The organism is Mycobacteriales bacterium (assembly GCA_036497565.1).
Classification (GTDB): Bacteria; Actinomycetota; Actinomycetes; order Mycobacteriales; family QHCD01; genus DASXJE01.
The window spans coordinates 1-107,965 of record DASXJE010000046.1 but is presented as its reverse complement, the minus strand read 5'-3'; the positions used below and the strand labels follow the sequence as shown (position 1 = coordinate 107,965).

Here is a 107,965-nt window from a genome sequence, read left to right as displayed (position 1 = left end):
CGGTTCGGAGACCCGCTCGCGCTGCTTGCCCTGCTCGGATGCTTCGCGCTGGCCGGTTACGCCGCGAGCCGGGTGGTGGTGGCCGGTCCGTGGCTGGGTATCGCGGTCTGGTTCGTCGGCGCCGCGATCGGTCATGATCTGGTGCTGTACCCGCTGTACGCGCTCGCCGACACGGCCGCGCAGGGGCGGCGCCGGCGACGGGACCGGCCGCTGCCCGCGGTCGCTGGGGTGCCGTGGATCAACTATCTGCGGGTTCCCGCGGGGTTGTCGCTGTTGCTGCTCGCCGTGTGGTTTCCGCTGATCCTCGGCGTCAGCGCCGGTCCCTATCGAGGCGCGGCCGGACTCGGCACCGGCGTTTACCTGGGTCGGTGGCTGGCGGTGACAGGGGTGGTGTTCCTCGGGTCGGCGGTCCTCTACGCGCTGCGGGTCCGTCGCGCGCCTAGGCTCGGTCCGTGACGACCGAGTGGTCGTCGGCTCGGGTGCTGGTGGTCGACGATGATCCGACGGTGAGCGACGTGCTGACGGCTTTGGGGGATGAGGCCGACCGGGTGCCCCGCCTACCTACCATCGGATGACGCATCATCCGCGTAACGGCGCGGCGGCGAGTTCGATCATCCCGTCGGCGAAGCCGACACCGGCGGTGAACCCCAGCGCGGCGCGGGCGCGGTCGGTGCTGGCGGTGATGTGGCGGACGTCGCCGAGTCGGTATTGGCCGGTGACGACTGGGGTCGGTCCGCCGTGCGCCGCGGCGAGCGCCGCGGCCATCTCTCCGACGGTGTGCGGCATCCCTGATCCGATGTTGTAGACGGTGAGTCCACCGGGTGCTGGGTCCGCGGTCAGCGCGGCGAGGTTGGCGGCTGCGACGTCGCGGACGTGCACGAAGTCGCGCCGCTGTCCGCCGTCTTCGAACACCCGTGGAGGTTCACCACGTTCGAGGGCCGAGCGGAAGATCGACGCAACGCCGGCGTAGGGGGTGTTGCGGGGCATCCGGGGGCCGTAGACGTTGTGGTAACGCAGGGCGGTGGCGCGCCCGCCGGTGGATCTGGCCCAGGCCGCGGCCAGGTTTTCCTGGGCGAGCTTGGTGGCGGCGTAGCCGTTGCGCGGGTCCGGTGGGGTGTCTTCTGGAACGGTCTCGCAGCCCAGCGCGGCGGCGCAGTCCGGGCAGCGTGGCTCGAAGACCCCTGCTGCGAGGTCGCGGTCAGTGCGGGGACCGGCACGCACGACGCCGTGGTCGGGACAGCGGTAACGGCCTTCGCCGTAGACGACCATGGAGCTGGCCAGGAGCAGCCGGTCGACGCCGGCGCGGTGCATGCCGGCGAGGACGACTGCGGTGCCCAGGTCGTTGTGGCCCGCGTATTGGGGAAGGTCTTGCGGGTCGACGCCCAGCCCGACCATCGCCGCCTGGTGGCACACCGCGTCCACGCCGGCCAGGGCGTGGTCCATGGTGGATGGGTCGCGGATGTCGCCGACTGTCAGCGGGTGGGCGAGGTGATCGGGCCGGCCGCCGGCGTGGGCCGGGTGTGCGGCGGGTAGCAGGAGGTCGAGGAGCCGCACGTCGTGCCCGGCCGCCGCGACGGCATCCGCGACGTGGGACCCGATGAATCCCGCCCCGCCGGTAATCAACACTCGCACGGGCGGAGTCTATGGCGCGACCATCCTGTCCTCAGCAGGTCGGGCGTTCGGTACTTGTGTGTGCCGGCTGCTCTGGTTAAGGACGTACGGTTCTGGGAGGCGCTGCACCGCCGAGGTCACCCGGACACCGACGAGGCGGTACGGCCCGACCCGCCGGATCGCCGGGCGCGGATTCTCCAACTGCTCCGCCCCGGCGAGCCCCCCGCCCTAGACTTTTGAGGACTTGAAGCTGCCGGACGGGGCCAGGCGCCATGGACAGTGGAGGCGGAACCGGGCCCGGCGCCGTCCACATCCAATTGCTCGGTGGCTTCGACGTCTCGGCTGGAGGTCGCAACGTCGCGCACAACGCCTGGCGGCTGCGCAAGGCGAAGACGCTCGTGAAGATTCTCGCGCTCGAGCCCGGTCATCGGATGCATCGGGACCGGGTGACCGAGCAGCTGTGGCCCGACCTCGACACCGGCGCGGGGCGCAACAACCTGCACCAGGTGCTGCATGCGGCGCGGCACGCGATGTCGACGATCGGCGTCGCCGGCCCGGCGGTGCTCGGGCTCCGGGACGACGTCGTCGTGCTCGGTCCGGACTGCCCGGTCGACACCGACTTCGAAGAGCTCCAACGTGCAGTGCAGCACGCGCGAGCACCCGGCGCCGCCCAGGATGCGGCGACACTGGCCGGACTCTTCGACCGCTGGGGCGGCGGACTGCTGCCCGAGGACGGCTACGAGGCGTGGGCGCAGGTGCACGTGACGGCGGCCCGCGAGTGGCATCTGAAGGCGGTGCTGGATCTCGTCGACGGCGACCTCGCCACGCGGGATCCGGCGGGTGCGGTCGCGCTGCTCACCCCGGTGGTGGCCGCCAACCCGCTGCACGAGCCGGCCCACCGGGCGCTGATGCGGGCGCTCTCCGATGCGGGTCGCCGGTCGGAGGCACTCGGCGTCTTCGAGGACCTCCGCGAGCTGCTCCGGCGCGACCTTGCCGCCGAACCGGAATGGCAGACGCGCAAGCTCTACCGGGAATTGCTCGCGGGCAGCGCTGACGCCGCCGAACCACAGGTCACGGGCGCGGCCGCGGCCGGCAACCTTCCCGTGCGGGCCACCACGCTCGTCGGTCGCAACCGCGAAGTGAGCGAGATCGACGGGATACTCGCCCGCACCAAGCTGCTCACCCTCACCGGACCGGGTGGCGTCGGCAAGACGGCGCTCGCGGTCGAGGTCGCCCGCCGCCGCACCCAGCACCATCCGGACGGGACGTTCCTCGTCGAGCTGGGCGCCCTGGCCACCGGTGACCTCGTCGTGTCCGAGGTTGCCCGGGCGCTCCGGCTCGAGCTTCCCCCGCACCGGGCCTCGGTGGACTCCCTCGTGTCACAACTGCGCGATCGCAAGTTGCTCGTCGTACTGGACAACTGCGAGCACGTGCTCGACGAATGCGCCCGGATCGTGACGCACGTGCTGCAACGCTGTCCGCGGGTCTCGGTGCTGACGACGAGCCGGGAACCGCTCCGCATCGCCGGCGAGGTCACTTGGCGGACTCCGTCGCTGGCACTGCCGGACCCGGCCCACCTCCCACCGTCGGACGTGCTCGCCGGGATCGCGTCGGTGCAGCTGTTCGTACGACGGGCATCGTCGGCCGCGGGCGACTTCACCCTGACCGACGACAACGCGGCCGCGGTCGCCGAGATCTGCTACCGCCTCGACGGGGTGCCGCTCGCGTTGGAACTCGCGGCGGCGTGCGCCCCGATACTGTCCGCGCGCCAGATCGCCGCGCGGCTCGGCGATGCACTCACCCTTCTCAACCGCGGCGATCGGAGCCGGGTCACCCGGCAGCAGACGCTGGCCGCCACGCTGGCCTGGAGTCACGACCTGCTGACCGAGGACGAGCAGGTGTTGTTCCGGCGACTGTCGGTGTTCGCCGGGTCCTTCAGCCTGGCCGCGGTCGAGGTCGTGTGTGCCAGCGACGTGGACCGGCCCCGGGTGCTGACGGGGTTGAGCCGTCTCGTGGACACCTCACTCGTCCTCGCCGAGCCCGCCGGCGACGACAACCGTTACCGGCTGCTCGAGACGGTCCGGCAGTACGCCGCCGAGCGGCTCGGGGCCGTCGGGGAGAGCGACGAGGTGCGGGCCCGGCATTGCCGCTGGTACGTCGACGATGCCGAGGCCCGCGACCCCGAGCAGGCGGCCGCCGTGCTCGATGTGTCACATGCCGACCGCGACGCGGAGCACGAGAACGTCCGGTCGGCGCTCGACTGGGGGCTGCTCCGGGAACCGGAGATGGCGCTCCGTCTCGCGGTGGCTCTCTGGCGGTCCTGGCTCGCCCGCGGCATGCACGCCGAAGGCTGCGCATGGCTGGAGACGGTGCTCGCCGCGGTGCCCGAACCTTCCCCGCTGCGGACCCGCGCGCTCTACGGCCTCGCCGTGTTCGACGTACGACGGGGGAGCGCACAGCGACTCGAGCAGATTGCCGCCGAAGGGGTCGTGGTCGAACGGCTGCGTAACGACCCGGCCGGGCTGGCCCAGGCGTTGGCGGCGAGTGCGACGCTCGCCTACATCCGGGGCGACTGGACCGAGTGCTGGCAGAGCAGTCTGCAGGCCCGCGACCTGGCCCTGGACTGCGGGGCGGCGGAGATCGCCGTCTCTGCTCTGCACCCGCTCGCCATGGTGTTGCTCGGTCGCGGCGAGCTGCAGTCGGCGCGCAAGGTCTTCGACGAGATCGCCGCCGGCCTTCCGGGGTTGCCCCGGCCGGGCCCGAAGTTCTTCGTGCCGATGATGCTGGGTTTCGCCGTCGAGGGCGCCGCCACCGTGAGCCCGCGACTGCACTTCGAAGAGACGGTCCTGCTCGGGCGCCGGGTCGGCGCGGATCAGGCCGGTGCCTACGTGCAGTGCAACCTGGCCTATCTCGCCCGGCTCGCCGGCGACCTCGAGGAGGCGCGGGCGCTGGTGGAGGACGCCGCCTCGGTCTTCCGTCGCCTCGGCGACCGCGAGGGCGAGGCGCTCGCGGTGAACCATCTCGGTTGCCTGCACCGGGTGCAGGGCGACTTCGCGGCCGCCCGCGGAGCCTTCGAGCAGAGCCTGCAGATCCGGCTCGCCCTCGGGGATCGGCGCGCCACCGGCCTGACACTGGGCAGCCTGGGGGTCCTCACCGCGGCGGAAGGCAACGTCGATCGGGGGATCGGCCTGCTGCAGGAGGCGCTGTCCGGTTTCCGGGACGCCGAAGACGCGCCGGCTCAGGTCGCAATCCGGGTCACGATGGCGAGCGTGTATGCGACCGCCGGGGCGGAGGACCAGGCGTGTCGCTTGCTGCCCGAGGCGCTGCGCGAGTCGCGGCGCATTCCCGGCAACCACCGGGGCACGGCCTGGGGGTTTGCCGTTCTCGCCGATATCTACCGGCGACTCGGGCGGTCGAACGAGGCGATTCAGGCATTGCGGGACGCACAGGAGGAGTTCGGTCACCTCGGTGCGGTCGACGGCGCGGCGCACGTCCGCGTCGTCGTACAGGCGCCGACCGCAAACTGATCGCTAAGCAGATGCAAAGCCAGGGCTCGTAGCGTCGCCGACAACAACCACCGCACCACCTGTGCCGCACGCCGCGGTATAGATCGGGGAGGACGCAATGACGAGCACACGACACACCGACGTCGTCGGGGACGCCACCGTCGGAGAGCTGCGGAACGCTCTGCGCGGCGAGGTCATCCGGCCCAGCGACTCCGGGTACGACCAGGCGAGGGCGGTGTGGAATGCCACCCACGACAAGCACCCCGCGCTGATCATCCGGTGTGCGGGAACCGCGGACGTGATCACGGCCGTGGACTTCGCCCGCAGCCAGGGGCTGATCACGGCGGTGCGCGGCGGCTCCCACAGCATCGCCGGCTTCTCGACCTGCGACGGCGGGGTCGTCATCGACCTGTCACCCATGCGCAGCGTCACCGTCGACGCCGAGCGTGGGCGAGCCGTCGCACAGGGCGGCGCCACCTGGGCCGACTTCGATCACGAGACGCAGGCCTACGGTCTGGCGGTGACCGGTGGACTCGTTTCCACGACCGGCGTCGGCGGATTCACTCTGGGCGGCGGCATCGGCTGGTTGCTGCGCAGTTGCGGGTTGGCTTGCGACAGCCTGGTCGGCGCGGACGTCGTCACCGCCGACGGACAGCTGGTCCACGCCAGCGACGAGGAGAACTCCGACCTGTTCTGGGCCCTGCGCGGCGGCGGCGGCAACTTCGGCGTCGTCACCGCGATGGAGTTCGAGCTGCACAAGGTCGGGCCGACCGTGCTCGGCGGGCTGCTGTTCTTCCCCGGCGACGCGGCCCGCGACGTCGTCCGCGGGTGGCGCGACCTGACCAGGTCGATGCCCGACGAGCTCACCAGTCTCGTCGACCTCACGACCGCGCCGCCGGTGCCCTTCCTTCCCGAGTCGGTGCACGGAAAGCCGATCGTGGCGGTCGGCGCCGTGTACTCCGGCCCGATGGACCGGGCGGAGGACGCCATGGGTCCGCTGCGCACCCTGGCCGACCCGATACTCGACCACGTCGGTCCGGTGCCCTATGAGGCGATGCAGCAGGCACTCGACCCGCTCTGGGGTGCCGGCGCGCAGAACTACTTCACCTCGGCGATGCTCGACGGCCTGCCCGACGCGGCGATCGACGAGCTGCTCGCCGGGTGGCGGTCGAAGCCCACCCCGCAGTCCGAGCTGCACATCCACCACGCCGGTGGTGCCATGGCACGGGTGCCGCAGTCGGCGACGGCGTTCTCCCAGCGCACCTCGCCGTACATCCTCAACGTCATCGCGCGCGCGACCGACGCGACGGGATTCGCGGACCACACCGAGTGGGCGCGACGGACCCGCGAGACGCTGGCCGGGTACGGGCCGGGGTCGATGTACGTGAACTTCACCGGCGAGACCGGCGAGGACAAGGTGCGTGCCTCGTATCCACCGGACACCTACGCGAGGTTGGTCGCGGTCAAGGACCGGTACGACCCGACGAACTTCTTCCGGCTCAATCAGAACATCAGCCCGTCGTCGCGACCGAGCATGAACTGACTAGCCCGCCGTCGCCGCCGGTTCGGCCTGGACCGGCGGCGACGACTCGCTGTTCGGTGCGACGACGAAGTCCTTCTGCCGGATCAGCCCGAACGCCGGCAGGGCGGCGGCGAAAGCCACGATCGCGCCGACGAGCAGGATGACGTTCAGCCCGTGCACGAACCCGACCCGCGTGGAGTTGAGGAGCACCCCGCGCGCGGCGGGCGGGGCCGCGGCGAGCGCGCGCCCGACCTGGCCGCCGCTCACCGCGGTCGCGATCTGCTGGGCATGGTCGGCGAGCGGGGTGCCGGCGAGGGTGTGGGTGACCGAGCTGCGCAGGTGGCTGGTGAAGATGGCGCCCAGACCGGCGACACCGGTGGCGATCCCTACCTGCCGGAACGTCGAGTTGATGCCGGAGGCCATCCCGGCCCGGCTCGGTTCGACCACGCCGACCGCGGTGGACGCGAGCGGGACATTGACCAGGCCGGCGCCGACTCCGGCGACGACCATGCCCGGGAGCAGATGGGTCCACTGCGACGATGCGGTCAGGCCACGCATCATCAGCAGGCCCGCGCCGATCAGCACGAAGCCCGGGCCGATCAGCCAGCGGATGGGTACCCGGGTGGTCAACCGGCCGGCGACGCCGGCGGTCAGGAAGATCGCGCCGGTCAGCGGGAGAAAGCGCAGACCGGTCTGCAGCGCGGACAGACCCAGGGTGTCCTGCAGGTAGAGGACGAGATAGGTGAGCAGGGCGAACAGCGACGCGGAGATCCCCCAGGCCGCGGCCAGCCCGCCGTCGAAGGTCGGCACGCGGAGCAGCTTGAGGTCGAACATCGGCTGGCGTTGCACCAGTTCGACGACGACGAACGCCGTGAGGAAGGCCGCCGCCGCGACAAGCGAGCCGACGACGGTCGTCGAGCTCCAGCCGTCGGCGTTGCTGCGGATCATCCCGAACACCAGGCCGGCAAGGCCGGCGCTGAAGGTCACGAAGCCGAGCCAGTCCGGGCGGTGGGCGTTCGGATCACGGGACTCGTCGATCTTCCACATCGTCACGACGAGCGCGGCGACGCCGATCGGGATGTTGACGAAGAAGATCCACCGCCACGACAACCCGCTGGTGATCGCACCGCCGAGCACCGGCCCGACCGCCACCGCGACACCGGTGACAGCGCCGAACGCGCCGAAGGCGACTCCGCGTTCCCTGCCCCGGAACGCCTGAGCCAAGAGCGCCAGGGACGTCGCGAACATGATCGCCCCGCCGACGCCCTGCAGCCCCCGGGCCAGGGTCAGGAACAGTGAGCTCGTGGCGGTGCCGCACAACAGCGACCCCAGCGTGAAGACGATGACACCGATCGCGAAGACCCGCCGGCGTCCGACGAGGTCCGCGATCGACCCGGCGGTGAGCAGGAAGGCTGCGAGGGTCAGGGCGTAGGCGTCGATCACCCACTGCAGGTCGGACAGCGACGCGTTGAAGGCGCGTTGGATGTCGGGCAGCGCGACGTTCACGATCGTGATGTCGAGCAGCAGCATGAAGACACCGGTGCAAACGGCGACGAGGGTCCACCACTTCCGGTCCACGTCGTCCTCCCTACGGCTAGGTCTCGTGCGATTCGATTCGTGCGATGGCTCAATACTGAATGTAGACTCAGTTTGACCGATGGTTCCTGAGCATGTCAACAGTTAATCGCGGAGGAGGCTGGTCTGCGGCCATGAATCAGCCGTCCGGGAAGCGCCGTGGCCGGCCGTCGGCCGGGATTCGGGAGGCGATCCTGTCTGCGACGCTCGCCCTCGTCGAGGAGGAGGGCCTGCGCCGGCTGACGACGAAGGAAATCGCGGAGCGCGCCGGAGCGTCCGAGGCGAGCGTTTATTACCACTTCAAGGACAAGGTCGGGCTCGTCCAGGCCGTCATCGAGGCGGGTCTGGATCCGCTGCACAAGCTTGACGTCGGCGACTTCGGCCGATTCGACGCCGCGCCCCTCGCCGACGCGCTGCTCGAGGCCTCGGTGGCGTTCGAGACGTTCTTCGGTCAGGTGCTGCCGGTGATGGCGGCGATCCAGTCCGACGCCGAACTCCGGCAGGAGTTCGGCGAGCGGATGGACGCCCAGGGCATGGGTCCGCACCGTGGGGTCGAGCTCCTCGCCGCCTGGCTGGACGAGCAGAAGCGGAGCGGCCGGGTCGCCGCTGCGGTGGATTCCGAGGCGGTGGCTGCGCTGCTGATCGGCGCATCCTTCATGCGCGTGTTCGCGTCGCGTTCCCTGGCCGACAAGGACAAGCTGCCGTCCCGCGAGCAGACGGTCGCCACTCTCGCGACGCTGTTGACACCACGCGACTGATCGCCGGCCGGGCGACGGTTACACGAAGCCGGCGACCTCGTGCGGGTGATAGGGCTTCTCGAGCCGGGCGATCTCGTCGTCGGTGAGCGCGATGTCGACTGCGGCGATGGCGTCCTCGAGGTGCGTCATCTTGGTCGCACCGATGATCGGCGCCGTGATCACCGGGTTGTGCAGCATCCAGGCGAGCGCGATCTGGGCGCGTGAGACGCCGCGGTCGTGGGCGATCTCGGCGACCGCCTCGACGATGATCCGGTCGTCCTCGGAGTACAGCGTCTTGCCGAACTCGTCGGTCTCTGCGCGGGCGGTGCTCTCGTCCCAGTCGCGGGTGAGCTTCCCGCGCGCCAGCGGGCTCCACGGAATTACCCCGACGCCCTGGTCGGCACAGAGCGGGAGCATCTCCCGCTCCTCCTCGCGGTAGAGCAGGTTGTAGTGGTTCTGCATAGTGACGAACCGGGTCCAGCCGTGCCGGTCGGCGAGGTGGAGCGCCTTCGAGAACTGCCAGGCCCACATCGACGAGGCGCCGATGTAGCGGGCCTTGCCGGCCTTGACGACGTCGTGCAGGGCCTCGAGTGTCTCCTCGATCGGCACGGTCGGGTCCCACCGGTGGATCTGGTAGAGGTCGACGTAGTCGACGCCCAGCCGGCTCAGGCTGGCATCGATCTCGGCGAGGATCGCCTTGCGGGACAGGCCTGCGCCGTTCGGCCCGGGGTGCATACGTCCGTGCACCTTCGTGGCCAGCACGATCTCCTCGCGCCGGGCGAAGTCGTGCAGGGCCCGCCCGACGATTTCCTCGCTGGAGCCTGCGGAGTAGACGTTGGCGGTGTCGAAGAAGTTGATCCCGGCCTCGACGGCTCGCTTGATGAACGGCCGGCTGGCCTGCTCGTCCAGCGACCACGGGTGGTTGCCGCGGTCCGGCTCGCCGTAGCTCATGCAGCCCAGGCAGATGCGCGAGACGTCCAGACCGGTCGAGCCCAGCTTCGTGTACTCCATCACGTCACTCCTCGAAGTTCGATGTCCCAACTCTGCACCCGGCGACCGGCGTGCACGCACCCGGCCCCTGTCAGCCGGCACCGTCAGCCGGCACTGTGAGCTGGGCCTGTGAGCTCGTCCTGTGTCAGCCGTCGTCCGGCCGGTCCGTCACCCCGGTGGCGCGGACGGGCACGAACCCGGCGCCGGATCGGTAGTTGGGGGACTGGTGGCGGAAGTAGGCGTTGTAGACCTCGCAGTATTCGCCGCCCCGGCTCATGAGGTCGTTGTGGTCGCCCTGCTCGACGATGCGGCCCTTGCGGAGTACGACGATCCGGTCGGCGTGCTCGATGGTGGAGAGCCGGTGCGCGATCACGATCGAGGTGCGGTCGGCGAGAACGACGTCGAGGCCCTCCTGGATCTGGGCCTCGGTGAGCGGATCGACGCTCGCGGTTGCCTCGTCGAGGATGACGACGGCCGGGTCCTGCACCAGCATCCGGGCCAGGGCGACCAGTTGGCGCTGTCCCATCGACAACGCCCGGCCGTATTCGCCGACCTCGGTCTTCAACCCGTCGGGGAGCGAGTCGAGCCAGTCGCCGCCGCCGACCTTCCAGGCGGCGACCCGGATCTCGTCGTCGGAGGCGTCCGGGCGCGGGTAGCGGATGTTGTCGGCGACGGTGCCGGAGAACAGGAACGGCGACTGCGGCACGGCGCCGAGCTGGCGGCGGTAGTCGGCGAGGTCGAACGACCGGATGTCCCGCCCGTCGAGCAGGATCTGCCCGTCGGAGAACTCGTAGAAGCGGGTGATGAGCTTGCCCAGCGTCGACTTGCCGGCGCCGGTGTGGCCGACCAATGCAACGGTCTCACCGGGGGCGACGGCGAGGTCGAAGTGGTCGAGCACCCGCTCGCCCTTGTTGTAGCTGAACACGACGTCGCGGAATTCGATCGCGCCGCTGAGTCGGGCGACCGGCTGCGAGTCGTGCTGGACGACCTGCGGCTCGGCGTCGATCAGCGCGAAGACCCGCTCGGCCGCGGCGAGCCCCTGCTGGAACTGCGACCAGAACGACGCGATGCTGGTGAGCGGGAACCAGAAGAGCGCCACGCTCTGCAGGAAGAGATACCAGTCGCCGGCCGACAGGCCGCCGGACAGCACCCGGCGCCCGCCGACTTCGACGAGCAGCACCGTCGCGAGCCCGGCCACGAAGAGCAGCAGCGGGAAGATCGAGTTGAAGATGAACCCTTGGCGGAGAGTGACCCGGTAGTTCTGCTCGTTGATCGGCACGAACTCGTCGTAGAGCGTGCCTTCCTGGCGGAAGCTCTTGGCGACCGCGATGCCGCCCATCGTCTCCTGGACGGTGGCGTTGACCCGCGCCAGTGAACGCTGTGACCGGCGGGTGCTCTCGCGGGCCAGCCGCCGGAAGAGCAGAGCCATCGCGACGATGACCGGCGTGATGGCCAAGGTGACGAGCGCCAGCCCGACGTCGCGGGCGAAGAGCAGCGCGGTGATCAGGATGACGAGCAGCACCTGGCTGAGCAGGTTCATCGTCAGCGTGACTACGGTGGCGAAGTCGTCGGTGTCCGATGTCACCCGGCTCACGACCCGGCCGGTCGGCGTCTCGTCGTAGAACGCCAGGTCGCGGCGGAGTACTGCGGCGAAGGCGTCCTCGCGCAGCTTGAGTACGACGTCACCGACGACGCGGGCGCTGTGCACCTGGCGGATGTAGTTGAACACCCAGCCGAGGACGCCCGCGGCGAAGATGGCGATGGTGAGCAGCGCGATGTTGCTCGTCGAGGAATTGTCGACGATCTGATCAAGCCCCCAGCTCGTGATCACCGGGATCGCCGACTGCATCAGCGAGGTGAGCACGATGGTGGCCGCGACGAGCGCCATCGGGCGGGCCTTGGGCCGGAAGTAGCCCAGGATCCGGCCGAACAGCGCGCGGTCGCCGTAGCTGCGGTCGTAGTCCTCGGCGTCGAGGCCCTCCATGATGAAGCCCATCTCAGGCCTCCCCGCCCGTCGTCGTCCGCTGGCCGGCGACGTCGTCGGCCAGCGCGCCACCCGCCGCGACGAACGCCGCCCGGTCGGCGTCGGACCCGGTGACCTCGTCGTAGTGGGCGAAGATGCGGCGGTAGAGCCGGCACCGGACGAGCAGTTCGTCGTGGCTGCCCGTGTCGACCAGCTCGCCGCGGTGCAGGAGCAGCACCTTGTCGGCCCACCGGATCTGGGACAGCCGGTGGGTGATGAGCAACGTCGTGCGTCCCTCGAGCACCCGGTGGATGGCTTGCTGGATCCGGTCCTCGGTCGAGCTGTCGATCGCGCTTGTGGAGTCGTCGAGCATGAGGATGCCGGGATCGGTCAGCAGTGCGCGGGCGATGGCGAGCCGTTGCCGCTGACCGCCGGACAACGTAACGCCGCGTTCGCCGATCACCGTGTCGTAGCCGAGATCGAGCTCCTGGATGAACTCGTCGGCCTGCGCGTCGCGCGCCGCCCGCATCACCGCCTCGCGGTCGACCTGCTGGCCGAGGGAGAAGCCGATGTTTTCGGCGACCGAGCGGGAGAACAGGACGACGTCCTGCTCGATGGTGGAGATCTGCGAGCGCAGCGAGTCGAGGTTCCAGTCCCGGACGTCGACGCCGTCGACAAGGATCCGCCCCGAACCGACGTCGTTGATCCGGTTGACGAGCTGGGTCAGGGTGGTCTTGCCCGAGCCCGTCTCCCCGACGATCGCGACGGTCTGACCCGGCTCCACCCGGAACGAGAGATCGCGCAGCACCGGCCGGTCACCGTGGCCGAAGGTCACGTGGTCGAAGACGATCTCACCGCGGACCTCGCCCCGGTGCCCGGCTTGGTTCTGGTCGAGCTCGGTGCGCTCCTCCATCAGCCGCAGGATGCGGCCGGCGCTGACCACACCGAGCTGGACCAGCGAGAAGCTGAAGCTGGACATGCCCATCGGGAAGCCCAGCATCGACATCAGGCCCAGGTAGGCGACCAGCTGCCCGATCGTGAGCACACCCTGCGAATGCAGGTAGAGGCCGTGCAGCAGCGCGCCGGCCGTCGCGACGGCCAGCAGCAGGGTGGGCAGGTAGCGGGCTTGGATCACGCCCTGCTTGACGAAGAAGTCTCGGTAGCGGCGGGCGTCGCCCGCGAACCGGGCCAGCTCCTGCGGCTCCTGGGCGGTCACCTTGACCACCTCGATGCCCCGGACCGCTTCGTTGAGCCCGGCGTTGAGCCGACCGAACTGCTCCCGCATGTCGACCGACACGGGCCCCAGCTGACGCATGTAGAGCTTGAGCGTGAGCACGAAGCCGATCGCGAGCAGTCCGGGGGCGAGCAGCAGCTGCGGGTCGATGAAGCCGATGAACACCAGCGGGACGATGCCCTGCAGCATCGAGTCGACGACGAGGTCGACGCCGGGCAGGATCATGTAGTTGAGCTGGCGTACGTCGTTGGCCGCCCGGGCCATCAGGTCGCCGACCCGCTGCCGGTTGTGGAAGGTCTGACTCTTGCCCAGCAGGCTCACGTAGAGCTCGTCCCGCGCGGAGCGCTCCATCCGCTGCGCCAGCACCGCGACACAACCGCGGGCGACCAGGTCGGTCGCGCCGCGGAGGAGCACGATGACCAGCAGCACAACGGCGATCGTGGTGAGCCGGCCGGCGCGGTCGCCGGGCCGGAGGACCGCGTCGAATGCCGCGCCGGTCAGGCCCGGGATCGAGGTGTTGAGCGCCACCATGGCCAGCGAGCCGCCGAGGAATCCGACCAGGTAGCCCTTGTGCCGCAGCTGGTGGGACAGGATCCAGCGCACCGGACCGGTCCGGTCGGACCGGAACTGGCGGTCGACGGTGAACTCCGATCCCGCGGTGACCACCGAGGGCTCCTCCCAGGGGACGGCGGCCTCGAACGGTCGTCCGGAGCCGTGGATCGTTCTAACACGGGGCTCCGACAACCTGCGAACGAGTTGTCGCCCCGCGCTAGGGTGCGGGCGTCGTTCCCGGTACCCGCGAGCACCGTTTTGGAGAGCAGCGCATGACACGACAGGTCCGGGCGGCGGTCGTCGACGGCCCCGGCGGCTCGCCCTGCGTCACCGAGGTCGACCTGCCCGCCCCGGGCCCCGACGAGGTCGAGATCGCGATCGCCGCGGTCGGTATCTGTCACACCGACGTCGCGTGGGCGGCGGGTGACCTCGGGGCGGGCTACGACTTCCCGGTCGTCCTCGGCCACGAGGTCAGCGCGGTGGTCCGGGACGTGGGCTCGCAGGTGTCCCGGGTGCGCCCGGGCGACCACGTCGTCCTCTCCCTCACCCACCACTGCGGGCACTGCGCCTTCTGCGAGGCAGGCACCCCGATGCTGTGCGAGCAGCGGACGCGCGCGCGGCCGCGGCTCCGGCGCCACGGCGACCCGCTGGTCCAGGGCTACGGCACCGGCGGGTTCGCCGAGGCCACGGTCGTCGCCGAAAATTCCGTCGTCCGCATTCCGGACACGGTGCCGCTCGCCGGCGCCGCTCTGCTCGGCTGCGCCATCGCGACCGGCATCGGTGCGGTGATGAACATCGCGCGGGTCGAGGTCGGGTCGACCTGCGCCGTCATCGGTCTGGGCGGCATCGGGCTGAGTGCCGTCGCCGGCGCCCGGCTCGCCGGCGCGGCCTCGATCAGCGTCGCCGACCCGCTCGCCGAGCGGCGCGCGGCGGCGACGAGGTTCGGGGCGACCGAGACCTTCGAGGACGCCGAGAGCCTGCTCGCCGGCCGGCCCGGACGTGGGTTCGACTTCACCTTCGAAGCGACCGGTCGGCCCGACGCGATGGCGCAGGCCGTCGCGGCCGCCCGGCCCGGCGGAACGGTGACGGTGATCGGTGCGCCGCGTCACGACGCCCAGTTGACGTTGCCCGCGCTCGACTTCGTCACGAGCCAGAAGCGGCTGCTCGGGTGCCTGACCGGCAACGTCCGCCCCGACATCGACGTCGAGCGGCTGGTACGGCTCGTCGAGGCCGGTCGCCTCGATCTGGAGGCGTTCGTCACCCGCCGGATCCCGCTCGACCGCATCGCCGACGGCTTCGGCCTCGTCGAGCGTGGCGAAGGGATCCGCACCGTCGTCGAGATGTAGCTGTCGCACGCGTCATGGCCGTGACCTCGGCCGGATCTGGGTAAGGAGGCGACATGGAGCCGATCAGACACGAGCCGCCGTACGACGGCGACGCGGACGAGCCGACCGTCGGAATCGACCCGCACCAGCTCAGCGGCGGTTCGCCGGGTGCTGTGGGGGCCGAGCCGCCGACCGGGCCGGAGATACGCGCCGCGCACCTGCCGACGGTCGCGGAGGAGCGGATGGTCGCCCGGTCGGCGGCGCAGACCCGCGCCAACGTCAACCGGCAGATCATCGGCGTCGTCGGCATCATCGCGGGCGCCATCATCTGGGCTCTCGGCAGCCCGGCACCGGGCATCACGGTCATCGTCGCCACCTTCGCGCTCACCATCGCCATGGTGATGGCCGGCCGCTAATGGTTGGGCGCTGAGGGCACTCAGCCCGTGTGTGCCTCCGGGGGCTCGCCGTCCGCTCCGGACGTCGCGGCAGGCGCCGGCGTGGTGACGTCGGCGGTGACGCCGGCCGCGGGCCCTGTAGTCGCGGTGTAGACGTCCTGCGAACTGATCGGCTGGGCGGTGAACGCGCGCTCGCGCCGGGTATTGCGGCTGAAGGCGATGAACCACGACAGCACGGCGCCGACCCGGTTGCGGTATCCGGTGAGGAAGGCGATGTGGATGAACAGCCACGACAGCCAGCCGAACCGCCCGTTGTAGCGCAGCCGGCCCGCGGAGATCACCGCCTTGCCCCGGCAGATGTACGCCGCGGAGCCGAGATCGCGGTAGCGGAACGGCTTCTCCGTCGGGTGCCCACCGAGCCGCCGGTGGATGCGGTGGCCGGCGTAGAGACCGGACTGCATGGCGACCTCGGCGAGCCCGGGGAGTTTGCCGAGGCTCATCACGTCCCCGACCACGGAGATCTCGGGGTGCCCGGGAATGGTGAGATCGGGGTTGACGTGGATACGCCCGGCCCGGTCGCGTTCGGCCCCGGTGGCGTTCGCCAACGCGGCCGCGAAAGCCGGAGCCTCGACGCCGGCGGTCCACAGCACTGTCCCGCTGGTGTACTGCGTCTGCGCGCCCGCCTCGTCCCGCACGGTCAGCCCGCCCCGGCGTACGTCGGTGACGAGGGAGTGCATGTGCAGTTCGACGCCGAGCTCCTCCAGCGCTTTCGCCGCCTTCGCGGACAGCTTGGGCCCGAAGGTCGCGAGCGGCGCGTCGCCGCCGTCGAAGAGCAGCACCCGGGCGTCCTCGGGCGCGAGGTGACGGAACTCCGACCGCAGGGTCCTGGTGGCGAGCTCCCGGATCTGACCCGCGAGCTCCACCCCCGTCGGCCCACCGCCAACCAGGCAGAACGTGAGCCAGCCGCGACGTTCATCCGGATCGGTCGCAGTCTCGGCCATCTCGAATGCGCCGAACACCCGTCGCCGGATCAGCAGCGCGTCGCCCAGCGTCTTCATCCCGGGCGCCCACTGCGCGAACTCGTCATGACCGAAGTAGGACTGCGCGACACCGGCGGCCACGATCAGGTCGTCGTAGGGGAGTTCCAGCCGCTCGCCGCCGACCCGGGCCGCGATCACCCGTCGTCGCGTGGCGTCGACGTCGACGACCTCGGCCAGCATGCAGTCGACGTTGCGGTGACGTTTGAGCACGTCGCGCAGCGGCGCAGCGATCTGTCCTTCGGACAGGATCCCGGTGGCGCACTGGTAGAGCAGCGGCTGGAACAGGTGATGCGCGGCGCGGTCGACCAGGGTGACGTCCACCGGCGTACGGCGCAGCGCGCGGGCGGCGAAGAGCCCGGCGAAGCCTCCGCCGATGATCACTACCCGGTGTCGTTCGGTGCTCTGCTCCATCGTGCTGCTCCGGTGCGTCAGCCCTGGGGGTCGTGCCAGGACTCCCCGTCGGGGAGCAGACGGTCGGCCTCCTCAGGTCCCCAGCTGCCCTTGTCGTAGGGATGGACCCCTACGACGTCGCCGAGCACCGGGTCGACGACCTCCCACGCCGCCTCGACGGTGTCCTGTCGGGCGAACAGCCAACGGTCGCCCGCGAGTGCCGCGCCGATGAGCCGGTCGTAGGGCCGCATGTCCTCGCCCGGCTGCTGGGCGAAGGAGAGGTCGTCCATCTGCGGTTCCCACCCCGCGCCGGGCTTCTTCGCGGCGAGGCGGAGACCGACAGCGGCCTCGGGCCAGATCCGGAACCGCAGCGAGTTGTGGATCGCCGGCGACATGACCCCGAAGAGGTCGTACGGCGGCTGCCGGAACCGGATGCTCACCTCGGTGGCCGTCACCGGCATGCACTTGCCGGCCCGGATCAGGACCGGCACGCCCGCCCAGCGCCAGGAATCGACGGCGAGCCGGACGGCGACGAAGGTCTCGACCGTCGACTTCTTGTCGACGCCGTCGACCTTGCGGTAGCCGGCGTACTGGCCACGGACGGTGGTGTCCGCGGACAGCGGTCCCAGCGCGGCGATGAGACTCGCCTTCGAGGTCCGCCAGGAATCAAGGTTCTGCCCGCTCGGCGGGTCCGCGAGCACTGTCGCCAGCACCTGCAACATGTGGTTCTGTACGACGTCGCGGATCGCCCCGGTCTGGTCGTAGAAGCGCCCGCGGTCGGAGACGTCGAACGCCTCGGCCATGGTGATCTGCACGCTCTGGACGTGGTCGCGGTTGAGCAGCGGTTCGAGCATGGAGTTGGAGAACCGGGTGAAGAGCACGTTGTCCACCGGGTCGAGCCCGAGCCAGTGGTCGACGCGGTAGATCGCGTCCTCGGCGTAGAACTCGTGCATCGTCGTGTTCAGCTTCTGCGCACTGGCCAGATCGGTGCCGAACGGCTTCTCGACCATGACCCGGGCACCGTCGGCCAGCCCGGCATTCGCGATCCCGCGCGCGATCCGGTCGAAGAGGAAGGGCGGCACCTCGAGGTAGAAGAGGGCGCGTTTGCCCTTGCCCACCTCCTTCGCCACGGTTGCGTAGGTGGCGTCGTCGCCGAGGTCACCGTCGATGTAGCGCAGCAGGCCGAGCATCTTGGCCGCGGGCTCGCTCTTGGGGTCGATCGCGTTGTTCTTCAGCGAGGTGGCGGCGTAGTCACGGAACTGGTCGAGACCCCAGCCGCTCTTCGCGACCCCGATCACCGGTACGTCGAGAACACCGCGCTCCACCAGGCCGACGAGGGCCGGGAAGGTCTCTAGCTTCGCCAGGTCCCCGGTCGCTCCGAAGATGACCAGCGCATCCGCTTGATCTGTCGGCATGGATCCCGCCCTCTCGCTGTCGATACGTCGGCCGCACCGCGTCAATAGTGGCTCAGCCGAGCCGTTCGGCGATGTGGTCTCCGACCCGTAGTGCATTGGCGATGGCGGTCAACGACGGGTTCACCGCGCCGATGCTCGGGAAGAAGCTGGTGTCGACGACGTAGAGGTTGTCCACGTCGTGCGCCTTGCAGGTCGGGTCGAGTGCCGAGCTGGCCGGATCGGAGCCGAAGCGCACCGTCCCGGCCTGGTGGGCGGTTGCCCCGATCGGGAGGCCCTTGTGCAGATAGATGCTGTGGTCGACGAGCTTGTGTCTGCGCATCCCGAGGTCGCCGAGCATGCCCTCGAGCTTGTGCCTCAGCCGGTTCACGCCTTCGACGTTATTCTTCGGGTCGACCGCGAGATGTATCCGGCCCTCCTTGTCGAGGGTGACCCGGTTGCCCGGTGCCGGCAGGTCCTCGCCGCACAGCCAGAAATCGACGGCGTGGTGGGCGAGCACCTCGAACGGCATCTCCGGCGACGCGGCGGCGGCCCAGCGCGGCGCGCCGGCCTTGATCTGGTCCGCGTCGGACTTTCCCAGCATCTGGATCCCGCCGAGCGGGTAGTCGAAGTCGTCGGCGCCTGAATACCAGTCGTTCATGGCTAGCGTCTTCTGGAACCGCGTCGGGTTGGGCTCCTTCGACACCGCGATGACGGCGACGTTGTTGTGCCGCATGTAGTGGCGGCCGACCACGTCGGAGCTGTTCGCCAGCCCGCGCGGGTGCTTGTCGTTCGCCGAGCGCAGCAGCAGCGCCGCGGAGTTCACCGCACCGCAGGAGACGACCACGACGTCGGCGGTCAGACGCAGGGTCGACCCGCCGTCCACCCGGACGACGACGGTGGTGACGGTCCGCCCGGACGGGTCGGTCTCCAGCCGGTCGGCGTAGGCGTGGGTGAGCATGCTGACGTTGTCGTGGCGCAGCGCGGGATCGACGCAGATCACCTGCGCGTCGGACTTTGCCTGCACGAGGCAGGGGAAGCCGTCGACCCGGTCGCACCGGATGCAGACGCTGGCGGGCGTCGCGAGGCCGTGGTCGTCCTGCGTGAGGTTGACGCCGATCGGGAGGTGGAAGGGGTGCAGGCCCTTCTTCTGCAGATCGTCGTTGAGCTGCTGGATGCGCGCCTCGTGCTCGACCGGCCCGAAGGCGTACGGCGCGCTGGCCGGCCCCTCGGTCGGGTCCTCGCCGTGCCGCCCGTGGACGAGGTAGAGGTGCTCGGCCTCGGTGTAGTAGGGCTCGAGGTCGTCGTAGGAGATCGGCCACGCGGGGGAGATCCCGCCGTGATGGGTGATGTCGCCGAAGTCCTGCGGACGCAGCCGGAAGAGCGCCGCGCCGTAGAACTTCGTGTTGCCGCCGACGTAGTAGTTCACCTCGGGCGGGAACTCGTTGTCGTCCTCGTCGAGCCAGAACTCCGGGGCCCGGTATTTCGCGTCGACGAAGACCGCCTCCGACTCCCAGTTGTCCCGCTCGCGGGGCAGGTAGTCACCGCGTTCGAGCAGCAGGATGCGTTTGCCGGTGGGTGCCAGCCGGTGCGCCAGGGTCCCTCCGCCCGCACCCGTCCCGATCACGATGACGTCGTAGTGCTGGTCGTCGGCCACGACCCACCGTGTGTCCCCGGCTACCCGACCCGCATCACCCCGAGGGGATGAAGAGAAATTTCATCCTGTTTGCGTGATGCCCGGCCCGCCCCGGCGGACGCACCCTCAGGCCAGGACGATCTGCGCGCCGCCGGAAGGGATGGGAGCTGCAGATGAGTCAGCTCGATCTTGCCCGCGTGCAGTTCGCGATGACCTCCATCTACCACTTCCTTTTTGTACCGGTAACCATTGGTTTGGGGTTCCTCACCGCGCTGCTGCAGACGGCCTGGCACCGTAGCGGACGGCCCGAGTACCTGCGGCTGACCCGGTTTTTCGGCGTCCTGCTGCTGATCAACGTGGCCGTCGCGGTGGTCACCGGCCTGGTGCAGGAGTTCCAGTTCGGCATGGACTGGTCGGTCTATTCGCGCACCGTCGGCGGGGTCTTCGGCGCTCCGCTGGCCATGGAGGGTCTGGCGGCCTTCTTCCTCGAGTCGACCTTCCTCGGGCTGTGGGTGTTCGGCTGGAACAAGCTGGGACGCCGGGTGCACCTGGCCACCATCTGGGCCGTGGCCTTCGGCGCGATGCTGTCCGCGGCCTTCATCCTGGCGGCGAACTCGTGGATGCAGCACCCGGTCGGATACAAGATCAATCCGGCTACCGGCCGCGCGCAGCTCACCGACATCTGGGCGGTCCTGACCAATCCCGTCTTCCTGTGGGGCTACGTCCACGTGCTCCTCGCGTCGCTGGTCACCGCCTCCGTGGTGATGCTCTCCATCTCGGCGTGGCAGCTGCGTCGGGGCGGGGCGCGGGCGGTGTTCCGACCGGCCGCCCGGCTGTCCCTGATGGTGTTGGCGCCGTCGATCATCCTGGCGATGTTCGTCGGCAGCGAGCTCGGCGTCGTCGAGGGCAAGTACCAGCCGATGAAGATCGCCGCCGCCGAAGCGCAGTGGACCACCTGCCAGCCGTGCTCCTTCTCGCTGTTCCAGATCGGCGGCGGCAACGACGACAAGACCCCGACCCAGATCATCGCGATCCCGCACCTGTTGTCGCTGCTGGCGACCAACCACTGGAACGGCAAGGTGCAGGGCCTGACCCCGTTGCAGAACCAGTACCAGCAGAAGTACGGACCGGGCAACTACGTGCCCAACGTTTTCGTCCAGTACTGGTCGATGCGCATCATGGCCTACGCCGCGGGTCTGATCCTCATCCTCGCGGGCTGGGGAGTATGGCTGCTCTACCGCAAGAAACTCGACCGCGGGAAATGGTTCCTGCGCGCCGCCATCTGGTCGGCCGCGCTGCCGTTCATCATGAACACCGCGGGCTGGTTGCTCACCGAGAGCGGCCGACAGCCGTGGATCGTGCAGGGCGTCCAGCTGACCCGCAACGGCGTGTCACCGTCGATTAGCACGGCGACCGTCGCGACGAGCCTGATCGTATTCCTGCTGTTGTACGGGGCTTTGGCCGTCGTCGACATCGTGCTGATGATGCGCTACGCCCGACGGGAGATCGGCCCCGAGCCGGCTGCCGGAGACGAGCCCGAGGTCCGCCTCCCGGCCATGACGTATTGAGGCGGGACGACCGATGACCCTTGTCTCTACCTGGTTCATCATCATCGCCGCGCTCTGGACGGGGTTCTTCGTCCTGGAGGGCTTCGACCTCGGCGTCGGAATGCTGCACGACGTCGTCGGGCACGACGAGACAGGGCGCCGGATGGCGATCAACACGATCGGCCCGCTCTGGGACGGCAACGAGGTCTGGCTGGTCGTCGCGGCGGCGGGGATGTTCTCCGCCTTCCCCGGCTGGTACGCGACCATGTTCTCCGCCTTCTACATGGTCTTCATCCTGCTGTTGGTGGCGCTCATCGTGCGCGGGGTGTCGTTCGAATTCCGCGGCAAGGTCGACACCGACCGGTGGCGGCGTACCTGGGACATTCTGCTCACCGTCGGCAGCCTGCTCGTCCCGCTGCTGGTCGGAATCGGGCTCGGCGGACTGCTTCAGGGCGTGCCCATCGGCAAGAACCAGGAGTTCACCGGATCCCTTGTCGACCTGCTCACGCCGTACGGCGTCTTCGTCGGGGTCACCCTCGTGCTGCTCTGCATCCTGCACGGTGCGAGCTTCCTGGCATTGAAGACCACGGGCGACCTGCGCACCCGGGCAACCCGGCTGGGCGGCCGGATCGCTCCGCTCACCGGCCTCGCCGTACTGGCGTTCGCGATCTGGACGCATGTGGCTTCCGGTCGGGGAGTGCTGCCGAACCTGTTCGAGATCATCGCGGTCCTGGCGGTGATCGGCGCGGCGTGGGCGATCCGCGACGGGCACGAGGGATGGTCGTTCCTCGCGACGACATTCGCGATGGCGACGACGGTGCTGTCGATCTTCGTCGAGCTTTATCCGAACGTCATGGTCTCCAGCACCAGCCCGGCCTTCAACCTCACCGTGCACAACACCGCTTCCGGGTCCTACTCGCTGAAGGTGATGACCGTCATCGCCCTCGTCCTGCTCCCGATCGTGGTGCTCTACCAGGGCTGGACCTACCACGTGTTCCGGCAGCGGCTGCGCACGGAGGACTTCCAGCCGGCGCCGACCGGTCCGCCCGGCCCGGACACGAAGTCCGATGCCGCCGCACCCGACTCGAACGGTGCCCAGCAGGCGCCGCCGGCCGCGACCCGACCACCGACATGACGTGCCGCGCCGACCCGCGGTCGTGCGGATGAGAACGTGGGCGGCGCGGTTCCGGACGCGCCAATATCTCAAGGGCAGCCTGTGGGTGCTGCCACTGCTGGGCGCCATCCTCGGCACGCTGCTGGCGCAGTTGGTCCTGTGGATAGACGAAAACGCTCATCTGCCTGTCGGATGGCACTATTCGGCGACGACGGCCAGTACGGTCCTCGCCTCGATCACCGGGGCGATGGTCGCGCTGCTCGGATTCGTCGTCACCATCGGCGTACTGGTGATCCAGCAGGCGACCGGCACGCTGTCCCCGCGGTTCATGCGGCTGTGGTACCGGGACCGACTGCAGAAGGCGGTGCTGGCGACGTTCACCGGCACGCTCACATTCGCCTTCTCGCTGCTGCGCAAGGTCGAGGAGAACTCCGTTCCCGACCTCGGGGTCTCCCTCGCCGGTGCCGCGGTCGTCGTGAGCATCATCATGCTGCTGATCTATCTCAACCGGTTCACCCACGCCCTTCGCCCGGTCGCGGTGGCCGCGCTGGTGGGGGAGACCGGTCACCAGGTGCTGACCGATTGGTCCGGACTGGTCGCGAGCAGCAAGGTGCGCGGCCTCGACCCGACGGACGCAGCCCCGACGGGTCAGATGCTCGCCGTGACATCGACCCGGCCAGGAGCGATCCAGGCCGTCGACGCCAAAGGCCTGATCGGTGCTGCCGTCCGCCACGACTGCGTCCTGGTCCTGGCCCGCTCAGTCGGAGATTTCGTCCCGCCCGGCACCACACTCATCGAGGTCCCCGCCGCGGCCGTCGGTGGCGTCCTCGATGACGACGAGGTCGAAGAGCTGCGGGGATTCATCGCCCAGGGCGACGAGCGGACCATCGAGCAGGATCCCGCGTTCGCCCTGCGGATCATGGTGGACATCGCGATACGGGCGCTGTCCGCGGCGATCAACGACCCGACGACCGCGGTCCAGGTGCTCGACCACATCGAGACCTTTCTGCAGCGTTTGGGCCGCAGCGATCTGCGCGATCGTTACGTTGTCACTGACGCCCACGGTGTCGTCCGGTTGATCATCCCGGGCCGGGGCTGGGACGACTACCTCCGACTGGGGGTGACCGAGATCCGGGCGTACGGCGCGAACTCCATCCAGGTCTGTCGACGGCTGCGCGCCATGCTCGACGGGCTGCTCGACGTACTTCCCGCCGACCGCCACGCGCCGGTCCGGCTGGAACTGACCCGGCTCGATGCGGCGATCGACCGGTCCTACGCCGACCCGGACGACCGGGCCGCCGCACGCATCCGCGACCGGCAGGGGCTCGGCGCACCCACGACCGAGAACCAGGAGCCACCGGTCCCGGTGGCCGACGGAGGACCGTTCGCGTGACGTCGGACCAGATCTTCCTCGGAGTGGGGCTGATCCTCGTGCTCGCGGTCGGGTCGCAGGTGCTCGCCAGCCGGCTGCGGATTCCGGCGCTCATCGTGCTGCTTCCCGCGGGGTTCATCGCCGGCGCGCTCACCAGCGACGTCAACCCCAATCGCCTGCTGGGATCGGCGTTCCAGCCGCTGGTGTCGCTCGCGGTCGCGCTGATCCTCTACGAGGCGGGCCTCGGGCTCGACCTGCGCAAACTGCACGGACACACCCGCCGGGTGGTCATCCGGCTGATCCTGCTGGGCGTTCCCATCACCTGGATCGTCGTCGCCCTTGTCGCGGATCCGGTGCTCGGAATGTCCAAGCGGGCGGCGGTGATGCTCGGGGCGATTCTCGTCGTCTCCGGTCCCACCGTCGTCGGCCCGATCCTGCGGTTCGTCCGCCCGGGCGAGCGGCTGCAGCGGCTGCTCACCTGGGAGGGCTCCCTGATCGATCCGGTCGGCGCCATCCTCGGGGTGGTGGTGTTCAACGCCATCGTCGCGAGCACCCATCGCGAGCGCGGGGCACAGATCACGCAGTTCTTCCTCAGTTTCGCCGTCGGCCTCGCCGGCGGTTTCCTGGGTGCGGTGGTGCTGTGGCTGTTGCTGCGCAAGCTCCGGCTCGGCGAGGTGCTCGGGGCGACGGCGCAACTCGCCGTGGTGATCGCGGTCGCCGCCGGATGCGACATCATCCGGGACGACTCGGGGCTCATCGCCGCGATCGTCGTCGGGCTGGCGATGGCGAGCACCAAGGCCTACGACGTCCCGGCCCGCCGGCCGTTCGCCGAGACGCTGATCGACCTGACCCTCGGCGTGCTCTTCGTGTCGATCGCGGCGACCGTGACCCCCGCCTCGGTGCGCAACCTCGTGCTGCCGACGCTCGTCCTGGTGGCGGTCCTCGTGCTGGCGACGAGACCGCTCATCGCCCTCCTGTCGAGCCTGGGCACCGACCTCAGCCGCGGTGAACGGGCTTTCGTGGGCTGGATGGCACCGCGCGGGATCGTCGCGGCCGCGACGGCGTCGACGTTCACCGTCGCCTTGACGGCCAAAGGTGTCCCGGGCGCGGGGAAGATCCTGCCGGCCACCTTCCTGGTGATCGTCGCCACCGTCGCGGTGTACGGCCTGACGGCGGCACCGGTCGCGCGACGGCTACGGGTCAGCCGCCCCTCGCAGACCCGGCCGCTGCTGGTCGGCGGCGATCCGTGGGTCATCGACCTCGGGATCGTGCTGCAGTCGGCCGGACTGCCGGTGCTGATGTGGGCGCCGAGGGAGCGGCAACGCGACCGGATCCGGTCCGCGGGACTGGATCTGGCCCCCGGTGAGCTGCTCGCCGCCGCGACCGGACGCGGGGCACAGCTGGCCGGCGTCACCGCCGTCCTGCTGCTGACCGTCGAGGACGACTTCAACGCGCTCGCGTCGACCGTGCTCGAGGGGAACGTCGACGGGTCGGTCTACCGGCTCGCCCCGCCGTTGCGCAGCAATGGTGTCGTGGCGCCGTACATGGGCGGGCAGATCCTCTTCGGCGGCAGGTTGACCGGTGCGACGTTGCTGCAACGACATCGGGGCGGTGCACAGATCTCGCTGTGTGCGGACGACGGGCCGGCGCCGGCGGACCACGACGTGATGTTCGTGATCCGGGCCTCGGGTCGACTGGAACCGGTGACCGGCCGCGGAGTCCCGTCGGCGCAGCCCGGCGACATCACGGTGCTGCTCGGCCCGGCGACGCCGCATCCGGTGCCTCCCCGCCCGCGGCTCTCGGTCTGGGGGATGGCGTGAGACCGCTCGATCCCCGGCTGCTGCGCGAGGCGCGGTCCGCCCGCGGCTACATCGCCGTGGGCACCGGGCTCGGCGTGCTTTCCGCAGTCGCCGTGATCGCCCAGGCGGTGCTGCTGGCCCACCTGATCGCCGCAGCGTTCGTCCACGGTTCCGACCTCGCTGCGCTGCGCGGATCGTTGGTGCTGCTGCTCGCCGTCATCGGTGTACGCGCGTTGCTGGCGTGGGCCCAGGAGGCGGTCGCGAGCCGGTCCGCGGCGCGGGTGAAGCAGCAACTGCGCGCCCGGCTGCTCCGGCACATCCTCGACCTCGGGCCGGGCTGGCTCGCCGGCAACCGCAGCGGCGACCTCACCGCGCTCACCACTCGCGGCATCGACGCCCTCGATCCCTACGTCGCGCGTTACCTGCCGCAGCTGGTGCTGACCTGCATCGTGCCGCCGATGGTGATCGCGGCGATGGGCTTCGCCGACGTGCTGTCCGCCGTGATCGTTCTCGTGACGCTGCCGGTGATCCCGGTGTTCATGGTGCTCGTCGGCTGGACGACCCGGGCCCGCACCGAGCGGCAGTGGTCCGCCCTGCAGCGGCTCTCGCACCACTTCCTCGACGTCCTCGACGGGATGCCGGTGCTCCGCGTCTACGACCGGGGCAAGGCACAGGCGACCGCCGTGCGGAAGGTGACCGATGACTACCGGCGTACGACGTTGTCGGTGCTGCGAGTTTCGTTCCTGTCGTCGTTCGTCCTGGAGCTGGCCGCGACCCTGTCGGTCGCCCTCGTTGCCGTATCGGTCGGGTTGCGGCTGCTCGGTGGTTCGGTCGGGCTGCAGACTGCGCTACTCGTGCTGATCCTGGCTCCCGAGGCGTATCTGCCGCTGCGCCAGATGGGCAGCGGCTATCACGCCGCCGCGGAAGGGGTGACCACCGCGAAGCGGGTCCTCGACGTGCTCGACGAGCCGCTACCGGACCGCGGCGACCTGCGTGCCCCGGTGGTCGCCGAGCTCGGACTGGACGTCACCGACCTGCAGATCCGCTACCCGGACCGGCCACGGGCCGCGCTGGCCGGTGCCACGTTACGGGTCGCGCCGGGGGAGCTGGTCGCGGTGATCGGCCCGTCCGGGGTGGGAAAGTCCAGCCTGCTCGCCGCGGTGCTGGGCTTCACGACCCCCGCCGCCGGCCGGATCCGGGTCGGCGCCGTCGACCTCGCCGAGTGCGACCCGGTGGTGTGGCGGGAACAGATCGGCTGGGTCCCGCAACGCCCGGCGCTGGTCGCGGGAACGGTGGCGGACAACGTCGCCCTCGGCGTACCGGACGCCACCGACGCGGAGGTCGCGGACGCGCTGGCCGCGGCCGCCGCGGACGAGCTGGATCCGGCGCTGCTGCTCGGCGAGGACGGCGCGGGCATCTCCGCCGGGCAGCGGCAACGGGTGGCGCTGGCCCGGGCGTTGCTGCGCAGCGCCCGAGGCGCCGGGCTGCTGCTGCTCGACGAGCCCACCGAGCACCTCGACCTCGCGACCGAGGAACGGATCGTCGACACGCTGCGGCGCATCGCCCACGAACCGTTGCGCCCGCGGTGCGTGCTGGTCGTCGTACATCGCGAGGCGGTGACCCGCGCCGCCGACCGGGTGGTGCGGCTATCCCTTCCCGCGCAGGTGGCGGCCGAGAGCTCGGCCGTGGAAGTGTCGGCATGACGCGCGCCGTCACTCGTCACGGGGATCACGCGGTCGGCCGGATCCTCGATCTGGCGCCGTGGCCGCGCCGTCGGTTCGCCGGCGCCGTCGGTCTCGGAACCCTGGCGCTGGGCAGTGCGGTGGGCCTCATGGCCGTCTCGGCGTGGCTCATCTCCCGCGCCGCGCAGCACCCGCCGGTGCTCGCCCTCGGCATCGCCGTGGTCGCGGTCCGGGGCCTGGCCATCGGGCGGGCCGTGTTCCGCTACTTCGAACGGTTGGTGTCGCACGACGTCGCCTTCCGCCAACTCGGCGATCTGCGGGTGGTGGTCGCCGCCCGGCTGGAGCCCCTCGCTCCCGCCGGCCTGGCGGCGTTCCGCCGGGGCGGCCTGCTCACCCGGCTCGTCGCCGACGTCGACGGCCAGCAGGACCTGCCGCTGCGGGTCGTCGAACCGATCGCGGTGGGCGTGCTGGTCGGGGCGCTGTCGGTGGGCACGGTGGCCTGGCTGCTGCCGCCGGCCGGCCTCGTCCTCGCGGTTGCGGTCGTCGTGGCCGCGACCGTCGTACCGGTCGTCACCGCCGCGGCCGGCCGCCGCTCGGACCGGCTGCTGGCGCCGGCCCGCGACCGGATGTCCACCGTCGTCGTCGAGACGCTGCGCGCGGCACCGGATCTCGTCGCGTGCGGCGCCGACCGGCAATGGCTGGCCCGCGCCGAGGACGCCGACGCCGAGCTCTCCCGGGTCGCCCGCGCCACCGGGCGGGTCGAAGGCATCGGCGCAGGGCTCGCGGCCCTCGTCGGCGGACTCGCCGTCTGGGGCATGGTCGAGGTCGGGATCCCCGCCGTACGGTCCGGGACGCTGCGCGGCGTCGACCTGGCAGTGGTGGTCCTGCTCCCGCTCGCGACCTGGGAGGCGGTGTCGGCGATCGCGCCCGCGTTGTCGGTGTGGTCACGGGTGCGTACGTCGGCCGGGCGGCTGGCCGACGTACTCGACGCGCCGGTGCCGGTCGCTTCGCCGGCGGTGCCGGTGCCGGTCGCGGACGGTCCCGGCCGAATCGCGGTGCGCCGGCTGACTGCGCGGTGGCCGGCCGACCCCGATGCTCCGGATGACGATCGGCCGCGCGGCGTGTCCGGGGTGGATCTCGACCTGGGTCCTGGTCGCCGGGTCGCCGTCGTCGGGCCGACCGGCGCGGGCAAGACCACCCTTGCTGCGGCGCTGCTGCGCTTCGTCGACGTGTCGGGCGGGGACTACGTCCTCGACGGCACGGATGTCCTCGCCGCGTCGGCGGATGACGTGCGGATGCGGATCGGGCACGTCGCAGGCGACGCGCACATCTTCGACTCGACCGTGCGCGAGAACCTGCGCCTGGCACGTCCCGACGCGACGGAGGAGGAACTCTGGGACGCCATGCACCAGGCCCGTCTGACCGAGTGGGTGCGCAGTCTGCCCGAGGGCGTCGACACCTACGTCGGCGAACGCGGCGCACGGATGTCGGGTGGGGAACGCACCCGGCTCGCGCTCGCCCGCGCACTGCTCGCCCGGCGTCCTGTACTGCTGCTCGACGAACCGACCGCGGCGCTCGACCCGGCGACGGCCGAGGCCGTGACCGCGGATCTGCTGGCGGCCGGGCGCGACCGGGCGGTGCTGTTGGTGACCCACCGCCTTGCCGGGCTGGACGGCGTGGACGAGGTGCTCGTACTCGACTCCGGCCGGGTGGTGCAACGCGGGCGGCCCGCGGACCTCGCTCAAACGCCCGGCCCGTACGCCGACCTCCTCGCGCACGACTCCACCGCCGCCGTTGACCCCGTGGACCCGGTGGACAAAACCCACTACTAGTGGGTTGTGGACCACGACACGCCGTACGACACGTCCAAAACCCACTACTAGTGGGTTTTGTCCACGGGGTGGCCGCTCACCGCGGTGACCAAAACGCACTCCTAGTGCGTTGTGGTCCGCGACACGCCGTGCCACACGACCAAAACGCACTAGGAGTGCGTTTTGGTCGGGCCGCGGGGACAGCGGCTGCGGCTAGCCGATCGGTGGGGCGCCGGGGGTCGCCGACGGCTGGCTCATCTGCTGCTGTTGCTCGACCTGCGTGACCTTCGCGTTCTGCTCGGCCTCGGTGTCGTTGCGCTGCGCCCGCTTCTTCCCGACGTGGTACGCCGCTCCGCCGACCGCGGCGGCCCGCAGCAGAGTGCGCCTGCGGCGCAGCATTACCGTCCGCCGCCGTTGGGTGACGGGGTCCCGTCGTCCTCGCCCGGCAGGCTCAGTCCGAGCGCGACCATGATCTCCGGCGCGGCGGCGACGACCTTCGGCAGGCCGATCTGCGGTGCGATCGCGCGCATCACGCCGAGGATGTCCTCCGGCGTCGCGCCGACGGCGAGAGCGTTCGCAACCTGCCACATGTACGACGCCGGTGGCGCGTCGAGCGCGATCAGCGCAGCGATCTTCACGAGGGCGAACGTCCGGGCGTCGAGGCCGGTGCGGTCCTGTTGCGCCTCACGCATCTCGAGCGCCTCGAGTACGGCGACGTCACCGGCGGACAAGCCGAGCAGAATGTCCTCGGTGTCCTTGCTCACGGACGGGGATCCGCCTGCGTCAGCCATCATGAGCTACCTCCGGATTGGTGGTGTCGCCCGAGCCTGCGCGGCCCGGGACGAGCGGGGCATCATCCCGACCGGATGAGCCATTCGGGTGCCCCGCGGGGGCCGGCGGCGCCGGCTCGGGAGCCGGAGCCGGCGTATCCGGGACCGGGTTGAGATGGGCGGACGCCACGTGGGCGACCACCACCGCAAGGATCACCAGCGGCATGGCTGCCACGCCGTCGGAGTAGAGCAACAGCGTGGCCAGTAACACCGACGTGAACGGCAGCCGCAGCATCGACACGCACATCGCGCCGATCCCCATCGCCACTGCCGGGACGAGCGGCAGCCCTGGCAGATGCGACATCAGGATCCCGCCCGCTCCACCGATGAACATCGCCGGGAAGATCGGGCCGCCGCGGAACGTACTCAACGATGCGCCGTAGGCGATGCTCTTGCAGGCGACGAGTAGCGCCAGCGCGCCGGCCGTATAGGCGCTGCTGTGCAGTATCAGCGGACCCAGGTCCGCCTGGCCGGAGAAGAGCACTTCGGAGGAGGGATGGCCGCTCCCTTCGAAGTAGGCGATCGCGAGGCCCGCGACGATCAACCCGACGATCGGTGCGGCGATCAGCAGGCGCCGCTCCACCGGCGTCCGCATCCACAGACCGAGACGATGGATCCCGAGACCGACGATGGCCGCGGCCAGTCCGATGGCGAACGCCCAGCCGAATTCGGCGACGTCGGGCCGGGTGAAGGGCGGCAGGTTGGGGATCGAGAGGGACGTCTTGCCGAGTCCGGTCAATGAGTCCAGCCCGATGAACACCAACGAACCGATCCCGGCCGACAACAGTCCCGGCACCAGTACGAGCGACGCGGTCGCGCCACCGAGCCCGGATGCTTCCATCAGCAGGAACGCGCCGAGCAGTGGCGAACCCAGCAGCGTGCTGATCGCGGCGAAGCTCCCCGCGGCGCCGACCACGGCCACGGCCTGCGCGTTTGCCCCGCGCTTGATCAGCCGGATCGACCAGGCGGCAAGTCCGGCGCCGATGGCGATCAGCGGTGCCTCCGGGCCGAGGACCGCCCCGAAGCCGAGGGTGAGCACCGACGCGAGGATGACGCTCGGCAGCTGGATCGCGGTCGGCGCACCGTGCACCTTGAAGCCGTCCGCGGGCGACGCGCCGCCCTTACCCGGCAGGTAGCGGATCGTCAGCGCGACCAGCAATCCGCCCACCGCGAGCACCGGCGCCGGCCACCAGGTCGGTACGCCGTGGAATCCGACCCCCTTCGGGAGATCGGTGAACAGCCACGTCTGCATGTGGGTGGTCAGCTGCAGGAAGTAGTAGGCGACCACCGAGATCGGTACGCCGAGGACCGCGGCGATCAGCAGCAGTGCCAGGTAGCTGCGGGACCGCAGCAGGGTGAGCGGGTTCTGTACCTGGGGCAGCGAGCCTGCAGAGTCGCTCACCGTGCATCACCCCGCCGTTGCCGGATCGCCGTACCGGAGTACGCCGAAGGCCTGCGCCTGCTCGACCGCGTCGGCGCGTGAACTCACCCCGAGCTTGCGGTAGGCCGAGATCGCCTGCGTCTTGACGGTGTTGCGGGACAGGAAGAGCCGCCGGCCGATCTCCTCGAAGGACAGGTGCGTCGGCAGGTACTGCACCACGCGCAGCTCGGCGGCGGTCAGCGCGGACGGGCCCAGCGCCGTGGTCACCGGCATCCGCTGCACCATGCGCCAGCCGTCGTCCAGCCACTCCTGCAGGACCGGACCGTCGGGCACCTGCGAGACGAGGTTCTGTCCTTCGGAGAGCAGCACCCGCGCGGCGGCCGGGTCGCCCAGCAACAGGTAGGTCCGGGCGAGTACGACGCGGGCCTCCACAGCCAGCCACGGCGCCACCTGGGTGATGACCGCGATCTGGCGTCGGGCGCGGCGTACCTGCGCGCGGGCCTGGTCGAGCTCGCCGCGGTGGGCCAGCATCAGGGCGGAGACGCAGGCCACCGGGCCCATCGAGGCCATGTCCTGCAGTCCGTAACGCTCGACGACCTCCACGCCCCGGGCGGCCAGCTCCTCGGCACCGGTCCACGCGCCCCGGTCCAGTGCCTCCAGCGAGAGCTGGGCGAGGCTCAGCGCGTGCGGTGGTCCGACGTCGAGGGCGGTCGCCAGCTGCTCCGCCTGCTCGAACAGGGCCTGGCCGGCCGCGGGTTCCCCGGACAGCTGTGCCGCGACGCCCTGGTAGAACAGCGCGAGGCTGCGCCAGGGATCCTCCGGAGCCTGCAGTTGCTCGGCGAGCTCGGCGTCCTGGCGCATCCGGTCGATGCCGTCGGCGGCCAGCGTCGCGCGCAGCAACGCGACCGCCGAGGTCAGCGGGCCGGTGTCCTGCGCCGCGTCCGCGTGTTCGTCCGCGCGTTCGGCGGCCGCCAGCCACGGCTCGATGTCCCGTCCGGCCGGTACGGCGCACCAGGCCGCGGCCAGCGCCAGCAGGGGCTGGGCGAGAACCTCGTCGGCGGCGAAGCCGGCCACCCAGGTCTCCAGCGTGGCCCATTCCCCGTGACCGAGTCGCCACGGCACCTGCGACCACACCAGTTCCGCTGCCCTGTTCAGATCGCCGGCCGCATGCGCGTGCGTGATCGCCTCGTCCATGTCCCCGTGCTCGGCCAACCACTCGCTGGCCCGGGCGTGCAGGCCGACCTCGGCCTCGGGCTCGCGCTGGCGCAGTTCGCTGCGGAGCATCCGAGCGAAGAGCCCGTGGTAGCGGAACCGCTTCTGGTGCTGATCCATCGGCGCGAGGAACATGTCCGACTCGGCGAGCTCGCGCAGCGTCGACCCCGACCCGTGCGTCTGCAGTACGGCGTCGCAGAGCTCCGGCGAGACGGTCGCCAGGATGGATGTGCGGGTCAGGAAGGCCTGCTGGTCCGGGGTCGTGCGAGCCAGCAGGTCGTCGCGCAGGTAGTCGGCGAGCAGGGTCTCGTCGCCGAGGAACCGGGCGACCGAGTCCTCGCCGCCGCCGCCGGCCCGGATCGTGAGAGCGGCCAGGTGCAGTCCGGCCGGCCAGCCCTCCGTACGGCGCATCAATGCGACGGCGTCATCGCTGTGCAGGTTGAGTCCCTGGGCGGCGAGCAGGGCCCGGCCCTCGTCCAGAGACAGGGTCAACTCCATCGTCCCGACCTGGCGCACCCGGCCCTGCGCGCGCAACCGCCCCCATGGCAGCCCGGGCCGGCCGCGGGCCGCGAGCACCACCTGTGACCCCGCCGGCAGGTGCCGGAACAGCAGCGTCAGGACGTCCAGGCAGACCGGATCGGTGAGCCGGTGGGCGTCGTCGAGCATGAGCACGAACGGCGGCAGCTGCATCAGCGCGCGACCGAGGCGCGGGAGTGCGGTCGAGAAGACCGCCGTACCCCCGGTCCGCAGTGCGGCGGCGACGGCGGGATCCAGCGGCTGCACCGTCTCGAGCGCAAGCAGGAGGTAGGCGAGAAAGACGCCGGGGTCGTTGTCGGAGTCCTCCAAGCTGACCCAGGCGACCGGCCGCGACTCGCGGTCCGCCCACTGCGTCAGCAGAGTGGTCTTGCCGTAGCCGGACGGGGCGGCCACGAGGATCACCGACTGCTCGGCCGATGCCGTCAACAGGTGGGCCGACGTGCGGCGCAGCACCAGCCCGTCCCGACTCCGTGGCCTGCGTAGCTTGGCCGCGACCGGAACGAACCCCACCGCCGCCGGACGGGACGTTCCACCCGGGCGCAGCGCCACGCCCGGGGCAGCCTCTCCGGTCGGCGGGCGGGCGGACAGGTCGGTCATCGCCAAGCCCCCTCGGCACGGTCGGACCCGCGCCATAACGAGGCTCGCACCCCCGATCGCTCCGTGCAGCGGTTTCCCCGAGGTTCGATGGGTCTTCGTCCGGGCGAAACCGGCCGTTCATCCGCTCCGGATGACGACTCCGACCGCCGCCCGGGTGGAGCGTGATCGCCACCACACGCCCCCGACCATCCCGACGAGGCAGGCCCGTATGTCCACTCTGATCGCCATCGGCTATCCGGACGAAACGACCGCCGCCAGGGCCGCCGACGAGGCGCAGCGGCTCACCAAGGAGCTGATCATCGAACCGGACGCGATCGCGGTCATCCGACGCGACCGGGAAGGCAAGTTCCACGTCGAGACCAACCACCACCCGGTCGCCGGGGGCGCGACGTGGGGGATGTTCTGGGGAGTGCTGTTCGGGTTGCTCTTCTTCGTCCCGGTCTTCGGGATGGCCATCGGCGCCGGATTGGGCGCGCTGATGGGCAAGGTGGAGAAGGTCGGGATCGACAAGGAGTTCCAGGACCAGGTCCGGGACATGCTGCAGCCGGGTACGTCGGCGCTCTTCCTCGTCGTCGAGCACGCCACGCCCGACAAGGCCATCGAGGCGATGAGCAAGTACGGCGGCACCGTGCTGAAATCGTCGCTGTCCAAGAAGGACGAAGCAGAGCTGCAGACGGCCCTGCACGGCGCCAGCGCCGACGCCAACGCCTGATCGGTTTCGACACGCTGTTGGGTGTGGTGCGGCCCACCCGTGCCCACCCACTAATGTCGGAACGCCGATCACCCGGACCGCGCCGGTGTCCCGCCGCGCGGCAGCGGTGCAACCACGACCCGAACGGAGACGGCAGCACCGTTGAGTGTCGGCACGATACTGCGACCTGAACCCGGCCGGCCGCTGCGCGCGTGGCAGCGCGCTGCACTCGAGGCGTACGGCGACGGCGCGCACGAGGACTTCCTGGTGACCGCGACGCCCGGCTCGGGCAAGACGACCTTCGCGCTGACTGCCGCGGCGCGGCTCCTGGCGAGTCGACGGGTGGCGCGGGTCGTCGTCGTCTGCCCGACCGATCATCTGCGCCTGCAGTGGGCGCAGGCTTCGGCCGCCGCGGGCATCGCGCTCGATCCCCATCTGTCCAACGCGACCGGGCCGGTGCGCGCCGACTCGACCGGTTACGTGGCGACCTACGCCCAGGTCGCGGCCAAACCGATGCTGCACCGGCGTCGGGTCGAGGCCCGGCCCAGCCTGGTGATCCTCGACGAGATCCACCACGCCGGCGACGGACTGTCGTGGGGGGACGCCGTACTGGAGGCGTTCGACCCGGCCCGCCAGCGCCTGGCGCTCACCGGGACACCCTTCCGGACCCGGGCCGACGAGCGGATCCCGTTCGTGCGGTACACCGACGACGGAGAGGGCGCGTTGGCGAGCGTCGCCGACTTCAGCTACGGCTACCGCGACGCGCTGGCTGACGGGGTCGTACGCCCGGTCGTCTTCGCGGCCTACACCGGCGTCTCCCGGTGGCGGAACTCCGCCGGCGAGGTGGTGGCCGCGTCCCTCACCGAACCGCTGACCAAGAGCACCGAGGCGGCGGCGTGGCGGACCGCGCTCGACCCGCGCGGGCAGTGGGTGCCGCACGTCGTCGCGGCGATGGACGACCGCATCACCCACCTGCGCGAGGCGGGCATGGAGGACGCCGCGGGGCTGGTCCTGGCGAGCGACCATGAGGACGCGCGCGCGTACGCGCGGATCGTCGAGCAGGTGACCGGCGAACGACCCACGCTGATCCTCAGCGACGATCCGAAGGCCAGCGCGAAGATCGCGGCGTTCACCGAGTCCGCGCAGCGGATCGCGGTCTGCGTGCGGATGATCAGTGAGGGCGTCGACCTGCCCCGGGCTGCCTGCCTGGCGTGGCTGACGTCGTACCGCACTCCGTTGTTCTTCGCGCAGGCCGTCGGCCGGGTGGTGCGGGCGCGTCGCGCGGGGGAGTCCGCGACCGTCTTCCTGCCCGCCGTACGTCCGCTGCTCACCCTGGCCGCGGACATGGAATCCGAGCGCAACCACGTCACGCCCGGGCCCAAGCCGGACAGCGACGACCTGCTCGATCCGGTGCCGGAGAGCGAGGCCGAGCGGGGCGCGCGCGGTGACTGGGAGGCGTTGCACGCCGAGGCGGAGTTCGCGCACGTGCTGCACGCCGGGCAGGCGGTGGTCGGCAGCGCCGAACCGCTCACCGACGACGACGAGGACTTTCTCGGCCTGCCCGGGCTGCTCTCCCCGGAGCAGACCGCCGCGCTGCTCGCCCGCCGCGACCGCGAGTTGCGGGCGCGCACCGTTCCCGGCCCGGCCGGCGGGGAGTCCGACGACACGCCCGACACCTCATGGGAAACCGCCGCCGCACTGCGGCGGGAGGTCAACAGCCTCGTCGCCCAGGTCGCCGCCCGCACCGGGTCGCCGCACGCCGCTGTGCACATGCGGCTGCGCGTCGCCGTACCCGGCCCGCCGTCGGCATCGGCGACGGTAGAGGTGCTCGCCCGCCGCCGCGATCACCTCCTCGCGGAACTCTGACGCCGGGGCCACCTACGGGCGGCGGTTCGCGCACGGCGGCCGACATCGTGCGCCGTACTCGCAGGAATGGCCTCGAGATGCGAGTAGCGCGCACGATGTCGCCGGGGCTCGGCCCCGGAGGTCGACATCGGACGCTGTACTCGCATTTTGCGGCGCTTTTTGCGAGTAGCGCGTCCGATGTCGCCCGGGGTCGCGTACGGCGGCCGACATCGTGCGCCGTACTCGCAGGAATGGCCCCGAGATGCGAGTAGCGGGCACGATGTCGCCGGGGCCGCCGGGGGTCGCATCGGTCGCGTACGGGTCCGCGCCAAGTCTTACGAAGTGCGAAACGACCTCGATTTCGGCCGGCAGCAGGGTGAGTATCCGCCTGAGGAACACCACGATCTCCCATCCGACTGGCGTTCATCTGAGGAGAATCATGAAGAGCAGCGTTCGTCTCGCCGGCGTCGGCGGACTCGCCCTCGCCGCCACCGCAATCTTCGCCGTACCGGCGTCCGCGTCGCCGGCACATCACCCGTCCCCGCATCGGGCGGCCGTGTTCGTCCAGACTGATAACCCGAGCGGCAACGCCGTCGTCGCCTATCGCCGGTCACCCGACGGCAGCCTGCACCGGCGCGGGACCTACGCGACCGGCGGTCTCGGCGGCGTGCTCGCCGGGTCGGTCGTCGACCACCTGGCGTCGCAGGGCTCGCTGACCTACGACCGCGCCCGCGGCCTGCTGTACGCCGTCAACGCCGGAAGCAACACGATCACGTCCTTCACCGTCCGCGGCGACCGTCTCTCCCGGCACCAGGTGACCTCGTCGGGCGGGTCGTTTCCCGTCAGCATCGCCGAACACGGCCACCTCGTCTATGTCCTCAACGCCCGCAACGGAGGCTCGATCCAGGGCTACCTGCGCGTCGGAGACACCCTGCTGCGCATCCCTGCCTGGCACCGCAGCCTCGGGCTCGACCCGACGATGACGCCGGAGTTCACCAGCACGCCCGGCCAGGTCACGTTCACGCCCGACGGCTCCAAGCTCATTGTCACCACCAAGGCGAACGGCAACGCGATCGACGTCTTCGCGCTGCACGGACTCCGCGGCCCGTCAACCACACCGGTCGTCAACGTCGAGCCTGCCGCGGTCCCGTTCGCGTTGACCTTCGACGCCGCGGGTCACCTGGTCGTCACTGAAGCCGGTCCCAACGCGGTGGCCACCTTCCGCCTGCACCGCGACGGCACCCTCAGCGCCATTACCCAGGCGGCGACCGGGCAGGCCGCGACCTGCTGGATCCTGCGCGTCGGCGCGAACTTCTACGCCTCCAACGCCGGGAGCGGCACCGTCTCGGGCTACCAGGACCGCGGCGCCGGTGCGCTCCAGGCGCTCGGTACGACGGCCACCGATCCTGGCACCGTCGACTCCGCCGCGACCGCCGGCGGCCGCTACGTCTACGTGCAGACGGGCGCAAACGGAATCGTGGACGAGTACCGCGTCGGCGACCGCGGGTCTTTGACCCCGCTGGGCTCGGTCACCGTTCCGGACGCCGTCGGAGGCGAAGGGATCGCCGCCTCCTGAACCCCTTGGACCCGGTCATGCGCAAGCGTGACCGGGTCCTCGGGTGTTCCGGCCAAGGAAACGCAGCGCGCTGGACGTCGACCACGGTCACAGGTTCCGGAGCGCTCTCCACGCGGCGATCGAACTGCCGTCCCGGAATCGCCAGTCGCCGCGGGCGCCGGTGTTGTACCAGTACAGGACTGTCGTGAAGGCCGGGTGGGCGACCAGCCACCGCCGATCGGCCCGGAACGTCGCTGCCCGCCGGTGGGACCACCTGTCCGTCTTGGCGTGCACAGGGCTGACCCCCACGCCGTATTCGGCAAAGACCAGCGGCTTGCCGCGATGTCGGACCAGGCGGTACCAGTGTTGGAATGCGGTATCGGCGGCGAGGCCCTTGCCGGACGGCTTCGCCTCGTAGTTGTCGACCGCGTAGAAGTCGACGCGACTGGCCGGTGGCAGGAATCGCCCGGACTGGCCGTGACGACCGCCGGCGTACTGGTAGGACATCGCCGCCATGCCGACGCGGAGCCGCCGGTTGGCTGCCTTCAGTACGTGGTACTGCCGCTCGTACTGGGCGACGAACGCCGCTCCGTTTCCGCCGTAGTCGTTCTCCGGCTCATGGTGAAAGATGATCCGGGTGCCCGGCGGGCATGACCTGGCGAACGCAACGGTTCTGCGGCTCGGTGTCTTGTAAGAGACGAACGCCACGACGCCGCGCGGCACATGAAGCTTCGAATAACGCGAGGGCAGCGCACCGGAGTAAAAGCGCCGCACCGCATGCAGCGGACCGATCCGCGCGTTGGCTGCGCCGAATCGGCCATCGGCCGTATCGGCGCCGGTGAGCAGCGTCCGGTGCACGACCGAACCGGTCGCCCCCTCGGCGGCGGACACCCAGGGGACGGCGCCCAGCACAATCGCGGCACTTCCCCCGATTGCGACGGCAGTGACGATCCGGCGATACCTTCTCATACCCACCGCCTCGGACCTCACCAGCCTGTCGCTTAAAGTAGCGACCTGGCTACCTAGAGTGTACGCCGCTGTGTGGGCGGCGTACGGGCCGGGGGTTCTGCGCCGATCGATGGCGTAGCCGGCGCCTCAGCTGTGCTGCGGTAGGCGGATCATGAATCGGCATCCGTGGTCGACGTTCTCGACCGCGATCTCACCTTGGTGGGCCTCGATGAGGCCTCGGGCGATCGCCAGCCCCAGACCCGCTCCGCCGTCGAGGGCGGTCTGCGGCGACCGCGCCGACTCGCCCCGGAACGCGACGTCGAAGATCCGCGGCAGGTCCCCGGACGGGATACCGCCACAGGCGTCCTGCACCATCAGCCAGGCGCCGTCGGTGTCCGCACCGGCCGCGACCACCACCGTGCCGTCGGTCGGCGTATGCCGGATCGCGTTCGCCAGCAGATTGCGCATCACCCGGGACAGTTCCGCGTCGCTGCCGCGGACCACCGGCCAGGCCGAGCCCTCGGCGCGGATGACGACCCGCTTGGCCTGCGCCGCGGGCAGCGTCGAGGCGACCGCGTCGGACACCAGATCGGCCAGCGACACCACATCCCAGTGCAGCGCGAGCGCACCGGCCTGAATCCGCGACAGCTCGAAAAGGTCGTCGACCATCCCGGCCAACCGGTCGGTCTCGCACCGGATCCGGCGGTGATAATCGGCGACCTGCGCGGGTTCGTCCACCACGCCGTCTTCAAGCGCCTCCGCCATCGCGCGGAGCCCCGCGAGCGGCGTCCGCAGATCGTGCGACACCCACGCGACCAGCTCACGTCGGCTCGCCTCCAGTGCCCGCTCCCGCATCCGGGCCTCCCGCTCCCACACGCTCGCCCGGGCCAGGCGGCGACCTAGGATCAGCGCCGAGCTCAGGCCGACCAGACCCGCGACCGCAACCACCATCAGCACGACACCGAGGTCATGACCGGACAGGAACATCGCCGACGCGGTCCCGACGACCCCGCTGACCACCGACAGCACAGCGACCAGCACCACCACGAACACGTTGGCCGTCACCGACCTGCGCCGCAGCAGCCACAGCGCGACGACACCGATGAGAACAACGGGAAGGGCGCAGCCCACGGCGATCGCCGCGACCGAGAAGCTGTCCGGGATCATGCCGACACCTCGGCGTCGTAGCGGTAGCCGACACCCCACACCGTCACGATCCGGGTCGGCGCCGACGCATCCGGCTCGATCTTCTCCCGCAGCCGGCGGACGTGCACGGTCACCGTCGCGTGATCGCCGAAGGTCCAGCCCCACACCCGTTCGAACAGCTCGGTCCGACTGAATGCCCTCCCGGGGTGGGCAAGCAGAAACGCGAGCAGATCGAACTCACGGGCGGTGACGGTGAGTTCGACTCCGTCGAGCGAGGCGTGGTGAGCAGCGACATCAACGACCAGGCCCCCGTCGCGCAGCACCACCTCGGTCGGCCGCGGCGGCACGGATGTACGACGCAACACCGACTTCACCCGCAGGCTCAGCTCCCGTGGCGAGAACGGCTTGGTCAGGTAGTCATCGGCGCCCACCTCCAGACCGAGCACCCGGTCGGCCTCGTCCCCCAGAGCCGTGAGCATGACGATCGGCACCGGGTGCGCGGCCCGCAACGCCCGGCACACCTCGAGCCCGGACAGGCCGGGCAGCATCAGATCGAGCACCACCAGGTCGGGCGGATCGGCCAGGGCGCGGGCGAGCGCGACCGCTCCGTCGCCGACCACGTCGACGGTCAGATGGTCGCGCTCGAGATATCGGCGTACGACGTCGCTCACTGTCGGATCGTCGTCGACCACCAGCACCCGAGCCGACGACCGCTCGGTCGTCACGGGAAGAGCCTAGGCGCGCGATCGATCCGGCGCCTCATTGACACCGGCGACATCGGCAGTGGTGATCGCGGGCACGGTGGCCCATATACCGCCTAGGGGTATGTAGTAGTCTCCCGACCATGCGGTTCCTGAACGCCATCGGGCACGCCCTCGGCATCGCGGGGTCGATGACGTGGGAGATCCTCTGGGCGCTGATCCTCGGGTTCGCGCTCTCGGCCGTGGTGCAGGCGGTCGTGCACAAGAACGAGATCGTACGGCTGCTGCCCGACGACCGCCCCAGGTCGCTGGCAACCGCGACCGGACTGGGCATCGCGTCGTCGTCGTGTTCTTACGCCGCCGTCGCGCTGGCCCGATCGTTGTTCCGCAAGGGCGCCAACTTCACCGCCGCGATGGCCTTCATGATCGCGAGCACCAACCTCGTCGTCGAGCTCGGAATCATCCTCGCACTCCTCATGGGATGGCAGTTCACCCTGGCCGAGTTCGTCGGCGGCCCGGTCATGATCGTGCTGTTGGCCGTGCTGTTCCGGTTGTTCGTCCACCGCCGCATCGTGGAGGCGGCCCGCAGGCAGGCCGACAAGGGCGTGGCCGGGTCGATGGAAGGCCATGCTGCGATGGACATGTCCGTCGACGCGACCGGCCCGATCTGGCGTCGGCTGCGTACGCCGGCCGGCATCACGAGCACCTCGCACATCTTCGTGATGGAGTGGGCGGCGGTCTACCGCGACATCGTCGTCGGACTGCTGATCGCGGGCGCGTTCGCCGCCTGGGTCCCTGAATCGTGGCTACGCGACGTCTTCCTCAGCAGCGACCCGACGGTCGCCAAGATCTGGGGACCGTTGATCGGACCGCTCGTCGCGGTGATCTCGTTCGTGTGTTCGATCGGCAACGTGCCGCTCGCTGCGGTGCTGTGGAACGGCGGGATCAGTTTCGGCGGTGTCGTGGCGTTCATCTTTGCCGACCTCATCATCATCCCGATCCTGCTGATCTATCGGAAGTACTACGGCACGGCGATGATGCTGCGGATCCTGGCGCTGTTCTACGTGACGATGGCCGCCGCGGGCTACGTCGTCGAGCTGGTCTTCACCCCGCTCGGCCTGATCCCCTCGACCCGTACGGCGAAGGTCGTCGACTCCGGGATCAGCTGGAACTACACGACCTGGCTCAACATCGTGTTCCTGATCCTCGCGGCGGGACTGGTCTGGCGGTTCTGGCGCACCGGCGGCGTCCCGATGCTGCGGATGATGGGTGGGGGTCCGGAGAGTTCGGATTCCAGCGGGCACGCGCACGACGCGCACGATCCGGGGTCGCACACTTAGCGCCGCCGCGCCGTTATCGTGCGGTCGCATGGAGATCACGTCCGCGGTGTCCGACCGGCGGTCGTTCCTCCGCCGGTCGAGCGGGCTGGTCGTCCTCGGCGCACTCGCCGCGGGCTGCCGATCGCAACCGGGTCCGGTCGGCTCGGGTGAGCCGCAACTCACGCAGTGGTACCACGACTACGGCCAACCCGGCGCCGAGCGGGCCGCGAAGCGCTACGCCGCGGCGTTCGGCAAGGCCCGGGTCACGGTGGGGTGGAAGCCCGGCAACTACACCGCCACGCTGGCGGCCGCCCTGCTGGGCCCCGCGCCGCCCGACATCTTCGAAGGTCAGGTGAGCGACGACCTCGTCCGGTCCGGGCAGCTGGTGCCGCTCGACGACCTGCTCGGCGCGGCCCGTCCGGACTTCGCCCCGGCCGACCTCGCGGCCAACACCGTAAACGGCAAGGTTTACGGGATCCCGATGGTCGAGGACATGCAGTTGCTCTACTACCGCAAGAGTCTGCTGCAGCGGGCCGGACTCCCGCCGCCGGCGACCGTCGAGGAGCTGATCGGCGCGGCGAAGGCGCTGACGACGAAGAAGGTGAAGGGTCTGTTCGTCGGCAACGACGGCGGGGTGGGTGCCCTGGGCGGTCCGGTGCTGTGGTCGGCCGGGCTGACCTACACGACGCCGGAGCACCGGATGGGGTTCGACAGCCCGCGGGCCGTGGCGGCGCTGGAGAAACTGCGCCAGCTCTACACGAGCAACAGTTTGCTGTTGGATTCGTCCACCGACTGGTCCGACCCGTCGGCGTTCGTCCACGGGCTCGTCGCCATGCAGTGGACCGGTCTGTCGGCGCTGCCGGCGATCACCCGGGTGTGGGGCGGGGACGTGGCCGTGGCCGCCTTTCCGCCGCTCGACGGGCAGGGCCGGCCGTCCGTCCCGATCACCACCTTCGCGGCGATGGTCGACGCCAAGAGCCCGAACCTGGACGCGGCCAAGTCGTTCGTCCGGTGGCTCTGGGTCGACCGCACCGACTACCAGGCGGAGTTCGCTCTCGACTACGGCCTGCACCTGCCGGCGCGCACGAGCGTGGCGGAGAAGGCGACCGCGCTGGCGAGCGGCCCCACGGCCGAGGCGCTGCAGCTGTCCCGGCACTATGCGATGCCTGTGACGCCGCCGGACTGGACACCGAAGATGAGCGCGGCCTACGCCGACGCGCTGACCAACGTGATCCGCGGCGGCGCCAGGCCGGCGCCGGAGCTGGACAAGGTCAAAGCCACCGTCACGAGCGAGCTCGCCCGGTTGTTCGGATAGCCGAGAGCCCTCAGACGCCGGCGGGCGCCTCGTCCTTCAGCGAGCCCCGGATCTCGTTCCGGAACTCGGGTGAGTCGGTGTGGCCGTGCACGGAGACCGCATGTTCGGCGGCGGCGCGGACGACCTCGTCCTCTGCTCCGCTGATGGTGAGAGTGCAGCCGGACTCGCTCGGCATGTCACGGCAGTCGGCGACCTTACGCATGGTTGTCCTCCCCGGACCTCAATGGGGACGCGGCTAGGCCGGCCGGGTCGACCGGCAGTGCCCATCGTCACGCACCGTGGCGGGCAGCGCCGTCGTTTCGCCGAATCGGGGAGCCGACCGGGTGGATCTGCGCATGGCTGGCGCATCAGGGGTCTCACCAGGCACAATGATCACGGCAACGTCACAGCGTCACCGTGTGTCCCATGGTCGAGGTCGTCGGGGAAGGCGTCCCTCGTCCAACCGGAGGTCACCGTGGCCACACGTGGCGTCGTCTATGTCCACTCGTGCGCGCCCGCTGTTTGCCCGCATGTGGAGTGGGCTATTTCGGCTGTCCTCGACATGCGGGTCACGCTGTCGTGGACCGGGCAGCCCGCCGCGCCCGGCGCACTGCGCGCAGAGTGCGGATGGAGCGGTCGGGCCGGCACCGGTGGCCGCCTCGCCGCGGCGCTGCGGGACTGGCCCATGTTGCGGTTCGAGGTCACCGAGGACGCGAGCCCGGGCTGCGACGGCGAGCGCATCGTGCACGTCCCCGGCCGGGGAACCCACCGGGCGGCGACGAGTGCCAACGGCGACCTGGTGATCGGCGAGCAGCAACTGCGCGCCGCCCGGGCCGGTTGCGTGACCGCCGACGACTTCGCGCATGCGATCGACACCATGCTCGGGGCGTCGTGGGACGCCGAGCTCGAGCCCTACCGGCAGGCCGGCGACGGCGCACCGGTCCGGTGGCTGCACCAGGTCGGCTGAGACTGTCGGCAGATCGCCTACAGCGGGATGTTGCCGTGCGCGCCGCGACCCGCGGGCGCGGCGGCCAGCGCCTCGGCCAGTCGGCGTCGGGTGGTGTCGGGCTGGATGATCTCGTCCACGACCCCGATCTCCAGTGCGCGGTTGACGCCACCGGCGATCTTCTCGTGCTCGGCGGTCAACCGCGCATGCAGCGCCTGCCGTTCGTCGTTCGGTACGGCGGCGAGCTTCTTGCGGTGCAGGATGTTGACGGCGGCGGATGCGCCCATCACGGCGACCTCGGCGGTCGGCCACGCGAGTACGGCGTCCGCGCCGAGCGCACGTGAGTTCATCGCGATGTAGGCGCCGCCGTAGGCCTTGCGCGTGATCAGCGTGACGCGGGGCACCACGGCCTCGGAGAAGGCGTGCAGCAGTTTGGCGCCGCGCCGTACGACGCCGTCCCACTCCTGTCCCACCCCGGGCAGGTAGCCGGGAACGTCGACGAGAACCACCAGGGGTACGCCGAACGCGTCGCACATCCGCACGAACCGCGCGGCCTTCTCCGCCGACGCCGAGTCGAGGCATCCGCCGAGGCGCAGCGGGTTGTTGGCGATGACGCCGACCGTCCGCCCGGCCAGCCGACCCAGCGCCGTCACGACGTTGGGTGCCCAGCGCGGGTGCAACTCCACCAGGCTTGCGTCCGGGTCGAGGATGGCGGCGACCACCGGGTGGACGTCGTAGGCCCGCTGGGGAGCGTCCGGGAGCAGCGCCGAGACATCGACGTCCTCGGTGATGACCGAGGGCGTCAGCCGGCCCGGTACGGAGAGCAGTTGGGTCAGCGCCCGGGCCCGCTCCATCGCCTCCTCGTCGGAGGTGGTGACCACGTGGACCACGCCGCTGCGTCGGCCGTGGGTGTCGGGTCCGCCGAGCCGCTCCATGTCGACCATCTCGCCGGTGACACTGCGGACGACCTCAGGACCGGTCACGAAGACCCGTCCGGCCGGACCCATGATGACGATGTCGGTGAGGGCCGGGCCGTAGGCCGCGCCACCGGCCGCCGGGCCGAGCACGACCGAGATCTGGGGTACCCGGCCGGAGGCCCGCACCATCGCGGCGAACACCTGGCCGACGGCGTCGAGCGCCTCCACGCCCTCGGCCAGCCGCGCGCCGCCGCAGTGCCACAGCCCGATGACCGGCACCCGCTCGCGGACGGCCGTGTCGATTGCGTCGACGACCCGCCGGCAGCCCTCCGAGCCCATCGCGCCGCCCATGACGGTGCCGTCGGTCGCGTAGGCGATCACCGGGCCGCCGTCGACCGTTCCACGGGCGGTGAGCACTCCGCAGCTGTCGTGTTCGGACAGCAGGTCGACCGAGTCGTCGTCGAGGAGCGCGGCGAGCCGCACCTCGGGATCGCGCAGGTCCGGGGCGGGCCCGGCGGCGGCCGGGGCGGACGCGAGTGTGGTCACTGGTTGCTCCCCCTCAGGGTGGGCGATCGATCGGCTCGTCGACATGACATGGCGGCTACGCCCGGCAGAACGCGAGCGCGACGTTGTGCCCGCCGAATCCGAACGAGTCGCTGACTGCCGCGTCGAGTGAGACCTTGCGGGCGGTCATCCGGACCAGATCCAGGTCGATCTCGTCGTCGGGATCGTCGAGGTTGCGGGTCACCGGGATGATCCCGTCGCGGATGGCGAGCACGGTGGCGATCGCCTCGACCGCGCCGGCGGCACCGAGCAGGTGACCCGTCATGGACTTGGTCGAGGTGACCACCGGGTCGTTGCCGAGCGCCGCCCGGATCGCCTGGGCCTCGGCGAGGTCGCCCACGGCCGTCGACGTCGCGTGGGCGTTGACGTGCCCGATGTCGGCGCGGGTCAGGCCGCCGCGTTCGAGCGCCAGCCCGATGGCCCGCGCCGCACCGGACCCGACCGGATCGGGTGCGGTGATGTGGTACGCGTCGGAGGTGATGCCGCCGCCGGCGAGTACGCCGTAGACCTGGGCACCCCGGGCCCGCGCGTGGTCGGCGCGTTCGAGGACCAGGACGCCGGCCCCTTCGCCGAGGACGAAGCCGTCGCGCCCCTTGTCGAAGGGCCGGGACGCGGCCTCCGGGTCGTCGTTGCGGGTGGACAGCGCGCGCATCTGCCCGAAGCCGGCCATCGGCAGCGGATGGATGCAGGCCTCGGTGCCGCCGCTGACCACGACGTCGGCCCGCCCGGCGCGGATCACGTCGACCGCCCAGGCCAGGGCCTCCGCACCGGAGGCGCAGGCGCTGACCGGGGCGTGTACCCCGGCCCGGGCGCCGACATCGAGTCCGACCGCCGCGGCCGGCGAGTTGGGCATGAGCATCGGCACGGTCAACGGCGACACCCGCCGCGGACCGCTGGCCTCGAGCACGTCGTCCTGGCCGAGCAGCGTCAGCGCGCCGCCGATCCCGGTGCCGAGTACGACGGCCAGGCGCTCCGGGTCGACGTTGGAGTCGCCGGCTGAGCCGGCCAGACCGCTGTCGGCCCAGGCCTCCCGGGCGGCGACCAGCGCCAGTTGCTGGCACCGGTCGAGCCGGCGGGCCTCCACCCGGGACAGGGTCTCGGTGGGTTCCACCGCGACCCGGGCCACCAGGCGCGCCGTCAGCTGTTTTGCCCAGTCGTCCTCGAGCGCGGTCACCCCGGAGCGGCCTTCGAGCATGGCCGACCAGGTCGACGACACGTCCCCCCCGAGAGGCGTCGTCGCACCCATTCCGGTCACGTAGATGTCGTGCTCTGCGGTCATGACTTCGGTTCGGCCTCCGTAGCGCGGATGACTTCTCGCTGCGCCGTCGTGTCGGTCATCGCCCGGCCCGTGGTCGCGGGTGTGGTCAGGACTGGTTCTTCTCGATGTAGGCGATCGCGTCACCGACCGTCTTGAGGTTGGACAGCTCGTCGTCGGGGATCTTGACGCCGAACTTCTCCTCGGCGGCGAGAGCGACCTCGACCATCGAGAGCGAGTCCACGTCGAGGTCGTCGACGAAGGACTTCTCGGGGGCCACGTCGGCCGGCTGGACCCCGGCGACCTCTTCCAGGATGTCGGCGAGGCCGGAGCGGATCTCCTCGGTCGTCACGATGTGCTGTCCTTTCATCGGTGGACGGGACGGGCGGTGTGCCCGGCCCGGTGTGTCACGGGCAGGTGATGACCTGCCCGGCGTAGGTGAGCCCTGCGCCGAAGGCGATGAGCAGGGCGTGGTCGCCGGTGCGGATCTCGCCGCGTTCGCGCATGCGAGCCAGGGCCAGCGGTACGGAGGCCGACGAGGTGTTGCCGGTGTCGACGATGTCCCGGGCCACGATGGCGTCGGGGGTGCCGAGTTGCTTGACGATGGCTTCCACGATGCGCAGGTTGGCCTGGTGCGGGACGACGACCGCCAGGTCGGCGGGGGAGATGCCGGCCCGGGCGCAGGCCTCGAGGGCGACAGCGCCCATCTTGGTGGTGGCCCAGCGGAAGACCGCGCGGCCGTCCATCTGGATGTAGCGCTCCTCGTTGGTGCTGATCGCCTCGGCCTGCTCGCCGTCGCTGCCCCAGACCACCGGGCCGATGCCGGGTTCGTCGGCCGGGCCGATCACCGCGGCTCCGGCACCGTCGCCGAAGATGATGCAGGTCGAGCGGTCGGTCCAGTCCAGCCAGGCCGACAGCTTCTCCGCACCGATGAGCAGCACGTGTCGTGCGGACCCGGCCCGGATCGCGTCGCTGGCCATGGACAGGCCGTAGCAGAAGCCGGCGCACGCACCGTTGAGGTCGTAGGCGCCCGGGGTCGGGATCCCCAGCCGGGCGGCGATGCTCGGCGCGGCCGAGGGCAGCGCGGTCGGCATGGTGCAGGTCGCGGTGACCACCAGGTCGATCTTCTCCGGCGCGATCCCGCTGGCGGCCAGCGCCTTGCCCGCGGCGGCCGTCCCCATGTCGACGACGGTCTCGCCGTCGGCGGCGATGTGCCGGGAGCCGACGCCGACCCGGCTGCGAATCCACGCGTCGTTGGTGTCGAGCCGCTTCGCGAGGTCGTCGTTGGTCACCACCTGGGTGGGCCGGTAGTCGCCGATGGCGAGGATCCGCGCTCCCGGTGCTCCGTCGCCTGAATTCACCGGGCGCCGTCCTTTCCTGTGGTCGAGACGTCGAGGGTGGGATCGGGGTAGAGCAGCGCGAGCGGCTCGCCGGCATCGACCAGATCGGCGTCCTGGGCCAGCCATTCGACGAGTACGCCGTCGTAGCTGGCGCTGACGTGCTGTTCGTCGCGCCGGGTGCGGATGACGCCGAGCGGTGAGCCGGCGGGCAGCGCCGTGCCCTCCTCGAGAGCGGTCGGGTGGAACGTGCCGCCGGCCGGCGACACCACCACCCGCCAGTCCGGGGTGTGCACCGCCTGACCGCTGGGCGCGGCCTGCAGGATGAGCCGGCGGGCCGCGGGCAGGTCGTCCGGAGTCTTGAGTGCGACGACCTCGACGCCGGGGAGTTCGCGCTTGGCGAGCCCGGTGAGGGTCCCCGCGGGCGGCAGTTCGATCGCGGCGGTGACATCGAGGTCGCGCAGGGTCGCCTGGCACAGGTCCCATCGGACCGGAGACCGGACCTGGCGGACGAGTCGCTTCATCATCTCGCGACCGCTGGACACCGCGGTGCCGTCGGCGTTGGACAGCAGCATGCGCTCGGGCCCGGCGACCGGGATGCCGTCGGCGACGTCGGCCAGTGCCGCCTCGGCCGGGGCCATGAAGTCGGTGTGGAAGGCGCCGGCGACCGGCAGCGGGACGACGCGGGCGCGGGCCGGCGGGGTCTCCGCGAGCGCGGCCAGACCCTCCAGCGTGCCGGCGGCGACCACCTGACCGGCGCCGTTGCGGTTGGCCGCGACCAGGCCGCACTCCTCGATCCGGGCGATCACCTCGGCCGGGTCGCCGCCCAGCACCGCCGACATGCCGGTGTCGGCGAGCCCGCAGGCCGCCGCCATCTCGCGGCCGCGCAGCGCCGCGAGCGCCGCGGCGCTCTCCGGCGTCAGCACCCCGGCCAGCGCGGCCGCGGTCAGCTCGCCGACGCTGTGCCCGGCGGTGACCGCGACGTCGTCGAGGGAGAGTTCGGCGGCCGCGATCAGGCCGAGCGCGACGATCAGGGGCTGGGTGACTGCGGTGTCGCGGATCTCCTCGGCGGAGGCACTCGTGCCGAGCCGGGCCAGGTCGAGCCCGGTGACCTCGGAGAGCCATTGCACCCGGGCGGGCGCTCCGGGCACCTCCAGCCATGGCGTGAGCATGCCGGGTGCCTGCGACCCCTGGCCCGGGGCAAGTAGTGCGATCACTCCTAAAGCCTCCCGCGTCGACGCGGTCCGCGACGATGCCGACGCGCACGAAGTCCACCCCCGAGAAATTGGAGGTTTCCTCCAAACCCTACTCCGGGCCTGACCGGGCTTCCTGCTCAGCGAGGCGGCCGAGCGCAAGCGCGATCTGGAGGACGAACGCGTGTCTCGGCTCGGCCGGCGGATGGCCGCAGACCTCGGCGATCCGGCGGAGGCGGTAGCGGACAGTGTTGGGATGGACAAAGAGCGCCCGCGCCGTGGCCTCGAGGGCACCGCCGCGGTCGAGGTAGATTGTGGCGGTTTCGAGCAGCGGTCCGCCGGCGGCGGCGAGGGGAGCGTAGACGTCGTCCACCAACTCCTGCTGCGCCGTCCGGTCGCCGCACAGCGCCCGTTCGGGTAGCAGATCGGTGGCCAGGACCGGGCGGGGCGCGGCCGGCCAGGCGCAGGCGGCCCGGACCCCGGACAAGGCGGCGGTCGCCGACCGGCCGGCTACGCCCAGGTCGCGGACGGTAGGGCCGACCACGACCGGCCCGGGGCCGAACTGCGGCAGGAGGGCGGTGATCGTCGGCCGCGCGTCGTCACTGCCTCCGACGGCGACGAGGAGCCGGCCCGCGTGGATTCCGGCCAGGACCGGTCCGCCGCCCGGTCGGGCGGCTCGCTGGATGGCGTCCAGCACCGACTCGGGATCGGCCGCCGGTGCCTCGCCGACCGCGACGGCGACCGCGGTGACCGACGCCCAGCCGAGCGCGGCGGCCCGGCCGGGCAGCGACTCGTCCGGCTCGCCCCGCAGCAGCGCGTCGACGACCAGGGCCTCGAGCCGGGCATCCCAGGCTCCGCGGGTCTCCGCGACACCGGCGTAGACCTGCGCCGCGGCGAAGGCGATCTCCCTGCTGTAGCGGAGGACGGCCTCGCGCAGCGCCGCCTCCTCACCGGGGGCGGCCAGGTTCGCCACCCGCGACTCGACCACCTCGACCGTGATCCGTACCAGTTCCACGGTCTGCTGCAACGAGACCCGGCGGGCCAGATCCGGGGGCGCGGTGTTGAACACGTCACCGATCGGGGACGGCGAGACGTCGGGGTCGCGCAGCCACTCGACGAAGGACGCCACCCCGGCCTGGGCGACCAGCGTGATCCAGGACCGCTGGGCGGGCGGCATCGCCCGGAACCACGCCAGCTGCTCGTCCATCCGCGCCACGCTCTGGGTGGCCAGGGCCCCGGACGCGCGCTCGACCCGGCGCAGTGTCGCGACAAGGGGAGCAGGCACGGGCCGAGCCTGCCACGTCGGCCGGCGACCGGGGTCCGGCCGGCCCGGGCGGATCGAGCACAATCGCGGCATGCCCGGCGCCCGCGATCCCCGCGACGACCTCCGGCGGATCGCCTTCCTGCTCGAGCGGGCGCAGGAGCAGACCTACCGGGTGCGGGCCTTCCGGCGGGCGGCGGCGGCGCTCGACGGGCTCGACCGGTCCGAGGTCGAGGCCAGGGCGCGGGCCGGCACGCTCGCCGAGCTGCCCGGGGTCGGCGACGTGACCGCGCGATGCATCGCGGAGTCGCTCGCCGGGGAGGAGCCGGTCTACCTGCGCCGGCTCGACGCGACGGCGGGTACGTCGGTCGCCGAGGCCGGCGACGCGCTCCGGCGGAGTCTTCGCGGCGACCTGCACACCCACAGCGACTGGTCCGACGGGGGATCTCCGATCGAGGAGATGGCCCGGGCCGCGCAGGCGCTCGGCCACGAATACGCCGCGCTGACCGACCACTCGCCGCGGCTCACGGTCGCCCGAGGACTCACTGCCGACCGGTTGCGGGCGCAGCTCGACGTGGTCGACGAGGTCAACGACCGGCTCGCGCCGTTCCGGCTGCTGACCGGGATCGAGGTCGACATCCTCGACGACGGCCGCCTCGACCAGCAGGGCGACCTGCTCGATCGGCTCGACGTCGTGGTGGCGAGTGTCCACAGTGGACTTCGTATGGAACGGGACGCGATGACGGCGCGGATGGTCGCCGCGGTCGCCAACCGGCACACCGACATACTCGGCCACTGCACCGGGCGGATGGTGACCGGTAAGCGACACCGACCCGAATCGGACTTCGACGCGGAGATCGTCTTCGCGGCGTGCAAGCGGTTCGGTGTGGCGGTCGAGGTCAACTCCCGCCCGGAGCGGCTCGACCCGCCGAAACGGCTGCTCCGGCTCGCCGTCGAGGCGGAGTGCCTGATCTCGATCGACAGCGACGCGCACGCCCCGGGGCAGCTCGACTGGCTTCCCTATGGGTGCGAACGCGCGAGCGCGTGCGGCGTACCGGAGCAGTCGATCGTCAACACCTGGTCGGCCGATCGGCTGCTCGAGTGGAGCCGTTCGAGCGATCACTGACGGTGTGGCACGCGGCGCCCGTCCGCGCCGGTAGTGTCGGCGCCCGTGAGAGCACTGCGTCGTTTCACCGTCCGCCCCACCCTGCCGCCCGAGCTCGCCGTACTGGACGAGCTCGTGATGAATCTGCGGTGGTGCTGGCATACCGAGTCACTCGACCTGCTCGAGTCGGTCGACCCCGAGCTGTGGCGGGACTGCGGGGGCGACCCGGTCCGCCTGCTCGGCGCCGTCTCGGCCGAGCGGCTGGCGGCGCTCGCCCGGGACCGGCGGTTCCGGCGGCGACTCTCCGACGCCGCCGACGACCTCGAGAGCTACCTCACCGGCGACCGCTGGTATCAGACGCTCACCGACGCGCCCCGGTCGATCGCCTACTTCTCGCCGGAGTTCGGGGTCGCCGAGGTGCTGCCGCAGTATTCGGGCGGCCTCGGGATCCTCGCCGGCGACCACCTCAAGGCCGCTTCCGACCTCGGCGTCCCGATCATCGGGGTCGGACTGCTCTACCGGGCCGGCTACTTCGCCCAGTCGCTGTCCCCGGACGGGTGGCAGCTCGAGCAGTACCCGTCGATCGACCCGCACGGCCTCCCGCTGGCGTTGCTGCGCGACCCGGACGGCACGGAGCTGCGGGTCCGGGTGGGGTTGCTCGACGGGCGGTCGGTGGCCGCCCAGGTGTGGAAGGCGCAGGTCGGCCGGGTGCCGCTGCTGCTGCTCGACTCCGACATCGAGGAGAACGACGCCCCGGAGCGTCAGGTCACCGACAAGCTCTACGGCGGCAACGCCGACCACCGGCTCCAGCAGGAGATGCTGCTCGGCATAGGCGGCGTCCGCGCCGTACGCGCCTACTGCGAGATCACCGGGGACCCGCAGCCGGAGGTGTTCCACACCAACGAGGGCCACGCCGGGTTCCTCGGGGTGGAGCGCATCCGCGAGCTCACCGAGGGCAGGGGTCTCTCCTTCGACGACGCCGCGCAGGCGGTGCGGGCCGGCACGGTGTTCACCACCCACACGCCGGTGCCCGCGGGCATCGACCGGTTCACCCGGGACCTGGTGCGGGCCTACTTCGGCGGCGCGAACGAGTCGCCGCAGACACCGACCGAGCGGATCGTGCAGCTGGGCGCGGAGGAGGACCCGGCGCTGTTCAACATGGCCCACATGGGGCTGCGTCTCGCCCAGCGCGCCAACGGGGTCAGCAAGCTGCACGGCCGGGTCAGCCGGGACATGTTCGGGCGGCTGTGGCCGGGCTTCGACACCGACGAGGTGCCGATCAGCTCGGTGACCAACGGCGTACACGCACCGACCTGGACGGGTCGGGAGATGATCGACATCGTCGAGCGGGAGATCGACCCGGCCCGCCTCGCCCAGGGTGACGGGTGGGAGATCGTCGACCGGCTACCGGCCGACACGATCTGGTCGATCCGCCGGATGATGCGGGAACGGCTGATCGAGGAGGTACGCCGGCGGGTGCGTGCGTCCTACCTGCAGCGCGGGATGCCGGCCGCCGAACTCGGCTGGACCGCGCAGGTCTTCGACCCCGACGTACTCACCATCGGCTTCGCCCGCCGGGTCCCGTCGTACAAGCGGCTGACCCTCATGCTGCGTGACCCGGAACGGCTGCGCCGGCTGCTGCTCGACCCGCAGCGCCCCGTGCAGTTGGTGATCGCCGGCAAGTCGCACCCCAACGACGACCCGGGCAAGTCGCTGATCCAGCAGATGGTGCGCTTCGCCGACGACCCGGAGGTGCGCCATCGCATCGTCTTCCTGCCGAACTACGACATGGACATGGCGAAGGTGCTCTACGCCGGGTGCGACGTGTGGCTCAACAACCCGCTGCGGCCGCTCGAGGCGTGCGGGACCTCGGGGATGAAGTCCGCGCTCAACGGCGGGCTGAACCTGTCGATCCGTGACGGCTGGTGGGACGAGATGTACGACGGCGGCAACGGGTGGGTGATCCCGACCGCGGACGGCATCGAAGACGGCGACCGCCGCGACGCACTCGAGGCGGCGGCTCTCTACGACATGGTCGAGAACCAGGTGACGCCGCGGTTCTACGACCGGGACCTGGCCGGCGTGCCCACCCGCTGGGTCGAGATGGTGCGGCACACCCTCAAGTCGCTCGGGCCGAAGGTGCAGGCGACCCGGATGGTGCGCGACTACGTCCGCGAGCTGTATGCGCCGGCGGCGGCGACCTCCGCCCGGCTCGCCGCGGACGACTACGCCGGGGCGAAGGCGTTGGCTGCCTGGCGGACCCGGGTGCTCGACCGGTGGCCGGGTGTCCGGGTGCGGCATGTCGATTCCGGTGGGGCCGGCGACACGCCGGCGCTGGGTGCGAAGCTCGCGCTGCGCGCCGAGGTCGACCTCGCGGGTCTCTCCCCGGACGACGTCGACGTCCAGGCGGTCTACGGCCGGGTCGACGACGTCAACCGGCTGCACGACGTCGCGGTCTCGTCGATGGCGCCGGCCGGAGACGCGGACGGGCACCTGCACTACGGCGTCGAGGTTCCGCTGTCGCGCACCGGTGCGTTCGGCTACACCGTGCGGGTCGTGCCCCGGCACGAGCTGCTGGCCACGCCGGCCGATCTGGGCGTCGTAACCCTGGCCTGAGTCGCGATGGCTCGCCCGCTTGGGCGTGTCCGCCGGCCGACGTAGGACGTTGTACTCGCATCTGGGGCGTGAAAATGCGAGTACAGCGTCCGATGTCGCCGTCACGTCGCCGGCAGTGGGTCGCCGACCGCAGAGACGAGGTGTCAGGGACGGGGGAACGGCGCCCGGCCCGGAACGGCGGTGCGGAACCGCTCGACCGTCCCCTCGTCGGCGACCGTCACGTGCACGGTGCGCCCGTCGCTGCCGCCGAACGCGACGTTGGTGCACAGTTTCCCGCTGACCAGGTCGATCTCCCGGATGACGTCGCCGTCCGGTGAGAGGGCGACGACCGTGCCCTTGCCGTGCCGCGCGACCCACAGCGTGCCCTCCGCGTCGCAGCGCATGCCGTCCAGCCCGTGGTCGGCAAAGCGGTGGATCAACCGCTTGTTGTCGATCGTGCCGTCGGCGGCCAGATCGTAGGCCCACACCGTCCGCTGCACGGTTTCGTTGAGGTAGAGGGTGGCCGCGTCGGGAGACACCTCGATGCCGTTGGTCGTCCCCATGTCGGCCTCGAGCACCGTCGTCGATCCGTCGCGGTCGACCCGCCAGAGCTGCCCGGTGCCGTTCGACCAGTTCGGGTCGCTGGCGAAGATGAGGCCGTCCGGGCGGATGGCCAGGTCGTTGGGCTGGTTCATCAGTGGCTGGTGGGCGTGCACGGTGATCGCGCGGGACTCCGGGTCGATCCGCAGCACGTTGTGCCCGGTGTAGTCGGCGACGTACATCGTGCCGTCCGGGCTGATCACGATGCCGTTGCCGACACTTCCCTCCGGCAGGGTCGCCCACACCGATGCCTCGCCGTCGGCGGTGACGCGCCCGATCGTCCCCTCCTCACCGAAGTTGACGGCGTAGAGAACCCCGTCGGCGTCGCAGGACGGCCCCTCGATACCGGCGGTGAAGCCGTCGCAGTGGACGGTTGCGGTGAACAGGTCGAGGTCGGTGGTCACGGAAATCTCCTTCGGTCGGTCGTCGTCACCGGCGGGCACGCAAGAGCAGCAGACTGTGCGGGATCATCGGCACCGGTACGTCGGGCTGCAGTGTCGTCGGTTCCGGCCGGGAGCCGGTCTCCTCGGCCGTGTCGACCACGACGTCGTAGGCCGACGCCCAGGGCAGTCCGGGCAGTGTGACCCGGGCGGTGTCCGACCCGGTGTGCATGAGCAGCAGGTAGCTGTCGTCGATCACCGTCTCGCCGCGCGGACCGCGTTGCTTGATCCCGTGCCCGTCCAGGTACATGCCGAGCGTCGAGGTCGTCGGCGAGGTCCAGTCGGCGGTGGTCATTTCGGCCCCGTCCGGCCGGAACCAGGCGAGGTCGCGCCGGCCGCCGCCGTCGGCCACCGGGTTGCCGCCGAGAAAACGTCGCTGCCGCAGCACCGGTGACCGGCTCCGTAGCGCGGTCAGCTCAGCGACGAACGCGGCGAGCCGTTGCGCATCGGCATCCGGCGACCAGTCGAGCCAGTTGATCGGCGAGTCGAGGCAGTAGGCGTTGTTGTTGCCGAACTGGGTGTGTCGGAACTCGTCACCCGCCAGCAGCATCGGTACGCCGGTCGACAGCAACACGGTGGCCATCAGGTTGCGGACCTGGCGGCGGCGCAGCCGGTTCACGTCGGGATCGTCTGTCTCGCCCTCGACGCCGGAGTTCCACGAGTGGTTGTCGTCGGTGCCGTCGCGGTTGTTCTCGCCGTTGGCCTCGTTGTGCTTGCGGTCGTAGGTCGTGAGATCGCGCATCGTGAAACCGTCGTGGCAGGTGACGAAGTTCACCGAGGCGAACGGCCGGCGCCCGTCGTCGGCGTAGAGGTCGGAGGAGCCGGTGAGGCGATAGCCCAGATCCGCGACACCGGCGTGGCTCTTGGCCCAGAAATGGCGCACCGTGTCGCGGTACCGGCCGTTCCATTCCGTCCACAGTGGAGGAAACTCGCCGACCTGGTAGCCGCCCTCGCCGACGTCCCACGGCTCGGCGATCAGTTTCACGGTCGAGACCACCGGGTCCTGGTGTACGACGTCGAAGAACGCCGACAGTTTGTCGACGTCGTGCATGGAGCGCGCCAGCGCCGAGGCGAGGTCGAAGCGGAAGCCGTCGACGCCCATCTCGGTGACCCAGTAGCGCAGCGAGTCCATCAGCATCTGCAGCACGTAGGGATGGCGTACGTCGAGGGTGTTGCCGCAGCCGGTGTAGTCGGCGTAGCGGCTCCGGTCGCCCTGCCGGAGCCGGTAGTAGCCGACGTTGTCGATGCCGCGGAAGGACAGCGTCGGACCGGATTCGTCGCCTTCGGCGGTGTGGTTGTAGACGACGTCGAGGATCACCTCGATACCGGCGGCGTGCAGGGTGCGCACCATCTCCCGGAACTCCGCGACCTGCCCGCCGGCCGACCCCGCCGCCGCGTACGCCGAGTGCGGGGCGAAGTACCCGATCGTGTTGTAGCCCCAGTAGTTGGTCAGCCCCCGTGCGCTCACGGCAGGCTCGGTGACGAACTGCTGCACCGGCTGGAGCTCGACGGCCGTCACACCAAGCCCCTTGAGGTGCGCGACGACCGCCGGGTGCGCCAGCCCGGAGAAGGTGCCGCGCTGCTCCTCGGGAACCTCGGGATGGGCCATCGTGAAGCCGCGGACGTGCAGCTCGTAGATGACCGTGTCCTCCCAGGGCACCGCCGGGCGGTTCCAGCTGCCGCGCCGGTCGCGGCGGGACACGACGACGGAACGGGGGACGTAGGGGGCGGAGTCGCGGCTGTCGGCCGGTCCGGTGCGGGGGTCGGTGGCGTAGCCGCGGACCGCGTCGTCGGGCACGAAGCCGCCGTCGATCGCCCGGGCGTAGGGGTCGAGCAGCAGCTTGGCCGGGTTGTAGCGCAGCCCGCGGGACGGGTCGTAGGGGCCGCGGACCCGGTAGCCGTAGCGCTGGCCGGGCCCGATCCGGGGGAGGTAGCCGTGCCAGACGTGGTAGGTCGATTCCTCCAGCTCGATCCTGGTCTCCTCGCCCCCTGGACCGAAGAGGCAGAGGTCGACCCCGGCGGCGCCGGCGCTCCACATCGCGAAGTTGGTGCCCGACCCGTCGTACGTCGCCCCGAGCGGGGTGGGCCGCCCGGGCCATGGAGGGTCGTGCGGAGTCGTCACCGGGGTCAACCTAGCCGTCGCCGCGATCCGGGCGTGCGGTTGGATGGATCTCGTGGACGAGGAGGAGCGGATCGGGGTGCTGGACGACGTCGTCGTGGCGTTCGACCGGGTCGGCGTACGCCGTGGCGACGCGCACCTCGTCCGGGACATCACCTGGACGGTGGAGCTGGACGAGCGGTGGGTGGTGCTCGGCGCGAACGGCGCCGGCAAGACGACCCTGCTCCAGCTCGCGGGTGCCCACCTGCACCCGACGACCGGCACCGTGCACCTGCTCGGTGAGCGGCTCGGCCGGGTCGACGTGTTCGAGTTGCGCCCGCGGATCGGGCTGACCAGCGCCGCGGTCGGGCAGCGGATCCCGCCGGGGGAGCGGGTGAGCGATCTGGTCGTCAGCGCCGGGTACGCCGTATTGGGCCGGTGGCGGGAGGACTACGACCGCGCCGACCACGCCCGGGCCGCCCGGCTGCTAAGTCAGGTCGGCGCCGAGCACCTCGCCGACCGGCTCTTCGGAACCCTGTCGGAGGGCGAGCGCAAGCGGGTGCAGATCGCCCGGGCCCTGATGACCGACCCCGAACTCATGCTGCTGGACGAGCCGGCCGCGGGTCTCGACCTCGGCGGCCGCGAGGACCTGGTCGCCCGGCTGTCCACGCTGGCCGCCGACCCGGACGCGCCCGCCCTGGTGCTGGTCACGCACCACGTCGAGGAGATCCCGCCCGGGTTCACCCATGCCATGCTGATGCGCGACGGCGGCGTGGTCGCCCAAGGGTTGCTCGACGACGTGATCACCGCGGACAACCTGTCCAAGACGTTCGGTTTGCCGCTGGCCCTGGACCGGGTGGACGGACGCTTCTTCGCGCGCGCGTCGTCGCACCCGGCGGCGGAGGGCTCCCCGCAAACCGGCCGGTAGGCTCGCGCCAACCTGGCGGGAGGAGACCCACGGTGCCGCAGTTCGTCACGCTTGAGGTCGAGGACGGGGTCGGCACGATCCGACTGGACCGGCCCCCGATGAACGCGCTCAACATCGTCGTTCAGGAGGAGATCCGGGCCGCCGCGCTCGAGGCCGGCGAGCGCTCCGACGTGCGCGCCGTCGTCGTCTACGGCGGCCCCGACGTCTTCGCCGCGGGCGCTGACATCAAGGAGATGGTCGACATGACCTACTCCGACATGTCCGCGCGGGCGGGGGCCTTGACCAGCGCGTTCGACGCGGTCGCGCGGATCCCGAAGCCGGTCGTCGCCGCCGTCACCGGTTACGCGCTCGGCGGCGGGTGTGAGCTTGCCCTCACCGCCGACTTCCGGGTGTGCGGTGCGGGCGCGAAACTCGGCCAGCCCGAGATCCTGCTCGGGATCATCCCCGGGGCCGGCGGGACGCAGCGCCTCGGCCGGCTCGTCGGGCCGGCCAAGGCCAAGGACATCGTGTTCACCGGCCGCTTCGTCGACGCCGCCGAGGCCGCGTCGATCGGTCTCGCCGACCGGGTGGTGCCCGACGCCGAGGTCTACGACGCCGCGGTCGAGATGGCCCGCCGCTACGCCGCCGGCCCGGCGCAGGCCCTGCGGGCGGCGAAGGCCGCGATCGACGGCGGGCTCGACACCGACCTCGCCTCCGGGCTCCGCCTGGAGAGTTACCTGTTCGCCGGACTGTTCGCCACCGAGGACCGGGCGATCGGGATGCGGTCGTTCGTCGACAACGGCCCCGGCAAGGCCGAGTTCGTGGGTCGCTGATGGCCGCGACGCCCGAGGAGGTCGCGGCGGCGTACGCCGACCCGAAACTTGCCAACGTGCTCTACCACGACTGGGAGGCGCAGAGCTACGACGAGAAGTGGTCGATCTCCTACGACGAGCGGTGCATCGACTACGCCCGCGACCGGTTCACCACGCTCGCCGGCACGGCCGGCTGGCCCTACCCGCAGGTGCTCGAAGTCGGCTGCGGCACCGGGTTTTTCCTGCTCAACCTCAAGCAGGCCGGTGTGGTCGGCGAGGGCCACGTCACCGACATCAGCCCGAAGATGGTCGAGGTCGCCCGGCGCAATGCGCAGTCGCTGGGCTTCGAGGTCGAGGGTCGCGTCGCCGACGCGGAGTCGATCCCCTATCCGGACGAGAGCTTCGACCTCGTCGTCGGCCACGCCGTCCTGCACCACATCCCGGACGTCGAGCGGTCGCTGCGCGAGGTGCTGCGGGTGCTGCGCCCGGGCGGCCGCTTCCTGTTCGCCGGCGAACCCACCCGCTACGGCGACGTGATCGCCCGGCGGCTCTCCCGGCTGACCTGGGCGGCCACCACCCGGGTCACCCGGCTGCCGGCGCTGGCGGCGTGGCGGCGTCCGCAGCAGGAGCTGGACGAGTCGTCCCGGGCCGCCGCGCTCGAAGCGGTCGTCGACCTGCACACCTTCCCGCCGCGGGATCTGCGCCGAATGGCGCTGGCGGCCGGGGCGATCGACGTCGAGGTGGCCACCGAGGAGCTCACCGCGGCGTGGTTCGGATGGCCCGCTCGCACGTTCGAATACGCCGTCGCGCAGGGCCGGCTCGGCCTGCCGTGGGCGTTGTTCTGCTATCGCAGCTGGCAGCGGCTCGCGGGGTTCGACAGCCGGGTTCTCGCCCGAATCGTTCCCCAAGGTCTGTTTTACAATGCTTTGGTAACGGGCATTCGGCCGTAGTCCGACGCGCCCAGAAAGGTGCCTATTGGGCTAGGACGTGCTAACGTCCGCGGTAGTCGTTCGACGTTCCACAATCGTGTGATCACGCTGCGGGACTGCGGCGCGGGATTGACCGCCACTACGGGCGGGCACCGCAGCGACTCGACGTCCGCGAGGTGCGGGCGGCGCATCATCCCCAGGGGAGAGCACGGCATGGCACAAGGCACGGTCAAGTGGTTCAACGCCGAAAAGGGTTTCGGTTTCATCGCGGTTGACGGGGGCGGCGCTGACGTCTTCGTGCACTACTCCGCGATCGCAGCCGACGGCTACCGCAGCCTCGACGAGGGGCAGCGGGTCGAGTTCGACGTCACGCAGGGCCAGAAGGGCCCGCAGGCGGAGAACGTCCGCGGCGCCTGAGCGAGGGCGGACTTCACGCTCAGCAGCACCGGCCCGTCGGGCCGCGACTACGGTCGCGACCCGGCGGGTTCGTCTTTCGGTCGGTTCGGCACCCGGTCCGATCCACGGCAGGCGCGCATTTTCACCTTGGCGTCATTGCGGTGGGTGGTCCGGCACCGGGCGTGGACCGGCTGGTACCTCATCCGCTACTGGCGGTTCTTCTGGCTGAAGGTCCGCCAGCCGCACGTCGTCACCGAGGGAATGGTCTTCCTCGGTAAGCGCGTCGACATCTACGCCCGACGTGGCCACGGTCGGCTCGTTCTCGGTCGGTGGGTGCACGTCGGCGACGGGACCTCAATCCGTTGCCATGAGGGCACATTGCGGATCGGCGAGAAATGCGTCTTCGGCCAGGACGACACGCTGAACTGCTATCTCGATCTCGAGGTCGGTGCGGCGACGCTCGTGGCCGACTACGTCTACGTCTGCGACTTCGACCACCGGTTCAGCGACCTCACGGTCCCCATCAAGGACCAGGGCATCGTGAAGTCACCGGTCCGGATCGGCCCGGACGTGTGGATCGGCACCCGGGTCACGATCCTGCGGGGCAGCCGGGTCGGTCGCGGCTGCGTTCTCGCCGCCCACAGCGTGGTGCGCGGGGCGCTGCCCGACTACAGCGTCGCGGCGGGCGCGCCGGCGCGCCGGGTGCGCAGCCGGATCCCGGCTCCTGCCAGAGAGCGGATCGGGCCACGCCGGGTGGTCGATACCCCCGACCTGCCGCCCGGGGCGACCGCCAGCCGATAGCCTCGGCGACGTGACCGTCCGCCGGCCCGCGCGCGGCACCGATCGGACCGAGGTCGAGGTCATCCTCGACCGGTTCGGCCACGGTGACCGGGATTGGGCGAATGACGCGATCGCCAAGGTCGAGGCCGACGCCAACCGGTCGGCGGACACACACCTCGTCGTCTTCCCGCTGCCCACCGAGTGGGGGATCGACCTCTACCTCAAGGACGAGTCCACCCACCCGACCGGCAGCCTCAAGCACCGGCTGGCCCGCTCCTTGTTCCTGTACTCGCTGTGTAACGGCTGGATCGGCGAGGGGAGCACCGTCGTCGAGGCCTCGAGCGGTTCGACCGCGGTGTCCGAGGCGTACTTCGCCGGAATGCTCGGCCTGCCGTTCATCGCGGTCATGCCGGCCGGCACCAGCCGCGAGAAGATCGACCTGATCGAGTTCCGTGGCGGGCGCTGCCATCTGGTCGACGATCCGACGACGGTCTACGCCGAGTCGCGGCGGCTCGCCGCCGAGACCGGCGGGCATTTCATGGACCAGTTCACCTTCGCCGAACGAGCCACCGACTGGCGGGGCAACAACAACATCGCCGAATCCATCTACGAGCAGATGGCCGCGGAGCGACATCCGATCCCGGACTGGATCGTCGTGGGCGCCGGCACCGGGGGCACCAGCGCCACGATCGGCCGTTACCTGCGCTACCGCCGGTATGCCAGCAGGCTGTGCGTGGTCGATCCCGAGCACTCGGCGTTCTTCGACGGCTGGTCGCACGACGACGCCGGCTGGACCGTGGTGGGCAGCTCGCGGATCGAGGGGATCGGCCGGCCGCGGATCGAATCCAGCTTCGTCGGCCAGGTACTCGACCGGATGGTCCACGTGCCCGACGCCGCGTCGTTCGCGGCGATGCGGCACCTCGCCGCGGTGACCGGTGCCCACGCCGGCGGCTCGACCGGAACCAACCTGTGGGGCGCGTTGCGGCTGGTCGGCGAGATGCGCGCCGCCGGTCGCACGGGCAGCATCGTCACCTTGATCTGCGACGGCGGCGAGCGTTACGCCCACACCTACTACTCCGATGCCTGGCTCGCCGAACAGGGCATCGACATCGCGCCGTACGCCGAGGCGCTCGACAGCTTCCGGGCCACCGGGAGTTGGCCTTCGCTCCCGCATTGACGCGTTCATCGCGGCTACTCTCGACGGCCGGAAAATGCCGCTCACAGCGCGCCGAAATTCGTCGGATGAATTCGTCGCTATCTTCTGGTGCTGGTCTTCGCGCAGACGCGGGGCTACCTTGTCCAGGGTGTTGCACAGCTCCGCATAAGGGTCTAAGCCTTTGTCATTGGTCGGTTCGGAACGAGCCTGGGGAGTGGGACATGGCTGGAGACGTAGCCCGTCGCAGTGTGTTGCGGGGAGCCGCCGCGTTGGGTGTGGGAACCGTTGCGGCATCGGTGATCGGAGGCGGCACCGCGTCCGCTGCAGGCTCGTCTGCAGCAATGGCGGCCGGTAAAGCCAAGGGCCTGTGGATAAAGAAAGAGCCTTTCGGCACGACGGGTGGCAACGAAGACGTCGACCGCTACTCGTTCGGCAACGGGCGCGGCTTCGAGGTGCAGATGATCACCTTCGGCGCCACCGTCCAGAAGATCTGGGCGCCGGACAGCAGGGGCAGGCGCGCCGACGTCGTCCTCGGCTTCAAGACTCTCGAGGAGTACGAAGTCGTGCCGGGCCGGCCGTATTTCGGCGCGACGATCGGCCGCTACGGCAACCGCATCAAGGACGGCACGTTCACCCTCGACGGAACCACTTACCACCTGCCGATCAACAATCCGCCCAACTCGCTGCACGGCGGCACGACCGGGTTCGACCAGCGGGTCTGGAACGCCACCGAGGTCTGGACTGGAAACAGCGTCGGCGTCAGGTTCGTCTATGTCAGCCCGGACGGGGAAGAGGGCTACCCGGGAACTCTCACGACGGTCGTCACCTACACGGTCAACCCGCGTAACGAGTTGACCATCCACTACTCGGCGACCACCGACGCGCCCACAGTTCTCAACCTCACCAATCACGCCTACTCCAATCTCCGCGGCGAGGGGACCGGCGAGATCTACGACCACGTCGTACGGATCAATGCCGACCGCTACACCCCGATCGATGCGACGTCGATTCCGCTCGGGCCGCTCGACAAGGTATTCGGGACGCCGTTCGACTTCACCAAACCGCGCACGATCGGGTCGGGAATCCACGACGCGGTGGAACAGATCCTCTTCGCCCAGGGATATGACCACAACTGGGTCCTCAACAAGGGCCACGGGCACGGGCTGACGCTCTGCGCGCGGGCCTTCGACCCGGGCAGTGGGCGGGTTCTCACCTGCCACACCGACCAGCCCGGCGTGCAGTTCTACACCAGCAACTTCCTCAACGGCACGCTGGTCGGCCCGAGCGACAAGACCTACCGGCAGGGCGACGGGTTCACGCTCGAGACGCAGCACTACCCGGACTCGCCGAACGAGCCGACGTATCCGAGCACGGTTCTCCGGCCCGGCGAAGTGTTCGACTCGACCACCAAGTTCGGGTTCTCGGCCGTCTGAACACACGCTCCGGGTACATGCTCTGAGCACGCTCTGAACCACACGCTCCGGCACCTCCGGTCAGCGCGCATGGCCGGGGGTGCCGGCCTGTCCGGGCCCAGTCAGTGCGGTGTCGCCACCGCGATGGCGATCAGGTCGAGGCTGGAGTCCACGTCGCGGTCGGTCACGACGAAATCGGCCGCCCGGACGGTGGCGACGTCGTGTCGGAGCCGCGCCGACCAGGTGTCCGGCGGGCCGCCGAGTTGGGTGGCCGTGAACGAGCCGCCGTGCCGGCGGTCCAGGCGACGGAGCCGCCGGCCGTGCCGCAGGCCGAGCAGGCGGGTCACCGTGCATCCGGCCCCGGCGAGCAGGTCGGCGAGCTCGGCCGGCGCCAACTCGCGGGTGTGGAACGGGTTGACCGGCGCACCCGCCGGGGAGAAGGTCAGCCGGTTCGGCGTACTGATGATCAGGCTCCCGGCCGGGCGGAGCACCCGCACCGCGTCGGCGAGGAACTCCGCCTGATCCCACAAATGCTCGATCACCTGCAGCGAGACGACGACGTCGGCCGCTCCCGGACGCAGGGGAAGGCGGGCGAGGTTGGCGCGCACGGCGTCGATCCGGGGGTAGCTGGCTGCCACGTGGCCGACGGCCGCCTCGTCGTAGTCGACACCGACCACCCGGTGGGCGGAGTCGGCAAGTCGCTCCGCGCCGTAGCCCTCCCCGCAGCCCGCTTCGAGGACGACCGCTCCCCGGCACCACGGGGCGATCATCTCGTAGGCCGCTTCGTGGCGGCGGAACCAGTAGTTCTCGACGGCGATCCCGGGCAGGGTTCGTTCGCCCGTCAGTGTCAGTGTCTCCGGCACGGTCGTAGGCTAGTCGCCATGACTCAGCTTCCTCTGCTCGTCGACGCGTTCGGCCGGATTCGCGAGGTGGTCCACGAGTCTGTGGACGGTCTGTCGGGCGACGACCTCAACTACCGGCCCGATCCGGAGGCCAACTCCATCGCATGGCTGGTCTGGCATCTGACCCGCGTCCAGGACGACCACATCGCGGCGGTGGCGAAGTCCGAGCAGATCTGGACATCGGGCGGCTTCGCCGACCGCTTCGGTCTCCCGCTCGACGCGTCTGCGACCGGATACGGGCACGGCCCGGCCGACGTCGAGGCCACCCGGATCGAATCCGCGGAGCTGCTCACGGAGTATTACGACGCGGTCCACGAGCACACCATCGACTACCTCGAGCATCTGGCGCTGTCCGACGTCCAACGGGTCGTCGACGACCGGTGGGACCCGCCGGTGACCCTGGCCGTGCGCCTCGTCAGCGTGCTGTCCGACGATCTGCAGCACGCCGGTCAGGCCGCCTACCTGCGTGGCCTGGTGACGCGGCGGTAGCGGCCGGCGGGTGACGATCCTCACCGCAGCGCCGGCCGGTCCGCGGTCACCGGTCGTTACCATCGACCGATGAACATCGTCGTACTGGTCAAACAGGTCCCCGACACCTGGTCCGAGCGGAAGCTGCGCGCCGACGACAAGACGGTCGATCGCGACGCCGCGGACGCGGTCTTCAACGAGATGGACGAGCACGGCGTCGAAGAGGCCCTCAAGCTCAAGGAGGCCCACGGCGGCGAGGTCACGGTGGTCTGCATGGGCCCGGAGCGGGCCGCGGAGACCATCCGCAAGGCGCTCGCGATGGGCGCCGACAAGGCCGTCCACGTCAGTGACGACGCGCTGCGCGGATCGTGCGCCGTCGGTACGTCGGCCGCGCTGGCCGCCGCGATCGGCACGCTCGACTTCGACATCGTCATCGCCGGCACCGAGGCGAGTGACGCCCGGGTCGGCGCGATGGGTGCGATGCTCGCCGAACGCCTCGGCGTACCGCAGCTCACCGCCGCACGCAGTGTCGAGATCGACGCAGGGACGGTGCGGATCGAGCGCCAGCTGGACGCCGGCTACGAGGTGGTCGAGGCCGACCTCCCCGTCGTCGTCAGCGTCATCGAGAAGATCAACGAGCCGCGCTACCCGTCGTTCAAGGGAATCATGGCGGCGAAGAAGAAGGAGCTGACGACGCTCACTCTCGCCGACCTCGGCCTGGACGCCGCGCATGTCGGCGCCGCCGGCGCGACCAGCGAGGTGGTCGACTTCGCGCCGCGCCCGCCGCGGGCGAAGGGTCAGATCGTGACCGACGAGGGCGACGGCGGCGTCAAGCTCGCCGACTTCCTCGTCGCCGAGAAGATTGTCTGAGGGGCAGCGTCATGGCAGAGGTTCTCGTTCTGGTCGAACACGGCGACGGCGCGCCCAAGAAGGTCACGTCGGAGCTGCTGACCGCGGCCCGTCGCCTCGGTGAGCCGGCCGCCGTCGTGGTCGGCCCCACCGGCACCGCCGCGGCCTGCGCCGAGGAACTGGCGGCCTACGGCGCGCAGAAGGTCTACGTCGCCGAGTCCGACGACGTCGACTCCTACCTCGTGGTGCCGAAGGTCGACGTCCTCGCCGGACTGGTCGAGTCGGCGCACCCCGCCGCCGTGCTGGTGGCGGCGACCGGCGAGGGGAAGGAGATCGCCGGCCGGCTCGCCGTCCGGACGGCAAGCGGCTTCCTGTCCGACGTCGTGGACCTCGCCGACGACGGGATCGCCACCCAGTCCATCTTCGGCGGGTCGGTCGTCGTCCGGGCGAGGGTCAGCACCGGTACGCCGATCTTCGCGGTCCGTCCCAACGCCATCACCGCCGAGCAGCAGGCGGGCCCGGCCACCGAGCAGACCGTCGAGGTGACCCTCTCCGACGCCGCCCGGTCGGCCCGCATCGTCGACCGCAAGATCGAGGAGGCCGGCGACCGGCCGGAGCTCTCCGAGGCCTCCGTCGTGGTCTCCGGCGGGCGCGGGGTCGGCGGCGCGGACAACTTCGCCCTGGTCGAGAAGCTCGCCGACCTGCTGGGCGGTGCGGTCGGCGCGTCGCGCGCCGCGACCGATGCCGGCTGGTACCCGCACCAGAACCAGGTCGGTCAGACCGGGGTGACCGTGTCGCCGCAGCTCTATGTCGCGGTCGGAATCTCCGGCGCGATCCAGCACCGCGCCGGGATGCAGACCTCGAAGACGATCGTCGCCATCAACAAGGACCCCGAGGCCCCGATCTTCGAACTGGCCGACTTCGGGGTGGTCGGTGACCTGTTCGCCGTCGTGCCGCAGCTCACCAACGAGATCGCCAAGCGACGGTCCTAGGACCTACGGCCCACCACGTCGGGCCCGACGGTGGACCCGGCCGTCGTCCTGACCCCGTACGGTCGGAGCCGTGACGACGACCAGTGCCCCCCGGGGCAGCACGCCGCCGACCGCCGCGGCACTGGTCCGACAGCCCTACCGCGCCGCCACCATCGGCCTACTGCTGGTCATCACGGTCGTCGCGTTCGAGGCGATGGCGGTCGCGACCGCGATGCCGCGTGCGGTCGCGGCGCTGCACGGACTGGCCTACTACGCCTGGCCGTTCACGGCGTTCCTGGTGGCCAACGTCGTCGGCATCGTGACCGGCGGCGAGTGGGCCGACCGGGACGGCCCCCGGCGGCCGCTGCTCGCCGGCCTGGCGATATTCACCGTCGGTCTGCTGCTCGCCGGACTGGCTCCCACGATGGCGGTGTTCGTCGCCGGACGCACGGTCCAGGGGCTGGGCAGCGGTCTGGTCATCGTCGCGGTCTACGTCGTGATCGCCGAGGTCTACGACGAGCGATTGCGGCCGCGGATGTTCGCCGCGCTGTCGGCGGCGTGGGTGCTGCCCTCCCTGATCGGCCCCGTCGTGTCCGGTGCGCTCACCCAGCACCTCACCTGGCGGCTGGTCTTCCTGACGATCCCGCCGTTCATCGTGGTCGGCCTCGCCTTGATCCGCTCGGCGCTGCGCGGATTGCCGGAGCACCACCGCGACCCCGCCGCGGGCCGCCTGGGTCGATGGCGGTTCGCTCTGCTAGCCGCCGCCGGGATCGCGGTCATGCAGTACGCCGGGCAGCACCTGCGGTGGTGGTCGCTCGCGCTGCTCGCCGCCGGGGTGCTGTTGCTCGCGCCGGCCCTGCGGGTCCTCCTCCCGGCCGGCACGCTGCGAGTCCGGCGCGGCCTGCCGGCGGTCGTGGCGTTCCGTGGCATCGTGGCGGGCTCGTTCTTCGCGGTCGACTCCTACGTCCCGCTGACCCTGACCGACCTGCACCACTACGGCGCGACCGCTGCCGGGCTGCCCCTCATGCTCGGAGCGCTCGGCTGGTCGGCCGGCTCGTGGTGGCAGGGCCGCCGCCCCGATGTCCCCCGGCACCGGATCATCCGGGTGGGGTTCGCCCTCGTCGCGGTCGCCGCACTCGGCATGACCCTGCTGACCGTGCCACACCTACCGGGTTGGATCGCCTACCCGACCTGGATGGTCGGCGGCACCGGGATGGGACTGGTCATGCCGTCCCTGTCGATCCTGCTGCTCGAAATGTCTCCGGTGGCTGAGCGGGGGCAGAACTCCGCCGCGCTGCAGATCTGCGACGTCATGACCAGCGCGGTCTGCATCGGGCTCGGCGGCGTGCTGGTCGCCGCCGCCGAACACGGTGCACTCTCCCTGCGTACGGCGGTCGGGGCGATCGACGTGTCGATGGCGGTCTTCGCGCTGGCCGGCGTGACCCTCGCCGGCCGGGCCGCGGTCCGGCGGGGGGTCGGCGTGACGGCCGGCTGAGGGTGTCTGCCGCGCCGTTATCCTGATGGCGATGGTCTACCTCGATCACGCCGCGACCACACCGATGCGCCCGGCCGCCGTAGCGGCGACGAGTGCGCAGTTCGGTCATGTCGGCAACGCCTCGTCCCTGCACGCGGGCGGCCGGGCGGCCCGGCGGGTGGTCGAGGAGGCGCGGGAGGCGATCGCCGCGACCTATCACGCGCAACCGATCGACGTGGTCTTCACCTCCGGCGGTACCGAGGGCGACAACCTGGCGGTCAAGGGCCTGTACTGGGCCCGACACGCGGAGGACCCCCGCCGCCGGCGGGTGCTGGTCGGGGCCACCGAGCACCACGCCGTCCTCGACACCGCGCTGTGGCTGGCCGAGCACGAGGACGCCGAGATCGAGTGGCTGCCGGTCGACGCCGACGGGCTGTTGTCGCCGTCGACGCTCGAGGCGGCGCTCGCCGAGCAGGCCGGGACCGTCGCCCTGGTCACGGTGATGTGGGCCAACAACGAAGTCGGCACCGTCGCGCCGATCGCCGGTCTCGCCGCGGTCGCCCGCGCGCACGGCGTGCCGTTCCACACCGACGCCGTCCAGGCGGCCGGTGTCCTGCCGGTCGACTTCGCGGCAACCGGTGTCGACGCACTCACCCTGACCGGGCACAAGCTCGGCGGGCCGGTCGGGTCCGGAGCGCTGCTCTTGCGCCGCGACGCCACCGTCGTCCCGGTGCTGCACGGCGGGGGACAGGAGCGCGACGTGCGGTCGGGCACCCTCGACGCCGCCGGCGTGGCGGGTCTGGCGGCCGCGGTGATCGACGCGGCCGTCGGGCGGGAGGCGGCCGCAGCGCGGATGGCCGAACTGCGCGACCGGCTGGTCGACGGCATACGCCGCGCCGTCCCCGACGTCGTGGTCAGCGCCGAGCACGCGCCCCGGCTGCCCGGCATCGCGCACCTGGCGTTCCCCGGTTGTGAGGGTGACTCCCTGCTGATGCTCCTCGACGCGGCGGGTGTCGAGTGCTCCACGGGTTCGGCCTGCTCGGCCGGCGTCTCCCGGCCGAGCCACGTGCTGGCCGCGATGGGCATGAGTGAGGAACTCGCCCGCGGGTCGTTGCGGATGTCGCTCGGCCACACGTCGACCGGGCCCGATGTGACGGCGGCGGTCGAGACGATCGGGCCGGCCGTCGACCGGGCCCGGCGGGCCCGGCTCGCGGGGACCGCCCGATGAGGGTTCTCGCCGCGATGTCCGGCGGGGTCGACTCGGCGGTCGCGGCCGCCCGCGCGGTCGACGCCGGCCATGACGTGACGGGGGTGCACCTCGCGCTGTCCCGCGCACCGGCCTCGGTGCGCACCGGCGCCCGCGGATGCTGCACGCTGGAGGACGCGCGCGATGCCCGCCGCGCGGCCGACGTACTCGGCATCCCCTTCTACGTATGGGACCTCGCCGAGCGGTTCCACGCCGACGTCGTCGACGACTTCGTCGCCGAGTACGCCGCCGGACGCACCCCCAACCCGTGCCTGCGGTGCAACGAGCGGATCAAGTTCGCCGCGGTGCTGGACCGGGCACGCGCGCTGGGCTTCGACGCCGTCGTCACCGGCCACCATGCCCGGCTGCGCGACGGCGTGCTGCGGCGCAGCGTCGACCCGGCCAAGGACCAGTCCTACGTGCTCGCCGTGTGCCGGCCGGAGCAGTTGGCCCACGCGATGTTCCCGCTGGGCGATTCGACCAAGGCGCAGGTGCGGGTCGAGGCCGCCGAGCGGGGCCTGGCCGTCGCCGAGAAGCCGGACAGCCACGACGTGTGCTTCATCGCCGACGGCGACACCCGGGGCTTCCTGCGGTCGCGGCTGGGCGAACGACCCGGTGATGTCGTGGATGCCGAGACCGGTGAGGTGGTCGGCGGGCACAGCGGGGCCTTCGGCTACACCGTGGGGCAACGTCGCGGGCTGCGCCTCGACCGGCCGGCGAGTGACGGGGCGCCGCGCTACGTCCTCGGCATCGAACCGGTCGGCAACACCGTCACGGTCGGCACGGCCGACCGGCTGGCCGTCACCGAGGTCGAGGGTGTGGACCCGGTGTGGACCGCCGGCCGCCCGCCGGGACCGACCTTCGGCGGGATGGCACAGCTGCGCGCCCACGGTCAGGTGTCGCGCGCCCACGCCACCGTCGATCCCGATGGCACCCGGCTCGTCGTCCACCTCGACGACCCGCAGCGCGGGGTGGCCGCCGGACAGGCGGTGGTGCTCTACGACGACGACGTGGTGCTTGGCTCGGCGACCATCGAGAGGGTGAGCGGGTGACCGGAATCGACCTACCGGCAGGAACGGCGACCGGAGCGGGCTCGATGCCCGGCACCGACCCGCTCGAGACAGCCAGGCTCGTCGTCGGCGAGGTCCCCGACCTGCCGTTCCTGCCGGAGTTGCCGGCCCGCGGCCCGGGTGCGGACATGGTGGGCCGCACCGCGGGTCTGCTCGTCGACCTCGCCGTCGACCTGCAGCCGTCCGGGTGGCGGCTGGTGCCCCGGCCCGGGATGGATCTCCGCCGGGCGTGGGACTTCCTCGCCCGCGACCTCGACGCCCTGCAGGAGGCGGTCGACGAGTTCACCGGCGTCCTGAAGGTGCAGGCCGCGGGCCCGTGGACCATGGCGTCCGAGGTCGAGCTGCCGCGCGGGGACAAGGCGCTGGCCGACCCGGGCGCGGTGCGCGACCTGACCGCGTCGCTCACCGAAGGCCTGCGCCGGCACCTCGCCGACGTGCGGCGCCGGGTGCCCGGCGCCCGCCTCGTCGTCCAGATCGACGAGCCGTCGCTCCCGCGGGTCCTGGCCGGGCGGGTGCCCACCGCCAGCGGCTACGGCGCGCTCGCGGCCGTGGAGGCGAACCGGGCCGGTGCCGCGCTCTCCGCGCTCGTCGACGCGCTCGACGCTCCGGTGCTGGTGCATTGCTGCGCCGCCGACCCGCCGATCGAGCTGCTCCGGACCTCGGGGGTGGCCGGCCTGTCGCTCGACGCGGCGCTGCTCGGCGAGCGACACGACGAAGCGCTGGGGGAGGCGGTGGAGGCCGGTCTCACCCTCGTACTCGGGGTGGCGGCGGGCGTCGATTCCGAGCTCGGGAGCGCGGACGTGCTCGCCGACCCGGCGCGCCGGCTGTGGCAGCGCCTGGGATTCCCGGCCGGTGACCTTGCCGCGACGGTGGTGCTCAGCCCGGGCTGTGGCCTGGCCGGAGCGTCGCCGGCCTACGCCCGCCGCGCGCTCGCCCGCTGCCGCGAGGCGGCCGCCCGGCTCGTCGAGGCCCCCGAGCCCCGCGCCCTGTCCGGCCGTTCGGCCGGCGACGGCCGGGACGCCGACGACCACCCACGAGGCGGTCCCGCGTGAGAGCGACAGCACCGCCCGGCGTGGTCTGGTCGGTGCTGCTCGCCGAACTCGACGGGGTCGCCCGCGCACCGCGCGTCCTCGACGTCGGCGGCGGAAGCGGGGTCCTCGCCGTACCTCTCGCGGAGCGCGGCGCCACCGTGACCGTGATCGACGCCAGCGCCGACGCGCTGGCCACCCTGCGCCGCCGGGCGGCCGAGGCCGGCGTGGACGAGCGGGTCGAGGCGCTGCAGGGCGACCTCGACACCCTGCTCGACGTCGTGCCCGCCGACGCCCACGATGTGGTGCTCTGTCACAGCGTGCTCGAGGTCGTCGACGACCCGGCCGCGGCGGTCGCGTCGCTGGCGCAGACGCTGCGCCCCGCCGGCGCCCTGAGCCTGGTGGTGGCCAATCGCACGGCGGCCGTCCTTGCCCGCGCCCTGGCCGGGCAGCCGGCGCAGGCCCGGCAGGTGCTGCACGACCCGGACGGCCGCTGGGGCGCCGGTGACGCGGTCCGGCGCCGGTTCGACGTGGACGGCATCGCTGCGCTGCTCGACGCGGCTGATCTCACGGTCGAGCAGGTACACGGCATCCGGGTCTTCGCCGACCTCGTCCCCGGATCCGTCGCCGAGGGCCATCCGGGGGTCGTCGAGGAGCTGCACCAGCTCGAGCTCGACGCCTGCGCGCTCCCGCCGTACCGGGACATCGCCGCGCAGGTACATGTGCTGGCCCGTCGGAGCTGACCGCCGGCGCGGGCGGGCGGCGCCGCTCCGCTGACCGCTGCCGGTCGGTCCCGGGCGGTACTGTCCGCAGCAACGACCCGAGTCGCCCGCGAAGGAGGTCACCGGCCAGCCATGGGGCGCAGTCAGCAGCTGCCACGCACCGGACCTCCGCCGGGACCGCCCGGTGACGACACCGGATGCCGCATCCTGCACGTCGACATGGATGCGTTCTATGCCAGCGTCGAGGTCCGACGTCGCCCGGAGCTTGCGGCGCGCCCGGTGATCGTCGGCGGGGTGGGCCCGCGGGGCGTGGTCAGCTCGGCGAGTTACGAGGCCCGTCGTTACGGCGTGCGCAGCGCGATGCCCATGGGCCGGGCCCGGCGGCTGTGTCCGCACGCGGTCGTCGTGCCGCCGGACATCGCCGGCTACGTCGAGGTCTCGCGTGCCGTCATGGACATCTTCCGTGCGGTCACGCCGTTGGTGGAGCCGCTCTCCCTGGACGAGGCGTTCCTCGACGTCGCCGGTGCCCAGCGTCGGCTCGGCGCGCCGGCCGCGATCGGCGCGCTGATCCGCGACCGGATCAGCCGGGAGCAGGGGCTGACCGCGTCGGTCGGGATCGCGCCGACGAAGTTCGTCGCCAAGGTCGCCTCCGCCCGGTGCAAGCCCGACGGCCTGCTCGTCGTCCCCGCCGCCTCGGTGACCGACTTCCTTCACCCGCTGCCGGTCGCGGCGCTCTGGGGAGTCGGCGAACGGACCGAGGAGCAGTTGCGCCGGATCGGGGTGCGCCTCGTCGGCGACGTCGCGGCCATGCCCGTCGCCCGGCTGCGCGGCGTCCTCGGGGTGGCCGGGGCGGCCCACCTGTCCGCGCTCGCGCACGGGCACGACCCCCGCCAGGTGGAGCCGCGGGACCCGGAGAAGTCCGTCGGCGCCGAGCGGACCTTCGACCTCGACGTCGCCGACCCCGAGGTGATTCACCGCGAGCTGCTCCGGCTCGCCGCCCAGACCGCGGCCCGGCTGCGCGCGGGCGGGCAGCACGGCCGCACGGTGTCGATCAAGGTGCGGCTGGCCGATTTCACCACGCTCACCAGGTCCCGGACGCTGTCCCGGCCGACCGACGTGGGCCAGGAGGTCTACGCGGTCGCCCGGTCCCTCTTCGACGCTCTGGACCGGGCCGGCGCGCCGGTCCGGCTGATCGGCGTACGCGTCGAAGGGCTGGCCGACGAGGGCGGGACCGCCGAGCAGTTGCGGCTCGGAGCGCCGGCCCACGGCTGGCAGGACGCCGACCGGGCGATCGATGCGGCCACCCGCCGGTTCGGCGCGGACGCCGTCCGGCCGGCCTCGTTGGTCCACGAACCACCCCAAGGAGGACGAGAGACCTGATGTCGGCGCGCCATCCGGGGACTCCGCCTTTCGCGCGTGCCGTTGTGCTCGTATCCTCAGAGGTGGTGGGTGGCAAGTCGACCCGCCGTCGCCACCACCGCCGCGAGGTTCCCCCGCAGCGGCTGCACTGCTGGGAGGAGCGCCGTGCCGCTCTCGGAGCATGAGCAGCGTCTGCTCGAGCAGATCGAGCAGGCTCTGTACGCCGAGGATCCGAAGTTTGCCTCGACGGTGCGGGCGACCGACCTGCGAACCGTGGCCCGGCGCCGGATCCGGCGCGCCGCGGCTCTCTTCGTCGTCGGGCTGGGAGTCCTCCTCGCCGGGGTGATCTTCAACCGGCTCGTCGCCGGGGTTCCGGTGCTCGGTGTCCTCGGGTTCTGCATCATGCTCGGATCGGCGCTCTACGGCTGGTCGCAGTACAAGCGGCTCACCGGCAAGCCCGAGCTGCGCGTCGCCGAGAAGCAAGGCGCCACCGAGGCACAGACGCGGACCAAGCCGGCGCGGCGCAAGAAGTCCCCGAACTCCTCGAAGTCCTCAATGGTGCAGCGGATGGAAGAGCGCTTCCACCGCCGCTTCGACGAGCGCTAGCCGCCCCACCCTTCCCGGCCGGCCCTTCCCGGCCGGCCCTTCTCGGTCGGCGTTGTGGCCGGTTCTAGTGCTGTGCCCCGCGCGGCCGGGCCGGCCAGATCCGCCTCGGCAGGTCCCCGACGCCGCGCCGGGCCCGCTCGACGTCCCGGGCCGTCGACTGCACCGCCCGGCCCGCCGTCTGCAGCGTCGACGGCGGCGCCACCACGACCCGGATCCGCCGGGGCCAGCCGGCTTCGCGCGCGAAGCCCCGACGGATCGCCGCCAGCGCGCCGGGAAGATCGCCGTCGACCCCGGCGGTGCGTGCGTAGCGGGACCGTTCCTCGGCCAGTGCGACGAGGCGCAGCCCGGCGATCGCCGATTCGGGCAGCTGCCGGTCGGCGGTCAGCATGGTGACGGCCGTCCGGGGGGAATGCATCGCCGACAACTCGATCCCGTAGTCCTGGGCGTCGGAGACCACCTCGTCCCACGCCGACCCGGCCGCGGCTGCGGGATCAGCACCTGCTCCGATCCGCAGCCGGCGTCGGCGCTGCACCCGGCGGGTGACCGCCGGGACGGCGAGCAGGCCCACGAGCACCGCGACGGCCAGCCACAGGCCAAGCGTGGCCGGGGCGATCCCGCCCGTCGACGATCCGCCACCGCTGCCCGGCGTGTGCGTCCCGGAGAGGGCGCCCGCCGGCGCGTGCGGCGTCGATCGCGGCGCCGGCGTTGCCCCGGATGTCCCGCGCCGGGTGCCGCCGAGGGGGATCTGGTTGGGCGGCGTGGGCAGATAGGGGCCGGTCTGGCTCCGGCCGTCGCTCAACGGGGTCGGATCGAACGACACCCAGCCGACCTGGTCGAGGTAGGCCTCCACCCAGGCGTGGGCGTCGTGGTTGGTGATCGTCCACGAGCCGTCGACGTTGTGCGTGCCGGCGGTGTAACCCAGGACGACCCGGGACGGGACGCCGGCCAGTCGGAGCATCACCGCCATCGCCGACGCGTACTGCTCGCAGAATCCCTGCTTGTTGGTCAGGAAGTTCAGCAGCTGATCGCTGGTCGGGCCGTGCTTGGTCTGCAGGCTGTACTGGAAGCCGTGCGTCCCGTCGGTGAAGTACTTGTAGAGCGCGACCGCACGGTCGAACGGCGTGCGCGCGCCGGCGATCACCTCGGCGGTGGTCCGGCCCACCTCGGGGCGCACGGTGGGCGTCGCACCCCACTGCAGCTGTATCGGGCTGTCCGGCGGAAGCTGCTTGGCCTGCTCGAGGTGCGCCTTGGTCGGCTTGGGTTCGATCGCGGTCACCGTGTAGGCCAGGCCGGGCCGGGTCGTCCCGTGGTCAGATCGGATGTCGGCGCGGTCGTTCTCGTAGCGCCACTCGTCGCCGAGTCCCCGGACGGAGGTCGGGGCGTAGTAGACGGGCAAGTAGTTGTCGGTGTAGCGCTCGACCGTGATGCGGGCCGACACCCGGCGGCTCTGCCCGACGTCGCGCAGCGAGGCCACCGGGTCGGGCAGCGGCAGGTTGGGCCCGAGGCCGACCGAGTCGCGGTCACCGGGGCCGAGCCGCCAGCCGGCCGACGTGTAGCGGTCGAGGGTGGTGGTGCGCAGGTAGTAGGGCTGATCCACGCTGGCGGAGACCTTCAGCAGGTTGAAGGTCGCGTCCTGGGAGAGTTGGCCCTGCAGGTTGGTGAACGGGTCGATCTGGGCGCCGGTGGCGCCCGACCCGGACCCCGATCCCGGGCCACGACCGATGTGGCTCAAGACGTTGCTGGTGAAGCCCGGCACGAACGGTGGTACGACGAGGGCGGCGGCCAGGGCGACCACCCCGATCCGGCCGGCGGAGCTGTGCCGCGGGACGCGTACCGAGATCGGTCTCGTCCCGCCGGCCGGCTCGCGGTCGTCGTCGACGACCAGCCGTCCCCACCGCACCAGCCGCTCCCGACCCTCGACGGCGAGCAGCAGTAGGAAGCCCACTGCCGCGAGCAGGAACTCCGCCCACAGCACGCCGCCGCCGACCGAAGTCGCGACGGCGAAGAGGGCCAGCATGGCGAGCCCCGCCACCGCCGGCCGGCGCAGGGTCACCGCGAGGACGTCGACGATGATGGCGACCAGCCCGATCGACAGCGCCGCGAGCACGATCAGCTCGGTGCGGGTAGGTACCGGCGCGGCGAGGAACTGGATGTCGTGCATCGCCGCGGTGAGCATGGCGTTGAGGTCCTCGAAGGTCCCCGGCCCGGGCACCACCCCGAGGAATGAGCTGCCACCGGCGAACACGACGGTGTAGTAGAGGAGCAGGCCGAGCACCTGCAACACCGGGATCGCGACGGCCGGGACGTGGAAGTGCCGGGCCAGGATGCCGACGCCGGCCACGGCGGCCACCGCGGCGGCGGCGTACCAGAGCCAGCTCTGCTGCGCGAAGCCGCCGGCCAGGGGTATCGCGCCGAGGACGGTGGCCAGTCCTGCGGCGAGCGTGAGCCGCGTCGGTGCGGTCACCGGGCGCCCGCCACCACCGGGGCCGCGAACGACGTGGCGCCCACCTGCGACCAGACCTCGGCCAGCGAGCTGCCCCGCCCGGCCTGGATGACATGCCAGCCGGCTTGCGCGAAGACGGTCGTCGCCTCCCGGTTCGCCGCGTCGATCCTGGTGCGGGCCTCCGAGCCCAGGGTCAGCCAGGACGTCGAGTCGAGCAGGATCACGATGTTGGAGGAGACGCTCGGCCGCGCGCTGGTGAGCACCCGGGCTTGATCGGCGTTGGTGTTACCGAGTACGGCGATGAGGGTGCCGTCGCGCTCCGCCTTGCGGATCGCGTCGGTGGCGTCGTCGAGGGCCCGTACCCGCGAGGGCCGGATGTCGGCGAGGTGGTCGAGCAGGATGTCGGCCGAGGACAGGCCGGCGTCGAGCATGCCCGCGTCGGTCAGCATCTGCAGCGCGAAGCCGCGCCTGATCAGGTGCACGCCGATGCTGGCGGCGGCGCTCACCGCCCACTCGAAGCTCGAACTGGGCCCGTCACCGCGATGAGCGACGGCACGGGTGTCGAGCAGCAGGCTCGCCCGCGCCTGCCAGGGCTGCTCCTCGCGGCGGACCATGAGCTTGCCGACCCGCGCCGTCGACCGCCAGTGCACCTTGCGCAGGTCATCACCGTGGCGGTACTCGCGGGTGGCCGCGTCGTCCTCGCCGCGCGAGGCCACCGAACGGGAGGTCACCGCGCCGCCGGTCGCCCACACGCCGCCGATCCGCACGACGGGCAGCGGGGTGGTCGCCGGGACGACGGTCAGCCGGTCGACCGCGCTGAAGCTACGGGTCAGCTCGACGAGGCCGAACGGGTCGGTCAGCCGCAGTCGGAGCGGGCCGACACGAAACCGCCCGCGTACGTCGGAGCGCACCGGATAGCGGACCACCCGGTGCTGGCGGGGGGCGAGCCGCTCGGCGGTGAAGCGGGGCCGGCTGCCGAGGCTGAACGGGAGTTCGTCCTCGAGCAGGAGCAGTGATGTCGTGAGTAGCGAGACGTTTTCGAGCCGCAGTCGCACCTCGGTGGTCTGGCCCACCCCGATCCGCTCCGGGGTGATGCTGCGGACACAGGACAGCCGGAACCGGGCCCGGGCGACGACGGCGACCGAGGCCATCGGCAGCACCAGCAGCAGGATCGCGACCCGCAGCAGGTCCTTCTCCCCGAGCAGCAGGGCACAGATGGCGGCGGCGAAGCCGGCGGCGAGGAGGCACCGTCCGCGGGTGGTCAGCCCCCGAATCGCCGACATTAGGGGTGACTCACGGTCCGATGCACCGCACGCCCGCCGGCCCGGTCTCCCGGCAGCGGCACCGGGGTCCGCCGGACCAGGTCTGCCACGATCCCGTCGGCGGTCCGCCGGGCGATCTGGGCTTCCGCGGTGGGGATGACCCGGTGCGCGAGTACCGGGATCGCCAGTTGCTGGATGTCGTCGGGGAGGACGTAGTCACGCCCCTCCAGTGCGCTGTTGGCCTTCGCCGCCCGGAGCAGCTGCAGGGTCGCGCGCGGAGAACCACCGAGTCGCAGATCGGGAGACTTCCTGGTCGCGTTGACCAGGTCGACGGCGTAGCGGCGTACGGCCGGCGAGACGTGGATGTCGTGCACGGCCTGGATCAGGTCGCGGACCTCGGCGGCGTCGGACACGGGGGACAGGTCGGCGAGCGGGTCGTTGCCGGCGTGGTCGGCGAGCATGCTCACCTCGGCGTCCACGTCGGGGTAGCCCATCGCCAGCCGGGCCATGAAGCGGTCGCGCTGCGCCTCCGGCAGCGGGTAGGTGCCTTCCATCTCGATCGGGTTCTGGGTCGCGATGACCATGAACGGGCTCTCGAGGATGTACGTCGTCCCGTCGACCGTGACCTGCCGTTCTTCCATGCACTCCAGCAGCGCCGACTGGGTCTTGGGCGAGGCGCGGTTGATCTCGTCCCCGACGACGAGGTGGGCGAACACGGCGCCCGGCTTGAACTCGAAGTCGTGGGTCTCCTGGTTGTAGACGCTGACCCCGGTGACGTCGCTGGGGAGCAGGTCCGGCGTGAACTGGACCCGGCGTACCGAACAGTCGATCGACCGCGCCAGCGCCTTGGCGAGCTTGGTCTTGCCGACGCCCGGGACGTCCTCGATCAGCAGATGACCCTCGGCGAGCAGCACGACGACGGCGAGGCGGACCGCTTCCGGCTTGCCCTCGATGACGCGCTCGATGTTGCCGCGGACCCGCTGGATGACCTCGTCGAGTTCGGCCAGGCTCGGCGTCTCGGCGGCGTTCAGGCGACCCGGAGGCCCGGCACCGATCACTTCGGGACGTCTCCCGTCGAGTACGCCGTCCGGGTCGCGACCGAATCGGTCGTCGCCCTCGCGACGCGATGGCCCGTCCACCGCATTGTGCACCGCCACCCGTGTCCTCCTCGTCCCGAGCGGTCGCGCCGGGACGGGCGGTTCCGCACCGAAGCGGTACCCGCGATCGCCGTGACCTGTGAGCCGTATCAGCAGTCTGTCAAATGATGCGCCGATCCGCCTATCCCCGAGGCCGGACCGCGATCACGTTCCGATTGCGCTGGTGGGGATCCCGTGGGGATCGCAGGTCGGGACGGGTGTGGTTTGCGTTGACTGTGGGGAGTGGTGGGGTAGGGTGGTGCGAGGTGGAGGAGGGGTCACTCCATCTCGTCGGGAGGTGGGGATGTTTCTCGGTACCCATCACCCTCGGCTCGATGACAAGGGCCGGTTGTTCCTGCCGGCGAAGTTCCGGGAGGAACTGGCGGAAGGGGTCGTGGTGACGAAGGGTCAGGAGCGCTGCCTGTTCGTCTTCCCGGTCCAGGAGTTCGCCCGCGTGACCGAGGCGCTCTCGCAGGCACCGGTGACCCAGCGGGCCGTCCGCGACTACGGCCGGGTGTTCTTCGCCAGCGCATCGGATGAGGTACCCGACCGGCAGGGGCGGATCACGATTCCCGCCGGCCTGCGCGAGTACGCCGGGCTGGAGAAGGACTGCGTCGTCATCGGCGCCAACACACGGGTGGAGATCTGGGACACGGGCAGCTGGGAGCACTACCTCGCCGACCGTGAGCAGACCTTCGCCGATCTGGAGACGGAGGTGCTGCCCGGCGTGCTGTAACTCCCCACCCGTGACGCCCACCGACCGTCCGCCGCGCCACCAGCCGCGGCGACCGAGCCCGTACGACGAGGCCTCCCCCCGCCGGGAGCCCCTGGCGCACCTTCCCCGGTGCCAGGACACCAGGCGGGCGGGGACCCCGACGTATGAACCCGAGTGCCGATGCCGAAGAGAGCAGAGCCCATCCGCCCCGAGCCGTTCATCCCTCCGCACAGTGCAGGCGCCTGGAATGACAGTCAGCGAATCGGCCCGAGCAGTACGCGATCCGGACGCGTCCGGCGACCACGGGGGGACCGGCATGGGGCAGGTCAGCACACTCGTTGCGGAGAGCACACGCGTGACGGACAGCTCGTTCGTCGTGGGCACCGCGACGACCGAGCCGCCGCGACCGCAGGCGGCGCCCCCGGCACCCGCGCTGGGCGCGGAGGTGCGGTCGAGCCTTCTGCTGCTCGCCCTCCTGGTGCTCGTCGTCGCCGGCACCCCGCTGATCGTCATGCTGATCACGCTGGCCGGCCGGTTGTGACGCGCGACCACGGCCACGTCCCGGTCCTGCTCGACCGGGTGCTCGCGCTGTTCGCCCCCGCGATCGGGGACCGCCCGGCCGTCGTCGTCGATGCGACGGTCGGACTCGGCGGGCATGCCGAGGCGCTGCTGGCCCGCCATCCCGAGCTCGTCCTGGTCGGGCTGGACCGCGACCCCGAGGCTCTCGACAGCAGTCGGGACCGGCTCGCGCCCTACGGCGGCCGGGTGCATCTCGTGCACGCCGTCTACGACGCGATGCCCGCCGTGCTCGCCGATCTCGGCCTGCCCCGGGTCGACGGCGTGCTCTTCGACCTCGGTGTCTCCTCGCTGCAGCTCGACGACCCCCGTCGGGGTTTCGCCTACGCCCAGGACGCGCCGCTGGACATGCGGATGGATCCCGAGGATCCGCTCACCGCTGCCGACGTGGTCAACACCTACTCGCCCGACCGGCTCCGCGCGGTGCTGCGCGATTACGGCGAGGAGCGCTTCGCCGGGCGGATCGTGTCGGCGATCGTCCGGGAACGGTCCCGCGAGCCGCTGCACAGCAGCGCCGCCCTGGCCGACCTGGTCCGCGCGGCCGTCCCCGCGGCCACCCGCCGCACCGGCGGGCATCCGGCCAAGCGCACCTTCCAGGCACTGCGGATCGAGGTCAACCACGAACTCGACGCGCTCCGGGATGCGCTCCCGGGCGCCGTCGACGCCCTCGCGATGAAGGGACGGATCGTCGTGATGAGCTACCAGTCGCTCGAGGACCGGTTGGTCAAGCGCACGTTGAGCACCCATGCGACCGGGCGGACGCCGCCCGGTCTGCCGGTCGAACTGCCGGGCGCGGGCCCGACGTTGCGGCTGCTGACCCGCGGTGCGGAAGTCGCCGACGAGGCCGAGATCGCGGCCAACCCCCGGTCGGCATCGGTCCGGCTGCGCGCCGCCGAGCGCATCGCGGAGGCGGCATGACGTCGACGATCACCGGCCGTCGTACGTCGGCCGGCGACGGCCCGTCCCCGGTGCGCCGCTCGCTGTCCGCCGCGATGCCCGCGTCGTCCGGGGCGCCCCGGCGGCCCTTCGTCATCCTCATCGTCGCGCTGCTGGTCGCCGGCCTCGTCCTGGTGCTGCTGATCAACACGGCGAACGCCGGTGCGTCGTTCCGGCAGAGCTCGCTGCAGCAGCGCAACGACACGCTGGGCATACGCCAGCAGCAACTCGCCCAGCAGGTCGACACGCTCGACACCCCGCAGTCGCTGTCGACTGCGGCCCGCCGGCTCGGCATGGTTCCCGGCGGCGATCCCGCCTTCCTGCTGCTCCTGCCGGACGGGGCGTCGAAGGTCCTGGGGTCCCCGGCGCCGGCCACCGCACCGCCCCCGCCCCCGCCGCCGCCGCCGGACAAGACGGCGGTCTCGAAGAAGAAGCCGGCGACCCAGCACCGAGGGACTGCGCACCCGACCGGGCACCCGACAGGGCACCCGACAGCGCACAGCACCCACACCGCCACTCACCAGCCCGCCCAGGGAGGCCATCGGTGACACCCGAACCGCCCCGCCGTAACCGTCCCTCCGGTGGCCGGGCCCCGCAGCGATCGGGCGCCGCACGCGCCGGTCGGCCGGCCCCTCGGACCTCCGGGTCCGGGGGAGCGACGCGCCGCGTCGGCGAGCAGCGCCGGTCCACGTCGGCGGGCGCCCGGCGCAACCCGCCGCGCACCACCACCGCAAATCGGCGTCGTCCGCGCCGGCGGGCCCTGCGGCTCGGGAGCAGCAGACGGCGGATCACCGTCGGGTTCGCCGCTGTCGCGACCGTGGTCCTCATCCTCGGGGGCCGGCTGGTGCAGCTGCAGGGTCTCGACGGGACCGGCCTCGCGGTGGCCGCGGAGCAGCGCCGGACGATGACGACCGACCTGGAGGCCGAGCGGGGCCGGATCCTCGACGCGAACGGCGGGGTGCTCGCCTACAGCGTCGACGCCCGGGCGGTCTACGCCGACCCGAGCCTGGTGAGCTCACCGCTGCTGACCGCGCAGGCACTCGCGCCACTGCTGAAGCAGTCCGTGGTCGACCTGCAGGACAAGCTCAGCCACAAGGGCCGGTTCGTCTACCTCGCCCGGTCGCAGACGCCACAGACCGCGACCCGGGTGATGAACCTCGCCCTGCCGGGGGTCAACGTGCTGCCGGAGTCGCAACGCCTGCACCCGGCCCACGACGTCGGCGCCAACGTGGTCGGGTTCACCGACCGGGACGGGCACGGCATAGCCGGAATCGAGAGCGGCCTCGACGCGAAACTCGCCGGCAAGCCGGGCCGGCTCACGGTGATGAAGGGTGCCGGGGGCGAGGTCATCCCCTCCGGCGTCCACAAGGACGATCCCGCGGTGCCCGGGTCGTCCGTGCAGCTGACCATCTCCCAGGACCTGCAGTACGTCGCCCAGAAGGCGCTCGACCAGGCGGTGCACTCCACCGGCGCCAAGGACGGCCAGATCACCATCCTCGACGCCAAAACCGGGGCGATCAAGGCGATGGCGTCCGCCCCGACCTACGACGCGGCGGACCCGGGCCGTACCCCGCAGTCCCTGTCCAACCCCAACATCTCGAGCGTGTTCGAGCCCGGCTCGGCGAACAAGGTCGTGACCTTCGCGGCCGCGCTGCAGCGGGGGCTCATCACGCCGAAGACCGCGATGACGGTGCCCGGGACGATCCAGTTCGCCGACCGCACGATCCACGACGACTGGGTGCACGACCCGGTCGGCTGGACCGCCACCGGCGTCCTGGCCAAGTCCAGCAACGTCGGCACCCTGATGATCGCCAAGAAGCTCGGTCCGGCGGTCTGGGATTCCTACGCCAAGAAGTTCGGCGAGGGTCAGCCCACCGGCGTCGCCCTACCCGCCGAGAGCGCCGGCATCCTTCCGCCGATGAAGGACTGGTCGGGCAGCACGTTCGGCAACCTGCCGATCGGCCAGGGCGTCGCGGTCACCAGCCTGCAGCTCGCCGACATGTACCAGGCCATCGCCAACAACGGGGTCCGGGTGCCGCCGCACGTCGTGGAGAAGATGATCGGGCCGACCGGCAGGGTGACGAAGTCGGTGCCGGGCAAGCCGGTGCGGGTGGTCAGCGCCAAGACTGCCGCGACGCTGCGCGAGATGCTGCAAATGGTGACCCAGGACGGCGGTACGGCGCCGAAGGCCGCGATCAACGGCTTCACGACGGCCGGTAAGACCGGCACCGGACAGAAGCCGAACCCCGCCTGCAACTGCTACGAGGGCGGCGGTTACTGGTCGACGTTCGCCGGGATGGCACCCGCCGACCACCCGCGCTACGTCATGTCGATCATGGTCGACAGCCCGCAGACCGACTACCTCGGTGGCGACGTGGCCGCTCCGCTGTTCCACGAGGTGATGAGCTACGCGTTGAAGCAGGGCGACGTCGCCCCGACCGGCGCGGCACCCGCGCACCTGCCCTTGTTCGCACCCTGACCGGTAGCCTTCACTGTCGTGTCCGCGTCCCACCCACCGCGGCCCGCTCACCCGGGGCCGCACGCGCTCGCGGATCTCGGCGCGCTCCTCGGCGTCCCCGTCCTGCCCGCCGGGTCGGCCGCTGATCCGCCGGCCGCCGTGTCGATCACCGGGGTCTCCCACGCCGCCCAGTCGGTGCAACCCGGGGACCTCTACGTCGCCCGGTCCGGCGCCCGCGCGCACGGCGCCGACTTCGCCGCCGAGGCGGTCGCCCGGGGTGCGGTCGCCGTGCTGACCGATCCGGCGGGCCGGGACCGCGCCCGGGCGAGCGGCGTACCGACGCTGGTCGTCGACGATCCGCGGTCGGCGCTCGGCGCGGTTTCCGTCTGGGTCTACGACGACCCGGCGGCGTCGATCGCCCTGATCGGCATCACCGGAACCAACGGCAAGACGACCACGGCCTATCTCGTCGAAGCGGGCCTGCGGGCCGCCGGGGAGACGACCGGACTGCTCGGCACCGTGGAGACCAGGATCGGCACCGACGTGCTGCCGAGCGTTCGCACCACCCCCGAGGCGCCGGAGTTGCAGGCGCTGTTCGCCACCATGCGCGAGCGGGGGGTCACCGCCGCGGTGATGGAGGTGTCGAGCCACGCGCTGGCGCTCGGCCGGGTGGACGGCACCCGGTTCGCCGTCGGAGCCTTCACCAACCTGAGCCAGGACCACCTCGACTTCCACGCCGACATGGAGGATTACTTCGCCGCGAAGTCCCGGCTCTTCGACGGTCGTAGCGCCGCCGAGGTGGTCAACACCGACGACGCCTGGGGCCGGCGGCTGGTTCGAGAGGGGACGGTCACCGTGTCTCCCGGTGGAGATCCGGGCGCGGCATGGCGCGCCGTCCGGGTCGAGTCCACCGCCGACCGCGGCACCACGTTCACCGCCGAGGGCCCCGCCGGAGTGAGCATCGACGTCGCGATGGACCTACCCGGCGCGTTCAACGTGGCCAACGCGATGATCGCCCTTGCCGCGGTCGCCGCGGCGGGCGTCGATCCGGCCCGGGCTGCTCCCGGGCTACGGCACGTGTCCGTTCCCGGCCGGCTCGAGCGCGTCGACGCCGGCCAGGACTTCCTCGCCTTCGTCGACTACGCCCACAAGCCCGGCGCCGTGGCGGCGATCCTCGACGCGGTGCGGCCACTCACCGCCGGCCGGCTGATCATGGTGCTCGGCTGCGGCGGCGACCGCGACCGCGGCAAACGGCCGTTGATGGGTGAGGCGGCCGCCCGCGGCGCCGACCTGTTGATCGTGACCGACGACAACCCCCGGTCGGAGGATCCGGCGGCGATCCGGGCCGAGATGGAGGCCGGCGTACGTCGGGTGCCGGGCGCGGAATGGCGCACCATCGGCGGGCGGGCCGACGCGATCGCCGAGGCGGTGCGCCAGGCCGGGCCGGGGGACACCGTGGTCGTCGCGGGCAAGGGCCACGAGCAGGGCCAGGAGATCGCCGGGGAGATCCGGCCCTTCGACGACCGGTGCGTGCTCCGCGACGCGATCGGGGTGGCCGCACGATGATCGCCCTCACCCTGGCCGAGATCGCCGCCGCGGTCGACGGGACCCTGGTCGACGTCGCCGACGAGGGCGCGACGGTGACCGGGCCGGTCGAGTTCGACTCCCGGCAGGTCGCGCCGGGCGGCCTGTTCGTCGCGCTGCCCGGTGAGCAGGTCGACGGCCACGACTACGCCGCCGCCGCGGTCGAGCGCGGTGCCGTCGCGGTGCTCGCGACCCGGCCGGTGGGTGTCCCCTCCGTCGTCGTGGCCGAGCCGTTCGCGGCGCTCGCGTCGCTGGCCAGGTCGGTGCTGGCCCGGCTTCCCGAGGTGACGGTGGTCGGGATCACCGGGTCGGCCGGCAAGACCACGACGAAGGACCTCGTCGCCGCGCTGGTCCGGCGGATCGGCCCGACGGTCGCGCCCCCGGGTTCGTTCAACAACGAGCTCGGCCACCCCTACACCGTGCTGCGGTCCACCGTGGACACGCGGTTCCTCGTTCTCGAGAACAGCGCGCGCGGCCCCGGCCATATCGCGGCGCTGTGCCGGATCGCCCGGCCGACGATCGGCGTAGTGCTCAACGTCGGCAGCGCCCACCTCGGCGAATTCGGCTCCCGCGCGGCAATCGCCGCGGCCAAGGGCGAGTTGGTCGAGGCGCTGCCCGCCGCGGCCGAGGGCGGGGTGGCCGTGCTCAACGCCGACGACCCGCTCGTGGCCGCCATGCGCGACCGCACCGCGGCCCGGGTGCTCACCGTGGGCGAGTCGCCCGGCGCCGACCTGCGCGCCGTCGACGTGGTGATCGGAGCCGACGGCCGCCCGTCCTTCCGGCTGGTCACGCCCGAGGAGGAGGTCGGGGTCCGGCTGGCCCTCGTCGGTCGCCATCAGGTCGCCAACAGCCTCGCCGCCGCGGCGGTCGCCCACGAGCTCGGTCTCGGGTGGCTGGAGATCGCCGATGTGCTCGCCGAGACGGGAGCGGCGAGTCACTGGCGGATGGAGGTGACGGAGCGCCCCGACGGGGTGACTATCGTCAACGACGCCTACAACGCCAACCCCGAATCGATGCGGGTGGCGTTGGAGACACTCGCCACGCTCGCCCGCGGTCGCCGCGGATGGGCTGTGCTCGGCCCGATGGCCGAGCTCGGGGAGGAGACCGCCGCCGCGCACGACGCGGTCGGTCGCCTGGTGGCGGAGCTCGGCATCGCACGGCTGGTCGTCGTCGGTGGGGAGGCCGCGCCGATGCACGTCGCGGCGACGCGGGACGGATCGTGGGAAGGGGAGTCGGTGCTCGTACCGGAGGTCGACGCGGCACGCGCGCTGCTCGACCGCGAGCTGCGGCCGGGCGACGTCGTCCTGGTGAAGGCCTCGCGATCGGCCGGGCTCGAGCGGGTCGCGCTCGCCCTCGGCGAGGTTGCGGCCCCGGCCGCCCCGATCGATGCGGAGGAGCGCCGGTGAAGTCGGTGCTCGTCGCCGCCCTGGTGGCGCTCGTCGTGTCGATCCTGTGCACGCCGGCCGCCATCAAGCTGTTCCGGCGCCACGGCTTCGGTCAGGAGATCCGCGACGACGGGCCGCAGACCCACCTCGCCAAGCGTGGCACCCCGACCATGGGCGGGGCCGTGATCATCCTCGGCACCGTCCTCGGCTACACGGTGTCCCACCTCGTCGTCGCCACCCAGACCGGTCGCGGGCCCACCGCCTCCGGGCTGCTCGTGCTCTACCTGATGGTCGTGCTCGGCCTCGTCGGTTTCCTCGACGACTTCATCAAGGTGCGCAAGCAACGCAGCCTCGGGCTCAACACGACGACGAAGCTGGTCGGCCAGCTGTTCGCCGCGGTGAGCTTCGCCGTACTGGCGCTGCAGTTCCACAGCCACGGCCGGCTGTCGCCCGCGTCGGTGCACCTGTCGTTCGTCCGCGACATCGCGGTCATCAGCTTCGGCTCGGTCGGCTTCGTCGTGTTCGCCGTACTGCTGATCAGCGGCTTCTCCAACGCCGTCAACCTCACCGACGGCCTCGACGGCCTCGCCGCCGGGAGCTCGGTGATGGTGCTCGGCGCCTACGTCATCATCAGCTTCTACCAGTTCCGCAACGCCTGCGGCGTCCTCGGCGCCAAGCCCGGCTGCTACGTGGTCCGCGATCCGCTCGACGTCGCGCTCGTCGCCGCGGCCGCATTGGGCGCCTGCTTCGGCTTCCTGTGGTGGAACGCCTATCCGGCCCGGATCATCATGGGCGACACCGGTTCGCTCGCCCTCGGTGGGCTGCTCGCCGGGATCGCCGTGATGACCCGCACCGAACTGCTGCTCGTCGTACTCGGAGGCCTGTTCGTCGTCGAGACCCTGTCGGTGGCCCTGCAGGTCGCCGTCTTCAAGGCAACCCGAAAACGGGTGTTCAACATGGCGCCCATCCACCACCACTTCGAATTAGCGGGGTGGCAGGAGATGACGGTCATCGTGCGGTTCTGGATCATCACCGGGCTCGCCGTGGCATTCGGGATGGGCCTGTTCTACGCGGAGTTCATCTCCTACGGACTGCCCGGATGAGCGGCCCGACGGACTATGTCGGGACACCGGTGCTGGTCGCCGGAGCGGGCGTTTCAGGGGCCTCCGCGGCACTAGCCCTGGCCCGAGTCGGCGCGGAGGTCACCGTCGTCGACCGGCGGGGCACGGACTCCAGCGGGCGGCTCGAGGCCGCCGGGATCGCCGTACTTCCGGAGCCGCCCGCGCCGCCCGACGGGACGAAGCTCGTGGTGACTTCACCGGGCCTGCGGCCGGATCACCCGCTGCTGCTCGCGGCCGCCGACGCAGGCATCGAGGTGATCGGCGACGTCGAACTCGCCTGGCGGCTGCGGCCGGCCGACGCCGCACCGTGGCTCGCGCTGACCGGGACCAACGGCAAGACGACGACCGTCGGCATGCTGGAGGCGATCCTGCGTGCCGCCGGGCTGCGCGCCGTCGCGACCGGCAACGTCGGGTTTCCAGTCGTCGACGCGGTCGACGCCGACCCGCCGTACGACGTGCTGGCCGTCGAGCTGTCGAGCTTTCAGCTGCACTGGAGTTCATCGCTGCGCCCGCGGGCGGCGGCCGTGCTCAACCTCGCTCCGGACCACGTCGACTGGCACGGTTCGTTCGATGCCTACGTGGCGGCGAAGGCCCGGATCCTCCAGCACGATGCCACGAACGTCGTGAACGCCGACGACCCGACGGTGCTCCGGCTCGCCCACGGGCTGCCCGACGCGGTCAGCTTCACCCTTGGCGAGCCGGGCCCGGGCCAGGTCGGGATCGTCGCCGGCAACCTGGTCGACCGCGCCTTCGGGATCGACCGGGGCACCGAGCAGAGCGTGGTCCTGGCCGGCGTCTCCGACGTACGTCCGATCGGGCCGCACAACGTCGCCAACGCCCTCGCCGCCGCCTCTCTGGCCCGCGCCTACGGCGTCACCGCGGTCGACGTACGCAACGGCCTGCGCGGCTTCGTTCCCGGTGCCCACCGCAATGCCCAGGTCGGTGTGGTCGGCGGTGCCGTCTACGTCGACGACAGCAAGGCGACCAACCCGCATGCGGCGGCGGCGTCGTTGTCCGCCTACGAGCGGGTGGTCTGGGTCGCCGGTGGCCAACTCAAAGGCGCCCCGATCGACGAACTCGTCGCCGCGGTGCATCCGCGGCTCGCCGCGGCCGTGTTGCTCGGCGCCGACCGGGCCCAGTTCGCGGACGCATTCGCGCGACACGCGCCGGATCTCCCGGTTGTCGAGGTCACCGCAGACGACGATGGAGCGATGACCGAGGTCGTGACCAAGGCTGCCGCGCTCGCCCGCCCGGGCGACACGGTGCTGCTCGCCCCGGCCGCGGCATCGCTGGACATGTTCGCCGACTACGCGGCGCGCGGCGACGCCTTCGCCGCGGCGGTTCGCGGGCTGGAAGAGGAATGACGGCGGGGGTCTCCAGCCGGACCGCGATCCGCCGCCGGCTGGCGTTTCTCGACCGACCGTTGACGTCCCTGCACCTGATCCTCGTCACCACCGGCCTGCTGACCGTGATCGGTCTGGTCATGGTCCTGTCGGCGTCCAGTGTGGACTCCTACGCCGCGACCGGATCGGCGTTCGACGTCTTCAAGAAGCAACTGATGTGGGTGGCCATCGGCGCCCCGATCTTCTGGCTGGGCATCCGGCTTTCCCCGAAGGCATACCGGCGGTTGGCCTATCCGGCGCTGGCGTTGTCATTCGTGGCGCTGCTGGCGGTGCTGGTGCCCGGCGTGGGAAACCTGGTGAGCGGTTCACGCCGGTGGATCGAGCTCGGTCCGTTGCAGCTGCAACCCTCCGAGCCGGCCAAGCTCGCGCTCGCGCTGTGGGGCGCAGACCTGCTGGTACGCAAGGAGAAGCTGCTCGACCAATGGCGGCATCTGCTGATCCCGATCGTGCCGGTCGCGATCGCCGCATGTGCACTCGTGATGCTCGAGCCCGATCTCGGTACGACGATCTGCGTGGTCCTGGTGCTGTTCGGTCTACTGTGGACGGTCGGTGCTCCGGGTCGGTTGTTCGTGCTGCTCGCGAGCACGACCATCGGCGCCGTGGTCGTGCTGATCATGATCGAGCCCTACCGGATGACCAGGTTCACCAGCTTCCTCAATCCCTTCAAAGACCAGAGCGACAAGGGCTATCAGGCGGCTGAGGGCCTCTACTCCCTGTCGAGCGGTGGCTGGTTCGGGGTCGGCTTGGGGCAGAGCCGGTTCAAGTGGGGGCTGCTGCCCAACGCGCACACCGACTACATCTTCGCGATCGTCGGTGAGGAGCTCGGGCTCGTCGGGAGCCTGCTCGTGCTGGCGCTGTTCGCGGTGCTCGCCTACGCCGGTCTGCGGATCGCCAGGCGCGCGACCGACCCGTTCGTCCGGCTGGCCAGCGCCGCGGTCACCGTGTGGCTGGTCGGGCAGGCCCTGATCAACATCGGTTACGTGACGGGGCTGTTGCCGGTCACCGGAATTCCGCTCCCGCTGATCTCCTTCGGTGGGACCTCGTTGATCGTCACGCTGTTCGCCCTGGGCATGCTGGCCTCCTTCGCCCGCCATGAGCCGGCTGCGGCCGCGGCGTTGCGGGCCCGAGGACCGAGCCGGATGGCCCGCATCCTGTGGCTGCCGGCACCGGCGGAGCCACGACCGAAGTCGGCCAGGATCACCCGGATCCGCCGGCCCCCCGAGCGGGCGACCGGTCCCGCCCCCCGTGGTCGGGGCAGCGGGCGCGCCGGCACCGTCCTGCCGGCCACCGGCACCGACGGACGCCGGACCCGGTGAGCCGCCCGCTGTCCGTCGTGGTCGCCGGCGGCGGGACCGCCGGGCACATCTCCCCGGCGCTCGCCCTCGCCGACCGCCTGCGCGAGGACGATCCGACGGTGCGGATCACCGCCCTCGGCACCGCGCGTGGGCTGGAGGTCGAGATGATCCCGGCCCGCGGCTACGACCTGGAGCTGATCCCGTCCGTGCCGCTGCCGCGTAAGCCCACCGCCGACCTGCTCCGCATGCCCGGGCGGGTCGCCGCCGCCGTCCGCGCCGCCGGAGCGGTGCTCGAGCGGTCCGCCGCCGACGTCCTGGTCGGGTTCGGCTCCTACGTCGCCCTTCCCGCCTATCTCGCGGCCCGGCGCCGCCGGCTGCCGTTCGTCGTGCACGAGGCCAACATCCGTCCCGGCCTGGGCAACCGCATCGGTGCCCGCCTGACGCCGCACGTCGCGGTGGTCAACGAGGCGATCCGGCTGCCGCACGCCCGGGTGGTCGGGCTCCCGTTGCGCGCGACGATCCGCGATCTCGACCGCGCGGGCGCGCGCGGCGCGGCCCGCGAGCACTTCGGGCTCGACCCGGACCGCCCGACCCTGCTGGTGACCGGCGGCTCGCAGGGCGCCCGCTCGCTGAACCGGGCGGCGACCGCCGCCGCCCCGGCGCTGCGGGCGGCGGGGGTGCAGGTGCTGCTCGTCGCCGGGCCGAAGAACGTCGTGTCGGTCGCGGATGTGTCCGGTGGTCCGCCCTACGTCGTACTCCCGTTCCTCGAGGAGATGGACCTCGGCTACGCCGCCGCCGACATGGTGCTGTGCCGGTCCGGGATGAACACCGTGTCCGAGCTGACCGCCGTCGGCCTCCCGGCGGCCTACGTCCCGCTGCCCATCGGCAACGGCGAGCAGCGGCTCAACGCGCTTCCGGTGGTGCAGGCCGGCGGCGGGCTGCTCGTCGACGACGCCGACCTGTCCCCGGCCTGGATCGAGTCGGAGCTGATACCGGTCCTACGCGACTCCGCACGCCTTGCGAGCATGGGTCGAGCCGCGGCGGCGTTGGGCCACCGCGACGCCGATGTCGCGCTCGCGCGCATGGTGGTGGAGGTGGCACGCCGGTGACCGGCCCCGAAGGTATTGGCCCCGAAGGTATTGGCCCCGAAGGTATTGGCCCCGAGAGTCCTGGCCCGGCGAAGGCCGACCTGGGCGTGGTGCATTTCGTCGGCATCGGCGGGGTGGGGATGAGCGGGATCGCCCGCATCATGCTGGCCCGCGGCTACACCGTGTCCGGCAGCGACGCCAAGGAGTCGACCATCCTGGCGGCGTTGCGGGCACTCGGCGCGACGGTGCACGTCGGCCACCGCGCGGACAACCTCGGTGCGGCCGACACCGTCGTGGTGTCCACCGCGATCCGGCCGAGCAATCCGGAGCTCGCCGAGGCCAGGCGCCGCGGGCTGCTGGTGATCCCGCGGGCCGCGGCCCTCGCCGCCGTGATGGCCGGGCGCCGTGGCGTCGCCGTCGCCGGGACCGCGGGCAAGACGACCACCACGTCGATGCTCACCGTCGCCGCCCAGCACTGCGGCGTCGACCCGTCGTTCGCGATCGGCGGTGACCTCAACGAGTCGGGGTCCAACGCGCACAACGGCTCCGGGGATCTGTTCATCGCCGAGGCGGACGAGAGCGACGGGTCCTTCCTGCTGCTCTCGCCGGCCGCGGCCGTGGTCACCAACGTCGAGGTCGACCACCTCGACCAGCACGGCACCCCGCAGGCCTACGTGCGGGCCTTCGAGGACTTCCTCGGCCGCATCGACCCGGGCGGCTTCCTCACCGTCGGCATCGACGATCCCGGCGGCCGGCGGCTGGCCGAGGTCGCCCGCGGGCTGCCGCTGACGGTGCGCACCTACGGCACGGCCGACGACGCCGACCTGCGGCTGATCGGTGTCTCCGTCCGGCCGGACGGGACGTCGTACGACGCCGTGCTCGACGGCGCCCCGCTCGCGTCGATACGGATCGGTGTCGCGGGCCACCACATGGCGTTGAACTCCGCGGCCGCGCTGCTCACCGGGCTGCAGCTCGGCCTGCCGCTCGACCCGCTCCTGGCCGGCCTCACGGCCTTCACCGGAGTCCGGCGGCGGTTCGAGTACAAGGGAATGGCCGGGGGAGTCCGGGTCTACGACGACTACGCACACGCCCCGACGAAGATCGCCGCCCAGCTGCGCGCCGCCCGTGTGGTCGCCGGCTCCGGGCGGCTCATCGTGGCCTTCCAGCCGCACCTCTACAGCCGCACCCAGGCCTTCGGTGAGGAGCTCGGTACGGCGCTCGGGCTGGCCGACGAGGTCGTGGTGATGGCGGTCTACGGCGCCCGCGAGGACCCGATCCCCGGGGTCACCGGCGCGGCGGTCGCGGCCGCCGTACCGCTGCCGGCCGAGCAGGTGCGCTTCGAGCCGTCGTGGTCGGCGGTGGCGCCGACCCTGGCCGCCACGGCGCGGCCGGGCGACGTGATCGTCACCATGGGCGCCGGAGACGTCACGATGGTCGGCCCGGAGGTGCTCGTCGAGCTGGACGGGGGCGTGCCGTGAGGACACTCGCCGACGACCGGTCCCGGCAGGCCGGCCGGCCGACGGGGTCGCGCCGGCGTCGGCCGCGGCGTCGCACGTTGATCGCTGCCGCACTGCTCGTCGTCGTCCTCGCCGGCTGCTACGTCGTCTTCTTCACCGCCCTCTTCAGCGTCCGGTCGGTCACCGTGACCGGGCTGTCGCGGCTGACCCGCGGGCAGGTACTCGCCGCGGCCGCTGTGCCGCGCGGCGTCCCGCTGGTGCGCGTCGACACCGCACCGGTGCGCGAGCGGGTGGCGGCGTTGCCCCGGGTCGCGAAGGTCGAGGTCAGCCGCAAGTGGCCGTCGGGGCTCGTGATCGCGATCCACGAACGCACCGGCGTGGCCTACGTCGTCCGTGATGGCAAGCCGTGGCTGGTCGACGCGTCCGGGTATCGCTTCGCCGCGGTCGCGACCGCCACCGGCCTGCCCCGCCTCGCGACGGCCGACGCCCCGCGCGCCGCGCGTCGTGCCGCCGTCGACGTGGTGGCCCATCTGCCGGCCGCACTGCGGTCGATCACCGTGAGCGTCTCGGTCACCGACCCCGACCACGTCACCCTCAACCTCACCCACAACCGCACCGCCCTGTGGGGCGGCACCGGGCAGATGACCATCAAGGGCCGTGCCCTGCTGGCACTGCTCAAGCGACCGGGGACGACGTACGACGTGAGCACCCCGCCGGTCGTCGTCGTCCACTGACATCTAGCCCCCGGCACTCCTTTCATGATCGTGATCGGATGAAGCCGCGAAACGCCGTACAAATCCGATCACGATCATGAAAGTTCGGGGGCGCCGAACCCCATGATCAAGAGGGGATTCGTACGGCGTTTCGTACCGAAATCCCCTCTTGATCATGAAGGGGTGGTGCGGCGCAGCCAGATGGTGAGGCCGAGGTCGTCGTCCTCGGCGACCTCGTAGCCCTCCGGTGACGCCGGGGCGCCCTCGTCGACCGAGGTGGCCAGCACCTCCGCCGCCAGCTGCCCGGCGTGCCGGCGGACCGCCTCCGCCGGTTCGGGGGAGCCGCCGACCCGCCAGTGCAGCGCGATGCGGTCGGTGACCTCGAACCCGGCGTTCTTGCGTGCGTCCTGGACGAACCGCACCACGTCGCGGACCAGGCCGAGCAGCCGCAGCTCGTGCGTCAACTCCAGGTCGAGGGCGACGGTGTCCGGTCCCGCCGACGCGACCGCCCAGCCCGAGCGGGGCGTCTCGGAGACGACCACCTCGTCGCCGCCGATCGGCACCGGCTCACCGTCCACCTCGACCGCCGCGGTTCCGTTCCGGTACGCCGCGACGAACGCACCTACGTCGGCCTGCTGGATCGCCGATGCGACCGCCTGGGTCCGCTTGCCGAAGCGCCGGCCCAGCTCGCGGAAGTTCGGCTTGACCGCGACCTCGACGAGCTCGTCGGCGTCGGCCAGGGACGCCAGCTCCACGACGTTGAGCTCATCGCGGACCTGGTCCACGAGGTCGCGCGGAATCCGTCCCCAGCCGGGGGCAGAGATCAGCGCGCGCGACAGCGGCTGGCGGACCTTGACCTTCGAGTCGGCCCGCGCCGAGCGCCCGAGCTCGACCAGCCGGCGCACCAGCGCGACCTGCGCAGCGACGTCGTCGTCGATCGCCCGGGGATCGGCCTGTGGCCACTCGGCCAGGTGGACCGAGTCACCGGACCCGGTCGTCGCGAACAGCGCCGACCACACCCGCTCGGTCACGAACGGCACGAACGGCGCCAGCAGCAGCGTCAGCATCCGCAGGCACTCGTGCAGCGTCGAGAGCGCGGCCGGGTCGCCGTCCCAGAACCGGCGCCGCGACCGGCGTACGTACCAGTTGGACAGGTCGTCGATGTAGGCGCTCAGGGCCCGCCCGGCGCGGGCGGTGTCGAAGTCCTCCAGCGCCGCGTCCACCTCGGCGGCGAGCCGGTGCACCCCGGAGCGTGCCCACCGGTCGAGCACCGTCGGCTCGCCGGATTGCCCTGTCTCCCAACGGTTCGCGCGCGCGTACAGCGACTGGAAGGACGCCACCGACCAGTAGGTGCGCAGCACCCTGGACGCGATCTCGTCGAGCACCTTGTGCCCGACCCGCCGCGACGACCACGGCGAGCCGGTGCAGAGCATGAACCAGCGCACCGCGTCGGCGCCGTGCCGTTCCATCAGCGGGATCGGCTCGAGGATGTTGCCGAGGTGCTTACTCATCTTGCGGCCGTCCTCGGCGAGGATGTGGCCGAGGCAGAGCACCGTGCGGTAGGCGTTCTCGTCGTTGACGAGTGTCCCGATCGCCATCAACGAGTAGAACCAGCCGCGCGTCTGGTCGATCGCCTCGCAGATGAAGTCGGCCGGGTACGAGGCGCGCGCGATGTCGGCGTTGCGGTACGGCGCGCCGAACTGCGCGAACGGCATCGCGCCCGAGTCGAACCACGCATCGATCACCTGCGGCACCCGCCGGTAGGTCCCTTCCTCGCCGTCGCGGGTGAACGTGACTTCGTCGACGAACGGACGGTGCGGATCGGCCAGGTCCACGCCGGACAGTTCCTGCAGTTCGGCCAGCGAGCCCACGCACACCATGCGGGACGGGTCGGCGTCGTTGCGCCAGACCGGCAACGGCGTCCCCCAGAACCGGTCGCGCGACAGCGCCCAGTCGATGTTGTTGTTCAGCCAGTCGCCGTATCGGCCGTGCTTGATGCGGTCGGGGTACCACGTGGTGCGTTCGTTCTCCGCGAGCAGCCGGTCCTTGATCGCGGTGGTGCGGACGTACCAGGACGGCAGCGCGTAGTACATCAGCGGGGTGTGGCAGCGCCAGCAGTGCGGATAGCTGTGCGTGTAGGGGACGTGCCGGAACAGCAGTCCACGCGCCTTCAGGTCCGCGACCAGGAGTTCGTCGGCGTCCTTGAAGAAGACACCGCCGACGACCGGAAGTTCCGGCTCGAAGTGCCCGTCCCGCCCGATCGGGTTGACCACGGGGAGCCCGTAAGCCCGGCCCGACGCCATGTCGTCGGCGCCGAACGCCGGCGCCTGGTGGACGAGGCCCGAACCGTCGTCGGTGGTGACGTAGTCGGCGAGGACGACGATGTTGGCGTTCTCGAGTGGTACGTAGTCGAACGGGCGCCGGTAACGCCAGCGTTCGAGCTCGCGTCCGGTGCAGGTGGCGAGCACCTCGGCGTCGTCACCGAGGAGCTTGCCGACCAGCGCCTCCGCGACGACGAGCGTTTCTTCGCCGGACCGCGCTAGCGCGTAGGTGACGTCCGGGTTGACCGCGACCGACACGTTCGACACGAGCGTCCACGGCGTCGTCGTCCACACGAGGAGGTCGGCCCGTCCGGCCCACGGGCCGGACGTCAGCGGAAACCGCACATACACCGAGGGATCGGTGACCTCCTCGTAGCCCTGCGCCACCTCATGGTCGGACAGTCCCGTCCCGCACCGCGGGCAGTACGGCGTGACCCGGTAGTCCTCGACCAGCAGGCCCTTGTCGAAGATCTGCTTCAGCGCCCACCAGACCGACTCGACGTAATCCGGCCGCATCGTCCAGTAGGCGTTGTCGTAGTCGGCCCAGTAGCCCATCCGCTCGCTCATCGCCTCGAACACGTCGACGTGCCGCTGGACGTTCTCGCGGCACTTCGCGTTGAACTCCGCGATGCCGTAGGCCTCGATATCCGGCTTACCGGTGAAGCCGAGTTCCTTCTCGACGGCGAGCTCGACGGGCAGGCCGTGGCAGTCCCAGCCGGCCATGCGGGGGACGTGGTAGCCCTTCATGGTCTTGAACCGGGGGAAGACATCCTTGAAGACACGCGCCTCCACGTGATGCGTGCCGGGCATGCCGTTGGCCGTCGGCGGACCTTCGTAGAACGTCCAGGTCGGACCCTGCGCGGTCTGCTCGAGGCTGCGCCGGAAGACCTTGCCTGCGCGCCATTGCGCGATGACGTCGCGGTCGAGAGCGGCCAGATCGACGTGGGCCGGAAGCGGCTGGTAGCCGGGCACGGGCGGAACTCCCTCGAGTGTGGCGGCTCGAGGGACGACACTCGCGTGCCGCGGTACCACCCTCGTTGACCCGCGGGGGACGGCCGCGGGCCCACTTCGTTCGGTGTCCGGGTCTACCGGGTCGCGGGCCCCCAACATGGGTGCGGTGCGGCCGTTCTTCCGGTGCTCGGAGGTGATGTCGCGGCGGGTCCGGCCCCCGGGCTCACACCGTCCCCGGGTCGCTCTGCGCTGAGTTCCGCCCCGACGTGTCCTCGTCGTTGCCGCCTCAATGGTAGCGAGCCGGACAGAGCGGCCACGACACGCGGATCCCGATATTTCCGCGACACGCGGCGCGGTGCTTGAACGGCCCGCAGGCGCTCTTTACTGTCCGACCTATCGCTCAGGTTGACATAACTATAAGGGTCTACCTGAGGATGAGAGTCCAGCCCATCGAACCCGAGACAAGCTGCCCCAGACGCGGCAACAGGAAGGCAGTCGAATGACCCCTCCGCAGAACTACCTCGCGATCATCAAGGTCGTCGGAATCGGCGGCGGCGGCGTCAACGCCGTCAACCGGATGATCGAGGTCGGGCTCAAGGGTGTCGAGTTCATCGCGATCAACACCGACGCGCAGGCGCTGCTGATGAGCGACGCCGACGTCAAGCTGGACGTGGGCCGGGAGCTGACCCGGGGCCTCGGCGCGGGCGCCGACCCCGACGTGGGCCGGCAGGCCGCCGAGGACCACAGCGAGGAGATCGAGGAGGTGCTCAAGGGCGCCGACATGGTCTTCGTGACCGCGGGCGAGGGCGGCGGCACCGGGACCGGCGGGGCGCCGGTCGTGGCCAGTATCGCCCGCAAGCTCGGCGCACTCACGATCGGCGTCGTGACCCGTCCGTTCACCTTCGAGGGCAAGCGGCGGGCGACCGCGGCCGAGGACGGCATCGACGGACTGCGCAACGAGTGCGACACGCTGATCGTGATCCCCAACGACCGGCTGCTGCAGATCAGCGACGCGTCCGTCAGCGTCATGGACGCGTTCAAGAGCGCCGACCAGGTGCTGCTCTCCGGTGTCCAGGGCATCACCGACCTGATCACCACACCGGGCCTGATCAACCTCGACTTCGCCGACGTGAAGTCGGTGATGAGCGGGGCCGGCTCGGCGCTGATGGGTATCGGCAACGCGCGCGGCGACAACCGCGCCGTCACCGCGGCCGAGATGGCGGTCGCCAGCCCGCTGCTCGAAGCCAGCATGGACGGGGCGCACGGTGTGCTGCTGTCCATCTCCGGCGGTTCCGACCTCGGACTGTTCGAGATCAACGAGTCCGCATCGCTGGTCGCGAATGCGGCACATCCCGACGCCAACATCATCTTCGGTGCCGTGATCGACGACGCCCTTGGTGACGAGGTACGGGTCACGGTGATCGCGGCCGGGTTCGACGGCGGTGCCCCGACCTACAAGAAGGCCGAACCCGCCCGCCAGGCCCGTCCGGAGAGTTCCGCGGCCGTCGCCGGATCGTCGACGACCGGGTCGGCCGGGTCCACCGCGGCCGCCCCGGCTGCGGAGCCGGCGGCTCCGCGCACCGGAGGGGCGGCGCCGTCGCCCCACGCGGCGCCGGCCGCGACGCCCAATCCGGCACCGGCGCCGGCGGGCAACGTCGGCCGGGCGGTCGGCCGCCGGGCCGTGGAATTCGAGGACGAACTCGACGTCCCCGACTTCCTCAAGTCCTGACCACGTCGTAGGGATGCCGGTTCGTCGCGTCGTCACCTCCCGCGCCGGAGGTGTCAGCGCGGCGCCGTACGACACCTTCAACCTCGGCCGGAGCGTCGGCGACGACCCGGCCGCGGTCGACCGCAACCGGGCCCGGCTCGCCGCCGAGCTCGGGGTGGCGGACGAGCGGTTCGTCTGGATGGACCAGATCCACGGTGCGCGGGTGGCCCGGGTCGACGGGCCGCGTCCGACTCCGGTGCCCGGCACCGACGGCCTGGTCACCGCCACCCCGGGTCTGGTGCTGGTCGTCCTGGTCGCCGACTGCGTGCCGGTGCTGCTCGCCGACGCCGAAGCCGGGGTCGTCGGGGCCGTGCACGCCGGGCGGCCCGGCGCCCGGATCGGCATCGCCCGGCAGGCGGTCGCCGCGATGGTCGCGGCCGGCGCCCAGCCGGAGCGCATCGATGTGCTGCTGGGCCCGGCGATCTGTGGCCGGTGCTACGAGGTGCCCGCCGACATGCAGGCCGACGTCGAGGCGGCGCTGCCGGGCAGCGCCTGTGCGACGGCGACCGGCACCCACGGGCTGGACCTGCGGGCCGGACTCGCCCGGCAGCTCCTCGCCGCCGGTGTCGGCAAGGTGGTCGTCGACCCGCGGTGTACGGCGGAGGATCCCGACCTGTTCAGCTACCGGCGCGACGGTGTGACCGGCCGCCAGGCGGGGATCGCGTGGCGCAGCTGAGCGAGGATCCGCGCACGGCGCAGCTGGCCGCCAACCTCGCCGAGGTCCGGGACCGGATCGCCCGGGCCGCCCGCGACGTCGGCCGCGATCCGGGCGAGGTGGCGCTGATCGCGGTGACGAAGACCTTCGACGCCGACGACGTACGCCGCCTGGCCGCTCTCGGGATCGCCGAGTTCGGCGAAAACCGGGACCAGGAGGCGGCACCCAAGGCCGCCGCCGTACCGGACGTCCGCTGGCACTTCCTCGGCCGCATCCAGCGCAACAAGATCCGTTCGATCGCCTCCTACGCCGACAGCGTCGACAGCGTCGACCGGACCGTGCTCGTCGACCCGCTCGACCGGGCCGTCGCTGATCGGGCCATCGCTGACCGGGCCGCCGCGCAGAGCGCTCCGCTCGACGTTCTGGTGCAGGTCAGCCTCGACGGCGACCCGGCCCGAGGAGGCGTCCGCGCCGCCGACCTGCCGGCCTTGGCCGACCGGGTCGAGGCGGCGGAGCACCTGCGGCTGGCCGGGCTGATGGCCGTCGCCCCGCTCGGCGGCGACGTCGAGCGGAGCTACGCCGATCTCGCCGACCTCGCCGCCCGGATCCGGGCGGCGCATCCGCAGGCGAGGGCGCTCTCGGCCGGTATGAGCGGCGATCTCGAGGCCGCCGTACGCCACGGGTCCACCCAGGTGCGTGTCGGGACGGCGTTGCTGGGAGGCAGGCCGCCCGTCGTCAGGTAACCTCGCCGCAGAAGATTTACCGCTCTCCCGAGGAAGGACGCCCGATGGCCGGCGCCATGCGCAAGATGGGAATCTACCTCGGGCTCGTCGAGGACGAGGAGCGTCCCAGCGACGCTGCGGACTATGACGACTACGACGAGTACGCCGACGAATCCCCAGCGGTCCCGGCCCGCCGCGACCGCACCGCCGTACGACCCTGGTCGGAGGAGACGCCAGCCGTGACCGACGTGGGCTACGACGATGTTCCGCTCTCCCGGATCACCACCCTGCATCCCCGCACCTACAACGAGGCCCGCACCATCGGCGAACATTTCCGCGATGGCGTGCCGGTCATCATCAACCTCACCGAGATGGACGACGCGGACGCCAAGCGCCTCGTCGACTTCGCCGCTGGGCTCTCCTTCGGCCTGCGGGGCAGCATCGAGCGTGTGACGAACAAGGTCTTCCTGCTGTCTCCGCAGAACGTCCACGTCACCGCCGAGGACAAGGCCCGCATCGCTGAGGGCGGCTTTTTCAACCAGAGTTGATGTCGGTGAGCGATTTCTGGCAGGCCCTGCACTTCCTGCTCCTGGTCTTCCTCCTGCTGCTGGTTGCCCGCTTCGTCGTGGAGTGGGTCATGCAGTTGGCGAGGCACTGGCGGCCGGGCGGATTGGTGGCCGCAGGGCTGGAAGTGGTCTACTCGGCTACTGATCCACCCTTGAAACTCCTCCGTCGGGTGATCCCGCCGCTCCGGCTGGGCGGGATCAGTATCGACCTGGGGTTTATTGTTTTGTTTTTCGTCGTCTACATCTTGATGAGCGTGGTAGCCAGTCTTGCCGTGTGACGAGCCGTACCAGTGGCCGGTCCCCCGTACCGGCCACATCCCCATGCTGAGGTGATCCCATGCCCCTTACTCCCGCTGACGTCCATAATGTGGCGTTCAAGAAGCCGCCGATCGGCAAGCGCGGTTACGACGAAGACGAGGTCGACGAGTTCCTCGACCTGGTCGAGACCGAGCTGTCCCGGCTGATCGAAGAGAACAACGACCTGAAGTCCCAGCCGGCCGCCGGCAGGTCGACGGCCCCCGCGGCCGCTGCGCCAGCCGCTCCCGCCGCGCCGCCCGCAGCCGAGGCCGGGTCGACCGGTGACGCGGCCGCCGCGGCTGCGGCCGGCGCCGCCGTCGCCGCGAACGAGGGCGACCAGGTCAAGGCCGTCCGGATGCTGGCGCTCGCCCAGGAGACGGCCGACCGGCACGTCTCCGAGGCGAAGTCCGAGGCCGACCGGGTGCTCGCCGGTGCGCGGTCCGAGGCGCAGCGTCTGGTCGCCGACGCCCGGGGCAAGGCCGACGGCCTGACCGGGGAGTCGCGGACCCGCGCCGAGTCGATCGAACGCGACGCCCGCAACAAGGCTGCAGCGCTCACCGACGAGGCTGAGCGGCGTCACCAGGAGGTCATGGGCAGCCTCAGCACCCAGAAGGGTGAACTGGAGAAGGCGGTCGAGCATCTGCGCGTCTTCGAGCGGGAGTACCGCTCCCGGATGACGACCTACTTCGAGAGCCAGCTGCAGGATCTGCGCGGGTCCGAGACGCTGCAGCCCTCCGGTGGCCCGGCGCGGGCCGGTGCGGGCCGGGCGCACTCGGTCGACGGCCAGGCGGGCGGGACCGACCGGCCGGTCGGGTGACCCGGGCCGGCACGGCAGGGACCTGTCCGGCTGGAGTCCGGGACGACGTGTGATCATCCTCAGTCTGCTGCTGGTTCTCGCGTCGGCGGCCCTGCTGGCCGCGGGCGTCGTCGACGGCAGCCATCCGTTGATCTGGGCGTCGATCGGCGCCAGTGTGGTCGCGGCCGGCGCCCTGGCGGCATCGATCGTCTACCGGCGCAACCGGCTGCCCGAAACCGGTCCGCTGGGTACGTCGAGCCTGGGCCGCAGCGGCGAGACCCAGCAGTTGCCGGCGATGCCGCCGACCGGGGCGCCGCCGACCGGGGCGCCGATCGGGTCGTTCGGACCGGCCGGGACCACCGACGCCGTGGCCGCGACCGAACCAGCCGCAGCTGCCGACGCGGACACGACCGACTACCCCGATCCGCCGGACGAGCCGGCCGAAGAGGACGTCTCGGCGCCCGACGCCCTCCGGGTGGTCGACAGCACCGACGAGGTCCTGGTCGTCGACGGCCGGCCGAGATATCACGTCGCCGGCTGCCCGCATCTGTCCGGCAAGGAGGCGGTGCCGTTGAGCCGCCTCGAGGCCCGGGAAGCCGGGTTCACCCCCTGTTCGCTCTGTGCGCCCGACGCGACCTTCGCCGATGCGATACGCCGCCGTGCCGCCGGCGGATGATCGACTGCTGACCGCGCCCCGTCAGGGCGCTGACGCGGACCGGCCTGCACCATGAGCGGACCGGTCGACCTGGCCGTTCTCCTAGGCGCCGCGGTGGTGCTGGTCGCCGTACTCGCGGTGCGGGTGTCCGATCGATTCGGGCTTCCCACCCTGCTGATCTACCTCGGGCTCGGCCTCGCCCTCGGCGAGGCCGGCCTCGGCGTGCACTTCGACAACGCGTCGCTGACCCGCACCCTGGGGCTGTCCGCGCTCGTCCTCATCCTCGCCGAAGGCGGCCTGTCGACCCGCTGGCCGACGGTGCGCCGGGCGATGGTGCCGGGCGTCGTGCTGGCCACGATCGGCTTCGGGATCAGCGTCGCCGTCACCGCGGGTGCGGCGATCCTGATCCTCGGCTTCGACGCCCGGGACGGCCTGCTGCTCGGGGCGATCGTCTCCTCCACCGACGCCGCCGCCGTCTTCGCCACCCTCCGGCGGCTGCCGCTGCGCGGCCGGCTGGCCGCCATCCTCGAGGTCGAGTCCGGCGTCAATGACGCCCCCGCCGTGATCCTGGTCGTCGTGTTGTCGGCCGCCCACGGGCGGTCCGTGGCCGGCACCGCCGGGCTCATCGTCTACGAACTGATCGTGGGGGCGGTGATCGGTCTGGTGGTCGGCGTCGCCGGTGCCGCGGTCCTGCGCCGCAGCGCGCTCCCGTCCGCCGGGCTCTACCCACTCGCGACCGTCGCGTTCGCCGTGCTCGGGTACGCCGTCGCGTCGGTCGCCCACGCGTCCGGCTTCCTGGCGGTCTACCTCGCCGGTCTGGTACTCGGCAATTCGACCCTGCCGCACCGCCGGGCGACCCTGGGATTCGCCGAAGGGCTCGGCTCGCTGGCCCAGATCGGGCTGTTCGTGCTGCTCGGGCTGCTGGTCAGTCCCGACGCGCTGCCCGCCGCGATCCTGCCCGGCCTGGCCGTGGGCGCCGTACTTCTCGTCGTGGCACGCCCGCTCGCGGTGTTCTTCAGCGTGATCTGGTTCCGGCTCCGCCTGCGGGAGCACCTGTTCCTGTCCTGGGCGGGGCTGCGCGGCGCCGTACCCATCGTGCTGGCCACCATCCCGATCAGTGCCGGCCGGCCGCACGCGGACGCTCTGTTCAACACCGTGGTGGTCCTCGTCATCGTCTTCACCCTGATCCAGGGCACCTCGCTGCCCTGGGTCGCCGTACGGCTTGACGTCCTCGAGCGGGCCGCCCCGCGCGAGGTGACGGTCGAGGCGGCGCCCCTGGAGGAGCTCGGCGCCGACCTGCTGCAGGTCCAGGTGCCGGTCGGCTCCCGCCTGCACGGCGTCTACGTCGACGAGCTCCGGTTGCCGGCCGGCGCGGCGCTGTCGCTGGTCGTGCGATCAGGGGCGAGTTTCGTGCCGGACGGACAGACCCGACTGGCCCGGGGGGACGCGCTCCTCATCGTGGCGACGTCGGCGGCCCGCCGGGAGACCGAGCGGCGGCTGCGTGCGGTGAGCCGGGCCGGCAAGCTGGCCCGGTGGTGGGGGGAGCACGGCGATCCGGACCTGCCCGGCTGAGCGACCGGCCGCCGGCCGGCCGCGCGTCACGTTGTCGCGCCCGGCGCGGACTCGTATCCTGATCGGTCACTTGCGATCGTTCGGCCATCGGCAGGCACCGACCGGTGCCTGCCGAGTGACGTGGAGGCGGTGTAGCTCGACCGTGGCGGACAACACTGGTAGGTCGCCGGCCCGTAAGCCGGCGCGGGGGGGCGCTACGAGAGGTGTCGCCTCGGCAGGGCCGACGTCGAAGAAGACGTCGGCGTCAGGTCGGACATCAGCGACGAAAGCAGCCGCGAAGCGGGGAACGGCCCAGAAGTCGGCGGCCCAGAAGTCGGCGGCCCAGAAGCCTGCGGCCAAGAAGCCGACGAGCACCAAGGCCTCGGGGACGAAGGCCGGATCGACCAAGGCGGCCCGGGGGGCCGGCGCGACGAAAGTCACGGCCAAGAAGGCGGGTGCCAGCACGATGACGGTCCAGCAGACGACTACCCAGACCACCACCGCTGAGAAGGCGCCGCCGACGAAGGCGCCGGCGAAGAAGGCTCCTGCCGAGAAGGCGCCCGCCAAGACGGCGCCGCCCAAGAAGGCGTCGGCAAAGAAGGCGCCGGCAAAGAAGGCGCCGGCCAAGAAGGCTCCCGCCAAGGCGCCGGCCAGCAAGACGGCCCCGGCGAAGGGACGCAAGGCCACCGCGACCACGGCGCCGCCATCGGCGAAGCCGGTCAAGAAGGCTCCCGCCAAGAAGGCGGCGGCCGAAAAGGCTCCCGCCAAGGCGCCCGCAAAGAAGGCGCCGGCCAAGAAGGCGGCGAAGAAGGCGCCGGAGAAACTGTCGCTGCCCCCGGTACCCGCCGGTGACGCCTGGACCGAGGCCGAGCTGGTCGAGGTGCGGGTCGAGCTGGTCGCCCAGCTCGAGGAGCTGCGCGCCGAGTACAGCGTCTCGATCGCCGAGATCGAGGACCTGCAGTCCCAGGCCAACGACGGGGCCGGCGACGACCAGGCCGACGCCGGCACCAAGACCTTCGAGCGCGAACAGGAGATGTCGATCGCCAACAACCGGTTCGATCTGCTGACGCAGACGGAGCGGGCGATCGAGCGGATCGACGCCGGCACCTACGGCCGGTGCGAGTCGTGCGGCAACCCGATCGCGAAGGCCCGGCTGCAGGCGTTCCCGAGCGCGACCTTGTGCGTGACCTGCAAACAGCGTGAAGAGCGCCGCTGAGCCGACCCGCCCGGACGACCCGGCCGCCGGGCGGCCGTCCGGCCGGGGTCGGGACAATGGACCCGTGACCGGTCCCGAGGGCGACGAATCGCCGTCCGGGGCGCCGGTGGGCGAGCCGGCTCCGGCCCGACGTCGTACCCGGTGGGTCTTCCTGATCGCGGCGGCCGTGCTCGCACTCGACGCGATCAGCAAGGCCGTGGTGGTCGCCACGTTGTCCGACCATTCGCCCGTGCGGGTGCTCGGCGGCCTGTTCTACCTGGTCGAGGCACGCAACACCGGCGCCGCCTTTTCCCTCGCCGCGGGCGCCACGATCATCTTCACCCTGATCGCGGTCGCGGTGGTCGTGATCATCGTCCGGGCCGCGTCGCGGCTCCGCTCGATCGGCTGGGCGGTGGCGTTCGGGCTGATCCTCGGCGGTGCCGCCGGCAACCTCGTCGACCGCCTGGCCCGGGCACCCGGCCCGCTGCGGGGCGCGGTCGTCGACTGGATCAGCCTGCTGGATCCCTACGGCCGGGTCTGGCCGATCTTCAACCTCGCCGACTCGGCGATCGTCTGCGGCGGCATCTGTGCGGTCGTCCTGGTGCTCTTCGGCTACGACATCGGCGGGGGCCGGCGGACCGGGCGGCGGCCCAAGTGAGGCGCAACCACCGCTGACCGGTTCCGTGGCGTCGTGCCACCATTGGTGATCGTGAGCAGCCCTTCGACCGAGCAGCGCGGGCTACCCGTCCCGGAGGGTCTGGACGGGTTGCGGGTCGACGCCGCCCTGGCCCGGCTCTTCGGGTTCTCCCGGACCCGCGCCGCCGGGCTGATCGACACCGGTCAGGTGTCGGTCGACGGCCGCCCCGCACGACGGTCCGACCGGATCCCGGCCGGATCGTGGCTCGAGGTGAGCCTGCCCGCGCCGGACGGTCCGCCGCCCGGCCCGCCGCAGCCGGTGCCCGGCCTCACCGTGATCTACGCCGACGACGACATCGCGGTGGTCGACAAGCCGATCGGTGTCGCCGCCCACCCCAGCCCGGGCTGGGACGGGCCGACCGTCGTCGGCGCGGTCGCCGCGATGGGGCACCGCGTCTCGACCAGCGGCGCGGCCGAGCGCCAGGGCATCGTGCACCGCCTCGACGCGGGCACGACCGGTCTGATGGTGATTGCGAAGAGCGAGCGGGCCTACCGCGTACTCAAGGACGCGTTCCGCGACCGCACCGTCGACAAGGGCTACCACGCGCTGGTGCAGGGCCACCCCGATCCGTCCCGGGGCACCATCGACGCGCCCATCGACCGCCACCCGAGCCAGGACTGGCGGTTCGCGGTCGTCGCGGGCGGCCGGCCGAGCGTCACGCACTACGACACGATCGAGGCGTTCCGGGCGGCGACCCTGCTCGACATCCGGTTGGAGACCGGCCGGACCCACCAGATCCGGGTACACATGGCCGCCGTACGCCATCCGTGCGTCGGGGACCTGGCCTACGGCGCGGACCCGACCCTCGCGGCGCGGCTGGGACTGTCCCGGCAGTGGCTGCACGCCCGCCGGCTCGGCTTCGCCCACCCCGCCGACGGCCGCTGGGTGGAATTCGACAGCCCCTACCCGGCCGACCTCGCCGCGGCACTGGACGCCGTCGGAGACCCGTCGTGACCGGGGCCGCCCCAGACGACCTCGTCGTCCGGGCTGTCGAGCCGGCCGACCTCGACGCGGCGCGCGCCCTGCGCTACGCCGTCTTCGTCGAGGACCAGGGCGTGCCGCTCGAGGTGGAACAGGACGGCCGCGACGCGGGCGCCCGGCACGTGGTCGCCGTTCGCCACGGCACCGTCATCGGCACCGGCCGGCTGCTCGAGCACGACGGGGTCGCGCTCGTCGGGCGGATGGCCGTCGCGAAGCCGGACCGACGCGCAGGTATCGGGGCCGCGATGCTGGTCGAGCTGGAGCGGATGGCGGGGCGGCAGGGCCTGGCCGCCGTCGAGCTGCACGCCCAGCTGCACGCCCAGGCTTTCTACCTGCGGGCCGGCTACCGGCCGGTCGGCGAGCCGTTCGAGGAGGCCCGGATCGGGCACCAGCTGATGCGCAAACCGCTGCCCCGCGTCCGGCCGGCCACCGACGGTGACTCCGCGGCGCTCATCGGGCTGCTGGGTGACTGCTTCGCCGAATACCCCGGCTGCGTGCTCGACGTCGATCGCGAGGAGCCGTGGCTGCGGGCGCCCGCGACCGGGTACGCCGGCTGGGGTGGGCAGCTGTGGGTGGTGACGCTCGACGACAC

Annotated in this window: 91 protein-coding genes and 2 pseudogenes; 63 read left to right on the top strand and 30 right to left on the bottom strand. The window is 71.5% G+C overall.

Going from position 1 to position 107,965, the window contains the following annotated elements; all coding sequences use genetic code 11:
• The coding region (locus tag VGH85_04525; GenBank protein HEY2173058.1) for a hypothetical protein at positions 1–456 on the top strand (456 nt) is incomplete at its 5' end.
• Positions 453–575 (top strand): hypothetical protein, encoded by a 123-nt coding sequence (locus tag VGH85_04520; GenBank protein ID HEY2173057.1) that lies wholly within the window; start codon positions 453–455, stop codon positions 573–575. The genes VGH85_04525 and VGH85_04520, both read left to right, overlap by 4 nt.
• A 4-nt stretch (positions 576–579) precedes the next feature.
• On the opposite strand, the gene VGH85_04515 is transcribed toward VGH85_04520, so the two are convergent.
• Positions 580–1,632, bottom strand: coding sequence for an NAD-dependent epimerase/dehydratase family protein (locus tag VGH85_04515; protein HEY2173056.1), 1,053 nt, complete (start codon positions 1,630–1,632; stop codon positions 580–582).
• A 251-nt stretch (positions 1,633–1,883) separates the two neighbouring features.
• Here VGH85_04515 and VGH85_04510 point away from each other — a divergent pair, with 251 nt between their 5' ends.
• Entirely contained in the window at positions 1,884–5,138 is a 3,255-nt protein-coding gene (locus VGH85_04510) for a BTAD domain-containing putative transcriptional regulator (GenBank protein HEY2173055.1), read from the top strand.
• Between the two features lie 97 nt (positions 5,139–5,235).
• Positions 5,236–6,660 carry an FAD-binding oxidoreductase gene (locus tag VGH85_04505; protein HEY2173054.1) on the top strand — a complete coding sequence of 475 codons (1,425 nt, stop codon included), beginning with the start codon at positions 5,236–5,238 and terminating at the stop codon, positions 6,658–6,660.
• On the opposite strand, the gene VGH85_04500 is transcribed toward VGH85_04505, so the two are convergent.
• Positions 6,661–8,217 carry an MFS transporter gene (locus tag VGH85_04500; protein HEY2173053.1) on the bottom strand — a complete coding sequence of 519 codons (1,557 nt, stop codon included), beginning with the start codon at positions 8,215–8,217 and terminating at the stop codon, positions 6,661–6,663.
• Positions 8,218–8,348: 131 nt separating this feature from the next.
• Here VGH85_04500 and VGH85_04495 point away from each other — a divergent pair, with 131 nt between their 5' ends.
• Positions 8,349–8,972, top strand: a complete 624-nt coding sequence (locus tag VGH85_04495; GenBank protein ID HEY2173052.1) for a TetR/AcrR family transcriptional regulator — start codon at positions 8,349–8,351, stop codon at positions 8,970–8,972.
• Positions 8,973–8,990: 18 nt separating this feature from the next.
• Here VGH85_04495 and VGH85_04490 read toward each other — a convergent pair whose 3' ends face one another.
• The 3 genes from VGH85_04490 to VGH85_04480 all read right to left on the bottom strand — a co-directional run bounded on the left by VGH85_04490 (position 8,991) and on the right by VGH85_04480 (position 13,804).
• Positions 8,991–9,962 (bottom strand): aldo/keto reductase, encoded by a 972-nt coding sequence (locus VGH85_04490; protein HEY2173051.1) that lies wholly within the window; start codon positions 9,960–9,962, stop codon positions 8,991–8,993.
• 124 nt (positions 9,963–10,086) lie between these two features.
• Entirely contained in the window at positions 10,087–11,937 is a 1,851-nt protein-coding gene (locus VGH85_04485; protein ID HEY2173050.1) for an ABC transporter ATP-binding protein, read from the bottom strand.
• A gap of 1 nt (position 11,938) precedes the next feature.
• Complete coding sequence (locus tag VGH85_04480) at positions 11,939–13,804, bottom strand: ABC transporter ATP-binding protein (protein HEY2173049.1); 1,866 nt, start codon at positions 13,802–13,804, stop codon at positions 11,939–11,941.
• A gap of 158 nt (positions 13,805–13,962) precedes the next feature.
• Between VGH85_04480 and VGH85_04475 the strand changes: the two genes are divergently transcribed.
• Together VGH85_04475 and VGH85_04470 are read left to right on the top strand one after the other, a co-directional pair.
• Complete coding sequence (locus tag VGH85_04475) at positions 13,963–15,036, top strand: alcohol dehydrogenase catalytic domain-containing protein (protein HEY2173048.1); 1,074 nt, start codon at positions 13,963–13,965, stop codon at positions 15,034–15,036.
• 53 nt (positions 15,037–15,089) lie between these two features.
• On the top strand, positions 15,090–15,431 hold the full coding sequence (locus VGH85_04470; GenBank protein HEY2173047.1) for a hypothetical protein: 342 nt from the start codon (positions 15,090–15,092) through the stop codon (positions 15,429–15,431).
• A 20-nt stretch (positions 15,432–15,451) separates the two neighbouring features.
• Here the strand turns inward: VGH85_04470 and VGH85_04465 are convergent, their stop codons facing one another.
• Genes VGH85_04465 through VGH85_04455 form a run of 3 tightly spaced genes read right to left on the bottom strand, consistent with a single transcriptional unit; the run spans position 15,452 to position 19,888 of the window.
• Entirely contained in the window at positions 15,452–16,861 is a 1,410-nt protein-coding gene (locus VGH85_04465; GenBank protein HEY2173046.1) for an NAD(P)/FAD-dependent oxidoreductase, read from the bottom strand.
• Positions 16,862–16,878: 17 nt separating this feature from the next.
• Positions 16,879–18,255: a glucose-6-phosphate dehydrogenase gene (gene zwf, locus VGH85_04460; GenBank protein ID HEY2173045.1), complete on the bottom strand. Its 1,377-nt coding sequence runs from the start codon at positions 18,253–18,255 to the stop codon at positions 16,879–16,881.
• Positions 18,256–18,307: 52 nt separating this feature from the next.
• Entirely contained in the window at positions 18,308–19,888 is a 1,581-nt protein-coding gene (locus tag VGH85_04455; protein ID HEY2173044.1) for a GMC family oxidoreductase, read from the bottom strand.
• Positions 19,889–20,040: 152 nt separating this feature from the next.
• On the opposite strand from VGH85_04455, the gene VGH85_04450 reads away from it, so the two are divergent.
• Genes VGH85_04450 through cydC form a run of 6 tightly spaced genes read left to right on the top strand, consistent with a single transcriptional unit; the run spans position 20,041 to position 29,213 of the window.
• Complete coding sequence (locus tag VGH85_04450) at positions 20,041–21,435, top strand: cytochrome ubiquinol oxidase subunit I (protein ID HEY2173043.1); 1,395 nt, start codon at positions 20,041–20,043, stop codon at positions 21,433–21,435.
• 13 nt (positions 21,436–21,448) lie between these two features.
• On the top strand, positions 21,449–22,549 hold the full coding sequence (gene cydB / locus VGH85_04445; protein HEY2173042.1) for a cytochrome d ubiquinol oxidase subunit II: 1,101 nt from the start codon (positions 21,449–21,451) through the stop codon (positions 22,547–22,549).
• Between the two features lie 28 nt (positions 22,550–22,577).
• A complete protein-coding gene (locus VGH85_04440) occupies positions 22,578–23,921 on the top strand; it encodes a DUF2254 domain-containing protein (GenBank protein ID HEY2173041.1) in 1,344 nt (447 codons plus the stop codon).
• Positions 23,918–25,720: a cation:proton antiporter gene (locus VGH85_04435; GenBank protein ID HEY2173040.1), complete on the top strand. Its 1,803-nt coding sequence runs from the start codon at positions 23,918–23,920 to the stop codon at positions 25,718–25,720. The genes VGH85_04440 and VGH85_04435 overlap by 4 nt, the downstream gene beginning before the upstream one ends.
• Positions 25,717–27,402 (top strand): thiol reductant ABC exporter subunit CydD, encoded by a 1,686-nt coding sequence (cydD, locus tag VGH85_04430; GenBank protein ID HEY2173039.1) that lies wholly within the window; start codon positions 25,717–25,719, stop codon positions 27,400–27,402. Before VGH85_04435 ends, cydD begins: the two co-directional genes overlap by 4 nt.
• Positions 27,399–29,213, top strand: a complete 1,815-nt coding sequence (cydC, locus tag VGH85_04425; GenBank protein HEY2173038.1) for a thiol reductant ABC exporter subunit CydC — start codon at positions 27,399–27,401, stop codon at positions 29,211–29,213. The genes cydD and cydC overlap by 4 nt, the downstream gene beginning before the upstream one ends.
• Positions 29,214–29,405: 192 nt before the next feature.
• Here the strand turns inward: cydC and VGH85_04420 are convergent, their stop codons facing one another.
• The 4 genes from VGH85_04420 to VGH85_04405 are packed head-to-tail and all read right to left on the bottom strand — an operon-like array spanning position 29,406 to position 33,749.
• Complete coding sequence (locus VGH85_04420) at positions 29,406–29,591, bottom strand: hypothetical protein (protein ID HEY2173037.1); 186 nt, start codon at positions 29,589–29,591, stop codon at positions 29,406–29,408.
• Positions 29,591–29,956, bottom strand: a complete 366-nt coding sequence (locus tag VGH85_04415; protein ID HEY2173036.1) for a carboxymuconolactone decarboxylase family protein — start codon at positions 29,954–29,956, stop codon at positions 29,591–29,593. The genes VGH85_04420 and VGH85_04415 overlap by 1 nt, the downstream gene beginning before the upstream one ends.
• 19 nt (positions 29,957–29,975) lie before the next feature.
• Positions 29,976–31,424: a chloride channel protein gene (locus tag VGH85_04410; GenBank protein HEY2173035.1), complete on the bottom strand. Its 1,449-nt coding sequence runs from the start codon at positions 31,422–31,424 to the stop codon at positions 29,976–29,978.
• A 6-nt stretch (positions 31,425–31,430) separates the two neighbouring features.
• Positions 31,431–33,749: a LuxR C-terminal-related transcriptional regulator gene (locus VGH85_04405; protein HEY2173034.1), complete on the bottom strand. Its 2,319-nt coding sequence runs from the start codon at positions 33,747–33,749 to the stop codon at positions 31,431–31,433.
• Between the two features lie 130 nt (positions 33,750–33,879).
• Here VGH85_04405 and VGH85_04400 point away from each other — a divergent pair, with 130 nt between their 5' ends.
• The 3 genes from VGH85_04400 to VGH85_04390 all read left to right on the top strand — a co-directional run bounded on the left by VGH85_04400 (position 33,880) and on the right by VGH85_04390 (position 37,861).
• Complete coding sequence (locus VGH85_04400; GenBank protein ID HEY2173033.1) at positions 33,880–34,461, top strand: DUF1269 domain-containing protein; 582 nt, start codon at positions 33,880–33,882, stop codon at positions 34,459–34,461.
• Between the two features lie 141 nt (positions 34,462–34,602).
• A complete protein-coding gene (locus VGH85_04395; GenBank protein ID HEY2173032.1) occupies positions 34,603–36,306 on the top strand; it encodes a DEAD/DEAH box helicase family protein in 1,704 nt (567 codons plus the stop codon).
• 418 nt (positions 36,307–36,724) lie between these two features.
• Positions 36,725–37,861: a hypothetical protein gene (locus tag VGH85_04390; GenBank protein HEY2173031.1), complete on the top strand. Its 1,137-nt coding sequence runs from the start codon at positions 36,725–36,727 to the stop codon at positions 37,859–37,861.
• A gap of 87 nt (positions 37,862–37,948) precedes the next feature.
• Here the strand turns inward: VGH85_04390 and VGH85_04385 are convergent, their stop codons facing one another.
• The 3 genes from VGH85_04385 to VGH85_04375 form a co-directional block, all read right to left on the bottom strand.
• Positions 37,949–38,809: a hypothetical protein gene (locus VGH85_04385; protein HEY2173030.1), complete on the bottom strand. Its 861-nt coding sequence runs from the start codon at positions 38,807–38,809 to the stop codon at positions 37,949–37,951.
• Positions 38,810–38,935: 126 nt separating this feature from the next.
• Positions 38,936–39,955 carry a HAMP domain-containing sensor histidine kinase gene (locus tag VGH85_04380; protein HEY2173029.1) on the bottom strand — a complete coding sequence of 340 codons (1,020 nt, stop codon included), beginning with the start codon at positions 39,953–39,955 and terminating at the stop codon, positions 38,936–38,938.
• Positions 39,952–40,659, bottom strand: coding sequence for a response regulator transcription factor (locus VGH85_04375; GenBank protein ID HEY2173028.1), 708 nt, complete (start codon positions 40,657–40,659; stop codon positions 39,952–39,954). The genes VGH85_04380 and VGH85_04375 overlap by 4 nt, the downstream gene beginning before the upstream one ends.
• 119 nt (positions 40,660–40,778) lie before the next feature.
• Here VGH85_04375 and VGH85_04370 point away from each other — a divergent pair, with 119 nt between their 5' ends.
• Both VGH85_04370 and VGH85_04365 read left to right on the top strand, forming a co-directional pair.
• Positions 40,779–41,975 (top strand): permease, encoded by a 1,197-nt coding sequence (locus tag VGH85_04370; protein ID HEY2173027.1) that lies wholly within the window; start codon positions 40,779–40,781, stop codon positions 41,973–41,975.
• Between the two features lie 28 nt (positions 41,976–42,003).
• The gene (locus tag VGH85_04365; GenBank protein HEY2173026.1) at positions 42,004–43,269 is read left to right on the top strand and encodes an extracellular solute-binding protein; all 1,266 of its coding nucleotides are present in this window, start codon (positions 42,004–42,006) and stop codon (positions 43,267–43,269) included.
• A gap of 10 nt (positions 43,270–43,279) precedes the next feature.
• Here the strand turns inward: VGH85_04365 and VGH85_04360 are convergent, their stop codons facing one another.
• Positions 43,280–43,471, bottom strand: coding sequence for a DUF1059 domain-containing protein (locus VGH85_04360; protein HEY2173025.1), 192 nt, complete (start codon positions 43,469–43,471; stop codon positions 43,280–43,282).
• 252 nt (positions 43,472–43,723) lie between these two features.
• Here VGH85_04360 and VGH85_04355 point away from each other — a divergent pair, with 252 nt between their 5' ends.
• Positions 43,724–44,215 (top strand): DUF3145 domain-containing protein, encoded by a 492-nt coding sequence (locus VGH85_04355; GenBank protein ID HEY2173024.1) that lies wholly within the window; start codon positions 43,724–43,726, stop codon positions 44,213–44,215.
• 17 nt (positions 44,216–44,232) lie between these two features.
• Here the strand turns inward: VGH85_04355 and VGH85_04350 are convergent, their stop codons facing one another.
• From VGH85_04350 to VGH85_04325, 6 genes and pseudogenes are all read right to left on the bottom strand, one after another.
• Positions 44,233–45,657: a carboxyl transferase domain-containing protein gene (locus tag VGH85_04350; protein HEY2173023.1), complete on the bottom strand. Its 1,425-nt coding sequence runs from the start codon at positions 45,655–45,657 to the stop codon at positions 44,233–44,235.
• 55 nt (positions 45,658–45,712) lie between these two features.
• Complete coding sequence (gene fabF / locus VGH85_04345; GenBank protein HEY2173022.1) at positions 45,713–46,954, bottom strand: beta-ketoacyl-ACP synthase II; 1,242 nt, start codon at positions 46,952–46,954, stop codon at positions 45,713–45,715.
• Positions 46,955–47,039: 85 nt separating this feature from the next.
• The gene (locus tag VGH85_04340; GenBank protein ID HEY2173021.1) at positions 47,040–47,300 is read right to left on the bottom strand and encodes an acyl carrier protein; all 261 of its coding nucleotides are present in this window, start codon (positions 47,298–47,300) and stop codon (positions 47,040–47,042) included.
• A gap of 37 nt (positions 47,301–47,337) precedes the next feature.
• Entirely contained in the window at positions 47,338–48,291 is a 954-nt protein-coding gene (locus tag VGH85_04335; GenBank protein ID HEY2173020.1) for a beta-ketoacyl-ACP synthase III, read from the bottom strand.
• Positions 48,292–48,605: 314 nt separating this feature from the next.
• Positions 48,606–49,484, bottom strand: a pseudogene (locus tag VGH85_04330) (ACP S-malonyltransferase).
• Between the two features lie 88 nt (positions 49,485–49,572).
• Entirely contained in the window at positions 49,573–50,745 is a 1,173-nt protein-coding gene (locus tag VGH85_04325) for a helix-turn-helix domain-containing protein (protein HEY2173019.1), read from the bottom strand.
• Between the two features lie 70 nt (positions 50,746–50,815).
• On the opposite strand from VGH85_04325, the gene VGH85_04320 reads away from it, so the two are divergent.
• Positions 50,816–51,847 (top strand): PHP domain-containing protein, encoded by a 1,032-nt coding sequence (locus VGH85_04320; GenBank protein HEY2173018.1) that lies wholly within the window; start codon positions 50,816–50,818, stop codon positions 51,845–51,847.
• A 45-nt stretch (positions 51,848–51,892) separates the two neighbouring features.
• A complete protein-coding gene (glgP, locus tag VGH85_04315; protein ID HEY2173017.1) occupies positions 51,893–54,442 on the top strand; it encodes an alpha-glucan family phosphorylase in 2,550 nt (849 codons plus the stop codon).
• A 143-nt stretch (positions 54,443–54,585) separates the two neighbouring features.
• Here the strand turns inward: glgP and VGH85_04310 are convergent, their stop codons facing one another.
• Positions 54,586–55,425, bottom strand: coding sequence for an SMP-30/gluconolactonase/LRE family protein (locus VGH85_04310; GenBank protein HEY2173016.1), 840 nt, complete (start codon positions 55,423–55,425; stop codon positions 54,586–54,588).
• A 25-nt stretch (positions 55,426–55,450) separates the two neighbouring features.
• Positions 55,451–57,583 (bottom strand): glycogen debranching protein GlgX, encoded by a 2,133-nt coding sequence (gene glgX, locus VGH85_04305; GenBank protein HEY2173015.1) that lies wholly within the window; start codon positions 57,581–57,583, stop codon positions 55,451–55,453.
• Positions 57,584–57,626: 43 nt separating this feature from the next.
• Between glgX and VGH85_04300 the strand changes: the two genes are divergently transcribed.
• The 7 genes from VGH85_04300 (at position 57,627) to VGH85_04270 (ending at position 63,972) form a co-directional block, all read left to right on the top strand.
• Entirely contained in the window at positions 57,627–58,487 is an 861-nt protein-coding gene (locus VGH85_04300) for an ABC transporter ATP-binding protein (protein ID HEY2173014.1), read from the top strand.
• Between the two features lie 32 nt (positions 58,488–58,519).
• Complete coding sequence (locus tag VGH85_04295; GenBank protein ID HEY2173013.1) at positions 58,520–59,299, top strand: enoyl-CoA hydratase-related protein; 780 nt, start codon at positions 58,520–58,522, stop codon at positions 59,297–59,299.
• Positions 59,299–60,228: a class I SAM-dependent methyltransferase gene (locus VGH85_04290; GenBank protein ID HEY2173012.1), complete on the top strand. Its 930-nt coding sequence runs from the start codon at positions 59,299–59,301 to the stop codon at positions 60,226–60,228. The genes VGH85_04295 and VGH85_04290 overlap by 1 nt, the downstream gene beginning before the upstream one ends.
• Positions 60,229–60,420: 192 nt before the next feature.
• A complete protein-coding gene (locus tag VGH85_04285) occupies positions 60,421–60,624 on the top strand; it encodes a cold-shock protein (protein ID HEY2173011.1) in 204 nt (67 codons plus the stop codon).
• Between the two features lie 126 nt (positions 60,625–60,750).
• Positions 60,751–61,404, top strand: coding sequence for an acyltransferase (locus VGH85_04280; protein HEY2173010.1), 654 nt, complete (start codon positions 60,751–60,753; stop codon positions 61,402–61,404).
• Between the two features lie 61 nt (positions 61,405–61,465).
• The gene (locus VGH85_04275) at positions 61,466–62,560 is read left to right on the top strand and encodes a PLP-dependent cysteine synthase family protein (GenBank protein ID HEY2173009.1); all 1,095 of its coding nucleotides are present in this window, start codon (positions 61,466–61,468) and stop codon (positions 62,558–62,560) included.
• Positions 62,561–62,880: 320 nt separating this feature from the next.
• Positions 62,881–63,972, top strand: coding sequence for an aldose epimerase family protein (locus tag VGH85_04270; GenBank protein HEY2173008.1), 1,092 nt, complete (start codon positions 62,881–62,883; stop codon positions 63,970–63,972).
• 101 nt (positions 63,973–64,073) lie between these two features.
• On the opposite strand, the gene VGH85_04265 is transcribed toward VGH85_04270, so the two are convergent.
• Positions 64,074–64,814, bottom strand: coding sequence for a class I SAM-dependent methyltransferase (locus VGH85_04265; GenBank protein ID HEY2173007.1), 741 nt, complete (start codon positions 64,812–64,814; stop codon positions 64,074–64,076).
• A gap of 18 nt (positions 64,815–64,832) precedes the next feature.
• Between VGH85_04265 and VGH85_04260 the strand changes: the two genes are divergently transcribed.
• The 10 genes from VGH85_04260 to VGH85_04215 all read left to right on the top strand — a co-directional run bounded on the left by VGH85_04260 (position 64,833) and on the right by VGH85_04215 (position 74,646).
• Positions 64,833–65,342, top strand: coding sequence for a DUF664 domain-containing protein (locus VGH85_04260; protein ID HEY2173006.1), 510 nt, complete (start codon positions 64,833–64,835; stop codon positions 65,340–65,342).
• Positions 65,343–65,411: 69 nt separating this feature from the next.
• Positions 65,412–66,191 (top strand): electron transfer flavoprotein subunit beta/FixA family protein, encoded by a 780-nt coding sequence (locus tag VGH85_04255; protein ID HEY2173005.1) that lies wholly within the window; start codon positions 65,412–65,414, stop codon positions 66,189–66,191.
• A gap of 11 nt (positions 66,192–66,202) precedes the next feature.
• Positions 66,203–67,162, top strand: coding sequence for an electron transfer flavoprotein subunit alpha/FixB family protein (locus VGH85_04250; protein HEY2173004.1), 960 nt, complete (start codon positions 66,203–66,205; stop codon positions 67,160–67,162).
• A 70-nt stretch (positions 67,163–67,232) separates the two neighbouring features.
• On the top strand, positions 67,233–68,636 hold the full coding sequence (locus VGH85_04245; GenBank protein HEY2173003.1) for an MFS transporter: 1,404 nt from the start codon (positions 67,233–67,235) through the stop codon (positions 68,634–68,636).
• 31 nt (positions 68,637–68,667) lie between these two features.
• Complete coding sequence (locus VGH85_04240; protein ID HEY2173002.1) at positions 68,668–69,843, top strand: cysteine desulfurase family protein; 1,176 nt, start codon at positions 68,668–68,670, stop codon at positions 69,841–69,843.
• Positions 69,840–70,913 carry a tRNA 2-thiouridine(34) synthase MnmA gene (mnmA, locus tag VGH85_04235; GenBank protein HEY2173001.1) on the top strand — a complete coding sequence of 358 codons (1,074 nt, stop codon included), beginning with the start codon at positions 69,840–69,842 and terminating at the stop codon, positions 70,911–70,913. Before VGH85_04240 ends, mnmA begins: the two co-directional genes overlap by 4 nt.
• Entirely contained in the window at positions 70,910–71,983 is a 1,074-nt protein-coding gene (locus VGH85_04230; protein ID HEY2173000.1) for a methionine synthase, read from the top strand. Before mnmA ends, VGH85_04230 begins: the two co-directional genes overlap by 4 nt.
• Entirely contained in the window at positions 71,980–72,702 is a 723-nt protein-coding gene (locus VGH85_04225; protein ID HEY2172999.1) for a methyltransferase domain-containing protein, read from the top strand. Before VGH85_04230 ends, VGH85_04225 begins: the two co-directional genes overlap by 4 nt.
• A gap of 111 nt (positions 72,703–72,813) precedes the next feature.
• On the top strand, positions 72,814–74,061 hold the full coding sequence (locus VGH85_04220; GenBank protein ID HEY2172998.1) for a DNA polymerase IV: 1,248 nt from the start codon (positions 72,814–72,816) through the stop codon (positions 74,059–74,061).
• Between the two features lie 144 nt (positions 74,062–74,205).
• Complete coding sequence (locus VGH85_04215) at positions 74,206–74,646, top strand: DUF3040 domain-containing protein (GenBank protein ID HEY2172997.1); 441 nt, start codon at positions 74,206–74,208, stop codon at positions 74,644–74,646.
• 64 nt (positions 74,647–74,710) lie between these two features.
• Here VGH85_04215 and VGH85_04210 read toward each other — a convergent pair whose 3' ends face one another.
• The 3 genes from VGH85_04210 to VGH85_04200 are packed head-to-tail and all read right to left on the bottom strand — an operon-like array spanning position 74,711 to position 79,508.
• Entirely contained in the window at positions 74,711–77,110 is a 2,400-nt protein-coding gene (locus tag VGH85_04210; GenBank protein ID HEY2172996.1) for a DUF3488 and transglutaminase-like domain-containing protein, read from the bottom strand.
• Complete coding sequence (locus tag VGH85_04205) at positions 77,107–78,372, bottom strand: DUF58 domain-containing protein (GenBank protein HEY2172995.1); 1,266 nt, start codon at positions 78,370–78,372, stop codon at positions 77,107–77,109. The genes VGH85_04210 and VGH85_04205 overlap by 4 nt, the downstream gene beginning before the upstream one ends.
• Positions 78,372–79,508, bottom strand: a complete 1,137-nt coding sequence (locus VGH85_04200) for a MoxR family ATPase (protein HEY2172994.1) — start codon at positions 79,506–79,508, stop codon at positions 78,372–78,374. The genes VGH85_04205 and VGH85_04200 overlap by 1 nt, the downstream gene beginning before the upstream one ends.
• A 283-nt stretch (positions 79,509–79,791) precedes the next feature.
• Here VGH85_04200 and mraZ point away from each other — a divergent pair, with 283 nt between their 5' ends.
• The 13 genes from mraZ (at position 79,792) to VGH85_04135 (ending at position 94,239) form a co-directional block, all read left to right on the top strand.
• Positions 79,792–80,223, top strand: a complete 432-nt coding sequence (mraZ, locus tag VGH85_04195) for a division/cell wall cluster transcriptional repressor MraZ (GenBank protein ID HEY2172993.1) — start codon at positions 79,792–79,794, stop codon at positions 80,221–80,223.
• 334 nt (positions 80,224–80,557) lie between these two features.
• Positions 80,558–80,743, top strand: a complete 186-nt coding sequence (locus tag VGH85_04190) for a hypothetical protein (protein ID HEY2172992.1) — start codon at positions 80,558–80,560, stop codon at positions 80,741–80,743.
• Positions 80,740–81,696: a 16S rRNA (cytosine(1402)-N(4))-methyltransferase RsmH gene (rsmH, locus tag VGH85_04185; protein ID HEY2172991.1), complete on the top strand. Its 957-nt coding sequence runs from the start codon at positions 80,740–80,742 to the stop codon at positions 81,694–81,696. The genes VGH85_04190 and rsmH overlap by 4 nt, the downstream gene beginning before the upstream one ends.
• Positions 81,693–82,262, top strand: coding sequence for a hypothetical protein (locus tag VGH85_04180; protein ID HEY2172990.1), 570 nt, complete (start codon positions 81,693–81,695; stop codon positions 82,260–82,262). Before rsmH ends, VGH85_04180 begins: the two co-directional genes overlap by 4 nt.
• Positions 82,259–84,193, top strand: coding sequence for a penicillin-binding protein 2 (locus tag VGH85_04175; GenBank protein ID HEY2172989.1), 1,935 nt, complete (start codon positions 82,259–82,261; stop codon positions 84,191–84,193). The genes VGH85_04180 and VGH85_04175 overlap by 4 nt, the downstream gene beginning before the upstream one ends.
• Positions 84,194–84,211: 18 nt before the next feature.
• Complete coding sequence (locus VGH85_04170; GenBank protein ID HEY2172988.1) at positions 84,212–85,738, top strand: UDP-N-acetylmuramoyl-L-alanyl-D-glutamate--2,6-diaminopimelate ligase; 1,527 nt, start codon at positions 84,212–84,214, stop codon at positions 85,736–85,738.
• On the top strand, positions 85,735–87,162 hold the full coding sequence (gene murF, locus VGH85_04165; GenBank protein ID HEY2172987.1) for a UDP-N-acetylmuramoyl-tripeptide--D-alanyl-D-alanine ligase: 1,428 nt from the start codon (positions 85,735–85,737) through the stop codon (positions 87,160–87,162). The genes VGH85_04170 and murF overlap by 4 nt, the downstream gene beginning before the upstream one ends.
• Positions 87,159–88,244, top strand: a complete 1,086-nt coding sequence (mraY, locus tag VGH85_04160; protein HEY2172986.1) for a phospho-N-acetylmuramoyl-pentapeptide-transferase — start codon at positions 87,159–87,161, stop codon at positions 88,242–88,244. Before murF ends, mraY begins: the two co-directional genes overlap by 4 nt.
• Entirely contained in the window at positions 88,241–89,626 is a 1,386-nt protein-coding gene (gene murD, locus VGH85_04155) for a UDP-N-acetylmuramoyl-L-alanine--D-glutamate ligase (protein ID HEY2172985.1), read from the top strand. The genes mraY and murD overlap by 4 nt, the downstream gene beginning before the upstream one ends.
• A complete protein-coding gene (ftsW, locus tag VGH85_04150; GenBank protein ID HEY2172984.1) occupies positions 89,623–90,981 on the top strand; it encodes a putative lipid II flippase FtsW in 1,359 nt (452 codons plus the stop codon). The genes murD and ftsW overlap by 4 nt, the downstream gene beginning before the upstream one ends.
• Positions 90,978–92,069, top strand: a complete 1,092-nt coding sequence (gene murG, locus VGH85_04145) for an undecaprenyldiphospho-muramoylpentapeptide beta-N-acetylglucosaminyltransferase (protein HEY2172983.1) — start codon at positions 90,978–90,980, stop codon at positions 92,067–92,069. The genes ftsW and murG overlap by 4 nt, the downstream gene beginning before the upstream one ends.
• Positions 92,070–92,113: 44 nt before the next feature.
• A complete protein-coding gene (murC, locus tag VGH85_04140; protein ID HEY2172982.1) occupies positions 92,114–93,526 on the top strand; it encodes a UDP-N-acetylmuramate--L-alanine ligase in 1,413 nt (470 codons plus the stop codon).
• A complete protein-coding gene (locus VGH85_04135) occupies positions 93,523–94,239 on the top strand; it encodes an FtsQ-type POTRA domain-containing protein (protein HEY2172981.1) in 717 nt (238 codons plus the stop codon). Before murC ends, VGH85_04135 begins: the two co-directional genes overlap by 4 nt.
• Before the next feature lie 152 nt (positions 94,240–94,391).
• Here VGH85_04135 and ileS read toward each other — a convergent pair whose 3' ends face one another.
• Positions 94,392–97,511 carry an isoleucine--tRNA ligase gene (gene ileS, locus VGH85_04130; protein ID HEY2172980.1) on the bottom strand — a complete coding sequence of 1,040 codons (3,120 nt, stop codon included), beginning with the start codon at positions 97,509–97,511 and terminating at the stop codon, positions 94,392–94,394.
• A gap of 478 nt (positions 97,512–97,989) precedes the next feature.
• Between ileS and ftsZ the strand changes: the two genes are divergently transcribed.
• From ftsZ to VGH85_04090, 8 genes and pseudogenes are all read left to right on the top strand, one after another.
• On the top strand, positions 97,990–99,219 hold the full coding sequence (gene ftsZ, locus VGH85_04125) for a cell division protein FtsZ (protein ID HEY2172979.1): 1,230 nt from the start codon (positions 97,990–97,992) through the stop codon (positions 99,217–99,219).
• A 13-nt stretch (positions 99,220–99,232) separates the two neighbouring features.
• Positions 99,233–99,934, top strand: a complete 702-nt coding sequence (gene pgeF, locus VGH85_04120; protein ID HEY2172978.1) for a peptidoglycan editing factor PgeF — start codon at positions 99,233–99,235, stop codon at positions 99,932–99,934.
• The gene (locus VGH85_04115) at positions 99,922–100,656 is read left to right on the top strand and encodes a YggS family pyridoxal phosphate-dependent enzyme (protein ID HEY2172977.1); all 735 of its coding nucleotides are present in this window, start codon (positions 99,922–99,924) and stop codon (positions 100,654–100,656) included. Before pgeF ends, VGH85_04115 begins: the two co-directional genes overlap by 13 nt.
• A gap of 245 nt (positions 100,657–100,901) precedes the next feature.
• A pseudogene (gene sepF / locus VGH85_04110) lies at positions 100,902–101,183 on the top strand (cell division protein SepF).
• Between the two features lie 5 nt (positions 101,184–101,188).
• The gene (locus tag VGH85_04105) at positions 101,189–101,479 is read left to right on the top strand and encodes a YggT family protein (GenBank protein HEY2172976.1); all 291 of its coding nucleotides are present in this window, start codon (positions 101,189–101,191) and stop codon (positions 101,477–101,479) included.
• Positions 101,480–101,538: 59 nt separating this feature from the next.
• The gene (locus VGH85_04100; GenBank protein ID HEY2172975.1) at positions 101,539–102,315 is read left to right on the top strand and encodes a DivIVA domain-containing protein; all 777 of its coding nucleotides are present in this window, start codon (positions 101,539–101,541) and stop codon (positions 102,313–102,315) included.
• Positions 102,316–102,364: 49 nt separating this feature from the next.
• Positions 102,365–102,970: a hypothetical protein gene (locus VGH85_04095; protein ID HEY2172974.1), complete on the top strand. Its 606-nt coding sequence runs from the start codon at positions 102,365–102,367 to the stop codon at positions 102,968–102,970.
• Positions 102,971–103,021: 51 nt separating this feature from the next.
• On the top strand, positions 103,022–104,521 hold the full coding sequence (locus VGH85_04090) for a potassium/proton antiporter (GenBank protein ID HEY2172973.1): 1,500 nt from the start codon (positions 103,022–103,024) through the stop codon (positions 104,519–104,521).
• Positions 104,522–104,587: 66 nt separating this feature from the next.
• Here VGH85_04090 and VGH85_04085 read toward each other — a convergent pair whose 3' ends face one another.
• The gene (locus VGH85_04085) at positions 104,588–104,965 is read right to left on the bottom strand and encodes a hypothetical protein (protein ID HEY2172972.1); all 378 of its coding nucleotides are present in this window, start codon (positions 104,963–104,965) and stop codon (positions 104,588–104,590) included.
• Position 104,966: 1 nt separating this feature from the next.
• Between VGH85_04085 and VGH85_04080 the strand changes: the two genes are divergently transcribed.
• The 4 genes from VGH85_04080 to VGH85_04065 form a co-directional block, all read left to right on the top strand.
• Positions 104,967–105,716 (top strand): TraR/DksA C4-type zinc finger protein, encoded by a 750-nt coding sequence (locus VGH85_04080; GenBank protein HEY2172971.1) that lies wholly within the window; start codon positions 104,967–104,969, stop codon positions 105,714–105,716.
• Positions 105,717–105,780: 64 nt separating this feature from the next.
• Positions 105,781–106,353, top strand: coding sequence for a signal peptidase II (gene lspA, locus VGH85_04075; protein ID HEY2172970.1), 573 nt, complete (start codon positions 105,781–105,783; stop codon positions 106,351–106,353).
• Between the two features lie 51 nt (positions 106,354–106,404).
• Positions 106,405–107,346, top strand: a complete 942-nt coding sequence (locus tag VGH85_04070) for an RluA family pseudouridine synthase (protein HEY2172969.1) — start codon at positions 106,405–106,407, stop codon at positions 107,344–107,346.
• Positions 107,343–107,965 (top strand): GNAT family N-acetyltransferase (locus tag VGH85_04065; GenBank protein ID HEY2172968.1); only part of this gene is annotated, 623 nt, incomplete at its 3' end. The genes VGH85_04070 and VGH85_04065, both read left to right, overlap by 4 nt.

Excerpts from the sequence above, each read along its gene's own strand:
- VGH85_04505 (HEY2173054.1), top strand. The coding sequence starts at position 5,236 with ATGACGAGCACACGACACACCGACGTCGTCGGGGACGCCACCGTCGGA.
- cydB (HEY2173042.1), top strand. The coding sequence starts at position 21,449 with ATGACCCTTGTCTCTACCTGGTTCATCATCATCGCCGCGCTCTGGACG.
- VGH85_04440 (HEY2173041.1), top strand. The coding sequence starts at position 22,578 with ATGAGAACGTGGGCGGCGCGGTTCCGGACGCGCCAATATCTCAAGGGC.
- VGH85_04390 (HEY2173031.1), top strand. The coding sequence starts at position 36,725 with ATGAAGAGCAGCGTTCGTCTCGCCGGCGTCGGCGGACTCGCCCTCGCC.
- murF (HEY2172987.1), top strand. The coding sequence starts at position 85,735 with ATGATCGCCCTCACCCTGGCCGAGATCGCCGCCGCGGTCGACGGGACC.
- VGH85_04270 (HEY2173008.1), top strand. The coding sequence starts at position 62,881 with ATGGCGGCCGGTAAAGCCAAGGGCCTGTGGATAAAGAAAGAGCCTTTC.
- VGH85_04380 (HEY2173029.1), bottom strand. The coding sequence starts at position 39,955 with ATGATCCCGGACAGCTTCTCGGTCGCGGCGATCGCCGTGGGCTGCGCC.
- VGH85_04220 (HEY2172998.1), top strand. The coding sequence starts at position 72,814 with ATGGGGCGCAGTCAGCAGCTGCCACGCACCGGACCTCCGCCGGGACCG.
- VGH85_04240 (HEY2173002.1), top strand. The coding sequence starts at position 68,668 with ATGGTCTACCTCGATCACGCCGCGACCACACCGATGCGCCCGGCCGCC.
- VGH85_04370 (HEY2173027.1), top strand. The coding sequence starts at position 40,779 with ATGCGGTTCCTGAACGCCATCGGGCACGCCCTCGGCATCGCGGGGTCG.
- VGH85_04495 (HEY2173052.1), top strand. The coding sequence starts at position 8,349 with ATGAATCAGCCGTCCGGGAAGCGCCGTGGCCGGCCGTCGGCCGGGATT.
- pgeF (HEY2172978.1), top strand. The coding sequence starts at position 99,233 with ATGCCGGTTCGTCGCGTCGTCACCTCCCGCGCCGGAGGTGTCAGCGCG.
- VGH85_04205 (HEY2172995.1), bottom strand. The coding sequence starts at position 78,372 with ATGTCGGCGATTCGGGGGCTGACCACCCGCGGACGGTGCCTCCTCGCC.
- cydC (HEY2173038.1), top strand. The coding sequence starts at position 27,399 with ATGACGCGCGCCGTCACTCGTCACGGGGATCACGCGGTCGGCCGGATC.
- mraZ (HEY2172993.1), top strand. The coding sequence starts at position 79,792 with ATGTTTCTCGGTACCCATCACCCTCGGCTCGATGACAAGGGCCGGTTG.
- VGH85_04300 (HEY2173014.1), top strand. The coding sequence starts at position 57,627 with ATGGATCTCGTGGACGAGGAGGAGCGGATCGGGGTGCTGGACGACGTC.
- VGH85_04400 (HEY2173033.1), top strand. The coding sequence starts at position 33,880 with ATGACGACTCCGACCGCCGCCCGGGTGGAGCGTGATCGCCACCACACG.
- VGH85_04255 (HEY2173005.1), top strand. The coding sequence starts at position 65,412 with ATGAACATCGTCGTACTGGTCAAACAGGTCCCCGACACCTGGTCCGAG.
- VGH85_04340 (HEY2173021.1), bottom strand. The coding sequence starts at position 47,300 with ATGAAAGGACAGCACATCGTGACGACCGAGGAGATCCGCTCCGGCCTC.
- VGH85_04250 (HEY2173004.1), top strand. The coding sequence starts at position 66,203 with ATGGCAGAGGTTCTCGTTCTGGTCGAACACGGCGACGGCGCGCCCAAG.
- VGH85_04405 (HEY2173034.1), bottom strand. The coding sequence starts at position 33,749 with ATGACCGACCTGTCCGCCCGCCCGCCGACCGGAGAGGCTGCCCCGGGC.
- VGH85_04290 (HEY2173012.1), top strand. The coding sequence starts at position 59,299 with ATGGCCGCGACGCCCGAGGAGGTCGCGGCGGCGTACGCCGACCCGAAA.
- fabF (HEY2173022.1), bottom strand. The coding sequence starts at position 46,954 with ATGACCGCAGAGCACGACATCTACGTGACCGGAATGGGTGCGACGACG.
- VGH85_04365 (HEY2173026.1), top strand. The coding sequence starts at position 42,004 with ATGGAGATCACGTCCGCGGTGTCCGACCGGCGGTCGTTCCTCCGCCGG.
- VGH85_04470 (HEY2173047.1), top strand. The coding sequence starts at position 15,090 with ATGGAGCCGATCAGACACGAGCCGCCGTACGACGGCGACGCGGACGAG.
- VGH85_04320 (HEY2173018.1), top strand. The coding sequence starts at position 50,816 with ATGCCCGGCGCCCGCGATCCCCGCGACGACCTCCGGCGGATCGCCTTC.
- VGH85_04260 (HEY2173006.1), top strand. The coding sequence starts at position 64,833 with ATGACTCAGCTTCCTCTGCTCGTCGACGCGTTCGGCCGGATTCGCGAG.
- VGH85_04285 (HEY2173011.1), top strand. The coding sequence starts at position 60,421 with ATGGCACAAGGCACGGTCAAGTGGTTCAACGCCGAAAAGGGTTTCGGT.
- VGH85_04490 (HEY2173051.1), bottom strand. The coding sequence starts at position 9,962 with ATGGAGTACACGAAGCTGGGCTCGACCGGTCTGGACGTCTCGCGCATC.
- VGH85_04360 (HEY2173025.1), bottom strand. The coding sequence starts at position 43,471 with ATGCGTAAGGTCGCCGACTGCCGTGACATGCCGAGCGAGTCCGGCTGC.
- VGH85_04100 (HEY2172975.1), top strand. The coding sequence starts at position 101,539 with ATGCCCCTTACTCCCGCTGACGTCCATAATGTGGCGTTCAAGAAGCCG.
- VGH85_04510 (HEY2173055.1), top strand. The coding sequence starts at position 1,884 with ATGGACAGTGGAGGCGGAACCGGGCCCGGCGCCGTCCACATCCAATTG.
- ftsZ (HEY2172979.1), top strand. The coding sequence starts at position 97,990 with ATGACCCCTCCGCAGAACTACCTCGCGATCATCAAGGTCGTCGGAATC.
- VGH85_04450 (HEY2173043.1), top strand. The coding sequence starts at position 20,041 with ATGAGTCAGCTCGATCTTGCCCGCGTGCAGTTCGCGATGACCTCCATC.
- VGH85_04090 (HEY2172973.1), top strand. The coding sequence starts at position 103,022 with ATGAGCGGACCGGTCGACCTGGCCGTTCTCCTAGGCGCCGCGGTGGTG.
- mnmA (HEY2173001.1), top strand. The coding sequence starts at position 69,840 with ATGAGGGTTCTCGCCGCGATGTCCGGCGGGGTCGACTCGGCGGTCGCG.
- VGH85_04475 (HEY2173048.1), top strand. The coding sequence starts at position 13,963 with ATGACACGACAGGTCCGGGCGGCGGTCGTCGACGGCCCCGGCGGCTCG.
- VGH85_04080 (HEY2172971.1), top strand. The coding sequence starts at position 104,967 with ATGACGGTCCAGCAGACGACTACCCAGACCACCACCGCTGAGAAGGCG.
- VGH85_04485 (HEY2173050.1), bottom strand. The coding sequence starts at position 11,937 with ATGGGCTTCATCATGGAGGGCCTCGACGCCGAGGACTACGACCGCAGC.
- VGH85_04385 (HEY2173030.1), bottom strand. The coding sequence starts at position 38,809 with ATGAGAAGGTATCGCCGGATCGTCACTGCCGTCGCAATCGGGGGAAGT.
- murD (HEY2172985.1), top strand. The coding sequence starts at position 88,241 with ATGAGCGGCCCGACGGACTATGTCGGGACACCGGTGCTGGTCGCCGGA.
- zwf (HEY2173045.1), bottom strand. The coding sequence starts at position 18,255 with ATGCCGACAGATCAAGCGGATGCGCTGGTCATCTTCGGAGCGACCGGG.
- ftsW (HEY2172984.1), top strand. The coding sequence starts at position 89,623 with ATGACGGCGGGGGTCTCCAGCCGGACCGCGATCCGCCGCCGGCTGGCG.
- VGH85_04420 (HEY2173037.1), bottom strand. The coding sequence starts at position 29,591 with ATGCTGCGCCGCAGGCGCACTCTGCTGCGGGCCGCCGCGGTCGGCGGA.
- VGH85_04180 (HEY2172990.1), top strand. The coding sequence starts at position 81,693 with ATGACGTCGACGATCACCGGCCGTCGTACGTCGGCCGGCGACGGCCCG.
- VGH85_04465 (HEY2173046.1), bottom strand. The coding sequence starts at position 16,861 with ATGGAGCAGAGCACCGAACGACACCGGGTAGTGATCATCGGCGGAGGC.